Source organism: Burkholderia reimsis (assembly GCF_003294055.1).
Classification (GTDB): Bacteria; Pseudomonadota; Gammaproteobacteria; order Burkholderiales; family Burkholderiaceae; genus Burkholderia; species Burkholderia cepacia.
Map to the genome: position 1 here is coordinate 1 of NZ_QMFZ01000029.1, position 113,184 is coordinate 113,184.

Sequence of the window (113,184 nt, forward strand, 5' to 3'; positions counted from 1 at the left end):
GAAGGGGGCGGCGCGTGGCGGCCGGCGGGGCAGGGTGATTCACGAACGTCTCCTTGTCGATCCGGATGAGCGCGTTGGCGCCGCTCCGGCTCCCGTGCTGCTGGGTTTCGGCCCATTCTACGCTGTAACGCCTGCTGCGCCTGCCGTCGCGGGCTGCGATAATCGCGTTCGAACGCAACCGGGCCGCGTCGCGGCCGCGCACGAGAGGACATCCGCATGGGCAACCGCTTGAGCAAGATCGCCACGCGTACCGGCGACGACGGCACCACCGGCCTCGGCGATGGCCGGCGTATCGGCAAGGACGATACGCGGATCGCCGCGATCGGCGACGTCGACGAGCTGAACTCGAACCTCGGCGTGCTGCTCGCCGAAACGCTGCCGGACGATATCCGCACGGCGCTCGTGACGATCCAGCATGACCTGTTCGATCTCGGCGGCGAATTGTGCATTCCCGGCCATACGGTGCTCGACGACACGCATCTCGCGCGTCTCGATCGCTGGCTCGCCGACTACAACGCGACGCTGCCGCCGCTGAAGGAATTCATCCTGCCGGCCGGCTCGCGCGCGGCGTCGCTCGCGCACGTGTGCCGAACCGTATGCCGTCGCGCGGAGCGTTCGATCGTCGCGCTCGGGCGTACCGAAACGCTCAATGATGCGCCGCGGCGCTACGTGAACCGGCTGTCGGACCTGCTGTTCGTACTGGCGCGCGTGCTGAACCGTACCGACGGCGGATCGGACGTGCTGTGGGAACGCGGCCGTGTCCGCTGACCGCTGACGATTCGCCCCCTTACCCTTGGCGCGCTGCGACAATTTGCCCGAGGGGCATCGAATTTTTAAAAATGTATTGTGTGTGCATGTTTAACGGAGAACGAACATGACCCACATCACCGCTGACCAGATGGCTCGTGTGAAGGCCACTGCCCCTGTCCTCGCCGTGCACGGCGCGACGATCACGAAGCACTTCTACCAGCGCATGTTCGCGCGCCATCCGGAACTGAAGAACCTGTTCAACCAGACGCACCAGACGACGGGCAGCCAGCCGGAAACGCTTGCGAAGGCCGTCTACGCGTATGCGGCGAACATCGACAATCTCGGTGCGCTGGGCGGGGCGGTGTCGCACATCGCGCACAAGCACGCGAGCCTGAACATCCGCCCCGAGCATTACCCGATCGTCGGCGAGAACCTGCTCGCATCGATCGTCGAGGTGCTGGGCGATGCGGTCGATGCCGATACGCTCGAGGCGTGGCGCGTGGCTTACGGCCAGCTCGCGCAGATCCTGATCGGCGCCGAGGCCGACCTGTACGCGGGTGCCGCCTGGAGCGGGTTCCGTCCGTTCAAGGTCGAGCGCAAGGTGCGCGAAAGCGACGAGATCACGTCGTTCTACCTGACGCCCGCCGACGGCGGCGCGGCGCCGACGTTCGAGCCCGGCCAGTACATCACGGTGAAGCGTTTCGTCGGCGATCTCGGCGTCGACCAGCCGCGCCAGTACAGCCTGTCCGACGCGCCGCACGGCAAGTGGCTGCGCATCTCGGTGAAGCGCGAAGCCGGCAAGCCGGAAGTCATTCCGGCCGGCAAGGTGTCGACGCTGATGCACGACGGCGTGGAAGAGGGCGCGATCGTCGAGGTCACCGCGCCGATGGGCGAATTCTCGCTGAAGCGTGGCGTCGAGACGCCGGTGGTGCTGATTTCCGGCGGCGTCGGCCTGACGCCGATGGTGTCGATGGCGTCGACGCTGGTCGACGAAGGCAGCAAGCGTGACGTGCGGTTCGTCCATGCATGCCGCTCCGGCGCGGTGCACGCGTTCCGCGACTGGCTGAACGACACGGTGCGCGAGCATGCGAACGTCAAGCGCACGGTGCTGTACGAGCTGGTCGGCCCGAACGATCGCGTCGGCGTCAACCACGATCTGGAAGGGCGCCTCACGCCGGAGCGCGTGCGGCACTACGCGCTGGTGCCGGACGCCGACTACTACGTCTGCGGCCCGATCGCGTTCATGAAGGCGCAACGCGATGCGCTGGTCGCGCTCGGCGTCGCGCCGGAACGCATCAACACCGAGATCTTCGGTTCGGGCGCGCTCGAGTGATGCTTGCGCGCAAGACCTGCGGTGCATGAAAAAGCCCGGTGCGGGCCGGGCTTTGATTTTGTAGCGGGATGAGCGTCATGCTCGCAGCATCAGCGTCGCGTGATAGCGCCATATTTTGGCATCGGCGCTGATGAGCGGCATGCCTTCATGGAGTGCCTGAGCGACCATCACGCGGTCGAACGGATCGGCGTGATCCGGAAAATCCGGCAGTGCGGCGACGCCTTCGACGTGATCGCTGCTGATTGGCAACTCCGCAAAACCTGCGAGTCGGAATGCCGAACGTGCATCGCGCGGATGGACTGGCAGATTGCCTTTGCGGTATTTGATCGCAATCTCCCAGATGGACGCGGCGCTGACGTACAGCGTGTTTTCGGGATGTTCGATCAACGCGGCCGCAGTCGCGGAAAGTTGAGGTGCGCCTTCGGCTGCCCATAGCGCGATGTGCGTGTCGAGCAGCAGCTTCACGGGGCGAGTCGCTGTTCCGAACTGGCATCGAAGTCGGCGGCGATCGATTCATCGCCGGCATTGAATGCCTCGACGGTTGTCGGGATGTTCAACCCGGCAAGCAACTGACGGGCTGCGCCGATCCGCTTCGGTGCGGCATAAGGAACAATCCGGGCGACCGGATGACCGTTGCGGGCGATGACGACTTCCGATTCGCGCCCCAATTCAAGCGCTTCGACGAGGCTTGAGAGCCGCGACTTGGCATCGTGCATGTTGACGGTCGGCATGGGCGCCCCCTTGGTTAGCTAGATAACGTTAGCTAGTCTAGCAGGGCGACGCGACGACCGCCAGCTAACCGCATGGCCAACCCGCCACGGGGCGGTGCCATGCGACCGGCCGGTTTGCGTCCGTCAGTTCCCGCTGCCGCGCGTGACGCGGCGTGCCTTCACCGATTCCGCGAGGCCTTCGAGCACCTTCACGCTGTCGTCCCATGCGATGCACGCGTCGGTGATGCTCTGGCCGTAGGTCAGTTCGCAGCCTTCCTTCAGGTCCTGGCGCCCCTCGACGAGATGCGACTCGATCATCACGCCGACGATGCGGGCGTCGCCGGCCGCGATCTGGCGGCCGATGTCGGCACAGACGGGGATCTGGTTCTCGTGCTTCTTCGAGCTGTTCGCGTGGCTCGCGTCGATCATCAGGCGTGCGGCGAGGCCGGCCTTGCCGATGTCCGCGCACGCGGCGTTCACGCTGTCCGCGTCGTAGTTCGGCGTCTTGCCGCCGCGCAGGATCACGTGGCAATCCTCGTTGCCGGCCGTCGACACGATCGCCGAATGGCCGCCCTTCGTCACCGACAGGAAATGGTGCGGCTGCGATGCGGCCTTGATCGCGTCGACCGCGATCTTCACGTTGCCGTCGGTGCCGTTCTTGAAGCCGACCGGGCACGACAGCCCCGACGCGAGCTCGCGGTGTACTTGCGATTCGGTCGTGCGCGCGCCGATCGCGCCCCACGAGATCAGGTCGGCGATGTACTGCGGGCTGATCATGTCGAGGTATTCGGTCGCGGCCGGCAGGCCCATCTCGTTGATCTGGAGCAGCAGCTCGCGCGCGGTGCGCAGCCCTTCGTTGATCTTGAAGCTGTTGTCGAGGTGCGGATCGTTGATGAGCCCCTTCCAGCCGACCGTCGTGCGCGGCTTCTCGAAGTACACGCGCATCACGATTTCCAGCTCGCCCTTGAAGCGCTCGCGCTCCTTCACGAGCCGCCCCGCGTACTCGATCGCCGCCTTCGTGTCATGGATCGAGCACGGCCCGATCACCACGATCAGCCGGTCGTCCATCCCGTGCAGGATGCGGTGCATCGACTGGCGCGAGTGGTAGATCAGCTCGGACGCGGCTTCGGAGCACGCGAATTCGCGGATCAGGTGGGCGGGCGGCGTCAGTTCCTTGAGTTCGCGAATGCGGACGTCGTCGGTGTTGTGCGGGGGCATGCTGTTTCTCCTTGGTTCCGGGCGCCGTTCGATCAGTGGGCGTGCGGCAGATTCATCAATTCAAGCAATTCAGTGATTTCGGTCGGGGCCGCGGAACCGCTGCGGCGGCGACCGGGTAGCGAAGGGCGAAAAAAAACCGCCGGGTTCGCCGGCGGTTTTTTCGGGAATTTCGGTTGCGCTTTACGCGCCATCAACCCTCTCGATCCGCCAGCGGTCTGAGATGCCAAAAAAAGTAAAAGTAAAACTTGGCGGACATGACGGAGATTCGGTTCGTCAAAAAAGTTGATTCGGAATTTATACCCCGTCGCCGGGCGGCTGGCAACCGGGGAGCGTCGAAAATGCGGACATTCCGCGCGTTTTCTTCAAAATGCGCGGAATGTCTGCGCCATGATGCGGTTATGCCGTACCGCCGACCGTCATCTTGTCGATCCGCAGGGTCGGCTGGCCGACGCCGACCGGCACGCTCTGGCCTTCCTTGCCGCACACGCCGACACCCGTGTCGAGCGACATGTCGTTGCCGATCATGCTCACGTACTTCAGCGATTCGGGGCCGCTGCCGATCAGCGTCGCGCCCTTCACCGGGTAGGTGATCTTGCCGTTCTCGATCATGTACGCCTCGGACGCCGAGAACACGAACTTGCCGTTCGTGATGTCGACCTGGCCGCCGCCGAAGTTCACCGCGTACAGGCCGTTCTTCACCGACGCGATGATTTCCTGCGGATCCTTGTCGCCGTTCAGCATGTACGTGTTCGTCATGCGCGGCATCGGCAGCGCCGCGTACGATTCGCGCCGCGCGTTGCCCGTGACCGGCATCTTCATCAGGCGCGCGTTCAGCGTGTCCTGGATGTAGCCCTTCAGGATGCCGTCCTCGATCAGCGTCGTGCACTGCGTCGGGTTGCCTTCATCGTCGATGTTCAGCGAGCCGCGGCGGTTCGGCAGCGTGCCGTCGTCGACCACCGTCACGCCCTTCGCGGCGACCTGCTCGCCGATCCGGCCCGCGAACGCGGACGAACCCTTGCGGTTGAAGTCGCCCTCGAGGCCGTGGCCGATCGCTTCGTGCAGCAGCACGCCCGGCCAGCCCGGCCCGAGCACGACCGTCATCGCGCCGGCCGGCGCGGGGCGTGCGTCGAGGTTCACGAGCGCCGCATGCACGGCGTCGTCGACGTAGCGCGACAGGACTTCGTCGGTGAAGTAGCCGTAGTCGAAGCGGCCGCCGCCGCCGCCGGAGCCGATCTCGCGGCGGCCGTTCTGCTCGGCGATCACCGTGACCGACACGCGCACGAGCGGGCGGATGTCGGCCGCGAGCGCGCCGTCGCTGCGTGCGACCAGCACGACGTCGTATTCGCCGGCGAGGCCGGCCATCACCTGCGTGACGCGCGGGTCGCGCCCGCGCGCCATCTGCTCGATGCGCTCGAGCAGCTTGACCTTGGCCGTCGCGTCGAGCGACGCGAGCGGATCGGACGGCAGGTACAGGTCGCGGCCCGAGATGCCCTTCAGCGACGTGGCCGCCTTGATCTTCTGGCGGCCGCCGCCGGCCGCCGCGATCGCCTTGGTGGCCGCGGCCGCCTGCGCGATCGCTTCCGGGGACAGGTCGTCCGAGTACGCGAACGCGGTGCGGTCGCCCGCGACCGCGCGCACGCCGACGCCCTGGTCGATGCTGAAGCTGCCCGATTTGACGATGCCTTCCTCGAGGCTCCACGCTTCGCTGCGGGTCGCCTGGAAGTACAGGTCCGCATAGTCGACGCGATGCGTGAAGATGTCGGCGATCGTGCGCGTGAGCAGGCTTTCGTCGAGGCCGTACGGCGTGAGCAGGATGTCCTTCGCCAGCGCGAGGTTGCGGATGCCGGGTTCGATGATGTTCATGCGGATATCGGGGTTTCTCAAAAAGTTGTCGGGTGCTTCTGGGCAGATGGGTTGGCCGCGCGGTGTTTCAAGCGGTGCGGCGGATTCAGGTCAGCACGCGGTGCCGCCACGCGGGCAGGCTCTGGCGCACGTCGGCGATGCGCTGCGGATCGAGCGCGCCGAGCACGACGCTTGCGCCCACGTCGCGAACCGCGACGATTTCGCCCCACGGGTCGATCAGCATGCTGTGGCCCCAGGTGCGCCGGCCGTTCTCGTGCTTGCCGCCCTGCGCGGCCGCGAGCACGTAGCACTGGTTCTCGACGGCACGCGCGCGCAGCAGCGTTTCCCAGTGCGCGCGGCCGGTCGTATAGGTAAATGCCGACGGTACGACGATCAGCGCGCAGTCGCCCATCCTGCGATACAGCTCCGGAAAGCGGAGATCGTAACAGACGGACAGGCCGACCCGCCCGAACGGCGCGTCGAACGTGACGACCGTATCGCCCGCGCGGATCGTGCGCGCCTCGTCGAACGACTCGTCGCCTTTCTCGAAGTTGAACAGGTGGATCTTGTCGTAGCGCGCGGCTTCGTTGCCGGATGGGTCGAACACGAGCGTCGTGTTGAGCACGCGATCGGGCTCCGGGGCCTTCAGCGGCAGCGTGCCGCCGATCACCCAGATGCCGTGGCGACGCGCGGCGTCCGCGAGGAAATGCTGGATCGGGCCGTCCCGGTAAGGTTCGGCGAGCGCGAGCTTGTCGGTGTCGCGGTGACCCATGAAGCAGAAGTACTCGGGCAGCAGCACGAGCTGCGCGCCTTCGCCGGCGGCTTCCGCGATCAGGCGGCGCGCCTCGGCGAGATTGCGCGCGACGTCCGGCGTGCTCACCATCTGCAGCGCGGCGACCTGGAAGGGCGTGGCGGAACGGGTGTGGTCGGTCATCGCTGGATCGGTTGCGTCATGAATGGGGTGCGGCCCGGCACCATGCGCGGCCCGACGCGTGGCTCAATGGCTCGCCGCATCGGCCGGACCGTGATTCATCTTACCCTGATCGCCCCGCACCCGCTCGATGTGCGGGTGCGCCCACGAGCCGGTGATCGTGTAGTCGAGCGCGAACGCGCGCGACAGCGTCTCCGACAGCGCGTAGTTCGCGGCCAGCACGCCGACGCCGAGCAGCGGGTTGATGATGGCCGCCCCGATCGCGGCCGCGCCCGCGCTGATTTTCGGCGCGACGTGCGCGTGCAGGTCCTGCGTCTCGGTGCCGAGATCCACCGCGCCGCGCACGGTGACGTTCGCGGGCCCGGTCATCATCGAGAAGTCGTCGGTGCGGGCGATCCCGTTCGAGATCCGGCCGGTGCCCGTGATCTTGTCGAACGGCAGCCCCTTGCCGATCACGTCGCGGAAATTCAGCGTCAGGAAACGCGCGAGGCTCTGCAGGCTCAGCACGCCGAGGAGCTTCGCCGCGCCCGGATCGACCTTCAGGATCTGGCCGTGTTCGAGGTCGAGCGCGATCTGGCCGCCGAGCGACGGCAAGTCGACCGCGGTCGGGCCGCCGCGCCAACCGACCTTGCCGGTGACCGTGCCGTGACCGTTCGCGAGCGTGCGCGGCAGGCCGACGCGGTCGAGCAGCGCGCCCGCGTTGTCGATGTCGAGCTTGAAGTCGAACACGGTGCGGCGCGGTGCGTCGTTTTCATCGGCACCGCGGGCAAGTGCGCGGCGCGAGGTGCGCCAGTTGCCGGTCGCCGTCAGCTTCGCGGCCGGGTTCGACAGCTCCAGCTTGTCGAGCTGCCAGACCGGCGTGCCGGCTTCGTCGATGTTGCGCGCGTTGACGACGAGACGGCCGATGTCGTGGTTGCGCGCGACGACCTGGTCGACGATCAGGTCGATCGACGGCATCGGGCGGTCGGTCGGCGTCGGCAGGTTCATCGCGCGGCCGACGAGATCGTGCTGCGCGCTGTCGGGCACCACGAGCTTCGCGAGCCGCGCGTTCAGCACGCCCGCGCCGTTGTGGCCGCCGCCCGGCGCCCATGACAGGTAGCCCGACACCTGGTTCGACGCGATGTTCGCCTGCCAGAGCTCGTCGACGTGCGACGCGCCGACGATCACGTTTTCCCAGTTGCGCTTGAGCAGCTTCAGCGTGCCGAAATGGAGCGCGAAACGCTTCGGCGCGAAGCTCGCGAAATCGACGCGCGGGGCGGCTTGCGGCTCCTGCGCGTGCGGCGTGTCGGGCTTCAGCGTATGGGCCAGCGCGAGCCACGCATCGGCGTCCAGTTCGTTGACGTCGACGGCCGCGCTCACGCCGTCCTGCGGCATGTCGGGCATCCGGTGGATGCCCATCGCGCCGCGCACCGCGCGCAGCGGCTGGCCGCGCGTCGCGTCGAGCAGGTAGGTTGCGGACACGGGGCCGAGCGTCAGGTCGGCGTGCTCGAGGCGCTTGCCGTCCGCCTGCGGCGCCGGCTGCAGCGTGAAGCTGAACGGCATCGGCGTGCCGGCCGGTTTTGCGAACGGCGCGGGGAAATTCAGTGCCACGCCGGTCAGGTCGGAATGCGCGCTGATGTCGGGCAGGCGGCCCGGCGCGCCGCGCACGGCGACCTTGTACGGCGCGTCGCCGACCACGTGCTCGAGCAGCGCGGCTGCCGGGCCGTGCAGGTTCAGGCCGCGCGCGGCGTCGAGCGCGAGCCGGCCGTCGACGTCCACCGTATACGGGCCGTGCGACTGAAAGTTGCCGCTCGCGCGCACCGGCCCGCCGAGGAAGCGCCCCGACAGGTCGTGCAGCGATGCGCCGGCCTCGGTGAACCGGACACTGCCGCGCAGCGCGGATAGCGGCGGCACGCCGCTCGTCGTCAGCGTGTTGCCGCCGAATGCGAGCGCGCCTTCGACGTGCGTGTGCGGATGCGGGACGTGCTGCGGAATCGTGATCTTGAGCGCGAGCGACGCGGGCCCCTGCGCATCGATCCGCTGGCCGATATGCCCGCTCATCGTGCCGAGCGAGCTGTTGTCCGCGTAGTCGATCAGGTCGGCGAGCGGGCCCTGCGCATGACCGTCGATGATGAGCGGCGAGTGGCTCGGGTTGCCGAGATCGTCGATGCGGCCCGCGACCTTCGTCAGCGCGACGCGCTTGTAGTGCGCACGATCGATGTCGAAGCGCAGCTTGTTCTGCGCGAGCTCGAACACGCCGTCGATCCCGTCGAGTGCCGGCCAGACGCTCGGCGTGCCGTTCGCGAGCTTGCGCGGCGGGTACGGTGTCGGTTCGAAGCGGCCGCCGGTGAACGGCGCGACGATGTGGAACACGCCGGCGTCCGGCTCGTGTTCGAACGGGAATTTCTCGAGCGGGCCGCGGGCGACGATCGACGCACCCTTGCTTACCTGGCCGGCCTGCAGCGCGTGGCCGAGGTAGTCGCGCAGGTGTTCGGACATCCCGGTCGGCAGGTAGCGCGGAATGCGCGCCACCGACGCGCGGGCGAAATCGGCACGCAGGTCGAGCGAGCCGCGGCCGTGGCCGGGGTTCGTGTACGAGCCGGATACCGCGATTTCGGCATCGGGGTTCGAGACGAGCAGGTCGGGCAGGGTCACGTCGACGCGCGCATGCTTTTCGCCGGCAGCGGGCGTGATCACCCACCTTGCGTTGCCGCGCAACCGGTCGAACGTCAGGCGCGGCTCGTCGAATTCGCCGGGTACCGTGACCGCCGCGTTGACCGTATCGAAATGCGCGCTGCCGCCCGTCTCGTTCGCATCGACGCGGCCCCACAGGTTCTCGACGCCCGGCCAGCCGGCCCGCGGGTGGCCACGCGGCGACAGCCCGGGCGGCGGTTCCTGCGCGGCGAAGCTGATGCCCTGCAGATCGCCGAGGAAGCGATAGCGGACGATCGGCGCGGCGCCCATGCGCCGCTCCTCGTCGGCGAGGTCGGCCCGCGCAGGCTTCGCGCGTTCGACCTCGATGTGATAGTTCGACATCATCCCGCGCGGGTCGATCTTGATCAGCTCGTTGCGCAGGCGTGCCGGCAGCGGCAGCCCGCGAATGAACTCGCTGAGAATGCCGAGATCGACGCGGTCGCCGACGACGCTCAACAGCTGTCCCTGGCTGGCGGTCGGCACACGATAGCGGGCCGTCAGCGTCGACAGCGCGAGCGAGCGGGCGAGCGGTGTGCCGTCCGGCAGCGGCGGCTGGCCGAGTTCCGCGTTGAAGCGCGTCAGGTGCAGCGTGTAGTCGTGGCCGGCATCGAGCTGCATGTCCCAGCCGAAGCCGACCGTCGGCACGTCGAGCCGCGGCTGCGTCGGGCGCACGCGCAGCGCGACGTCCGCGCCCTGCAGGTCGCCGCCCGCCGAATGCAGGTGGCCGTCGCTGAAGGTGGCCCAGATCGCGTTGTCGATCCGGCCCGCGTGGATCGTGAGCGGCATGTCGAGGTAACGCCCGAGCGTCTGCAGGTCGACCGGGCCCGTCGACAGGTACGCGTCGCCCGACCAGTTCGACGGCTTGCCGACCGGGGCGAGCGGCTTGTGCCTGAAGCGCGCGCGGAAATCGAGCGGGCCGAGCAGCAGCGTGCCGTTCGCGGGCGCCTGCAGCGCGGCCTTGTGCACGCGGCCGTCGTTGAGCACCGCGAGCCGGATGCCCGACAGCACCAGCTCCGGCGCGTCGTGCTGCGCGTCGCGCCAGCGCAGCGTGCCGCCGCGCAGCACGATCGCTTCCTGCTTCAGCAGCCACGTGCCGAACGTGTCGTTGCCGCCGTGGGTGGTTGCCACGCCGACGCCCGCGACGCTCAGCGAGCCGTCGGCCGCCCGCGCGACGACGAGGTCGGGCTGGTCGACGATCAGGCTCGACAGCGCGGGCGACAGCCGCAGCAGCGACATCCACGACAGCGCGGCCGTTGCATGCGGCACCGCCAGCGCGACCTTGCCGTCGTGGCCGCGGATCGTCAGGTTCGTGAGTTCGACGCCCGGCTGCATGCCGGACCAGTTCGGGGAAAGCTTGCCGATCGAAAGCTGCGCGTGGAGCTTGTCGGACACCGCGCGCTCGATGCGCGGGCGGAATTCGTCGATGCGGGGCAGCAGTACGTAGCGCAGCCCGAGGAACGCGCCGGACGCGACGAAGTAGGTGCCGAGCCCGACTGCCAGCGTCACCCGGAACACGCGGCGCAGGACCGGATGATCGTGCTTCGGAGGTCCCGCTTCGGGCGCAGCTACGGCGGATTCCTGACGGTCGGACATGCGGCGGACGGGCGGCGATATGGTAGTTTTGCAGACTGACGTTGAAATGTATCACACGGGTTCGTGCCGGCGGCCGTTGCGGCAGCGCGGCACGGGCTTTCCGGCGCGCGGTTTCGCGGCGGGCGCACGCGCGTCCCGCGATGCCGCGCCGAATCCATGGGGCCGGCCGGTAGCGGGGCGCGCACGCGCCGGCCCGCTACCGGCTGGCCTTTCCGCCAGGCCCGCTTCTCGATGACCGACGCTTCCGCCCTGATCAGCACGTCCTATTCCCGATACCTTGCTCGCGCGGCTGCCGCGCGGCCCGCGCTGGCCGAACAGGTCGCCGCGTGGGCCGCCGCGCCGCTCGGCCGCGCGCAGCTCGACGCGCGCCTCACCGAGCTGCTGGCGACGCCGGCCGGCACGGCCGCGCCGACCGAGGAGCAACTGAAGCGCGCGCTGCGGCAGTTGCGTGCCGAGGCGTTCGGCGCGGTCGCGGAACGCGACCTGCGCGGGCTGGCGGACGTCGCCGAGGTCACGGGCGCAATGACCGATCTCGCCGAAGTGGCCGTGCAGCGCTCGCTCGCACTGCTGTCGGTTGAACTCGAGGCGCTGTACGGCGAGCCGCGCGGCGCCGACGGCCAGCGCGTCGTGCTCGGCGTGGTCGGGATGGGCAAGCTCGGCGGCCGCGAGCTGAACGTGTCGTCGGACATCGACCTGATCTTCGTCTACGAGGACGACGGCGAGACGACCGGCGGCGCGCGTTCGCCGCTGTCCACGCAGGAATACTTCACGCGGCTCGGCCGGCGCCTGATCGGCGTGCTGTCCGAGGTCACGGCCGACGGCTATGTGTTTCGCGTCGACATGCGGTTGCGTCCGAACGGCGATTCGGGGCCGCTCGTCTGCAGCCTCGGCATGCTCGAGGAATATTTCTACGTGCAGGGGCGCGAGTGGGAGCGCTATGCATGGATCAAGGGGCGGCTCGTGTCGGAAGGCGACAGCGACGCGGCGCGACGGCTGGAGTCGCAGCTCGAGTCGATCGTCAAGCCGTTCGTGTATCGCCGCTATCTCGATTTCGGCGTGATCGGCGCGATCCGCTCGCTGCACCAGCAGATCCGGCAGGAAGCCGCGCGCCGTGCGTCGATGCGGCCCGACAAGTCCGACGACATCAAGCTCGGGCGCGGCGGGATCCGCGAGATCGAGTTCAGCGCGCAGGTATTCCAGCTGATCCGGGGCGGCCAGGATGCGGAATTCCGCGTGCGGCCGACGCTCGCGGTGCTGCGCCATGCGCAGGCGCGCGGGCTGATCGGCGAGGACGTGCGCGCGCGCCTCGCCGATGCTTACAACTTCCTGCGCACGCTCGAGCACCGGCTGCAGTACCGCAACGACGCGCAGACGCACGCGATGCCGGTCGAGCCGGATGAACGCGCGGCGCTGGCCGCGTCGCTCGGCTTTGCCGACTATGCGGCGCTGATGACGGTGCTGGATGAGCACCGGAACTTCGTCGAGGCGCAGTTCGACCAGCTCTTCGCGGACAAGGTGAAGGGCGGCGGCCCTTGCGCGGCGGGTGACGACACGGCCGCCGCATGGATCTGGAGCGGCGCGCTGGGCGACGACGGCGAGGACGATGCGCTGGTCGCGCGCCTCGACGGCCTCGGTTTCGCCGATCCGGCCGCCGTGCTCGCGCGGCTGCGTGCGATCTGGCAATCGACGCGCTATGCGGGCCTGCCGGAAAAGAGCCGGCAGCGCTTCGACCGCGTCGCGCAGCGGGCGCTCGACGCCGCGCCGAACATCGACGCCGCACGCCGCGACGACACGATCGTGCGCCTGTTCGACCTGCTCGAGACGGTCAGCCGGCGCGGCGTCTATCTCGCGCTGCTGACCGAGTATCCGGCCGCGCTCGACCGCGTGCTGTCGGTGCTCGGCGCGACGCGCTGGGGCGGCGGATACCTGATCCGCCACCCGCAACTGCTCGACGAACTGCTCGACGACGAGGCGATCGCGAGCCCGTTCGACTGGCCTGCGTTCAAGGACGCGCTGCGCGCGCGTCTCGCGGCGGCCGACGGCCCCGAGCAGCAGATGGACCTGCTGCGGCACGCGCAGCACGCGGAGGTGTTCCGGATCCTGCTGATCGACCTGGCCGGGCAGCTGTCGGTCGAGCACGTGAGCGACCGGCTGTCCGAGCTGGCCGACGCGGTGCTCGACGTGACGATCGAAGTCGTCTGGTCCCAGCTCGCGAAGCGCCATCGCGACGTGCCGAAGTTCGCGGTGATCGCGTACGGCAAGCTGGGCGGCAAGGAGCTCGGCTACGCATCCGATCTCGACCTGATCTTCCTGTACGACGACGCGGACGAGCGCTCGGCGGACGTCTACACGACCTTCACGCGGCGGCTCATCACGTGGCTCACCACGGCAACCGGGGCCGGCGCGCTGTTCGACATCGACCTGCGGCTGCGGCCGAACGGCGAGGCCGGGCTGCTCGTCACCGATCTCGATGCGTTCCGCCGCTACCAGCTGCGCGAGGGCGACGCCGCGAACACCGCGTGGGTGTGGGAGCACCAGGCGCTGACGCGTGCCCGCTACAGCGCGGGCGACGCGCAGATCGGCGCGGACTTCGAGGCGATCCGCCAGCAGGTGTTGACGACGCCGCGCGACGGCGGCGTGCTCGCGAAGGAGATCGTCGACATGCGCGGCAAGGTGTTTGCTGGCCATCCGAACCAGACCGAGCTGTTCGACCTGAAGCACGATCGCGGTGGGATGGTCGACATCGAATTCATCGTCCAGTACTGGGTGCTGCTGCACGCGTCGAGCGACGCCGAGCTGATCCGCAACACGGGCAACATCGCGCTGCTGCGCGAGGTCGCGCGCTTCGGGCTGATGGGCGAGGACGAGGCCGAGCGCGTCGGCGCGGCGTACCGGAAGTACCGGAAGCTGCAGCACAAGCTGCGGCTCGACGGGATGGAGAAGGCGCGGGTCGATCCGGCCGTGGTGGCCGACGAGCGGGCAGCCGTGACGGCGCTTTGGGCGCGCGTGTTCGGGACGGCTGAAACGGGCGTTTGAGTCGGGTGTTCGAATCGGGCGTTCGAACTCGCGGAGCAGGGCGGGCGCGATCGGGCGAGCGGCCGTGCGGCAAAAAAAGACCGGCGCATGCGCCGGTCTTTTTGCATTCGGCCGACGGATGCCCGCGTCAGGCCGCCAGCATTTCCTTCGCGTGCTTGCGCGTCGTGGCCGTGATCTCGAGCCCGCCGAGCATCCGCGCGACTTCCTCGATCCGGTTGGCGCGGTCGAGCGCGACGACCGTCGACACCGTGCCGCCGCGCTCGTCGGCGCCCTTCGCGACCTGGAAGTGGTGGTCGCCGCGCGCGGCGACCTGCGGCAGGTGCGTCACGCACAGCACCTGGCGATCGCGCCCGAGCTGGTGCAGCAGGCGGCCGACCACTTCGGCGACGCCGCCGCCGATCCCCGTATCGACTTCGTCGAAGATCAGCGTCGGCGTCGGGCTCGCCGCGCTTGCGATCACTGCGAGCGCAAGGCTGATCCGCGCGAGTTCGCCGCCCGACGCGACCTTCGCGAGCGGCCGCAGCGGCACGCCGGGGTGGCCGGCGACCCGGAATTCGACCTGCTCGAGCCCGTGCGGGCCGCCGTCGGCGAGCGGGACGAGCGCGACTTCGAAGCTTCCGCCCGCCATCGACAGTTCCTGCATGCCGGCCGTGACGGCCGTGCCGAGCGCCTTGGCGGCCTGCGCGCGCGCCTTCGACAGATGCCTGGCATCGGCGAGATAGGCTTCCCGCGCCTTGGCCTGCGTCGCCTCGAGCGCACCGAGATCGGCGGCCGCGTCGAGCGCGGCGAGCTGCGCGCGGCGTGCCGCGTGTTCTTCGTGCAGCGTGTCGGGCGGCAACCGGAACTTGCGGGCGGTCGAATGCAGCGCATCGAGGCGCGTTTCGACCTGCGCGAGCCGCTCGGGATCGAGATCGACGCGCTGCGCATAGTGCGACAGCGAGTAGACGGCTTCCTGCAGCTGGATCTCGGCCGGTTCGAGCGACGCGAGCGCGTCGCCGAGCGAGGTGTCGTAGTCGGCCAGGCTGCGCAGCTTCGACACGATCGCGCCGAGCTGCGCGAGCATCGCGTCGTCGGCCTCGGACAACGCGTTGAGTGCGCCGCGCACGCCGTCGATCAGGTTCGCCGAATGCGACAGGCGCTTGTGCTCGTTGCTGACTTCGTCCCATTCGCCGGGCTGCGGCGCGAGCTTGTCGAGCTCGGCGAGCTGCCACGCGAGCTTTTCGCGTTCGAGCTGCAGCTCGCGCTCGTGCGCCTTCGCGGCCTCGATCGCCTGCGTCGCGTCGCGCCACACGCGCCACGCGCGCGCGACGTTCGCCGCATCGGCGACGAGCCCCGCGTGCGTGTCGAACAGCTCGCGCTGCGCGTCGGGCCGCATCAGCAGCTGGTGCGCATGCTGGCCGTGGATGTCGACGAGCATTTCGCCGAGTTCGCGCAGCTGCGCGAGCGTCGCGCTGGTGCCGTTGATGAACGCGCGCGACCGTCCGTTCGCATCGATCACGCGGCGCAGCATCACGGTGTCCTCGGTGTCGAACGCGTGTTCGTCGAGCCAGCGCGCGACGCGGTCGTGCGGCGTGAATTCGGCGGTGATGTCGGCGCGGCCGCAGCCGGTTCGTACGACGCTCGCGTCGGCGCGTTCGCCGAGCGCGAGGGCGAGGGCGTCGATCAGGATCGATTTCCCGGCGCCGGTTTCACCGGAAAAGACGGAAAAGCCGCTGTCGAATTCGAGATCGAGCGCGGCGACGATGACGAAGTCGCGGATCGAGAGGTGGCGGAGCATGGTGTCGGGCGGAGCGGCGTCAGGACGCCTTGTCGTCTTCGTTCGAGGCGTGTTCGTTCCAGTGCAGCTTCTTGCGCAGCGTCGCGTAGTAGCTGTAGCCGATCGGATGCAGGAACGGCACCGTGTGCTTCGAGCGGCGCACCTCGATCGTGTCGTTCAGTTCGAGCGACGTGAACGACTGCATGTCGAAGTTCACGTTGACGTCGCGCCCGCCGACGATCTGGATCGCGATCTTCGAATCGTCGGGCAGTACGATCGGCCGGTTCGACAGCGCGTGCGGCGCGATCGGCACGAGCACGATGCCCTGCAACTGCGGATGGAGGATCGGGCCGGCCGACGACAGCGCGTAAGCGGTCGAGCCGGTCGGCGTGGCGACGATCAGGCCGTCCGAACGCTGGTTGTACATGTACCGGCCGTCGACCGACGCGCGCAGCTCGACCATCCCGGAGAAGCCGCTGCGGTTCACGACGACGTCGTTGAACGCGAGCGCGTGGTAGATCGGTTCGCCGTCGCGCATGATCCGGGCCTCGAGCAGCGAGCGCTCCTCGCGCTCGAACTTGCCCGACAGGATCACCGGGACGAGGGCCTGCATGTCGGCGGCCGCGATATCGGTGATGAAGCCGAGCCGCCCGTGGTTGATCCCGATCAGCGGTGTCTTGTACGGCGCGAGCTGACGGCCGATGCCGAGCATCGTCCCGTCGCCGCCCAGTACGACCGCCACGTCGGCGCGCGCCCCGATTTCGGCCGGGGTCAGCGCCGGGTAGCCGGTGATGCCGATCTCGCGCGCGGTCTCGGCTTCGAAGACGACCTCGAAGCCCCGCTTGGCGATGCAGGCGGCCAGCGTGGCGAGCGGCTCGGCGATGTTCGGCGTGTTGCTCCGGCCGACGAGCGCGACAGTGTTGAACTGATTACCGGTTTTCATGCCGGCATTACACCATAGCTCGTTGACGAAAAGAACCGGCTGTTCGCTGACGGGGTCGGATCGGGTCGGCCCGCGCATCGGTGGCCGACGCCACTCGCCGCGGTCGCGCGGTTGCGCTAAAATTTTCCACCATGCTAGATCCTCGCGCACGAACCCTCCTGAAAACCCTGATCGAACGGTATATCGCCGACGGTCAGCCAGTCGGATCGCGCACGTTGTCCCGTTACTCCGGGCTCGAGCTGAGCCCGGCGACGATCCGCAACGTGATGTCCGACCTGGAGGAGCTCGGCCTCGTGTCGAGCCCGCACACGTCGGCCGGCCGCGTGCCGACGCCGCGCGGCTACCGGCTGTTCGTCGACACGATGCTGACGGTCGAGGTGCCGATCGACGCCGAGGCCGTCGCGCGGCAGGTGCAGAACACGCTGCAGGCCGGCGAGCCGCAGCAGCGCGTCGTGGCGGCCGCGGCGAGCGTGCTGTCGAACCTGTCGCAGTTCGCGGGCGTCGTGCTGACGCCGCGCCGCAGCCACGTGTTCAAGCAGATCGAGTTCATGCGCCTGTCGGACAAGCGCATCCTGCTGATCATCGTGACGCCCGAGGGTGACGTGCAGAACCGGATGCTCGCGACGCCGCGCGACTACTCGCCGTCGCAATTGACCGAGGCGTCCAACTACATCAACGCGCATTTCGCCGGGCTGTCGTTCGACGAGGTGCGCCGTCGCCTGCGCGACGAGATCGACCAGTTGCGCGGCGACATGACCACGCTGATGCATGCGGCCGTGACGGCCAGCACCGAGGTGCCCGACACCGAGGACACCGTGCTGATTTCCGGCGAGCGCAACCTGCTCGAGGTGGCGGATCTGTCGTCCGACATGGCCCGGCTGCGCAAGCTGTTCGACGTATTCGACCAAAAGACGGGCCTCCTGCAACTGCTCGACGTGTCGAGCCACGCCCAGGGCGTGCAGATCTTCATCGGCGGCGAATCGACACTCGTGCCGATCGAGGAAATGAGCGTCGTTACCGCCCCTTACGAGGTGAACGGGCAGATCGTCGGCACGCTCGGCGTGATCGGCCCGACCCGCATGGCGTACAACCGCGTGATCCCGATCGTCGACATCACCGCGCGGCTGCTGTCGCTCACGCTGAGCCAGCAGTAGCCTGCGAGCGCCAGCCCGATCCCGCCCCGTCATCGTGCCGCGGCGCCGCGTGCGCCGACAGTCGGCCGAACGGCCAGCCGACCGGCGCGAGGCGGCCCGCTATAATTGAGAGCCGTCCGGTCCCGTGCCCCGAGCACGTTCTTGCCCATGCGTTTCGATCTTGAGCCGCCTTCGAGTATCGCGGCCGCCCATCGTATCGGTGTGCTGCTGATCAATCTCGGCACGCCCGATGCGCCCACGCCGCGTGCCGTGCGGCGCTATCTGGCCGAATTCCTGTCGGATCCGCGGGTCGTCGAGATTCCGCAGGCCATCTGGCAGGTGCTGCTGCGCACGCTGATCCTGCCGCTGCGCGGCCGCGCGTCCGCGAAGAAATACGCGGCCGTCTGGATGCCCGAGGGCTCGCCGCTGCGCGTGCATACCGTGCGCCAGACCGACGGCGTGCGGCACCTGCTCGCGTCGAACGGTTATCAAGTGCAGGTCGACTACGCGATGCGCTACGGCAGTCCGAACATTTCGCACGCGCTCGCGCAGTTCAAGCGCGCCGGCGTCGAGCGCGTGCTGCTGATGCCGATGTATCCGCAATACTCGGCGTCGACCACGGCCACCGCATTCGACGCCGCATTCGACGCGCTCTCGCGCATGCGCAACCAGCCGGAGGTGCGCACGATACGGCACTACGCCGACCATCCGGCCTATATCCACGCGCTGGCCGAGCAGGTGCGCCAGTATTGGGCGCAGCACGGCCGGCCGGATTTCGCGGCCGGCGACAAGCTCGTGCTGAGCTTTCACGGCGTGCCGAAGCGCACGCTCGACCTCGGCGATCCCTATCACGACCAGTGCCAGCAGACGGGCGCGTTGCTGATGGCCGCGCTCGGGCTGTCGACGACCGAGTGCCGCGTCACGTTCCAGTCGCGTTTCGGCAAGGCCGAATGGCTGCAGCCTTATACCGCGCCGACGTTGCGCGAGTTCGGCGAGGCCGGCGTACAGCGGGCCGACGTGTTCTGTCCCGGTTTCACGGCCGATTGCCTGGAGACGATCGAGGAGATCGGCATGGAAGTGCGCGACGAGTTCCTCGCCGGCGGCGGCAAGGCGTTCCACCGGATTCCGTGCCTGAACGGCGCGCCCGCATGGATCGGCGCGCTCGGCGAGATCGTCGCCGAGAATCTGCAGGGCTGGCCGGTCAAGGCCGCGCAGCCCGAAACGGCGGGTGAGGTGCGATGAACTACAAGATTTCGACCGAACCGGGCGCGAAGCTGCGCATCGACAAATGGCTGTGGGCGGCCCGGTTCTTCAAGACGCGCTCGCTTGCGACCGATGCGGTCGACAAGGGGCACGTGAAGATCGGCGGGGCTGCGGTCAAGCCGGCGAAGGAAGTGCGCGTGGGCGACGAGGTCGAAATTGCGATCGACGGCATCGTCTGGCACATTGCCGTCCTCGGCGTGTGCGACGTGCGCGGGCCGGCGAGCGTCGCGCAGACGCTTTACGAGGAAACGGAAGCGGGGCGGGCCGCGCGGCTCGCCGAACTGGAGCGGCGCCGCACGTATCGCGAGCCGGCGGCCGAATTGCACGGCCGGCCGACGAAGCGCGACCGGCGCATCATCGACAGATTTTCTGGTGGGAGCTGAACATCTGGTCGAACGTCGCCCGCGCGCTCCCGTATTCGGTCGTGCGGTCGGTCACGGCTCCCGACAGGCAGATGGTGGTGGTGCCGGCAATGAGTACCAGCGCGACCACCGATATCGCAAAGGTCAGTTTCACGGTACTCCCCTCGAGAAGGGGTGAAAACGGCGCCAGGTGGTGGTTGTAAGGCGTCGGTCAGCTAAGGGTAAACACGCTTTTCCGACGCTTGAGTGGAGTGTAGTGCAGCGGGACTGTGCCAAGCTAGTACTTGCCAGGTAAGCGTTGTTACAGCCCGTTTCGCCTGCCGTGGCGGACTATGCGGGCGATGCACCGGTGCGACGCGCGGTTGTTTCGCGGCATTGGAGAATGCCGGCGAATAACCCTCTTGAAATCGCAGTTTTCACCCTTATTTGCACCAGCAATGTGCGGTGCCGCCGGGTATACGGTCCGGCGGTTGCCGATTTGGCTTCAACCTCTAATCGACTTTCAGCGACATGGAAAACACGCAAGAGAACCCGTCTACCCAATCGGCCGAAGATACCGGCAGCGAGAAGCAGGCGGCGCAAGGCGCTGCTCCCGCCGCCGAAGCAGCCGACGCGGCGCTCGCGGAGGCTCAAGCCAAGGTCGCCGAGCTGCAGGAGAGCTACCTGCGGGCGAAGGCCGAGACCGAGAACGTCCGCCGCCGCGCGCAGGACGACGTCTCGAAGGCGCACAAGTTCGCGATCGAGAGCTTCGCGGAGCACCTGCTGCCCGTGCTGGACAGCCTGGAAGCGGCCGTCAACGATACGTCCGGCGATATCGCGAAGGTGCGCGAAGGCGTCGAGCTGACGCTGCGCCAGCTGACGAGCGCACTCGAGAAGGGCCGCGTCGTCGCGATCAACCCGGTCGGCGAGAAGTTCGATCCGCACCAGCACCAGGCAATTTCGATGGTGCCGGCCGAGCAGGAGCCGAACACCGTCGTCACGGTGCTGCAGAAGGGCTACACGATCGCCGACCGCGTGCTGCGTCCGGCGCTCGTCACCGTCGCGCAGCCGAAGTAAGGGCGTCGCGATGGTGCCCGCCGGCGTCGATCCGGCCGCATTTGACGCGTTCGACATGCAGGCGCTGGACGCCGGTACGTTCGACGCGGCGATCGACGGCGCGGGGGACGCGCTTGCGGTGGTGTTCTTCTGGGGCGTCGACTGCTTCAACTGCGAGATCGCGAAGAAGGCGATGCTCGCCCAGCCCGACGCCATCCGCGCGCTGGGCTTGAAGTGGTTCCATTGCAACGTGTACGAACACCACCAGCTTGGGCGCCGCTTCGGGCTGCACGGTGTGCCGACGTGGTTCTTCTTCCACCGCGGCAAGCGGCTCGGCCGTGCGACGGGCTGGCATGGCCTCGCGCAGTTCCAGGCGGCCGTGTCGGCGGCACGCGCGAAAATCGCGGCGGCGGGCAGCGATCCCCTAGCCGGCGGCGATTGAAAAAATTTAATATCCGCATCGCTCGGCGGGTCTTGAAAACGGACCGGCCGGACGCATTTCGGGAACAGAGTTGAATTCTGGCGCGCGAAACCGCCCCAAAACGCGGGGTTTTGCGCAGCAAACAAGCATTTCTGGAGATTAGGAAAAATGGGAAAGATCATCGGTATTGACCTCGGCACCACGAACTCGTGCGTCGCCATCATGGAAGGCAACCAGGTCAAGGTCATCGAGAACTCGGAAGGCACGCGCACCACGCCGTCGATCATCGCCTACATGGACGACAACGAAGTGCTCGTCGGCGCGCCGGCCAAGCGTCAATCGGTGACCAACCCGAAGAACACGCTGTTCGCAGTGAAGCGCCTGATCGGCCGCCGCTTCGAAGAGAAGGAAGTCCAGAAGGACATCGGCCTGATGCCTTACAGCATCATCAAGGCCGACAACGGCGATGCATGGGTCGAAGCGCACGGCGAAAAGCTCGCGCCGCCGCAGGTTTCGGCGGAAGTGCTGCGCAAGATGAAGAAGACGGCTGAAGACTACCTCGGCGAGCCGGTCACGGAAGCCGTGATCACGGTGCCGGCGTACTTCAACGACAGCCAGCGCCAGGCAACCAAGGATGCCGGCCGCATCGCGGGCCTCGAAGTCAAGCGGATCATCAACGAGCCGACCGCAGCCGCGCTCGCGTTCGGCCTCGACAAGGCCGAGAAGGGCGACCGCAAGATCGCCGTGTATGACCTCGGCGGCGGTACGTTCGACGTGTCGATCATCGAGATCGCGGACGTCGACGGCGAAATGCAGTTCGAAGTGCTGTCGACCAACGGCGACACGTTCCTCGGCGGCGAAGACTTCGACCAGCGCATCATCGATTACATCATCGGCGAGTTCAAGAAGGAGCAGGGCGTCGACCTGTCGAAGGACGTGCTCGCGCTGCAGCGCCTGAAGGAAGCCGCTGAAAAGGCGAAGATCGAGCTGTCGTCGAGCCAGCAGACCGAAATCAACCTGCCGTACATCACGGCGGACGCGTCGGGCCCGAAGCACTTGAACCTGAAGATCACCCGCGCGAAGCTGGAAGCGCTGGTGGAAGACCTCGTCGAGCGCACGATCGAACCGTGCCGCATCGCGATCAAGGACGCAGGCGTCAAGGTGTCGGACATCGACGACGTGATCCTGGTCGGCGGCCAGACGCGCATGCCGAAGGTCATGGAGAAGGTGAAGGAATTCTTCGGCAAGGATCCGCGCCGTGACGTGAACCCGGACGAAGCCGTCGCGGTTGGCGCGGCGATCCAGGGCCAGGTCCTGTCGGGCGACCGCAAGGACGTGCTGCTGCTCGACGTGACCCCGCTGTCGCTCGGTATCGAGACGCTCGGCGGCGTGATGACGAAGATGATCAGCAAGAACACGACGATCCCGACGAAGCACGCGCAAGTGTATTCGACGGCGGACGACAACCAGGGCGCCGTGACGATCAAGGTGTTCCAGGGCGAACGCGAAATGGCAGCAGGCAACAAGCTGCTCGGCGAGTTCAACCTCGAAGGCATCCCGCCCGCACCGCGTGGCGTGCCGCAGATCGAAGTGACCTTCGACATCGACGCGAACGGCATCCTGCACGTCGGCGCGAAGGACAAGGCGACCGGCAAGGAAAACAAGATCACGATCAAGGCGAATTCGGGTCTGTCCGAGGCTGAAATCGACCAGATGATCAAGGACGCGGAAGCGAACGCAGCGGAAGATCACAAGCTGCGCGAGCTGGCCGATTCGCGCAACCAGGGCGACGCGCTGGTCCACAGCACGAAGAAGGCGCTGACCGAGTACGGCGACAAGCTGGACGCGGGCGAGAAGGAAGCGATCGAAGTGTCGCTGAAGTCGCTCGAGGAAGTGCTGAAGGACACGTCGGCCGACAAGGCTGCGATCGACGCGAAGGTCGAGGAACTCGGCAAGGTTTCGCAGAAGCTCGGCGAAAAGATGTACGCCGACATGCAGGCCCAGCAAGCGGGTGCGGCCGGCGCAGCGGGTGCAGCGGAAGGTGCGGCCCACGCGGGCGGCGCGCAACAGGCTGCCGACGATGTCGTCGACGCCGAGTTCAAGGAAGTGAAGAAGGACTAAGCCGGGTTGCCCCGGTGCCGCACGCCGCGCGCAACACGCGCGCGGCGCGGCTGGCGGGCTGGCTGACAAGCGGTCTGTCTTTCCTTCCGGATGGCCGGATCGACTCCACGCCTGGCGGGCTTTGCGGCCCTCCGGGCACATTTGTTTTTTGGCGGGTGCTGCACGAGCCGTCCGCGGACGGGCGCAGCGCCAGACGAGTCGAGAGACTTTACTGCGGGCGAAAGGAGCCGCCGCGTGCGCGATGCGTGGCGGCACAGTGAATCGATATGGCGAAACGGGATTACTACGAGGTTCTGGGCGTCGCGAAGAATGCGAGCGACGACGAAATCAAGAAGGCATATCGCAAGCTTGCGATGAAGTATCACCCTGACCGCAATCCGGACAACAAGGATGCGGAAGAGCATTTCAAGGAGGTGAAGGAAGCCTACGAAATGCTCTCGGACAGCCAGAAGCGGGCCGCGTACGACCAGTACGGCCATGCAGGCGTCGATCCGAACATGGGCGGTGCGGGCGCACAGGGCTTCGGCGGCTTCGCGGATGCGTTCGGCGACATCTTCGGCGACATCTTCGGCCAAGCCGCGGGCGGCGCCGCGCGCGGCGGCCGTGGCGGCCCGCAGGTGTATCGCGGTGCCGACCTGCGCTACAGCATGGAAATCACGCTCGAGCAGGCCGCACACGGCTACGACACGCAGATCCGCGTGCCGAGCTGGGTGTCGTGCGAGGTCTGCCACGGGTCGGGTGCGAAGCCCGGCACGAAGCCGGAAACCTGCCCGACCTGCCATGGCCAGGGCACGGTGCGCATGTCGCAGGGCTTCTTCAGCATCCAGCAGACCTGCCCGAAGTGCCACGGCACGGGCACCTACATCCCCGAGCCGTGCGTGCATTGCCACGGGTCGGGCAAGGTGAAGGAAACCAAGACGCTCGAAGTGAAGATCCCGGCCGGGATCGACGACGGGATGCGCATCCGCTCGGCCGGCAACGGCGAGCCGGGCATCAACGGCGGGCCGCCGGGCGACCTGTACGTCGAGATCCACATCAAGCCGCACTCGGTGTTCGAGCGCGACGGCGACGATCTCCACTGCCAGATGCCGATCCCGTTCACGACCGCCGCGCTCGGCGGCGAGATCGAGGTGCCGACGCTGGCCGGCCGTGCATCGTTCCCGGTGCCGGAAGGCACGCAGTCGGGCAAGACGTTCCGGCTGCGCGGCAAGGGCATCAAGGGGCTGCGTTCGAGCATCGCGGGCGATCTGTACGTGCACGTGCAGGTCGAGACGCCCGTGAAGCTGACCGACAACCAGCGCGACCTGCTCAAGCAGTTCGAGAAGTCGCTGGCCGAGGGCGGCGCGCGTCACAGCCCGCAGAGCAAGAGCTGGTTCGACCGTGTGAAGAGCTTCTTCGAGTAACTCGAGTAACAGCATGACTGAAGGCAACGAGAGCGCGTCGTTCGCGCTCTTGGACGATTGCGACTCGACCGCGTCCGCGCGGTCGAGTCGTTTGTATTCGGGATTCGTGCGCGAACGCGTGTGCACGGATCCGGCGCGGCTCGACGCAGTCGATGCGGCGGTGGCGCAGGACCTGCGCGACGGGCTGCATGCGGTCGTCGTCGGCGATTACGAATTCGGACGCAACCTGCTACGGGCGCAGCCGGGCCATGCCCCGGCGCGCTTTTTGCTGTATGCGCGCTGCGAACGCCTGTCGCGTGACGAAGTCGATGCGTGGCTCGCGCAGCAGGACGGCGGCAGCGACGCGCCGTCGATCGCGGGTGTCGCGCACGTCGCGAAGAGCGTGTCGCGCGATGCGTTCGATGCGGCGATCGCCGCGGTGCACGACGCGCTGCGCGCGGGCGATTCGTATCAGGTCAACTACACGTACCGGCTGAACTTCGACGTGTTCGGCACGCCGCTCGCGCTGTACCGGCGGCTGCGTGCGCGCCAGCCGGTGCGCTACGGCGCGCTGGTCGCGTTGCCCGACGGTGCGTGGGTCGTGTCGTGTTCGCCCGAGCTGTTCGTCGAGAAGCACGGCGACGTGCTGCGCGCGCGGCCGATGAAGGGCACCGCGCCGCGTTCGGCCGACCCTCGCGACGATGCGGCGGCAGCCGCGTTCCTCGCGAACGATCCGAAGAACCGCGCGGAAAACGTGATGATCGTCGACCTGCTGCGCAACGACATATCGCGGATCGCACGCACCGGGACGGTTCGCGTGCCGGCGCTGTTCTCCGTCGAGCCGTATGCGTCGGTGTGGCAGATGACGTCAACGGTCGAGGCCGGCTGGCGAGCAGGGACGACGTTCGCGCAGATGCTGCGTGCGCTGTTTCCGTGCGGATCGATCACGGGTGCGCCGAAGTACAAGACGATGCAGTTGATCGATGCGATCGAGTCGACACCGCGCGGCCTCTATACGGGCGCGATCGGCTGGCTCGACGCCGCGAAGCAAGGTGCCGATTCCGACGTACCGGGTGAGCGCCCGGCCGGTTGTGGCGATTTTTGCCTGTCGGTCGCGATCCGTACGCTGACGCTCGATGCTACCGGCGAAGGTACGGCGGGCGAAGGCGCTGACCGCGAAGGTGCGACCGGTGCCGAAGCACGCAGTCCGGCGACGCCAATCGCCGGCCGGCGCCGTGGCACGATGGGCGTCGGCGCGGGCATCGTGCTCGACAGTATCGCGGCCGACGAATATGCGGAGTGCGAATTGAAAGCACGATTCCTGACGGATGCCGATCCCGGCTTCCAGCTGTTCGAAACGACCGCTGCCACGCGTGCGGACGGCATCCGGCACCTCGATCGTCATCTCGCACGGCTGCAGCGTAGCGCGGATGCGTTCGGCTTCCGCTTCGATGCCGAGGCGTTGCGCGACGCGATCGATACGCACTGCGCAGCGCTCGACGGCGACGACGCCTACCGGATGAAGCTTTCGCTCGCGAAGGATGGCGCCATCGAGATCATCGCGGCGCCGCTCAAGCCGCTGCCGGCGGGGCCGGTCGGCGTGATGCTTGCGTCTGCGCACGGTTTCGCGCCGACCCGCGCGAGCGATGCGCTGCTGCTGCACAAGACCACGCGCCGCGCCGAATACGATCGCGCGTGGCAGGCGGCTGAGGCGCTGGGCGGTTTCGACATGCTGTTCGTCAACGAACGCGGCGAGGTGACGGAAGGCGGGCGCTCGAACCTGTTCGTGAAGCTTGACGGCCAGTGGGTAACGCCGCCGCTCGAATCCGGCCTGTTGCCGGGGGTGATGCGTGGCGTGTTGCTCGACGATCGTGTGTTCGGCGCGACGGAGCGGGTCGTGACCCGCGACGATCTTGCGCGTGCGGAGGCGCTGCTGCTGACCAACGCGCTGCGCGGCGCGCTCGACGCGGTACTGAAGTAACCGGCAGCCGGCAACCGGCAGCGTGTGAAAGAAAAAGCGCGGCGCCCCGCAAAGGGCGCCGCGCTTTTTTACATCGGGGCGCCGGCGCACGCGTCGCAGGCCCCGCCACGGACGTCAGAACGAATGTTCCGCCCCAGGGAACGAACCCTCCTTCACCGCGTGCACATACGCTTCGACGGCCGCCTGGATGTTCGGCTGGCCCTGCATGAAATCCTTCACGAAGCGCGGCCGCTTGCCGGGGAACACGCCGAGCATGTCGTGCAGCACGAGCACCTGGCCCGAGCAGTCGACGCCCGCGCCGATGCCGATCGTCGGAACCTTGAGCATGTGCGTGACTTCGGAGGCGACGAGCGTCGGCACGGCTTCGAGCACGACGAGCTGCGCGCCCGCATCCTCGATCGCGCGCGCGTCGCGCAGCAACTGGGCAGCACCGGCTTCGGTCTTGCCTTGCACCTTGAAGCCGCCGAACGCGTGCACCGATTGCGGCGTGAGGCCCACGTGCGCGCATACGGGCACCGCGCGCTCGACGAGGAAGCGGATCGTCTCGGCGAGCCATTCGCCGCCTTCGAGCTTGACCATCTGCGCACCGGCACGCATCAGCTTGACGGCACTCGCGAACGCCTCGGCCGGCGTGCCGTACGTGCCGAACGGCAGATCGGCGACGACCAGCGCGCGCGGCTGCGCGCGGGCGACACAGGCGGTGTGATACGCGATGTCGTCGAGCGACACGGGCAGCGTGGTCGTGTGGCCCTGCAGCACGTTGCCGAGCGAATCGCCGATCAGCAGCACGTCGACGCCCGAACGGTCGAGCAGGGCGGCAAAGCTCGCGTCGTAGCAGGTGAGCATCGCGATCTTCTCGCCGGCGACGCGCATTGCCTGCAGCTTGGGCACCGTGACGGCAGGCCGGCTCGATTCCTGGAGATAGGTCATGGGAAATCCGGTTCGGATGGTAAGGAACGACAGGCGAGGACGCGTCAGCGCGTCGTCTCGCCCTTGACGAAGAATTCCTTGCGGCCGCGCATCGTCTCGATGCGCTCGACCAGCAGGGCGAGATCTTCGGGGGAATCCTGCGGGTTCAGGTGTTCCGCGGCGACCGTCAGCACCGGCGTGCGGTCGTAGTGGTAGAAGAATTCGTTGTACGCGTCGACGAGCGAGCGCAGGTACGCGTCGCTGATCTGCAGCTCCATCGGCAGCCCGCGCTTCTGGATGCGCGAGAACAGCACTTCGGGGCTCGCCTGCAGGTAGACGACGAGGTCGGGCGACGGCGCCTGCGGCACGTCCACGTGCGTCGCGACCGAACGGTAGAGCTGCCACTCGTCTTCCGGCAGGTTCAGCCGCGCGAAGATGTCGTTTTTCTGCGGCATGAAATCGGCGATGACCGGGCGGCCCGTTTCGAGCGCACCGACCAGCTCGCGTGCCTGCTGCGCACGCTGCAGCGCGAACGACAGCTGCACGGGCAGCGCGTAGCGCGCGGTATCGCGATAGAAGCGTTCGAGGAACGGGTTGTCCTGCGGGCGCTCGAGCAGCGTCTGCATCGACCAGCGTTCGGCGAGCAGGCGCGCGAGCGTCGTCTTGCCGACGCCGATCGGGCCTTCGATCACGAGATAGCGGTGCGGGGCGCGCAGGTCGGGCGCAGTGACGGTGAGGGGTGTCGGGGTCATCGGCAGCGGTTCTTGTCGGCGTCTTCGCTGGCGGCGAGCGCCTTCTGCATCAGGCACTGGCAGGTCTGCACCTTCTCGACACGCTGATCCGCGACGGCGGCGAGGAAGGTTTCGGCACGGCCGCGCGCGGGAATGTCGAGTGCGGGCTCGATCTCCACGAGCGGCACGAGCGCGAACGCGCGATCGGTGAGGCGCGGGTGCGGGACGATCAGGTCGGGCTCGTCGATCGAGTCGGCGCCGAACAGCAGGATGTCGAGGTCGAGCGTGCGCGGCGCGTTGCGATACGGGCGCTCGCGGCCGAAGTGATGTTCGATCTTCTGGCAGAGCGCGAGCAGCTCGCGCGCCGACAGCGTCGTGTCGAGCTTGACGACGCAGTTGTAGTAGTCGTCGCCGCCCGCTTCGAAGGGCGCCGTGCGATACAGGCTCGATTTGCCGAGGATCGAGATGGTGCGCTGCTGCGCGAGGCACACCACCGCGTCCTTCAGGGTCTGGCGCGCATCGCCGAGATTCGCCCCCAGTCCGATATATGCAACCGTCATGGCATCACTTCCTACGTCGTTCGCCGTCGTGCGCGTCAGTCGTCGGAACCGCCCGAGGTGTCCGGTGCCTGCTCGGCGGCACCTTCACCCGGCTTGCGGTTTCGCGCACCGCCGCGGCGGCGCCGCTTGCGGGGCGATTTTTCCTTCGAGCCGCCCTGCGTGAGCAATGCCTCGCGAGCGGCCGCGTCGCCTTCGATGAAATCCGTCCACCACTGTCCGACTTCCGCATCGAGCTCGCCGGATTCGCAGCGTAACAGGAGGAAATCATACCCCGCTCTAAACCTTTGGTGTTCCAGCAGCCTCATCGCGCTGCGGCCCGAGCGTTTCTCGAGGCGCAGCTGCAGGCCCCAGATCTCGCGCATGTCGGCCGAGTAGCGCTTGTGGATCGCGAGTTTCTCGGTCTGCATGTCGAGCACGTCGTCCATCGCGCGATGGAGCGCCGGCACCGGGATTTCGCCTTCGGCCGTGTATTGCTCGAAGCGCTGGCGCATGTCGTGCCACAGCAGCGTCGCGAACAGGAAGCCCGGGGAAACCGGCTTGCCGGCGCGCACGCGTGCATCGGTGTTGTTCAGCGCGAGCGTGATGAACTTCTCGCCCTGCGGCTGTTCGAGCACGACGTCGAGCAGCGGCAGCAGCCCGTGGTGCAGGCCTTCCTTGCGCAGCCGCTGCAGGCACGCGAGCGCGTGGCCCGACAGCAGCAGCTTCAGCATTTCGTCGAACAGGCGCGCGGCCGGTACGTTGTTGATCAGGTCGGCGAGCGCGTTGATCGGCTCGCGCGTGTGCGGCTCGATCTCGAAACCGAGCTTCGCCGCGAAGCGCACGACGCGCAGCATCCGCACCGGATCCTCGCGGAAGCGCGTGGCCGGATCGCCGATCATCCGCAACAGGCGGGCGCGCACGTCGGCCATCCCGTCGTGGTAGTCGAGCACCGTCTGCGTCGACGGGTCGTAGTACATCGCGTTGATCGTGAAGTCGCGGCGTGCGGCGTCTTCGTGCTGCTCGCCCCACACGTTGTCGCGCAGCACGCGGCCGCTCGCGTCGACCGCATGGGTGCGGCGATCGAGTTCGTCGCGCTTCAGGCGCCTCGGCGGCTCGGCAGCGGCCGCCTCGGGCGGCGCATCGACCAGCGCGCGGAACGTCGACACCTCGATCAGCTCCTGGCCGAACTGCACGTGGACGATCTGGAAGCGGCGGCCGATCAGGCGCGCGCGGCGGAACAGGCGCTGCACCTCGGTGGGCGTTGCATCGGTCGCGACGTCGAAGTCCTTCGGCGCGATGCCGAGCAGCAGGTCGCGTACCGCACCGCCGACGATGAAGGCGCGGAAGCCCGCCTGCTGCAGCGTGTCGGTCACGCGCACGGCATTCTTCGAGATCAGTGCCGGGTTGATGCCGTGCACGCTGGCCGGCACGACGGTCGGCTCATGGTTGCTGCGCGGCTTTTTCGTGCCGCCGCGGGCGCCTTTCGGGGCACGCGGGGTAGCAGGGGCCGCTTCGTCGGCCGGGGCCGCTGCGGGAGAGGTTTGCTCGGTTTCGTCCTGGCCGAGCAGTTTGCGAATGAATTTTTTGATCACGACGTTCAGAAGAGATCGAGGATGCGCCAGCCGCGGTTGCTTGCATGCGCGCGCAGCGTGTCGTCAGGGTTGGTCGCGATCGGGTCGGTGACTTTCTCGAGCAACGGGATGTCGTTGTGCGAGTCGCTGTAGAAGTAGGTGTGCGTGAAGTCGCTCCATTGTTTGCCGAGCGACGCGAGCCACGCTTCGGTCCGCACGATCTTGCCTTCGCGATAGCTCGGCGTGCCGGTCGGCCGGCCCGTGTACGGCGAATCGGGATGCCCGTCGGTCGTCTCGACCTCGCAGGCGATCAGCGTGTCGACGCCGAACGCGGTGGCGATCGGGCGCGTGATGAATTCGTTGGTCGCCGTCACGACGCAGCACAGGTCGCCCGCATCGAGGTGCTTGCGCACGAGTTCGAGCGCGGCGGGCGTCATTGCGGGCCGGATCACCTCGTGCATGTATTGCTCGTGCCATTGCGCGAGCTGCGCACGCGAATACTTCGCGAGCGGCGTGAGCATCGCCGTGAGGTACGCGTGGATGTCGAGCTTGCCGGCCTTGTAGTCGGCGAAGAACTGGTCGTTCTGACGCGAGAAGCTTTCCGCGTCGACGATGCCGAGCTTCACCATGAAGCGGCCCCATTCGTGGTCGCTATCGGTCGGGATCAGCGTGTGATCGAGGTCAAAGAGTGCCAGATTAGTCATGGAAGCGCATTTTACTCGAAGCGGTTCGGGCCCGTGCCCGGTGGGGTGATGTCGTCGCCGGGACGCGCCAGCATGCGGCGCAGCAACGGCAGCGTGACGGCGCGTTTCTGCTCGAGCGAGAAGCGGTCGAGCGCGTCGAGCAGCGCCATCAGGCTCGGCATGTCGCGGCGGAAATGGGTCAGCAGGTACGCGGCGATGTCGTCGGTGAGCGCGATCCCGCGCTCCTTCGCCGCGAGCTTGAGCACGGCGATCTTGCCGGCATCGGACGGCGGCGACAGGTGGAACACGAGCCCCCAGCCGAGGCGCGTGCGGAGATCCTCGCGCACGTCGAGCGCGAGCGGCGCCGCGGGGCCCGCCGCGACGAACGCGCTCGACGGGTGCGCGCGCACTTCGTTGAACAGGTTGAACAGTGCGACCTGCTGGGTGTCGCTCATCCGGTCGCAGTCGTCGATCGCGTAGATGCCGATGCGCGGGTCGAACGTGAACGCGCCGAGCGGGCTTTGCGGGGTGAGATAACGCGCATAACCGTACGAGGCGTCGCTCACGAGCGCCTGCAGCAGATGGGTGCGGCCGCATCCGGGCTCGCCCCAGATATAGAACGACCGGTCCGGCACGGGGCCCGCCGCGAGCGCGAGGTCGAGCTTCTGCAGGCGCGAGATGAGCTCGTCGTTCTCCTCGTTCATGATGAAGTTGTCGAACGTGGCGGGCGGCGGCGTGCCGAGATCGAGCGTCAGTTGACGGGACACAACAGTCACAATGCGGGTCGGTTGAAAATACGCGTGCCGTACGCCGGGCACGCGCCGGGAACTGCGTCTTCGCGGGCTTCACGCGCGCCCGCACGCACGGCGCCACGCCGGTTTCGGCGCGGTTCGCTCGGCGATGAAAACGGGGACGTGTTGACCAAGATGCAATCCCTGACGATTCGGTGCTGGGAATTCCGGCCAACGGGCCGGCTTCGGGTAAAATCGCATTTTACCGACCTTCTCGCATTCCCCCATGAATCCTCCGAAATCCGCTCCCGACGCCCAAGGTCTGTCCTATCGCGACGCAGGCGTCGACATCGACGCGGGCGACGCGCTCATCGACAAGATCAAGCCTTTTGCGAAGAAAACCCTGCGCGACGGCGTGCTCGGCGGCATCGGCGGGTTCGGCGCGCTGTTCGAAGTACCGAAGAAGTACAAGGAGCCCGTGCTCGTGTCGGGCACCGACGGCGTGGGCACCAAGCTCAAGCTGGCCTTTCATCTGAACAAACACGACACCGTCGGCCAGGATCTCGTCGCGATGAGCGTGAACGACATCCTCGTGCAGGGCGCCGAGCCGCTGTTCTTCCTCGACTACTTCGCGTGCGGCAAGCTCGACGTCGATACCGCGGCAACGGTCGTCAAGGGCATCGCGCAGGGTTGCGAACTGTCCGGCTGCGCGCTGATCGGCGGTGAAACGGCCGAAATGCCGGGCATGTACCCGGATGGCGAATACGACCTGGCCGGCTTCGCGGTCGGCGCGGTCGAGAAGAGCAAGATCATCGACGGCAGCACGATCGCCGAGGGCGACGTGGTGCTGGGCCTCGCTTCGAGCGGCATCCACTCGAACGGCTTCTCGCTCGTGCGCAAGATCATCGAGCGCGCGAACCCCGACCTGTCCGCCGATTTCCACGGCCGCTCGCTCGCCGACGCGCTGATGGCACCCACGCGCATCTACGTGAAGCCGCTGCTCGCGCTGATGCAGAAGCTGTCGGTGAAGGGCATGGCGCACATCACCGGCGGCGGCCTCGTCGAGAACATTCCGCGCGTGCTGCGCGAAGGCCTCACCGCCGAGCTCGACCAGAACGCGTGGCCGCTGCCGCCGCTGTTCAAGTGGCTGCAGGAGCACGGCGGCGTCGCCGACGCGGAAATGCACCGCGTGTTCAACTGCGGGATCGGCATGGCCGTGATCGTTTCGGCGGCCGATGCCGACGCAGCGATCGCCGACCTGACCGCCGCCGGCGAACAGGTGTGGAAGATCGGCACCGTGCGTGCGACCCGCGAAGGCGAGGCGCAGACCGTCGTGGTCTGACGCACGGCCAGCAAGATGCAGCAAGGAAAGCCGCCCGGAGTCGATCCGGGCGGCTTTTTTTTCGGGCGCCGCATGGCGTACGGGCGCGCGCCGATGAAGGAGGAGCGACGATGACCGAAGACGAACACGCGATCCGTGAGCTCGTGGACAACTGGTTCGTATCGAGCCGCCGCGGCGACCTGGCGACCGTGCTCGACCTGATCGCCGACGACGCGATCTTCATGGTGGCCGGCAGGCCGCCGTTCGACAAGGCGGCGTTTGCGGCCGCATCGCGTGACGCGAACGCCGGGGGCGGGCCCGCGCCGACGATCGACGGCCGTTACCGGATCGACGAACTGCGCGTGTTGGGCGATTGGGCGTACATGCGCAATTTCATCGAGATCGAGGCGACTCCGCCGGGCGGCGAGACGATCCGCCGTTCCGGCCATACGCTGACGATCTTCCGCAAGGCCGACGGCCGCTGGCAGCTCGTCCGCGATGCCAATCTCGTGACGCTCGCGCATTGAGCGCGGCGGCGGGCGTGAATGTGCCGGCCGGCGCTCAGGCGGACGGCCGTGCCGCGCCCGCCGGCCGGGCACCGGCCAGCAACGGCGGGACGAGCAGATAAAGCAGCGCGGCCGCGGCCCAGACGAGCCCCGGCCACGTCGCGCGTGTCGCCGCATAGGTTGCGGTGACGACCAGCGGCCCCGCGACACCGATCAGGCTCGCCACGCTCGCGAGCGCGCCTTGCAGTTCACCCTGGCGCGCATCGTCGACCTGCCGCGCGAGCATCGCCTGCAGCGCCGGCAGCGTCATGCCGCCCGCCGCGAACAGCGGCAGCAGCGCGAACGGCACCCACGCGGCGGTCGCGAACGCAATCGCCACGAGCCCGAGCGCATCGCCCGCGAGGCCCAGTGCGAGCGCGCGGCGCTCGCCGAGCCGCGCGATCAGCGGCCCGATCGCGAAAGCCTGCGCGAGCGCGTGACACGCACCGTAGCCCGCCAGCGACAGCCCCGCGATCGGTGTCGACCACCCGAAATGTTCCTGGCCGTACAGGATCCACAGCGTGGCGGGCGCCTGCGACACCAGCGCCACGATCACGTAAATGCCGATCAGCGGCACGAGCGCCGGTGAGCCGGTCAGCCGGCGCAGGCTGGCGAACGGGTTGAGCGCGCCGGCCGTTTGGCCTTCGCGGGCCGAACGCGGCCGCGATTCCGGCAGTGCGCGCCAGACGAGCACGAGATTGAGCGCGTTGAGCACGGCGGCCGCGACGAACGGCGCGCGCACATGCAGCGCGCCGAGCAGGCCGCCGATCAACGGGCCCGCGATGAAGCCGATGCCCATCATCGCGCCGAGCTGGCCGAAGCGTCGCGCGCGGTCGGGTTCGGCCGTGACGTCGGTGACGTATGCAGTCGCGACCGCGACGTTCGCGCCGGTGATGCCCGCGATCAGCCGCCCGACGTAGAGCCAGGCGAGCGTCGGCGCGAGCGCCATCAGCAGGTAGTCGAGCGCGGCGCCCGCGAGCGACACGAGCAGGACGGGCCGGCGGCCGACGCGGTCGCTCAGCGCGCCGAGCAGCGGGGCGCACAGGAACTGCGCGAACGCGTACAGCGCGAGCAAGATCCCGTAGTGGGTGTCGGTGCTGCCCGCATCGGCGAGCGAGCGCAGGAGCCCGGGGAGGATCGGCATCACGATCCCGACGCCGATCGCGTCGAGCAGGACCGTGGCCAGAATGGCAATCAGGGACGGATTCAAGAGCGTGACTCTATCGGTGATAGAGTGGCGATTATTCCACAACTTTCCCTATCGGTGATAGAGATGAAGGACACGGGAGCGCGGCTGACGCGCGACACGGTACTGCGCGCGGCGCTCGAGCTGCTCGATGAAGTCGGCATCGATGGGCTGTCGACGCGGCGGCTCGCCGAGCGGCTCGGCGTGCAGTCGCCGACGCTTTACTGGCATTTCCGGAACAAGGCCGAACTGCTCGACGCGATGGCCGAGGCGATCATGCTCGAGCGGCACGATGCGTCGCTGCCGCGGCCGGGCGAGGCGTGGGATGCGTGGCTTCTCGACAACGCACGCGGTTTCCGCCGCGCGCTGCTGGCCTATCGCGACGGCGCGCGCCTGCATGCCGGTACGCGGCCGCGGGCGCTGCATTTCAGCTCGATCGAACGCAAGGTCGCGCTGCTCGGCGAAGCGGGTTTCGCGCCGGACGAGGCGGTCGACGTGATGTATGCGCTGGGCCGCTTCGTGGTCGGATGGGTGCTGGAGGAACAGGCGGAACCCGAAGGCGAGGCCGATGCGCCGCTGCCGGACGCGGCCGAGTTTCCGTTGCTCGCCAAGGGCTGGGCCGCGCTGCGCGCGCGCGGCGGAGACGAAGCGTTCGAGCGCGGCGTCGCGCTGATCATCGACGGCGCCCGCGCGCGCCTGGCAGCACGCGGGCGCGGCTGACGGTCAGGCCGGCGTGCCGCCGTCGAGCACGCGTTCGAGCGCGTCGAGCGCGCGGGCCGTGGCGTCCGGCGCGATGCAGTCGACGACGATCCGCTCCGGCATCGCGCGCAGCCAGGTGATCTGGCGCTTGCAGAGCTGGCGCGTCGCGAAGATGCCCTTGTCGCGCATCGTCCGGTAATCGGTGTCGCCGTCGAGGAATTCCCATGCCTGCCGGTAGCCGACGCAGCGCATTGACGGCAGGTCGGGATGGAGATCCTCGCGACGGCGCAGCCGCTCGACTTCGTCGATGAAGCCCGCGTCGAGCATCGCATCGAAGCGCTGCGCGATCCGTGCGTGCAGTACCGCGCGATCGGACGGTTCGAGCGCGACCGGCACGAAGCGGTAAGCGGCGGCCGCATCGTCGCTGCGTCGCGGGGCGGCGAGCAGCACCGACATCGGCTGCCCGCTCAGCATGAACACTTCGAGCGCCCGCTGGATCCGTTGCGAATCGTTCGGCGCGAGCCGCGCGGCCGTGTCGGGATCGACCTGCGCGAGTCGCGCGTGCAGGGCGGGCCAGCCATCGCGCGCGGCTTCGGCATCGAGGGTCGCACGCACGTCCGGATCGGCGCCGGGCAGGTCGTTGAGCCCCTGCGTCAGTGCCTTGTAGTACAGCATCGTGCCGCCCGCGAGCAGCGGCGTGCGGCCGCGCGCGATGATTTCGCCGATCAGGCGCAGCGTGTCGGCGCGGAAACTCGCGGCCGAATACGCGTCGGCCGGATCGATGATGTCGATCAGGTGGTGCGGCACGCTCGCGCGCTCTTCGCGCGAAGGCTTCGCGGTGCCGATATCCATGTCGCGGTAGACGAGCGCCGAATCGACGCTGACGATCTCGATCGGGCGGCGCGCGGCGAGCGCCAGCGCCGCGGCCGTCTTGCCCGATGCGGTGGGGCCGAGCAGGCAGGCGATCGTCGTCGGAGAGGACTGCGGTGGAGCGCTCATTGTCCGCGCATGAACAGGCGGTCGAGATCGTTCAGCGTGAGCTGATACCACGTCGGCCGGCCGTGATTGCACTGGTCCGCGCGTTCGGTCGCCTCCATCTGCCGCAGCAGCGCGTTCATCTCGTCGAGCGTCAGGCGCCGGTTCGCGCGCACCGCGTGGTGGCAGGCGAGCGTGCCGAGCAGTTCGTGCTGGCGCTCGGTGAGCACGCGCGAGCCGCCGAACGCGTGCAGGTCGGCGAGCACCGCGCGCGCGAGCGACTGCAGGTCGGCATCTTTCAGCAGCGCCGGGACCGCGCGGATCGCGAGCGTCGTCGGCGACAGCACCGCCAGGTCGAAGCCGAGCGATTCGAGCGTGTCGCGCTCTTCCTCGACCGTGCCGATCTCGACCGGCGTGGCCGTCATCGAGATCGGCAGCAGCAGCGCCTGCACGGCGACCGAGCGGTCGGCGAGCGCGTTCTTGAACTGCTCGTACAGGATCCGTTCGTGTGCCGCGTGCATGTCGACGATCACGAGCCCGTGCGCGTTCTGCGCGAGCACGTAAATGCCGTGGATCTGGCCGAGCGCGAAGCCGAGCGGCTGCTCGTCGTGCGCGGTGGCGGCGATCGGCGATACGGTGAAGCCGGGCAGCGGGGCGAGCGGCGTGTCGGCCGAATCGCGCGCGATGATGGTCGTGCCGTCCGGTGTGCCGGCGCCGCTATCCTTGCGGCCGAACATCGCGTCGTAGAGCGCGAGCGGCTGCGCGACGGGCAGCGTGCCCTGCGTCATCCGTGCCTGGCGCATCCAGGTGTTGCCTGCCGACGAGGACGACGGCGACGAGAAGCCGCTGCCGCCCGTGCCACCGATGCCGCCGGTCGCGTGGCCTTGGCTCTGCCCGAGCGGCGTGTCCAGGAACGACGACGGCCCGCGCGGCGTCGGTTCGATATGCGCGGCATGGCCGCCCGCCGTGGTTTCCGGCGACGCGCCCGCATGGCGCGCGAGCGCGCGCTGGACCGCATGGAACACGTACTGGTGGATCGAGCGCGAATCGCGGAAGCGTACCTCGATCTTCGACGGATGCACGTTCACGTCGACGGCCTCCGGCGGCAGGTCGAGAAACAGCACGTACGATGGGTAGCGGTCGCCGTGCAGCACGTCCTCGTAGGCCGCGCGCACCGCGTGTGTCAGCAGCTTGTCGCGCACGAAGCGGCCGTTGACGAAGAAGTATTGCTGGTCGGCACGCCCGCGGCTCGCGGTCGGCAGGCCTGCGCAGCCGTAGACCGCAAGCGGGCCGGCCTGTTCGTCGAGCGGCAGGTGCGCGGTCGCGAAGCCGTCGCCGAGGATCTTCGCGACGCGCTGCGCGGGCTCGGTCGCGTTCCAGTGCTCGACGGCCTTGCCGTTGTGCAGCACCGAGATCGCGACGTCCGGCCGCGCGAGCGCCGCGCGGCGGATCATTTCCAGGCAGTGGCCGAACTCGGTCTGCTCGCTCTTCAGGAACTTGCGCCGTGCGGGCGTGTTGAAGTACAGCTCGCGCACCTCGATCGTCGTGCCGGTCGCACCGGCGGCGGGCGACAGCACGCCCGTCTGCGCGTCGATCTTCATCGCATGCGCGGCATCGGCCGTCCGGCTCGTGATCGACATCTCGGCGACCGACGCGATCGACGCGAGCGCTTCGCCGCGGAAACCCAGCGTGGCGACCGCCTCGAGCTCCTCGAGCGAGCGGATCTTGCTGGTCGCATGGCGCATCAGCGCGAGCGCCAGCTCGTCGGGCGGAATCCCGCAGCCGTCGTCGGTGATCGAGATGCGCTTGACGCCGCCTTCTTCCAGCACGATGCGCAGCGTCGTGGCGCCGGCGTCCATCGCGTTCTCGAGCAGTTCCTTGACGACCGACGCCGGACGTTCGACGACCTCGCCGGCGGCGATCTGGCTGATCAGCTGGTCGGGCAGGGGCTGGATCGCGCGCAGCGGGCGCGGAGCAGGGGCGGGCGTGTCGCCCGCGGCCGTTTCGGTGATTTCGGACATGGCCGAATTATAGCGAGGCGGCGGATGCGTGCCGGGGCGGCGGAGCGTTACGTTTTTTCACGGAGCCTTAAGGTAGTTTCGGTATCATGGCTCCGTTTCGCGCGCCGCCTTGGCCGGCGGGCGCTTCCGCCAAGCCTGGCCTGTTTCGGCCGTTCCGGCCCTATCGCCTTCGAGGAATCGCATTTGGATACGCTGCTTCATTTCGTCAACCTTGTCCTGCATATCGACGCCTTCCTCGGCGATTTCATCCGGCAGTACGGCGCGTGGGTCTATCTCGTGCTGTTCCTGATCGTGTTCTGCGAGACGGGGCTCGTCGTGTTCCCGTTCCTGCCGGGCGATTCGCTGCTGTTCATCGGCGGCGCGTTCGCGGCGACGGGCGAAATGAACGTCGGCGCGCTGATCGTGCTGCTGCTCGTCGCGGCGATCGCCGGCAACACCGTGAACTACCTGATCGGCCGCTGGGTCGGCCCGAAGGTGTTCAATACGCATATCCCGGTGCTCGAGCGCTTCCTTGACCGCGCCGCGCTGCAGAAGACCCACTCGTTCTACGACAAGCACGGCGGCAAGACGATCGTGCTCGCGCGCTTCATCCCGGTCGTGCGTACGTTCGCGCCGTTCGTCGCGGGCGCTTCGTCGATGAGCGTCGCGCGCTTCCAGCTGTTCAACGTGATCGGCGCGCTGGTGTGGGTGCTGCTGCTCGTGCTGCTCGGGTATTTCTTCGGCAACATCCCGTTCATCCGCCAGTACCTGAACGTGATCGTGCTGGTCGGGATCGGTGCGGCGATCGTGCCGGTCGCGCTCGGCGCGGTGTGGAAGCTGGTGCGGGGGAAGCAGTCGGATAATGTGCCGAAGGCGGGTGGGCGTTGAGCGGGGGCTTTGCTTCAGTCGATAAAAAAGCGTGGCGGGTGCCACGCTTTTTTTTCGTCCGGTGCCGCCGTCATGCGCTGCGATGCAAGAGCGGTGTTTCGGGCGTCGGGTATTGCGCGTCGCGGAACGTCTCGAGGATCACGCGGTTGGTGTCGCAGTACACCTGCCAGTAGTTTTCCGGTTGCGTGGACGGGCGCACGAACAGCAGCGGGCCTTCCGGCGTGAACTGAAGCACGCCGACGTCCGGCGCCGGGGTGGTCAGCACGTTCGGGATCTGCTGGATCGACGCTTTCAGGCGGTTGATCGCGTCGACCGCATCGACGCCGTTCGCGATCTTCGCGGTCAGGTCGACGCGACGATACGACGTTGCGCTGTAGTTGGCGATGTTGTCCGAGAAGATCTTGTTGTTGCCGACGATCGTCACGATGTTGTCCGGCGTGACGATCGTCGTGCCGAACAGGCCGAGCTCCTTGACCGTGCCCGTGACGCCGCCCGCGTTGATCACGTCGCCGATCTTGAACGGACGCAGCACCTGCATGAACACGCCGGCGGCGAAATGCGCGAGCAGGCCGCCCCAGGCGGTACCGATCGCGAGGCCGAGGCCGGCAAGCAGCGCGGCGAACGAGGTGGTCTGCACGCCGAAGATCTGCAGGATCGCGAGGATCAGCAGGATCGTCAGCAGCACGCCGACGACGGAGGTCAGGTAGTCGGTGAGTGTCGGGTCGACCTTGCCGCTGCGGCGCACGACCTTGCCGAGCAGGCGGGTGCCGATGCGGATCGCCCAGCGGCCGACGAACCACAAGACGATCGCGGCGAGGAGGTTGAGGCCGAAGTCGAGGCCGCGGGTCATCAGGAATTGCTGGGCGGTGGCGAGATCGATCATGCGTTCTCCGAAGTCAGGGGTAGAAAGGGCGGCGCATGCACCGGGTGGGTGGCGCTTTTATAACCTGAGCCGGGAGGGGCGGCAACCTGTCTGACACTGCTTGACGTAATGGAAAACGGGCAGGACGCGGGTGCGTGCTGCCCGTTTTGGAGGCGTATTGGGATCGCGGCCGTGTGCGGCGCGCGATCCGGATTTTGCCGTGATTACGACGCGGCGCGGCCGTAGGTGTCTTCGAAGCGGACGATGTCGTCCTCGCCGAGGTACGCGCCGGACTGGACTTCGATCAGTTCGAGCGGGATTTTGCCGGGGTTCGTCAGCCGGTGGGTCGCGCCGAGCGGGATGTAGGTCGACTGGTTCTCGGTCAGCATGATTTCCTTGTCGCCGTTCGTGACCATTGCCGTGCCCTTGACGACGATCCAGTGCTCGGCGCGGTGGTGGTGCATCTGCAGGCTCAGCTGTGCGCCGGGTTTTACGACGATGCGCTTGACCTGGAAACGGTCGCCTTGATCGAGACCTTCATAATCGCCCCACGGACGTACGACGCGGCGATGCGTGATCGATTCGTGACGTCCCGATGCATTGAGCCATTCGACGATTTTCTTGACGTCCTGAGTCTTGTCGCGATGTGCGACGAGCACGGCGTCAGCCGTCTCGACGATGACCAGATTATCGACACCGATGGTGGCAACCATACGGTGATCGGCACGGACGTAAGAGTTGGTGGTCTCGTGGGAGAATACGTCGCCGATCTTGGCATTGCGTTCAGTGTCGAGTGCAGCGATATCCGCAAGGGCAGTCCAGGAGCCGATATCGTTCCAGCCAAGGTTTGCGGCCTCGACGACAGCGGCGAGTTCGGTTTTTTCCATCACGGCATAGTCGATCGAAATGTTCGGGCAGGCGTCGAATACATCAGGATCCAGGCGGATGAAATCGGCGTCCCGACGCGACGTCTCGACCGCGAGTTCAGCGTGGCGGGCAACTTCCGGCGCATGGCGCTTGAGTTCGTCGAGATAGCTCGACGCCTTCAGCATGAACATGCCGCTGTTCCAGTAGTAGCTGCCGTCATCAAGGAAGCGCTCGGCGGTCGGCGCGTCAGGCTTTTCGACGAATGCGTCGACGCGATAGACGGATTTGCCATCTGCCGCGGCGTGGCCGCGGCGGATGTAGCCGTAGCCCGTGTGAGCCTCGGTCGGTGTAATGCCGAACGTCACGAGATGACGATCTGCCGCGATCGGCGCTGCTGCGAGCACGGCGTCGATGAAGGCCTTTTCGTTCTGGACGACATGATCGGACGGCAGCACGAGCAGCACGGCGTCCGGGGATTCACGCAGCGCCAGTAGCGCCGCAATGGCAATGGCGGGGGCCGTGTTGCGCCCGACGGGCTCAAGTACGACGGACGACGGCGTAATGCCGACCTGGCGTAGTTGTTCGGCGACGAGGAAGCGTTGATCGTTGTTGGTGACAACGATCGGGTTGGCGACATCCGGAATATGGCTGGCGCGCAGCGCCGTTTGCTGAACCAGCGTATCTTCGCCCGCAAGCTTCAGATATTGCTTGGGATAACCGCCGCGAGACATCGGCCAAAGGCGCGTACCGCTTCCACCGCACAGAATCACCGGGTAAATCATTGCGTTGCTCCAAGATATAAACGTCGACACCGTTCGTTGAATGCAGGCGAATCGGCAGTTCTAATGTTTCGGATCCAGCTTTAACGATTTTTCAGAATTGAATATTCATGTCCGTGCATCAAGCCATGCGCAGTCTCCAGGCGAGATGATCCAGTGCATTGCGCGTCCAGCGGACAACCTTGATGAGAAATCGAACCTGCCGCGAGCGGACTGCGGCGAGCGGGCGATTCGCGGTCAGGGCGAGCCGCTGCACCACGGCTTCCGCCGACGTGAAGCGTTTGAGTCGCCAGTCCCAATACACCGGATAGCGCAGCAATACAGCAGCGACCAGCATGTCGAGCGTCAATGTCCGTTCGCGCCAGCGTTGCGGGACGGCATCCGATGTCAGTCCCCAGCCGGCATAGAACGGCAATCCGTACGTGTGCACTTCCTTGCCGCGCAGCAGGGCATCGAAACCGGACAACGACGAGAGCGTGTGTACTTCGTCGGCGACTTCGATCAGCGAGATCAAGTCCGACGCGGGATCGACAACGTCGGCTACCGCGGTCGTACCAAGATGTCCGATGCGATTGCCCGACAGCACGTCCGGATGGGGTTTGTAGACGATGAATGCGTCGGGGCGGCGCGCACGTACTTCATCCAGCAGGGCTTCCGTCGTCGAGATTCCTTGCGTGCCGAGCCGAATCGATGCGTCGTCGGCTACCTGGCCGGAGACGAGTATGACCCGCGCGCCGGCAGGGGCGACCCAATCCGGTCGGTGTCGTCCGAGATTGTATTTTGTCAGCCCGTAAGTCGTGATTGCTTCGCGCAATGCGGCTGCGCGTTGCAGTTCGGCGTCGGTGAATTCGGCGGTATTCAGAATGGCCGTCAATTCACTGGGACGGCCGGAATCGAAGTACATACCAAGACGGTCAATGACCTGGCTGCACGGAGCCACCATGTCGGAGCCCAAACCGGTCGAATGCAGGAAACCGTCTTCGATTCTGACGTGTCGGATATCGTCATGCAGTCCCGCGGACGGTCGCCCGCCCCAGATCGCGGCGATTTCGCCGACCTCGACGTCGGATGCACGTCTTGCCCAGCGGAGCCGGCCGCCGCCTGCGGTTAGATAGGGCGTTGCGAAAGGTCGTTTCCACCATTGAAAGGCAACGCCGGTGACTGCAGTCAGATCCGAAAAACGCCGGGCCACCGAGTGCTGGAGCTCGATGAAGCTCAGGACTGCATCCAGTGTTCCGCGACCGTATGTCACGGGATCGAGGTAACTGGCAGCTTTTAGAAAGACTGTCTCGAACAGCCTGTCGACGGAATCGCATCGCCGTCGTGGAGGCAATGCCAGGTGGTCGTGAGTCAGGCCCCATCCGGCATAGTAGGGGGCGCCGAATACGTGTAGCGGAACGCCTGCGAGCAGCGCGCCCATGCCTTCCGATGCCGCGACGACATAAGCGGCATCCGACGTCCCCAGGACCTCGTGCAGCGAGTGCTCGACTTCGAGTCGCCTTGTTCCGGGCGGCAGTTTCGTCAGCGTCGACATCCAGCGCCCGCTCCCGCGGTCCGCGGAAGGGAGCAGCCAGAACTCTGCGTCCGGGTGAGCCACCTGTGCCGCCTGCACCATGGCTTCGAAGCCGAGGCGTCGCTGACGTCGGCCCGAGCATGGATCTGCGTGGGACACCGTCCGTTCGTCGATGAGCAGGATGCGCGGCCGGCCGGCCGCGCTATGCCAGGCGTCGGGCAATGGCTGAATGCGTGCCCGGACATGCAGTGCATCGGATGTCAGCACGCGCTCCATTAGTGCTCGCGTCCGGGGTTGGGCCGTGGATCCGACGTTGGCGTGCAACAGCGACTCGAGCATGGCGATGAGGCTCGGCTCGCCGGCTGCAGTCGGTTCGAACGCAAACCAGGACAGCGGGGGCACCCGGCGATCGCACTCGGACAGCACTGGGCCGGCGCATATTGAGCCTTGGCCGGAACCGATCACGACACCGGTATCCGCGAGTGCCGTGCGATAAGTCGCGCAACGCCGGCGCAATACATGGTTTGCTGCTGCCGAGCGGCGCTCATGGAGCTTGCCACCGGGCGCGAGGTGTGACGCGGAGCTCTCGGCGGGCGTGGTTCGGCGGCGCATGGTGGGTGTCATCGGGATAGCGAATCGATGAATTGATCCACGCGCTCGAAGTGGCCCGCCCAGGTGGGTTCGCGAAAGCCGGCTATCCGGGCGATCTGTTCGTTTCGCTCCACGCCGTCAGGGCGGGTGTAGGCAAGGATGCGTGCTATCCACCTCGGACCGTCCAGCGGGTCCAGATAGTCGGGGATATCCGCCGCGATTTCACGAAAAACGGCCAGATTGCTGGCGAGCACGGGCACTTTCAGGCTTAACGCTTCCACGAGCGGCATGCCATAGCCTTCGACGAACGACGGAAACAGCAGCGCGCGGGCATGCTGAAGCCATGCGTGCAACTGCGCGTCGCTGCAGTCCGGAAGCTCGATCACAGTGTCCTTCAGCGGGGCGCTGCGCTCGAGCATGTCGACGACGTTCTCGCATTCCCAGCCTCGCCGGCCGATGAGCACGAGCTTGGGCGCTGCATGACCCAATTGCTCGACGAGACGTCGCCAGACATGCAGCATGAACCAATGGTTCTTGCGCGGCTCGATGGTGCCGAGCATGACGAAGTACGGTGTCTGAATCGGCGGCTGCGTCGGTTCGATCGAACGATATCCGGCCGCAAGCGGTGCGACAACGCACGGCGGCATAGAGAGACTGGCGCGGCGTGCCTCGTCCTTGATCGCGGCGTGCGTATCTTCCGAGTTCGCAATCAGTCCGTCGGCGTAGCGCAACGCAGTATGAATGCGGCGGCGATGATTCTCTTCGACGCCCGGGCGGCAATACTCGGCATGCGTGAGCGGAATGAGATCGTGAATCATGAATACCGCGCGGACGCTACGTTGGTGCATTGTCCGGTAATAGCGGACATGCTCCATGCCGTTATGGCTCGTATGAAGCAGCACGGCCCGACCTGGGCGGACTCGCCGCGGATCGAGATAGGCCCTGGCAATTGCACTGCGAATGCAGAATCGGTGCTGATTCGGTCCGGTCAGGAGATTAAAGGCTCGCGACGATTCGCTTTCATTCAGTATTCTTGGGAATCCGGCACGGCTGATGACCGCGTGGGCGCGAGCTCGATAGTGTTCGAGGTAAGCGAGGCCAACCCGGTCAACGCCGGTGGGCAGCAAGCCTGCCGAACGGCGAGTAAGCAGGCGCGTAATATCCAGGCAAATATTTAACACGGATGCAATGTTCGTGTGGCACGCGTGCCGTGCGGAAACGCTAAGGTGTAGGAAATTGCGCTAACTATACGCAAATTTATTCCGCATCGTGCGACAATTGCCGCCGCCCGTACCTCTGCGGTGACGGCATTGTGTAAATCGCAAGTATACGCAAATTTATTCTGCGCCGTGCGACAATTGTCGCCGCCTCTATCCTTGGATGACCGGATTGTATAAATGGCAAGTGTGAAACGCGGAGTGCAGTTGGCAACGGCAGTCGTTGGCTTGGTCGGCTTGGTGGCTTGCTCGGCCATTCCGACATCCGGGCCGAGTCGCTCGCAGGTCGATTCGGCAGCGGCGAAAGGCAATCCGCAAGGTATTCAAATCATCGATGTAAGCGACTCGGTTGCACGCCAGCTGTACGCCAAGCGCGCCCACGCGGACTTCGCGACCCTGCTCGGCGACGACCGGTCGTTCCGCCAGCAGCTTGGTGTGGGCGATTCCGTCGAAGTCTCGATTTGGGAGGCTCCGCCCGCAACGCTGTTCGGCGGTGGCATCTCCGACAGCGGTACGAGCAGTGCGCCGGCCGGCTCGCGGGTGACAACGCTGCCGCTTCAGGTGATCGACGGTGACGGAAACATCAATGTTCCTTTCGTCGGCGCGGTGAAAGCATCGGGGCAGACGCCGACGCAACTGCAGCGCTATATCGCCGGGCGATTGAAGAACATCGCGCATGATCCGCAGGTACTGGTGCGGCTGGCGCGCAACGAGACGTCCTACATCACCGTGGTAGGTGACGTGGGGAGCAGCAAGCGAATGGAATTGAGCGCGCGCGGCGAGCGCTTGCTCGACGCGCTCGCCGCGGCCGGCGGTGTGCGCCAGTCGGTGGACAAGATCACGATCCAGATCACGCGAGGTAACGAGGTTGCCTCGCTGCCGCTGCAATCCATCATTCGCGATCCGCGACAGAACGTTCCGTTGCGGGCGGGCGATGTCATCACGGCGCTGTACCAGCCTTACAGTTTTATTGCGCTGGGCGCGACGGGCAAGAACGAAGAGGTCAATTTCGAGGCGCAGGGCATCACGCTGGCGCAGGCTATCGCGCGCTCCGGTGGTCTGCAGGATTCGCGTTCGGATGCAAAGGGTGTATTCATCTTCCGTCTCGAGGATCCGAAGGCGCTGAACTGGCCGGACCAGCCGGTCAGGACGACCGCCGACGGCAAGGTGCCGGTTGTGTACCGGGTCGACCTGCGCGACCCGAACGCATTTTTTGCCGTTCAGAGTTTCATGATGGACAACAAGGACGTGTTGTACGTCTCGAACGCGCCGATCACCGAAATCCAGAAGGTCCTGAATCTGGTATTCACGGTTGTTTATCCAGTGGTGACAGGGGTCCAGTCGTTCAAGTAACACCGTGCGCGATGTGGGCCAGGACTTGAATTGGTTGGATCCGGAAAGTTGTTTTTGAGATACTTCCGGGTTCGGCTGATTTGATGCTCCTGGCGATTCTCGGCGAATTCAGGTGGCGCCACCGTTTGTCCAGGCTGCGTATGCCTGTAATTGGTAAATTATTTACGTTGAATTAGGGAAGAATATGAAGACGGCTCTTATTACCGGTATCACTGGGCAGGATGGCGCATATCTGGCTGAGTTTCTGCTGGAAAAAGGCTATCGTGTCTACGGTTCATATCGTCGGAACAGTTCGGTTAACTTCTGGCGTATTGAAGAGCTGGGAATTCTCAATCATCCGAATCTGAGTCTGGTCGAATACGATCTGACCGATCTGGGTTCGAGCATTCGATTGCTGCAGACCACCGAGGCGACTGAGGTGTACAACCTTGCGGCGCTGAGCTTCGTCGGTGTTTCGTTCGACCAGCCGGTGACGACCGCCAATATCACCGGCTTGGGCGCGGTGAACCTGCTCGAGGCAATCCGGATCGTCAACCCGAAGATTCGCTTCTACCAAGCAAGCACGTCGGAAATGTTCGGCAAAGTGCAATCGATTCCGCAAACCGAAGCCACGCCGTTCTATCCGCGCAGCCCCTACGGCGTCGCCAAGCTGTATGCGCACTGGATGACGATCAACTATCGCGAAAGCTATGATATTTTCGCGTCGAGCGGTATTCTGTTCAATCACGAGTCGCCGCTTCGCGGGCAGGAGTTCGTGACGCGCAAGATTACCGACACGCTCGCGAAGATTCGTCTGGACAAGGCGAGCGTCCTTGAGCTCGGCAACATGAACGCGCTGCGTGACTGGGGCTACGCTAAGGAGTACGTCGACGGTATGTGGCGCATGCTTCAAGTCGAGCAGCCTGACACCTACGTGCTTGCCACGAATCGCACGACGGCCGTGCGCGATTTCGTCTCGCTCGCGGCCCGTGCATGCGACTTCGATCTCGAGTGGCATGGCAAGGACGAGAACGAAGTGGCTGTCGATCGCAAATCCGGCAAGACCATCGTTCGCGTGAATCCCAAGTTCTACCGTGCGGCTGAAGTCGACCTGCTGATCGGCGATCCCGCCAAGGCGAAGCAGGATCTCGACTGGCAACCGAAAACGACGCTGGAAGAGCTCTGCCAGATGATGGTCGAGGCTGACCTGCGTCGTAACAAGATCGGTTTCTCGTTCTAAGAAACCCAATTCGCTCGACGATCCGCTCGCCGTTGCCAATACGGTCTCGGACGGATCGTGAGCTCGCTGCACTCTGGTCTCGGCCCGCGGCTTCGCGAGGCGGGCATCAGGGGCGGGAGGCGGTTTGCGCGTGGGGTCGCGCGGCCGATTGCGGCAGCTCTCTGAAAATGGTTTTCAGAATTCGGCTGGTGTGGCTTTTGTGGATATTATAGATATGTCTCTTACGGAAATTAAGAAGACCGTTGCTGTTGTAGATTACTGGCCCACCATCGAAAATGCTGAAACAGAATGCATTTTGCGGATCAAGTCAGCGCTTCAGGAACTGGGTTACGAAACTGTATCGATCAATCGACACGGTTTTCTCGTTGACGATGCATTGACGCATGTCGATGAGCTCAAGATCGAATTCGTACTCGCACTGCATTTCGATTCGGCGAAAGCATGGAGCGCATTTACCTATTATGCACTGTGGAACCCGCTCGATTTTTATTTCCAGTGGAGCTACCGGGAAAAATCGGAAAACGCGTTGTCCAACGACGCTTTCCTGTCGTGCGGTTCGCGTGTGGCCGACGATCATGCCCGGAGACTGCTGAAGGGCTCGGGCCGCGCGGCAACGGCCCCCTTCCCGACCTTGTTCCATGCCGTCCACGAGCCGGTGGTGCCTCCCGCGCTCGGGCACGGCAAGCTGTTCTACTGCGGTATCAACTGGGAAGCGCTGAGCGGTCGAGGCGGTCGCCATCACGAGCTGATGAAGCTGCTGGATCAGCGCGGCATGCTGGATATTTACGGCCCCGAGGTGTTCCAGAACGTACGAGTCTGGGACGGCTATGCGTCGTATCAGGGATCGATCCCGTTCGACGGCAAAACGCTGATCAAGCGTGTCGCGCAATCGGGCATCGGTCTTGTCCTGTCGTCGGATGCGCACATCAAGTCGGGGTTGATGTCGAGCCGACTGTTCGAGTGCCTGTCCGCAGGCGTGCCGATTATCTGCGATCAAAACCGATTCGCGAGCGACAATTTCGGCGATCTGCTTTTCTATATCGACACGACGGAGCCGGCGGCGACCGTGGCGCGCAAGGTCGAGGAGCATGTCGAGTGGATTCGCGACAACCCGCAGCTCGCGATTGAACGGGCGACCCGAGCGCAGGAGATCTACAAGGAGCGCTTCAGTCTCGTCGAGAACTTCAAGCGCATCCTCGCGACGGGGCCCCACCTTGAGGTCATCGAGACTGACGGAATCGGCCGCACATTGTCGACCCTCTTCATTGCCGATGAGTGCAATCCGGCATTCACGTCGAAAATCCGTTCCTACGCGATGCACATGGCCGGCAAGCGGAATGCAAAGTGCTATGCACTGATTCCGGAGGCGAGCTCGGCCGCGCGCGAGGAGGATATCCGCCAGGCATGCGCGGGCGTGGAAATCATCCGCTTCAAGCGGGATACGAAGGACTACATCGGTACGGCCGACGAAGTCGTCGAAAAGATCGTTGCCGTCCTGGGGGCGTTGCCCGAGGGCGAAATTTTCCAAATCGTCCCTGCTTGGGAGCGTCCGGTCTGGCCGACGATCGAATCGATGTGGAAGAAGCTCGACGCGGCGCCGGAAATGAGCTATGTGGCCGGTGGCTTCACCGTGCTCGAGAACACCGGCAAGCCGCATGAGGGGCGTGCGACGTTCACGAGGCAGACGCTGCTGACCTCGATGATGGACGCGAATGCCCCGTTCTCGTGCTCGTCGACGCTCTATCGACGCATGGATTCGATGAGTGAAGTTTTCGAGACGTTCGCCTATGCTCCGTATTTCTGGCAGCGCTTGATGTCGATCGCCTATCAGCGATTTGGGGAAGGGTTTGACGACGTGCGCGTCGCGTCGGTGGACGATCACGAGTACTACGTCTTCCACCATCGTATTTCCAATCATGATCAGCTGATGCGCGAATCCGAGATCTTGCGGGATGTGCTGGGTTTCGACTATATGGACAAGCATCTTCGTGCTGCCGCAATCGTGCAGAGCCAGCTTGTCGAGCCGATGGCGTTCGTGAAGCAGGTCGATGCGGCCGCCGCGCGCGCGTTGCTGGTCAAGCTTTACGATTCGGTGAAGATACCCAAATTCATTTCTGCTCCCATCCAGTGGTTGTGGAAGAAAAAGGCTATTTAGGAGTATCCATGGACAAGTATTTCGTAACAGGCGGATATGGACTCGTAGGCTCGGCGGTTTGCCGGCAACTCGAGATGGCAGGGGCGTCGTTTGTCGCGCCGCGTCGCGCAGAACTGAATCTGCTCGATCGCGAAGCGGTCGAGGGCTTCATCGCCGCCGAGCGTCCGACTCACCTGATTCATCTGGCCTCGCAGGTTTTCGGGCTGCAAGGTAACCTGCGCAACCAGCTTTCTTCCCTGTCGCTGAATACGCGGATCAACGAAAACCTGCTGACGGGGCTGGCGGGCAGTTCCGTCGAGAAGGTGTTCTTTGCCGGCACCGTGGCGTCGTACCCGTTCCCATATATCAGCCTTCCGTTGAGCGAAGACGACCTGTTCAAGGGGTTGCCGCATTTCGGCGAATACGGCTACGCGAATTCGAAGATCCATGCGTTCCACTATCTGGAACTGCTGAAGAAGTACAACGACATCGAGTATGTGTACGGTGTTTTCACCAACATGTACGGGCCGAACGACCGGTTCGACGTGGAGAACGGCCATGTGGTGCCGTCGTTGATTCGCAAGGCCGAGCAGGCGATGGCAAACGGTACACCGCTGGAAGTCTGGGGGCGACCGGATACGACGCGCGATTTCATGTATGTCGACGACGCCGCACGCGCGGCGATTCACCTGCTCGATCGTGCTGCCGGCGTGGTCAATATTGCATCGGGGATTGAAAGCTCGATGGGTGATCTTGCCGATGCGGTGTGCACGGCGGCAGGCATTTCCGCTCCGATCAAGTGGCTGTCCGACAAGCCGGTCGGGATTCCGCGTCGTTCGGTTGACGTCACGCGGCTTGCCGATACGGGCTTTACCGCGCACACGAGCCTGAAGGACGGTGTCGGCAAGACCTATGGTTGGTTCAAGGAAAACCTCGCATCGGCGCGACTGACATAAACGCGCCTGGGTCGGATGAGGTCGCGATGGACGGTCGCTCGTCCATTGCCAGACGAACGCGCGCCCCGGAGCGCGCGTTCATCTTATCCGGCTTGCTAAACCATTGAATGCTTGCTTGATCGACGGAACATGGACGTACTGGGCAACGAGGGGTTGGCGAGCGCATGGCGGAAGTTGCGTCTTGGCATTTGTGAATCGGTTCACTGGTTTCTGCTGCGACGGCTGGATCTCTGGTGGGTCCCAGGCGGCGCCGTGGCGATGCGGCGTGCAATCGCCAAATCAAACGCTCGTCCTCAAGTCCAGGTGCAACGGTCCGCGCAGCGCAATCTTTTCATTGACGTCTCGATCATAGCGATCAACGACGCCGGGACAGGCATTCAGCGCGTCGTCCGGTCTATCGCGCAGTGCTTGCTGGCAAATCCGCCGGCAGGTATGACCGTTCATCTCGTGCGGGCCACGCGCAAGCAACCCTTTCGCTACGCCACGCAATACCAGGCACGCCTGACGGGGCAGAACAGCCTTGGCGACGAGCGCCTGCTCGATGTGCAACGTGGCGATGTGTTTCTGGGTCTCGACCTGGCAAGCCGCCCGCTGGTCAGGAGGCAACGGGAGTTGCGTCGTTGGCGCGAACTCGGGGTGAGCTGCGCTTTCGTCGTGTACGATCTGCTGCCTGCTGTGCATCCCGAATGGTTTACGCCTGCCGCATCGAAATCCTATTCCCGATGGCTGGAACTCCTGGTGATGCACGCCGATGCATTGTTCTGCATTTCGAAATCCGTTGCCGGAGAAGTCGAGACCCTGCTGCAGGACAAATTTGGTCTCGAGCACAACGAAATGCACGTCGACTGGTTTCATCTCGGCGCCGATTTCAACGCGAGAGAACCGGCCGCGCTCGCCGCGCCGCAATCCGTCGGCGCGCTCACTGCGTCGCGCGCGTCGCGGCTCGTGTTGATGGTCGGCACGGTCGAGCCACGCAAGGGGCACGCCGAGATGCTGGCCGCGTTCGAATCTGCATGGCGCAATGGTATAAACGTCACGCTGGCGATCGTCGGCAAGGCAGGGTGGCGGGTCGATGCGCTGATTGATCGGCTCAAGAATCTGCGGGACACCACCGATAATCTCGTCTGGCTTGCGGATGCGAGCGACAGCGACCTGACGGCGCTGTATGAGCGCGCGGACGGATTGATCATGGCGTCGGAGGCCGAGGGCTTCGGCCTGCCGATCATTGAGGCCGCAAGGCGCGATATCCCGCTGTTCCTGCGAGACATACCCGTGTTCAGGGAGGTCGCGAACGAGCATGCCACCTACTTCCGCGGGGATTCTCCGGCCGAGGTTGCGGCGGGTCTCGAGCACTGGCTACGGGATCTCGAGCGCGATCGCGCCGTCAGAAGCGGGAGCATGGTGACGCTGACATGGGAGCAGAGCGCGCATCGGCTGGGTGAGCTGGTGGAGACGCTCGTGTAGTCCGGGCGCATAAGGATCGAGATCGGGCCGGTGTCGTCGTGGGCACGAATAGGAATGGTAGGGCAGGGAAACAACGATGACCTGTCTAATGGAAATCGGGGAGTGATCGAATGGATAGTTCTTATCTGGTAAATAATTTCCGGGCAGTCGACAACGGTGGCGAGTCACGAAAGAGATCTGCGCTGGAATATGCTTACCAAGTGAGCGGGCTCAATTGCACGTTCGATCAGTTTCTGAGCAAGAATTCCGAGTTGGTCAAGAACTACGTGTTTGGAGGCGAGGCCGACGATTACTATTTCACGTCGATGCTGGCCACGTTCGAGCAGCATGAAGCCGATCTCGATGCATTTTTCGCGGCCGTACTCAACAAGATCGTTCTGCAACTCGAGTTCCAGACCCGACACTTCATTTCCGGCTATGGCCCCGAACTGTTCATCTGCGACGCGCCCAAGAGCCACTTTCGCGTTGCAGTAGCCAACGCGAGCACGACGGCCGGCCTGCTGTTCGGCGATCCGGCCGAGCAGGTGCTTCCCGAGTGGGCCGGTAATCTCCCGCATATCGAATACAACTTCCATAACATCCATTGCCGCTATCTCCACGAACTGGGCCAGTTCGTCGAATCCATTCGTAGAAAGGTCGGCGCGGTGGCGCTGTCGTTGCCGGCCGACGTCGATCAGTTGAAGATTGCCGAACGGTATGCGGCACTGGCCGGCTGGGTCGACGAGAACACGACCTATGTGTTCTGCGGCAAGAAGACTGTTCTGCAAAGCGTCAAACGGAAGCTGGAAGAGAAATATCCGCACGCTGTTGTGCAGAGTCGCGAATACACGTTGAATTCGTCGGCGGCGCGTGAGGAAAAAGCGATCGTTCTGGTGGACGGGTTGAGCGGCCTTCCCGACATCGAGATCGATTGTTTTGACATTCTCGACTGCAGCTTCACGACGGCGGCTGCCAGCAGCAACGCCGATTTCCGCAATCTCAGTTTTGCCGAGACCGAGTTCTTCAAGCCCGTCGAACCCCGGAAGGTCATCAGCTTCCCGCCGATTTCAACGGAAAATACGTTGAAAATGACATCGGAAATCCAGTTCTTCAACGATGTCGTGACGATCAAGAATGGCTCGATCGCGGCCCAGCGCGGTACGGTCGATTCAACCTATCTGCATTTCGCCGAGAGCGGCGAGATCGCAATGGATGCCGGCAATGAAATCGCCCGCACGGAGATGACCGAGCTTTACAGAAGCGGTGTCAACGTGGACGGCATCGTCACCGCGAAGTTGCGGCAGGCGCGTATTCTGAACGTCGCGGGTCCGGCCATGCCGCTGGCCTTTACGCCTGACGTGCATACATTCTTTTCCCATTTCATTCTCCAGTGCTTTCCCCGGATCCTGATTCTGAGGGAACTCGGCATTCCACACGCCAAGATCATTGTTCCGCACAACTTGCGTGCGAAGCAACTCGCGATGTTGCGACTTGCGGGCATTGCCGACGATCAGATCGTGAAAATGCCGCCCGGCGTGATCGTCAAGGCCGACGAGTTGATTGTGCCGCGTGCCTGGCCGCTGGCAATGTCCTCGTTCACGATTCGCATCTACGAAGAGCTGTTGGGGCGCGTCGTGAAGACGAAGCGGCGCCCCATCAAGAACCTTCTGATCAGCCGTGAAAGCCGTCGGACCTGGCGAAACATGGTCAATTACGATTCCGTGCGGAAAATCCTGGTTGATCGATACCGTTTCGAAGAGGTCAAGCCGGAAAAGCTGACGATCGAGGAAGAAATCGAATTGTTCAATCAATCGAAAGTGCTGATCGGTGCGGAAGGGGCGGGGATGTACGCGTCATGCTTTTCCCAGGAAAATTCGCACGTCGTTAGTATCTGTGACGAAGACTACATGATGCCGATTCTCGGCACCATCGGACGCCTGCGCGGATTCAATCTTTATCACGTCTTCGGCGAAAGCTTCCGGTCCGGGCGTGATGTCGATCGACGTCTGCCATATGGCCATTGTGATTTTGCAGTCAACCCTCTCGATGTGGCAGGGTTGGTGGAACAGTTGATCTGAATTCTGCATTGAACTGTTTTGGGTAACTGCCAGGTAAATACCGTGAATATTAGCAATTCTGAAAAACATGCCGACGCCCTCTCACGACCGAATCGAGTGATCTTCGTCGGAGAGGTGCAGGCACTTGGCATGTATCGCCACTTTCAGCAGGTTTTGGAGAAGACCAGGTTGGAAGCGTCGGACGTTCATTTCGTCGATACGAACGATGACGGCTGCCTGGGTTCGGTGAAGGCGTTGGTTGGTTCCGGTGCGCGGGTCGTGCTGCAGATCAATCCGAATCGCATGGCTATCTGCGCTGATATCGCGAATTTCCTCAAAGATCAGGCCGGTACCACGTTCGTCAAGGTGCCGATGCTGCTGTGCGCCGGCCTGTGGCCGTATGACTCGTTCGACAGCGCGTTGCAGCAATCCGGCTCGTCGATTGCTGGCACGCGCGGCGATTCGAAGCTCAAGGCACTGGTGCAGTCCGACGATGTGACGGAGGAAGAGGTTTTCGAGTACATCGGCGGTGTAGGTTTGAACGAGTCAGAGGTCGAGGCGGCATTCGAAGCGGACAAGGAACAATGGGGCGTATTGCAGAGCGAGTGCGGATGGAATTTCCGCGATTACCTGGTAAGCAATTTCTCCAACAAGAAATTGTTCAATTCGCATACGCTCCCGTCTAATGTATCGCTGGGCTTGCTGATTCAAAAGATCGAGACTTTTCTCGAACTGAATGCCGCCGAGCGCACGGAATCGGAGCGGCTGATGTCGCTTTCCGAAATTCTGCAGCCGGAAACGCCGATTCATCCGAGAATCGCGAAGGTCTTGAATCTCGCCTGGCTTCCGGCCGGCAAGAAGTTCGATATCTACGGACGCAAGATCGACTATCAGCGCTGGGTCACGGAGTATGCGAAGTTTTACGCGCCGATGCTGGAGTTTCCCCGGAGCCGATTCACCGAGCGCCCGCATGGTGCGCCGAAAACGACGAGTGATGGCGGCGCGCGGCATGGCGCTGCCAGGGCATTCGTTACACAGGACGCGTCGCATCAGGAGCAGCATTCGGCAGGCACGCTGCTCGGGAGAATGGATAAGCTCTTCGTGCTGTGCGTGATCGTGCCGTTTGTCGTATCGGCCCTGTACTTTGGCTTGATGGCATCGGACATCTACGTTTCGCAGTCGTCTTTCATCATCCGTACCCCCAGCAAGAGCAACCAGTCCAGCGGTTTCATGGGCCAGTTGCTGCAGACTACGGGTATTTCCCGCGCGTCCGATGATACCTACGCCGTCAACAACTACCTGACGTCACGCGATGCACTTGCTTCGCTGAATGCGGGGGAGCGTTACGAGGCTGCCTACAGTGGCGGAAAGGCCGACATCTTCAGCCGCTTCGGCCTGTTCCCGCAACGGCGCACGTTCGAAGACCTGTTCAAGTATTTTGGGGATCACGCCAACGTCCAGTTCGATTCGGATACCGGCATTTCCACGCTGGAGGTCCACGCGTTCTCTGCGTCGGAGGCCAAGGATCTGAACGAACATCTGCTCGAGCTCGGCGAGCAGCGGATCAACCAGATGAACGATCGGGCGCAGCAGGATCTCGTCACCTACGCGCAGCGAGAGGTGGTGCTGGCGGAATCGAATCTCAAGCAGGCGGCGACCGCGCTCTCCCAGTATCGCGAGAAGCAGGCCGTGTTCGATCCGAATCTGCAATCGTCGTTGATCCTGCAGAGCGTGACCAAGCTCCAGGGCGAACTGGTCGCGAGCAAGATTCAGTTGGCCCAGTTGAAGGCGGTGTCGCCGAGCAACCCGCAAATCGGCGCACTGGAGGTGAAGATCAAGTCGCTGCAGGACCAGGTGGATGCCGCGTCGAAGAACGTGACCAACGGGCAGTCGTCGCTGGCATTCAAGAGCCCGGCCTATGAACGACTGGAACTCGACAAGCAGTTTGCCGACAAGCAACTGGCGGCCGCAGTCACGTCGCTCGAGACGGCGCGTAGCGACGCGCAGCGTCAGCACCTGTATCTCGAGCGCATTTCGCAGCCGAACGCGCCTGACAAGCCACTGTTGCCGCGCCGCATCAGAACCGTGCTGGCAATTCTCGCGATCGGATTCGTAGTCTGGTGCACGCTGAAGCTACTCATTGCCAGTATCAAAGAGCATCGCGACTGAGGTGGCTTAAATTGAATATCCATTTTCGAGAGCTGACTGGCTCGTTGAAAATTCAGGGGCGTGTACTGTACGCGCTCCTGATGCGGGAGATCATTACCCGCTACGGACGACACAACATCGGTTTTGCTTGGTTGTTTGCCGAGCCGATGCTGTTCTCGATCGGTGTGGTGATTCTCTGGAACGTCGCGCACAACGAGGGAACCAGTCACCACATCAGTGCGGTCGCCTACTCCTTGACCGGTTACTCGACGATCCTGGTGTGGAGAAACACGATTGGCCGATGCGTGATGGCTGTCGAGCCGAATGCGGCGCTGTTGTATCACCGCAATGTACGGGTTATCGACTTCTTCCTGGCTCGAATTCTTCTCGAGTTGCTCGGTACGACGTTGTCGATGATGATCCTGTTCGTCTTTTTCATGGCGATCGGACTTATCCCGTTTCCACACGATGTCATGAGCATGCTCATCGGGTGGGTATTGCTGTGCTGGTACGCGGGCGCCATGGGTTTGCTGGTGGGTGCGCTGGTGGAATTCAGCGAGGTAGTCGAGCGGCTGTGGCATCCGATTGCCTATTTTCAGCTGCCGGTATCCGGTGCGCTCGTGATGGCTGCGTGGCTGCCCGTGTCGGCCAGAAACATAGTGCTGAAGTTTCCGGTGGCCAACTGCGTCGAGCTGTTTCGTTACGGATACTACGGGAACGAGGTCCGGACCTATTTCGATACCTCGTATGTCGTCCTGTGCAACCTGGTTTTGACCTGCCTTGGTTTGTTTGTCGTTTCTGCGGCGTCTCGCCGAGTGGAGCCTGAATGATTGAGCTCGATGACGTCAGGAAATATTATTCGACCCGGAACGGACAGCGGCTGGTTCTCGATGGCGTGAATTTGACCATCAATCCCGGTGAACGGATCGGCATCCTGGGCAGAAACGGTGCGGGCAAGTCGACCATCATCCGCCTGATCAGCGGTTCCGAGTTGCCGTCGTCCGGCCGGATTTCCCGGAGCATGAGCGTTTCCTGGCCACTCGCATTTTCCGGCGGGTTCCAAGGTAGCCTGACGGGGCTGGATAATTTGCGATTTGTGTGCCGGGTATATCAGGCATCCTTTGAAAACGCACTGCCGTTTGTCGAGGAATTTTCCGAGCTCGGAGAGTATTTGCGTGAGCCGGTAAAAAAATATTCAAGTGGCATGCGTGCGCGCCTCGCATTTGCGATTTCGATGGCGGTCGAATTCGATTGCTTCCTCATCGATGAAGTGATCGCTGTGGGCGATCGAAGATTCCACGAGAAATGCAAATACGAGTTGTTCGAAAGGCGCAAGGATCGCGCGATGATTCTGGTCTCGCACGATGCAATCACCGTGAAAGAGTATTGTGATCGCGCATGCGTGCTCGAGGGCGGCAGGCTGCATCATTTTGACGAAGTTGACGATGCATATGATTTTTACAATCATATCTGACGGCATTCCGGCAGGGCGTCGTTCTTGATTGAGTGGCTCGGGTGAGGCGAGCGGGCGATTGCGGCGTGTGCTAAGCGCCCGGTTGGTGGTGGAGTGCGAGGAGGAAAGGCATGTGCGAGCCAGGTTTCATGCCTGAGTCTTCTTGGGGCAACGAAGACCAGTACAAGGAAAACATGAAAATCAGCAGGCGCGAATCAAATAATCAGGCGGATCGCCTCACGTTATATACCTTGCTTTCGAATTCCTTCGTCGGTGAAGCCGTCGGGAAAGAGGCATGGGTCGCGCACACCCACGGCAATACGGAACTCTGTAAGTTTCTCGAGGGGCTGGATCGCAGAAATCTTTACCGCATAATTTTCGACCGCCCTCCTGAGCGCGTATGGGGAATCGGCTCGGCGACGGAGTTGAACCGGAAGGCTGACCTGGGGTTGCTTCATGACCTTGTTTTCTCCGAGGAGAACAAAGTCATCGGCGAGATCGTTTTTGCAAAGACGATCGAAAACAAGGGTATGGATATTTTCATCCATATTCCCAAGACGGCGGGAACCACGGTAAACAATCTCCTTGATGCTAATTCGACTCTGCTGCGCAATGCCTGCTTCGATATATCGACGCTCGTGGCGCTGTATCGAGATCACACGCAGTCTCGCCGAATCGTTTTCTCGGGTCACAGGACGCTGGAGTTTTACGATCGAACCATCAATTTGAGCGATGTTGGTGTGATCTTTACGTCTATTCGTGACCCGATCGACGTAGCGATCTCGTATTTCAATTTCGCTTTTACGATGGTGCGCAACAATGACGAGGCGTGGGGGGCGCAATGGCGGCCGTTCGTCGATGAGTGGCAGAGTTCTGGTGCCGGTCCCAGTGACTGGTTCGTGAATTATTGCGGATCGGAATTTTTTCGTCGCAACGTCTCAAATATATATTTCGATTATCTTGGTGAGCCGAGTAATTCTCCGGATGATGCGCGGGCGATCATCGATAACATGCTCAGGTTTGGTGTGTTTGCGGTCAAGTCGGATAGGGTGAACGATTTCATTGCTGATTCGGAAGGTGGCGAACGGCTGGAAAAGAATAAATCCGACGCGGTGGTTACGCGCGATACGTTGGGCTTCGACATCCTTCTTCATTTGCGTCGACTCATGCCGACCAATGTGGAGTTCTATGCGCTGCTGGATCATTTCTCGACGTGGAGAAAATCCGGGTACGTTGATTTCAGGGCGGTTTGACGGCCTTGCGCCGGGCGCCGGGTTGCCGGCCGTATCGCGCTTCCCGGTACACGTCCTGAAACGGCAGCGATTGGCCGGTGTTCGTCCGTTTCAGACCGGGCGGCTCATTGCGGCCACCAGGTCCAGTCAGGGCGCGACGAATAGTTGATTCGTAAGATATCGCCTGGTGCGACCGGAAAGGGCGCTTCAGGTGCCGAATTGAAAAGCGGATGCCCGTTCAGGTCGATTGACGAGATATTCCCGCCCCGAATCAATACGAGTGCGCGTGACCCAAGGGGGTTTTTGAATTCCTTGCCGGACGCCGGAAACTGCGGCGAAACAGTGGCCCGGTTTCCGCTGAATCCCGGGGAGTCGGTAATCTGGTTGTTGCTCGCCCCGGCATTCGAAACGCCGTTGGTCGGCGACTGATTGCCATTCAGGTCCACGGCGGTGACCGTCACGTTTCTGGATGCAGGCGAGATCGCGATGCCTTGAGCCTGGTTTCCGGTACCTCTGCCATAAGCATCGCCGCCGACGCGTCCGCCGGATACGCGAACGCCGGTGGCATGCGGGCCGATATCGATACCGTTACCTTCGCCGACCTTGAGGAAACTGTTGCCGAATATGTTGGGTGAAGGGATGTTGATGTTCTGGCCGCCGGTCAGATTGATTCCGTGTCGACGCCATCCGCTCACTTGCGCCGGGGACAAGGTGGCATTGATGACGGCCTGCGGATAAGCGCCGCCGCGCTGGGTGCCGTCGACGACAATGCCGTCGAGGCCTGAGCCCGACTGACCCTTGATCGTCGAATATATCGACAACTGGCCGATATATTGCGATCCGTTGCCTGACGGTCCGCCGACCCACACACCGGCGCGACCGGCCCCGTCGATGTAACCTCCCGGCGTCAATGTGGGCTCCAGTATCAGCTTGTTGTCGGCGCGCTGTTCGATATGCACGTTGTCGACCGTTGATTGCCCGATATAGTAGGTGCCGTCGAGTGTGATGTGTTCCCCGCCAAAGATCGAAATGCCGTATTGCCAGCCTTTCAATAGAGGGCCATTGATGTAAGGGCTTGAGATTTCCACTTCGGTCGGCAATTCGACAGCGCCGGTTGACGCTTTGTACCCTGATGCGGCGCTCAGGGGAAGCAGCGAAATGGCGGTGTGTGAATTGTGCGTCGGGCCGGCCTCCGGATCGTAGTTTCCCGGCGCGACGATTTCGTCTAGTTTTATACCCTGCCCGCCATACAGGAATATTCCATATGCGCCATTTGTAAATGACGCGCGAATTGTGGACTGAATGGGAGACAGCAAGACGACGTGCGGTTTCGTTTTGACGATGGCATTTGTGTGGAAGAAGCCGATGTCGATGATGTCGTTGCCGACCAGGGGAGTGACCGGGTTCGGGCCGACAACTATATCGACGATGTCCGAATCGGTTGCAATGACGGTCGCGGATTTGCCGGCGCCGCGCAGCCTGATGTGCGAGCGAGTTTCCCGCAGGGTCGACTTGACCAGGTACACCCCGGATGGCAGATCGCAGGTGCCGCCGCGCCGTTTGCTCGATTGGTAGTCAATGCAGGCCTGGATGGCTTTCGACACGTCGATACTGGCAGTACCGGCTTTGACATCGGCGATCTGCGCCGGCGACATGAAGTCGAACACGTTGTCGCTATCCGACAATTTGTCGGTGATCGAGCAAGGGACGCTTCCGGAGGCCGGCAACTGAAATAACCGGGAGGAATCGAGATGGACGGTATTCAAGCCATTTTCGGCACGGGAAGTGAGATCGTCGGCATATGACGGGACTAAACAACTGGTGCCTGCAAGACCGAGTCCCAGAAGGCACGAGATTGCGGTTTTTCGGTGGTATTTTATGATTTCAATTGCATGTTTTTTTCTCCATTCCGAATAACGCAGCCTTGCTGCGAGCAGGGGGAGGCGAAGAGCGCGGACGAGTATCGTTTCCGTAATAATCGATGTCAGTAGTGCCGCTTTGATGGAGTTTTTGCTTGACGCGATAGCAGTACACCGATATCGTTTGTTCCCTGTTTTCATGGCGTTCTTTCAATTCCTGCACGGTCGCAGTGGGGTGCCTGCGGCTGCTTGCTTTCAAGGGTCTGTTGGCGGTGGCCTCAATGCGTATGACCGTCGCTTGCCGGCGGCGTTCTCCCGGATCGAAACTCGAAAGCGATTTGCAGGGTGTTGCCGTTGGCATGCCATATCGACGGGGGCAATTCCCGCGGGCTGTCGGTGGGCTTGTCACATTCGGAGTGGTATATTTATCGGCCGTCGTCGGGAGGCGGCGGCACGGTCTGGCACCGCAGTGTGTGCACGGCCAGGATCAACAAGAGCAGGCCAATTTTTCGAATAAGTCCGCGTTCCCCATACCATGCCTCGCTCATTTCTAGTGCTGCAAGGCACGGCGTCGTCTTTTTTTGCCCGGCTTTCCATCGCCCTTCGTGCACGTGGTCACGTCGTTCGCCGAATCAATTTCTGCGGGGGCGACTGGTTCTACGACGGAGGCGGCCCGAACGTCAACTACCGGGGAGCGCCCTCGAATCTGTCCGAGTGGTACGCCGATCTCGTGCGTCGTGAGCGAATCACCGATGTCATCATGTTTGGCGATTGCAGGGAGGTCAACCGGCACATGCATCCGATATCCGAGTCACTCGGGCTGCGCGTGCATGTGTTCGAGGAGGGTTATGTCCGCCCTCACTGGATCACGCTGGAACGCCACGGTGTCAACGGACGCTCGCTGATGCCGACGGATCCGTCCGAATATCTGCGTCAGCGGGATGTCGTCCCGTCCGCTCAACCCGGCCAGCCGACTGGCTATAACCTTTACGAGCGCGTCTTTCACGACATCACGTATCGTGTTGCCAACGCGCTGCTTGCGTGGCGCTTTCCGCGCTACCGCAGCCACCGGCCGCGCAACGGGGTCGTCGAATACGCAGGACTTGCGCTTCGCGCGCTGTTGCAGGGGCGCCATCACCGTCAGGCCGAGGCAGTCACACGCGAATTGCTCGACACCGCCTGCCCCTATTACCTGTTTCCGCTTCAGCTCAATTCCGATGCGCAAATCGTTGTGCATTCGCCGTTCGACGGGGTACGCGATGCGATCGACTACGTCGTCCGTTCGTTTGCACGGCATGCGCCGCAAGACGCGACGCTGCTGATCAAGAACCACCCGCTCGACACCGGCATGATCGAATATCATCGCTTCGCGATGTCGATAGCGCGCGAGGCGGGTATCGGCACCCGGCTGCGTTTCATCAACTCGGGCCACTTGCCGACGCTGCTCGAGCATGCGCACGGCGTGGTCGTGGTGAACAGTACGGTTGGCTTGTCGGCACTGCACCACGAGCGTCCGCTGGTAGCGCTCGGGACTGCCATTTATAATATGCCCGGCTTGACTTGGCAGGGAAAGCTCGACGATTTCTGGCAGGGCGGTACGCTGCCGGACATGCATCTCTATCACGCCTTCCTGGACTACGTGATGCATCACACGCAAATCAACGGCGATTTCTACACACGAACCGGCATCGAGATGGCGGTTGCGGGGGCGGTCGAGCGCCTGGATCGCGCGGATGCCTGATCAACTGCCTCGAAGCATCGTCATCACCGGCGCGAGTGCTGGCCTCGGTCGTGCGCTCGCGCTCGCCTATGCGCGACCGGATGCAACACTCGGTCTTGTCGGTCGCGACCTCGTCGAAGTCGAGAGAACGGCCGCGGCCTGCCGCGCGCGAGGCGCCATGGTCGACACGGGTACAGTCGACGTGCGTGACGCCGAGGCGATCGCCGCATGGCTGGCCGATTTCGATCGCCTCCACCCGATCGATCTGCTGATCGCGAATGCTGGCGTGGCGAGCACGATCACCGACGCCAGCGACTGGGAAGACCTCGAGCGCACGGCCCGCGTCATCGACACGAATCTCTACGGCGCATTGCATACGGTCCTGCCGGTCGTCGACCGGATGCGCGAGCGTAGGCGTGGGAGAATAGCGATAGTCAGCTCGATCGCCGCATTGCGCGGCATGGCGATCTCGCCTGCCTATTGCGCGAGCAAAGCCGCGATCAAGGCCTACGGCGATTCGGTGCGCCCGTTGCTGGCTCGCGATGGCGTCGGTGTCACGGTCGTTCTGCCCGGTTTCGTGAAAACGGCGATGAGCGATGTGTTTCCAGGCGACAAGCCATTTCTCTGGAGTGCCGAGCGTTCGGCCGCCCATATCCGCCAATGTCTCGATGCCGGTCGTAGCGAGATCGCATTTCCGAAGTTGCTCGCGTTCGGCATGCGGCTCCTGACGCTTTTGCCCGTTGCGGTCGCCGACACCATTCTCGATCGTCTGTCATACCTGCCGTCGAAGGAACGGGTCAATTGAACTCGCGTCTTGTCGTGACGCTGGCGGTCACCATTGCGCTGTCTTTCGCGGTCGATGCGATCGCGGTTCCGCGCGCGCCGCTGCGACGGCCGCTGCTGTCGTCAGTGCTTCACATTCTGTCAGTATTCTTCGTTTTCGATCTGGTATTTGCCGCCACCTCTCGGCCGCTGTTTGCGGCCGGTGCATCGCTTGCGCTCGTCGGTCTCGTCGCTGCGGTCAGCAACGCGAAGTACGAGTCGCTGCGTGAGCCGTTCGTCTTTACCGATCTGAGCCTGTTCAGCCAGTTGTTTTCGCATCCCCGTCTTTACTTGCCATTCCTGAGTGTCGGCAAGGTAGTCGCCATCGGCGCCGGCATCGTGCTTGTGATCGCAGGCTTTATTGCTGAGCGGCCGGTGTGCGCCGGCTTCAATGTGCTGGCCTGGCTTGCGGTGGGCCTGTCGATCGTGCTTGCCGTGATTTTGGCCGCACGCGTGCCGCTTACGCTTGATCCCGTTGCGGATCAGAGTCGATGCGGCTTTTTTGCCGTGTTCGTCGCCTATCTGCTCAACGGGCTGAGTCCCGCCACGTTCGGGCGGTTCCGTGACGTTATGGCGACCGGGCCGTTCGCGACCGGCAAGTCGGTGCGGCGTCCGGACGTGATCGCGATCCAGAGCGAATCGTTTTTCGACGCGCGCAGGCTCGGCGACACGATCGCGCCGGGGCTCTTCAGGCGCTTCGACGAAGCGCGTCGCGAGGCGGTTCGGCATGGCGAAATGGCCGTGCCTGCTTGGGGGGCAAACACCATGCGGACGGAATTCGCGGTGCTGACCGGCTTGGAATCCTTTTCGCTCGGGTATGCACGTTTTTACCCATATGTTTTTGTAAGAAGCAAAATCGCCTCGCTTGCCTCTTGGTTTGCCCGTTGCGGCTACGACACAGTCGCGATTCATCCCTATTACGCCTCTTTTTTTGGGCGCGACCGGGTATTTCCGTTGTTCGGCTTTGCGCGCTTTTTCGATATCCGTCACTTTTCGTCGGCGGCTCGGGCAGGCGCCTACGTGGCGGACGCGGCAGTGTCCGATGCGATTGTCGCGGAACTCGAGTCGGGGGAGGGCGAGCGTCCGCGCTTCGTCTTCGCGATGACAATGGAAAACCACGGCCCATTGCACCTCGAGCAGGTTTTGCCTGGTGAATCGTCTTCGAGGCATACTCTTGGCGAAGACGCCTCTTGGCGCGACTTGACGGCATATTTACGGCACATTGAAAATGCAGACGCAATGATCGGGCGCTTGCTCGATTATTTGCGTACCAGCGATCGTGAAACGGTTGTTTGTTTCTACGGCGACCACGTTCCCGCACTGCCTCACGTATTCGAAAAGTTGGGCGTTAATCCGCAAAACAGCGACTACTTCATTTGGCGGAATTACGGCGCAGATACCCCCGAATGCCGAAATCTGGCGGCCGAGGAACTCGGATCGGCACTGCTGCATGTGGTACAAGATGACGGAAACCGCACGAAACAGCCGTGCGCATCCGAGAAAGCGACATAAAAGATGAACAGTAAGATTGCAATAATTGGGGTGGCTTGTCGGTTTCCCGGGGGCGCTAACGATCTTGGCGACTTCTGGCAACTGCTGCGCGACGAACGCGACGCAGTGACCGAAATCCCTGCCGATCGCTTCGGCACCGATTTCTACCAGCACCCGTCCAAGCGCGAACCGGGCAAGAGCTACACGTTCTCGGCCGGCGTCGTCGACAACGTCGCCGGCTTCGACGCCGCGTTCTTCGGCATTTCCCCGCGCGAAGCGGCCCAGATGGACCCCCAGCAGCGCCTGCTGCTCGAACTCGCATGGGAAGCGTTCGAGGACGCGGGCGTGCGCCCGGCCGACATGCGCGGCAGCAACTGCGGCGTCTTCGTCGGCGCCGCCAGCATGGATTACGGCAACCGCAACATGGACGATCTGAACGTGATCGATCCGTATTCGGCGACCGGCAACACCCTGAGTATCGCGTCGAACCGCGTGTCCTACCTGTTCGACCTGCGCGGCCCGAGCATGTCCGTCGATACGGCCTGCTCGTCGTCGCTCGTCGCGCTCCACCAGGCCGTCAAGGCACTGCAGTCCGGCGAAGCCGACATGGCGCTCGCGGGCGGCGTCAACCTGCTGCTGCACCCGTTCGGTTTCGTCAGCTTCTCCAAGGCGTCGATGTTGTCGCCGCGCGGCCGTTGCCGCGCGTTCGATGCAACCGGCGACGGTTATGTCCGATCGGAAGGCGGCGCGTTCGTGCTGCTCAAGCCGCTCGACCGCGCGCTCGCCGACGGCGACACGATCCATGCGGTGATCGCCGGCTCCGGCGTGAACTCGGTCGGCCATTCGCCGGGCGGTATCAGCGTGCCGGGCGCGGCCGCGCAAGCATCGCTGCTGCGCAGCGTCTACGCGCGCGCGGGCATCGATCCGCAGTCCCTGGCGTATCTCGAGGCACACGGCACCGGCACGGCGGTCGGCGATCCGATCGAGGCGCGTGCGCTGATCGACGTCGTGTCGGGCGAGCGCCCGGCCGATCGTCCGCTGCTCATCGGTTCGGTGAAGACCAACATCGGCCACCTCGAAACGGCGTCCGGCATGGCCGGGCTGCTGAAGGCCGTGCTGTGCCTGAAGCATCGCGCGGTACCGCGCTCGCTGCATTTCGTCACGCCCAATCCGGGCATCGATTTCGACGGCGGGCGTCTGCGTGTCGTCGATCGCTTCATGCCGCTCGACGCGGGCAACGCGCCGCTGACGGTCGGCGTCAACTCGTTCGGCTTCGGCGGGACGAACGCACACGTCGTGCTGACCGAGGCGCCGGCTGCAAACGAGGCGTCGGCGGCCGCGCCCGAGCCGACTCACGCGCAGTTGTCTCCGCTCGTCCTGACCGCGCGCAGCGCGAATGCGCTCGGCGCGCTCGCGGGCCGCTATCTGTCGATGCTCGACAACGGCGGTGACTGGCAGGCGCTTGCCGCCGCGGCCGCACGTCGTCGTCAATGGCTCGAGCATCGCGCGATCGTCGCGCCGGCCGACGCGGCCGAAGGCCGTGCGGCACTCGCGGCGCTGGCCCAGCCGGCACCGGAAGGGTTGCCCGCCTGCGTGGCGACCGGCCAGGCCCCGGCCGACACGCCACGCACCGCGCTCGTCTTCTCGGGCAACGGCTGCCAGTGGGTCGGGATGGGCAACGAGCTTTATGCGGAGAACGCCGTCTTCCGCGCGGCGCTCGACGAAGTCGACGCGCTGTGGTGCGCCGACGGCAGCCCGTCGCTGGTCGACGTGATGCGCGGTGGCCCGAGCGCGGAATGGCTGGCCGGCGCGGGCGCCGAATGGCTCGCCGCGACGGAGAACGCGCAGCCGCTGCTGTTCGCGATCCAGGTCGGCATGATCCGCGTGATCGACGCGCACGGGATGCGTTACGACGCAGCGATCGGCCATAGCGTCGGCGAGATTGCGGCGGCGTGGGTGACGGGCGCGCTGTCGCTCGCCGATGCGGTGCGCGTGATCAAGATCCGCAGCCGCGCGCAGGCGATGACGCGCGGCAGCGGCCGGATGGCGGCCATCGGTATCGGCGATGCAGCGGCGCGCGAACTGATCGCGCGCCACGGGCTTGCGCGCCGTGTCGAGATCGCCGGCATCAACAGCCCCGATGCGGTGACGCTCGCGGGCGAGCTGCAGGGTCTGCAGGCACTGGAAGCGGCGCTGCGCGGCAGCGGCAAGTTCTTCCAGATGCTGGATCTCGACTACGCGTTCCACAGCAGCCACATGGATCGCATCGAGCCGGTCGTGCTGGCCGAACTGGCGAGCCTGCGGCCGCAGTTGGGCAACGGCACGTTCGTGTCGACCGTGACCGGCGGCGCGCTTGCCGGTACCGAGCTCGATGCGCGCTACTGGTGGCGCAATATCCGTGAGCCGGTGCGCTTCGGTGACGGCATCGCGCATCTGATCGAGCAGGGCGTGCGCCTGTTCGTCGAGGTTTCGCCGCATTCGATCCTGCGTACGTACGTGAAGCAGGCGCTCACGGCCGCCGGCGCAACCGGCACGGCGCTGCCGACGCTCAAGCGCGGTCACGGCAGCGCGGCGACGCTGCGGCAGGCGATTCTCGCGACGATCGCGCACGGCGCGAGCGTCGATCCCGACCGCTTTGCGCCGGGCCAATCGCGTGCCACGTTGCCGTCCTATCCGTGGCAGCGCGACCACTTCTGGCTGACGCCGACCGTCGAAGGCTACGGCCTCGTCAATCGCCGTCGCGAGCATCCGCTGCTCGGCTATCGCCTGCATGAGCACGCATTCGCGTGGGAAAACCAGCTCGATCCGGCGAAGCTGCCGATGCTGGCCGATCACGTCGTCGACGGCGGCGTGGCGTTCCCGGGCGCGGGTTACGTGGAAATGGCCCTCGCCGCGGCACGGACCTTCTTCGATACGCCGGATGCGGCACTCGAAAACGTCGAGATCCGCACGCCGGTCGTATTCCAGCCGCAGCAGGCGAAACTGTTCCGGCTCGTGATCGAGCCGCGCACCGCGACCTTCACGATCGAGACGCGCGACCGGATGTCCGACAGCGCGTGGACGCTGAACGTGACGGGGCGGATGCTGGAAAGCGGCAACGCGCTCGGCGATACGAGCATCGTGCCGTCCGCCGTGCTCGATCGTCTGCTCGCGCTGCCCGCGGCCGACGGCGACACGCTGTACGCAAACACCGCGGCCATCGGCCTCGGCTACGGGCCGGCGTTCCGCTGGGTTCGCACCGTGCGGGTTGCCGCGAGTGACGGCGAGGCGCTGGCGGACGTCGCCGCGCCGGCCGCATGCGGCGATGCGCGGGCCTTGTCCGCGTATCTGCTGCATCCGGCGCTGATGGACAGCGGGTTTCATCCGCTGTTCGCCTTGCTGGCGGCGCACGCCCGCGAAGGCGAGCATCCGGCTTACGTGCCGGTGCAGATCGGCCGGGTCGACTATCTGCGCGGCGACACGGTCGAGCGGGTGCGCGTGCAGATCGACCGGCACAGCCCGCATTCGATCGTCGCGCATTTCGAATTCCTCGACGCGCGGGGCGCGATCGTCGCGCGGCTCGGCGGTTGCCGGTTCCGGCGCGTCGATCTCGTCGGCCGTCGGCAGAACCTGCCTGCACGCTTCGTCTATCGCCTTGAAGACATGCCGCTGCCGGGCGACGTCGATGCAGCCGGTTTGCCGGCTCCAGACGCGCTGCTCGCGCAGGCCGTCGCGCGGCTGGAGGCAACCGGTAACGACGTCCGCCGGACGCAGCATCTGACCGAAATCCTGCCGCTGCTCGACGTGCTGGCGAGCCTCTACGCGCTGCGCGCGTTCGATGCGCTCGGTGCCTTCGCCGGCACGTGGCAGCCGGCGGCCGGGCGTGCGGCGCTGGCCGCGCGTCTTGCCGACATGCTGGTCGAGGATGGTCTCGCTCATCGCGACGGCGCGCTGCTCGTGCGCGACGACGCAGCGTGCGCGGCGCTGCCGCCGCTCGACGAGCTGTGGCGCGGGCTGCTGGCCGAATCGCCGGGGCACGTGGCCGAACTGACGCTGCTCGCGCATTGCGGCGCGGCGTTGCCCGACGTGCTGGGCGGCGCGAAGGATGGCGCCCGCTTGCTGTCGCCGACCGGGCACAGCCTGGTCGAGCAGCTCCTTGCCGCGTCGCCGACGTGGCAGCACGTGCACGCGTTGCTGACCGCAAGCGTCGAGCAGGCGGTCGATGCATGGCAGCCGGCACGCCGGCTGCGCGTGCTCGAACTCGGCGCGACGGACGGCGACGTGCTGCAGACGCTCGGCATGCATCTCGCTGCGGCGCGCTGCGACCACACGATCGCGGCGACGGCCGGCCAGCTGGCCGGTTTCGACACGGATGCGGAAGCGGTGGTGCGCACGGTGGCGCTGCAGTCGGGCGAGCGGCTGTCGCTGTCGGCCGATGACGCCGGGCCTTACGACCTGATCGTCGCGAACCGCGCACTGAGCGACCGTCATGATGTGGTCGATGCACTGAATGCGATGCGGTCGTGGCTGGCGCCGGGCGGACTGCTGCTGCTGGCCGAGTCGCGCCACGGCCGCTTCTCCGACATCGTGTTCGCCTCGCAGGCAACGTCGACGGAAGCCGCTGCCGCCGCGCCGCTGGCGCCGGCGGATCTCGAGGCAGCCCTCGCACGCGCGGGTTATGTCGACGTCGTGCGGCACGTCGAGCAATCGCTCGATCTGGACGGTACGCCGACGTTCGTCATCGCGCGCAACCCCGCGAGCGCCGCTGCTGCGCAACGCACCGGCGACGCGAGCGATCTCGACACGCTCGCACGCAACGAACAATGGCTCGTGATGCACGCGCCGGGTGCCGCCGGCGGTTTCGGCGGGCAACTGGCCGATGCGCTGGCGCGCGCGGGTTATCCGGCCGACATCGTGGACATCGCGCATGCGGCCGACGCGATCGCGTCGTTGCCGGCCGGGCAGCCGGCGCACGTGGTGTTCTGCGCACCGGAAACGCCGCTGGCCGAATCGGCGACGGGCGACGGCCTGATGGCTGCGCAGCGTCACGGCGCGATCGCGCTGGCGGCGCTCGTCCGCGCGCTCGGCGCGCAGCCGAACGCGGCCACGCGCTTGACCGTCGTCACGCGCGGCGGCGCGCCGTTCGCCGGGGCCGCGAATGCGCATCCGGAACAGGCAACGCTGTGGGGCCTCGGTCGCGTGCTGGCGAACGAGCATCCCGAACTCGCGTGCCGCCTGATCGACGTCGATCGCGCGGTGGACGGGATTCCCGACGCACTGATTCGCGAGCTGACCGGCTCGGCGGTCGAGGAAGAAGTCGTCCTGGGCGCACACGGGCGTCTGGTGCCGCGCATGCTGACGGCCGCGCAGGCCGCAGCCCGCAGCGATGGCGCGATCGCGCGTGCGGCCGTGCTCGCGTTCGATGCACCGGGCTCGTTGCGCAATCTCGAATGGTTCGCGTTGCCGGAAAGCGCGCTGGGCGCGGACGAGGTGGAGATCGAGCCGGTTGCGACCGGCCTCAATTTCCGCGACGTGATGTATGCGATGGGGCTGTTGTCCGATGAGGCGGTCGAGACCGGTTTCGCGGGCGCGACGATCGGCATGGAACTGTCCGGCCGCGTCGTCCGCGTGGGCAGTGCCGTGACGGCATTCGCGCCGGGCGATGCGATTCTCGGCTTCGCGCCGGCCTCGTTCGCGACGCGCGTCAGGACGCGCGCGCAAGCGATCGCGCTGAAACCCGAGCGTCTGACGTTCGAGGAAGCCGCGACCGTGCCGACCACGTTCTTCACCGCGTATTACGCGCTCGTCGAACTCGCGCGGCTGCGTCGCGGCGAACGCGTGCTCGTGCACGGCGGCGCGGGCGGCGTCGGGATCGCTGCGATCCAGCTTGCGCGCCACTTCGGTGCGGAAGTGTTCGCGACGGCCGGCAGCGACGAGAAGCGCGAGTTCGTGCGCCTGCTCGGTGCCGACCATGTGCTCGATTCGCGCAGCCTCGCGTTCGCTGACGACATTCGCGTGCTGACGGGCGGGCAGGGCATCGACATCGTGCTGAATTCGCTCGCCGGCGAAGCGATGGTGCGCAGCATCGACACGCTGCGTCCGTTCGGTCGTTTCCTCGAGCTCGGCAAGCGCGATTTTTACGAAAACAGCCACATCGGGCTGCGGCCGTTCCGCAACAACATCAGCTATTTCGGCATCGATGCCGACCAGTTGATGGGTGCGTTGCCGGAGCTGACCGAACGCCTGTTCGGCGAAGTGATGGCGCTGTTCGCCGCAGGCGTGCTGCATCCGCTGCCGTATCGCGCGTTCCCCGCCGAACGGGCGGAGGATGCGTTCCGCTACATGCAGCAGGCGCGCCAGATCGGCAAGGTACTCGTGACCTATCCGTCCGGCACGCCGGCGCCGACGCGCGGTGTCACGCGCGCGGGCTCGCTCGCGCTCGATCCGCATGGCACGTACCTGGTGGTCGGCGGCACGGGCGGGCTCGGGTTTGCGAGCGCGCGCTGGATGGTCGAGCGCGGCGCTCGCCGGCTGACGCTGGCGAGCCGTTCCGGCGAGCTTGCCGGTGCGGCCCGCGAGGAGGTCGAGCGCTGGCGCGCGACGCTCGGCGTCACGGTCGATGTCGTCTCGTGCGATGTGACCGATGCCGCGGCGGTCGATGCGATGATTGCCGCGATCGTGCGGCGCGGCAGCCCGCTCAAGGGCGTGCTGCATTCCGCGATGTCGATCGACGACGGCCTCGTGCGCAATCTCGACGATGCGCGGATGGCCACGGTGCTCGCACCGAAGGTGGCCGGCGCGTGGAACCTGCACCGCGCGACACGCGCGCTGCCGCTCGACCTGTTCGTCGTCTATTCGTCGGCGACGACCTATCTCGGCAATCCGGGGCAGTCGAACTACGTCGCGGCCAACACCTTCCTCGAGGCGCTCGTCGAACATCGCCGCGCGGCCGGGTTGCCCGGCACGTTCATGGCGTGGGGCCCGCTCGAGGACGTCGGCTTCCTCGCGCGCCACGCGGATACACGCGAGGCGTTGCAGTCGCGGATCGGCGGTGCATCGATCACGTCCGACGAGGCGATGGCCGCGCTCGAGCGCGCGCTGGTCGCGGGCGCGGCCGGCGAAGCCGTGGTCCGGCTCGACTGGCATGCCGTGGCGCGCGGGATGCCCGCCGCGAAGGCACGCCGGTATTCGCTGCTGCAATCGCATGCGAAGGGCGGCGATGCGCGCGACGGCGGCACGCAGTTGCGGGAAGAAGTGCTGGCCTTGCCGCGCGACGAAGCTATCGCGCTGGTTGCCCGGATGCTGCAGGCGCAGATCGCGCGGATCCTGCACATGACGCCGGATCGCATCGCGCTCGACAAGTCGGTGCTCGACATGGGCATGGATTCGCTGATGGGGATGGAGCTCGGCCTGGCGGTCGAGGAAGCGTTCGAGGTCAAGCTGTCGGTGATGGCGATTGCCGAGGGCGCGTCGGTGACGACGCTGGCCGGACGCATCGTCGATTCGATCGGCGCGTCGGCCGATGCGTCCGACGCCGGGGCGGCGACCGATGCCGCTCAGGAGGCCGTTGCGGCGCTTGCCGCGAAACACGCGATCGAAGGCGAAGCGCGCGCGATGCTCGATACGCGGGCGGCGCCCGTGGCGGGCCAGGTGTCGCCGACGCTGGAGGTCGCGCGATGAGCGCGCCGTCCGGCTGGGCGACGCGCCAGGGCACGCTGGCAGGTCCGCTGGCGATCGATGGTCACGGGCTGCACACGGGGCGCCGGGTGGGGGTGCGGATCCTGCCCGCGCGGCCGGAAGACGGCGTGACGGGAATCGTGTTCCGTCGCGTCGCGCAGGGGCGCACGCTCGCGACGCTGCCGGTCGATCCCGCGCTGCGCCGCGCCCAGCCGCTCTGCACGATGCTGCGCAATGCCGACGGCGTCGGCGTTCGCACGATCGAGCATCTGCTCGCGTCGCTGCTCGCATGCGAGATCGATCACGCGATCGTCGAGATCGACGCCGAGGAAGTGCCGATTCTCGACGGCAGCGCCACGCCGTGGGTGGATGCCATCCGCGCGTGCGGCCGGGTCGCGCTCGATGCGCCGAAACGCTTTATCCGCGTGCTGCGGCCCGTCGTCGTCGGGGATGGCGAGGGTGACCAGCGGCGCGAAATGCGGATCGAGCCGGCGCCGCGTTACGAACTGAGCGTGCGCAACGACCTGCGCGGCTTCGGCGACATGCATTGGGACGGTGCGCTGACGCCGGCCGCATTCGAAACCGAAATCGCGCCGTCGCGCTCGTACGGGCGCGTGAAATGGGCCGTGCCGGCGATCGTCGCCGGCTATCTGCGCGGCGTGCCGATCCTGCGCGGCGCACGGCCGTCGTGCACCGCGTCCATCGTCGGCAGCCGCGTGCTGGGCGGGATGCGCTTGCCGGATGAATTCGTCCGGCACCGCGTGCTCGACCTGGTCGGCGATCTCGCGCTGGCCGGCGCGCCGCTGCTGGCGCGCGTGAGCGCGTTGCGGCCGAGCCACGAGATGAATTTCCGGCTGGTCGTCGCGCTGCTGGCCGCACCCGACGCGTGGCAGTGGGCCGAGTTTTCCGACGCGTGACACCACGTCTTTTCATGACGCGCGGCGTAACATAGCGTCTTTTCGAGATTAAGCGAAGGAAGCAATGGCACTGGGAGAGCATCTTCGCCAGCAACTGGCGGCGAAAGCGCTGAAACGGCAGCTGGAGCGCGCGACGGATGCTGCCGCGGCACCGGGCGTGCCCGGCACGCAGGCAGCGCAGACCGCATCGGCGCGCAGCCGCTTCGAATCGATGCCGCAGTATCAGCAGGTCAGGATCATGCGCGAGATGGGCGAGAAGCTGCGTGTCGACTCGCCGTTTTTCCGCGTGCACGACGGCGTCGCCGGTGCGACGACGCAGATCGGCGGACGCGAATACCTGAACTTCGCAAACTACAACTACCTTGGCCTGGCTGGCGATCCGGACGTGTCCGCGCGCGCGAAAGCCGCGATCGACCGGTACGGCACGTCGGCATCGGCGAGCCGGATGGTCGCGGGCGAACGCCCGGTGCAGCGCGATCTCGAACGCGCGTTGGCCACGTTCTACGAAACCGACGACTGCGTCGCGTTCGTGAGCGGCCACGCGACGAACGTGACCGTGATCGGCGCCCTGTTCGGCCCGGGCGACCTGATCGTCCACGATGCGCTCGCGCACAACAGCATCGTGCAGGGCGCGCAGCTGAGCGGCGCGAAGCGGCTGAGCTTCGCGCACAACGACTGGCAGGCGCTCGACGAACTGCTCGCGCGCGTGCGCCGCGAATACCGGCACGTGCTGATCGCGATCGAAGGGCTGTACAGCATGGACGGCGATTTCCCCGACCTGCAGCGCTTCGTCGACGTGAAAACGCGCCACGGTGCATTCCTGCTGGTCGACGAGGCGCATTCGCTCGGCGTGCTCGGCGCGACCGGCAAGGGCATCCGCGAGCATTGCGGCGTCGCGCCCGACCAGGTCGACATGTGGATGGGCACGATGAGCAAGACGCTGGCCGGCTGCGGCGGCTTCATCGCCGGCTGCCAGCCGCTCGTCGACATGCTGCGCCATCTGGCGCCGGGCTTCCTGTACAGCGTCGGGCTGGCGCCGACGCTCGCCGAAGCGTCGCTGGCCGCGCTCGAGCGCCTGCAGGCCGAGCCGGAGCGCGTCGTGCGACTGCAGGCGCGCGGGCGGCAGTTCCTGAACGAAGCGCGCGCCGCCGGGCTGAATACCGGCACGAGTGCCGGGTTCGCGGTCGTGCCGGTGATCACGGGGAGCTCGCTGAAGGCCGCGCAATGGGCCAATGCGATGTTCGACGAAGGGATCAACGTGCAGCCGATCTTCTATCCGGCCGTCGAGGAAAAGGCTGCGCGCCTGCGTTTCTTCATCTGCTCGACGCACGAGCCGGAACAGATCAGCCGGACGGTCGCCGTGTTGTCGCGACTCGCGGGGCGCAGCGGATGACGCTGGCCGGTGCGTTCGCGCAAGCGGCTCCGCGTGCCGGCGAGCGCGTGCGGTTTCGTGCGGCCGAGGCGAACGACGCGGCGTCGTGCGGGCCGCTCGTGTTTGCGTCCGGCGTGGCGGAATTCGGTTTTTTTCTCGGCGAAAGCGATGCGCGCTGCATCGCTTTCCTGCAGCAGGCATTCCGGTCGCGCCATGGGCGCTTCTCGTGGCGCCGGCATCGCGTCGCGGTCGCTGACGACGGCAGCGTGCTCGCCGTGATGGCGATTCACGACGGGCAACGGACGATGTTCGACGACGTGCATGTCGTGTGGGCGCTGGCGCGCTTCTTCGGCGTGCGCCGCACGATTGGGCAGCTGTTGCGCGGGCTGGTTCTCGAAACGGAAATTCCGGCGCCGAAGCGTACGCAGATTCTCGTCGCGCATTGCGCAACCGACGAGCGACAGCGCGGCACGGGGATCTTCAGTGCGTTGTTCCGTGACGCGCTGGACACGGGGGCATTGCCGGCCGACGGCAGCCGCGATGTCGTCCTCGACGTGCTGACCCGCAACGCGAGGGCCCGCGCGCTGTACGAACGGCTCGGGTTCGCCGCACTGCCGCGGCCGCGCGCCCGTTCGCGCCGGCTGCCCGCCGGACTTGATTCGGTTCGGATGCGGTTTGATCGTCGCGGCCAACCATGACAGTCGGTCGGCGAGGCGTAAAGCAGGCAGTTCAACCGTCGCCCGCCAAAATGGCGCGCCGAAAAAGGTGGGGGTAGTAGGCGAGCTGACGAGCCGGCGGTCGTGCCGGTATCAGCCGTTCAATGGCAATTTCTGAATGATTGCGTGCACGCATTCCAGCGGGCTTGCTTTACCCGTGCGCACATGCACGTCGGGCGATACCGGTTTTTCATAGGTCGATTCGATGCCGGTGAACTGCCGAATGGCGCCTTGCCTTGCCAACGCATACAGCCCCTTTGGGTCGCGCGCTTCCGCGACATCCAGCTCAACGTCGACAAAGACTTCGAAAAACTCCCCGGGGGCAAAGCGCGCGCGTGCCCTGGCGCGCGCTTCCTGGAACGGCGAGATCAGGGCGACGATGACGACAAGCCCTGCATTCACCATCAGGCGCGCGACCTCGGCCGTCCGACGAATATTCTCGTGGCGGTCCGCGTCACTGAACCCCAGATCCTGATTCAATCCTTCGCGGAGCTGGTCGCCATCCAGCAGAAAGGAACGAAGGCCTCGAGCATCGAGCTGTTCCTTCAGGAGATTCGATAGCGTCGATTTTCCGGCACCGGAAACCCCGGTGAGCCATACCACGAAGGCATGATCCTGCTTCATGCTGGAAAGCACGGATTGATTACCCGTCAGCATGACAGGGAGAGTGGTCTGGAGATCTTGAGTCATCTCGGATTCGATGTGCCGGGAACTGCGTCGCTACTTTATTGTGGGTTCGGATTCGTCCGTAGGCGAATTGTAACGTGCCTTCTGAATTTTTGTAACTTGAATATTTTAATCAGGAATAAAGCTTTGTCCATGTATGGTGCGACGGCTTGCACGCAGTATCTGTTCGGTAATGATTTCCGGTTCTTCGTAACGGATCGAAATAAACGCGCGTGGCCGAGAAGGCGTAAAGGCGCGTAGAATTTTCGCCCCTTTCGCCTTCCAGTCGCGCTTGCAGCTAGTCCCGGTGGGGGCCCGTGCCACCGGGGGAGCCGGGAGAGCAAACGACTGGTGCCGTATTCGTTAGAAGAATGACGACGATTTCCAGAAGAGGTGCCGCAGAATTCCTGCAAACATCCCCGACCGTCAGCTGATTATGTCACTCGATTCCTGGCTGGCATGAAATTGCAAGAGTATTAATTTTTTATTCAGCAGAATCTGCAGAAGCGTCCTCGCGGTTTGCTTCCGTGGCTCTACTCCGTCGCTGAGTTATTGAATCGGCGCATTATTGGCGGAGTCCTGCTCGATTATTTTTATCGGGCACGGGTGCGCATCCCTTCCGGCTACCGTCGCGGTAGCGAGTGCCGGCTACTGAAAACGGGACGGCCGCGATTACCATGTCGCGCTGACGTGCTCGATACCGGAATGCGCTCCATTTCTTCAGGACTGCAGTGCGTCACTTCCGCCGCGGCGCGAACGGCCGCTGCTGCACATCAGCACCCTGCGCGACGATCGCCATGCTCTCCGGCACTTCCTCCCACGCGCCGCGCAGGTCGACGAGCGGCTCGGACACGACCATGAACGCGTCGTCGCCGGCTTCGGCGATGCGCGGGTTGTGCGGATACAGCTCATGGAGGTGCTTGAACGACGTGCTGTGGAACAGCGAACGCGACTGTCGTTCGCTCGAATAACGCACCGCGATGATCCGCTCGCCGTCGGTCGCGCAGATCGTCATGTTGAGCGGTTCGGCCACGCGGTGGCGCGCGGCCGTTTCCTCGACCATGCCGACCATCCGCTCGAGCGCGGGCAGCGGCATCTGCTCGAGGCCGTAGGTCAGCGCGAGGCGGAACATCAGTTCGGAGTCGGTCGAGCCTTCGAGCGTCGGGAACAGCGCGGGATCGACCTTCATCGTCAGGTCGCGGCGCAGCTTGTGGAAGTCGCGGATCAGCCCGTTGTGCGCGAACAGCCAGCGGCCGTGGCGGAACGGGTGGCAGTTGGTTTCCTGCACCGGCGTGTCGGTGGCCGCGCGGATATGCGCGATGAACATCCGCGAGCGGATCGCGCGTGCGGCTTCGCGCAGGTTGCGGTCGTTCCACGCGGGATGCACGGAGCGGTAGCGGAACGGCAGTTCGTCGGGGTGCCCGTACCAGCCGATGCCGAAGCCGTCGCCGTTGGTGGTCGTCGCCCCCAGCTCCGAATGCAGGCTCTGGTCGATCAGCGAATGCTTCGCGCGGAACAGCACGGTCTCCAGATGGATCGGATTACCCGTATAGGCGAGCCAGCGGCACATGGAGCGCTCCTTCACGATGGATCGTTCGCGCATGGTAGCCGACTTCGCGGCGCATCCTCGCCCGCGTGCGCCGGGCCAGCCATTCGGGCAGGTACGCTGGCCAATCGTCATACGTCATGTGCCCGGATGCGCGGTGCGCAACCGGGCAGACATGCAGCCATGAAACCATGCAGCCGGGCGCCGCCACGCGACGGTAGCGCCGCGGCCGTCAGGTTCAGTCGCCGAGCGCGTCCATCACGCGTGCCGAATAGACGAGCGCCGCACCCGCGTTCAGCGCAATCGCGACGCCGAGCGCTTCCGCTACTTCCTCCTTCGTCGCGCCATGCTTGGCCGCTTCGGCCGTGTGCACGGCGATACAACCGTCGCAGCGTGTCGTGACCGCCACCGCGAGCGCGATCAGCTCGCGCGTCTTTGCGTCGAGATGGCCGGTCTTCGCGCCGGCGCCGGATAGCGCCTTGTAGCCGGCCAGCGTGTCCGGCGACAGCTTGGCGATGTCGCCGATACGCGTCGAGAGTTCCTTCCGGTATTCGTTCCAGTTCAGCATGATGCGTCCTTTTCGAGAAGTGGTTAGGAGGGCGGCGGGCGCCGCGATCTCGGGCGATGCAGGGTTATTCTGATCGTTCGCGCTGAGGGTTTCGATACGCTAGAGTGTCAATTTTTAGCGCAATCGTCTCATGGATGCCCTGAGTCAACTGCTGTCGCTGGGCCGCAGCCATGTCGAGCTCGACGTGCGCTGCCTGCTCGGCGGGCCGTTCGCGATGCCGCACGACCCGCTGCCGCCGGGCGAGGCGGCGTTTCACCTGGTGCTGGCCGGGACGTGCCGGCTGCATACCGCGGAAGGGCGCACGCTGCAGCTCGCCGACGGCGATTTCGTGCTGCTGCCCGCGGGCGGTTCGCACGAGCTGCTCGACGCTGGCGCGGGCCGGTCGCGGCCGGTTGCGGCGCTGCGCGAACACGGCGCCGGCGGCGGCGCGGTGCTGCCGGTCAAGTCGAATCTCGATCCGGCCGAACCGGGCGGCGCGAGCGTGGACCTGCTGTGCGGACGGTTCGTCTATGCACGCGGCGCGGGCGAACTGCTGATGCGCACGCTGCCGCACGTGCTGCATGTCGGGCTGCGCGAGGCATCGGGGTTCGCACCGCTGCAACTGCTGACGAGCGTGCTGCGTACCGAGGCGTCGAATGGGCAGCCGGGCGCCGGCGCGATCGTGAATGCGCTCGGCCAGGCACTGCTCGCGTATGCGTTGCGCGCGTACGGCCGTGGCGCGCGCGTGCCGTCCGGCTGGCTCGCGCTCGCTGCCGATGCGCGGCTCGGCCCGTCGGTACAGGCCGTCCTGCAGGCACCGGAGAAGCCGTGGACGGTCGAGTCGCTCGGCGACACATCCGCGATGTCGCGTGCGACGTACGCCCGGCATTTCCGCGAGCGTGCCGGAATGAGCGTCGGCGCGTTCGTCGCACAGATCCGGATGATGCATGCGTGCGCGCTGCTGCAGGACACGCAGCGCGGGCAGGCGGAGATCGGGCAGGCGGTCGGTTACCAGTCGGAAGCCGCATTCGGCAAGGCGTTTCGCGCGGTGCTCGGCACGACGCCGGGGCGCTGGCGACGTGCGCAGCGCGAATCGTAAGACTGCAAGCAAGCCGTCTTGCCGCGTGCCAAAGCTGCTACCATGCGCGAAATGCAGTTCAACGAAAACGATTTCGAACAAGAAGAAAGAGAGGGCAAAGCAATGAACCAGACCACCATCCAGCAACCGTCGTTCGCGTTCGTGGCCGCATCGTGGGCCGCGCTGCTCGCCGGTTTCGCAGCATTCCTGATCGGTCTCTGGAACGCCGGCATGCAGCTCAACGAGAAGGGTTACTACTTCACCGTGCTGGTGTTCGGCCTCTACGCGGCGATCTCGCTGCAGAAGAGCGTGCGCGACCGCGCGGAAGGCATTCCCGTCACCGGCATCTACTACGGCCTCAGCTGGATCGCGCTGCTGCTGTCGATCGCGCTGCTGATCGTCGGCCTGTTCAATGCGACGCTGCAACTGAGCGAGAAAGGCTTCTACGCGATGTCGTTCGTGCTCGCGCTGTTCGGCTCGGTGGCCGTGCAGAAGAACACGCGCGACCTGCAGAACGCGAAGCCGCGCTATGCCGACGCCGAATCGGCGCCGTCCGTCCAGGAGTGACCACACGCGAAGCGGGCGCCTTCCGGGCCGCCCGTTTTGCGACGACGGTCGCGAGCGACCCGCACCCGCCTATGCGTGCGGGCTCGCCGCCCATTCGTTTCATCCATGCCTTCGCGCATGACGATGGAGACATTCAGGATGCCGGACATCACGAAAACCTCGCCGCGCACGCGCGCGGCGGCTCACGCCGTGGCGGCGAAGGCCGCGCTCGTGCTGGAAACGAACAACCTGCGTGGCGGTGCCGGCCTCGCGCAGGCCGTCGATAGCCTGAAGCGCCTCGTTTCGGCGCTGTCGAAGCAGACCGTGCCGCCCACGGCACTCGCGCAATGGATCATCACGCACGACGGGCTGCCGGCCGATGCGTGCGCGGAGATCGTCGCGCTGGCCGGCCGACCGATCGACTTCGTCGAGATCGGCGCGAGCACCGGCTACTACGATGCGAAGAACGACGGGTTCGATCGCGTCGACGCGGATCGCTGCGACATCGTCGTGTTCGGCGATGCCGATTGCCGGCCGGCCGACGACTGGCTCGAGCACCTGCTCGCGCCGTTTGCGCGCGAAGCCGGCGATGCACCCGTCGCGGTGGCGGGGCGCACGAGCTATGCGCCGAACGTGCTCGGCATCGCGCTGACGTCGATCGATTTCATGTATTTCCCGAGCCCGCTGCGCGCCGGCGCGACGCGCAACTTCTACGCGAACAACGTCGCGTTCCGGCGCGACGTGTTCGCGCAATTTCGCTACGAGCCGCTCGACGGCGTCTATCGCGCGCACTGCCAGGTGATGGGGCTGCGGATGCAGGCGGCCGGTGTGGCCGTCGAATTCGCGCCGGCCGCGCATACCGAACATCGGCTGCCGGACACGCATCGCGAATCGCTGAAGCTGCGCTGGATGCGCGGCGAGGACAGCGTCGGGCTGACGCCGTATCTCGTGAACGCGTACCTGCCGCGAGGATGGCAGTGGCTCGGACGCAGCGGCCCGCTCGGCCCGTTCTGCGTGATGGCGATGCGGCTCGGCTACAGCCTGCGCGCGCTCGATCGCCAGCAGTTGCCGCGGCTCGGCGCCATGCGTTATCTCGCGGCCGTCGGCGTCACGATCGCGGCGTCCGCCGTCGATACGCTCGGTGCGCTCGCGCGGGGTTTCGGTCTCGCCGGGCGCGCTTCGGCCCGGCGCGATCTCGACGCGTTGTCCTATCACCGTCATTGAACCGGCGCCGCGCATCGCGCGCGGCCACGACACGCCGCACCCTGACTTCATTCCGACCACGACCATGCCTTCTCTCGCCACCCGTGTTGCCTGCATCGCCCTGTTTGCCGCCGGCGCCGGCGCCCATGCCGCGCCGGTCGATCACGCGGGGCGCGGGATCTACCACTTCGCGTCGCAAAGCGGCTGCCCGTTCGCGAACGCGGCCGCCGCCGACTGCAATCGCGTCGCGCTCGATGCGCCCGACGTTCACGCGAGCATCGATACCGATGCGCACGCGATCGTCTTCTCGAGCGATGCGACGCGCCGCACGAAGGACGTGCTCGGCGACGTGCTGCTTCAGGGCACGGGCGTCGACCGCGACGGCCGGCGCGTGTCGTTGAGCGTGCACGTGCTGCTGCGTCGCGACGGCGCGAAATGGGACCGTGACGTGTACGTTCATGCGCCCGTGCACGGCACGTTCACCGATGTGCGGATCGATCCGTATCGCGTGCGCGTGAAGGAGGGCGATGGCGAACGCGACGTGCTCACGCCGGACGAAACGCTGGCACTGTTCGCGCATCCGTCGCTGGCATCGCGGCTCGCGCGGCATCTTGTGAAGGTGAGCGCGACCGATCCGAAGCAGCCGTCCGCGGACGACATCACGATCGCACTCGGCGTCGGCGGCCTGACGAAGTCGGTCGCGCGCGCGAGCTTCACATCGAGCGCGCCGCACGATGCGGACGTCGATCAGGCACTGGCATCGGGCACGTGGTCGATCCGTTTCGACGCACTGAGCAATCACATTCCGGTGTGGGTCGCGCAGCGCGAGCTGTTCCTGTTCGGTCTCGACGGCAGTGCGCTGCTGAAAGACGTGCGCGAGCGCGGTTTCCGCAAGAGCGACCGGATCGAGTTCGGCGCGCGCGACGGCAACGGTTATCTGCGCGTGAACGGCCGCGAGGAGGCATTCGCGGGGGCGACCGCGTCCGCGCATGCGTTCATGCAGGAAAGCTTCATCGGCCTGATCCTCGGATGGCGTCGCGATCCGGCCGCCGCCGCGGCATCCGCGACGAAATCCGCGTCCGCACGGGGTGTGCCGGCATGACCGCGGCAGGCGAGCTGCCCGCGTCGCCGCCGGCGGCGCACGATGGACGCTTCGACTGTCTCGATGCGCCCGCGCCGCGCGGTGCGGCACGGGTGCGTGCGTATCTCGTCGATCGCATCAAGCGGGCGGCGATCCGGCAGCTTCATCGCAGCACGCATGGCGAGCGCTGGGTGCTGCGCATGTACCTGATCGGCGAGGAAGCGACCGAGTGTGCGTTGCACGAGGACTGGACCGGCCAGCCGCCGGACTGGCTCGCGCCGCGGATCGAGCAGCATCTCGCGGACGAGCGTCGCCACGCGGCCGCGTTCGCCGAAGCGCTGCGCGCACGCGGCGTCGCGCCGTCGACCGCGCCGCACGAGCCGGACTGGCTGAGCCGGCGCAAGATCATGCGGTGGCGCCGGCTCGCGCAGCGCCATGCACCGCATTTCGCGCAAGGCGTGCTCGTGCCGGCCTATGCGACGGGGCTGTGCGCGGAGCAGATGGCGATGCGCGTGCTCGCGCGCCACTGCGCGACGATCGGCGCTGCCCATCCGCTGTATCCGCTGCTTTCGCGCGTGCTCGCGGACGAGACGCGGCACGTCCGGCTCTGCGCGGACACGCTGCGCCGTCTCGTCGCGCCGTCCGAGCTTGCGCGGCTCGCCGCGTTGCTGGACGAGATCCGCGCGATCGAAGCCGGTTTCGGCGTGACGGGCGCGCTGGCGATGTACGCGGCCGGCTGGCTCCAGTCGCTTCGTCCGCGCGCATGATGCCGAGGATCGTCTATCTCGCGACGGCCGACGCGCGCGGCCACCTGATGCGCGCACAACTGCTCGTGCATGCGTTGCGCGGGGCCGGCGCGCAGGTCGACGTGCTGACGACGTCCGATGCGGGGCAGGCGTTTCTGGCCGCGTTCGACATCGACGCAGCCGTGCTGTCCCGTCACTACGCGGTGCAGTTCGACGAACGGCAGAACATGCTGCGCGATGCGACCGATCGTAATGTCGCGCATTACGTGTTCCGGCCGACGCGCATGCTGCGCGACATCGCGCGGCTGCGTGCGATCGGCCGCGATGCCGATCTCGTGATCAACGACTCGTTTCATCCGGCGCTGCTGTTCATGGGCGCGATGCCGGGCTGGCGGCGTCGCGTCGTTCACGTGTACGGCGGCAGCCTGCGCCGCGCGTTGACCGCGAATTTCGATGCGCGGCTGCCGCGTGTGCTGGCGCGTGCTTTCGCACGGATCGTCGACTGGCAGATCGATTCGGCGCGGTGCTGCATCGAACACGATTTTGCATACGATGCGGCCGACGAAGTCCGGCGGGCCCACGCGCATTGCCGGCTGCCGACTCCGGTGCCGATCGTCGCCGAACGGCCGGCCTCGGAGCCGGCCGCCGCAGCCGTCTATCTGAATCCGCACTTCCGCGATATCGCGCTCGCCGATGCGTTGTCGGCTGGCATGCGCGACGCGGGGCTCGCCGCACACCGTGTGGGCGAGGGCTATGCGGGGCACGACGGCTGGACCGGCGTCGACGCCGACTGGGTGACGCGGGCCGCCCATGCACCGCTGATCGTGTCGGCACCCGGCATGGCTGCGCTGTCGATCGCGCGTGTGTATCGCCGTCCGATCCTGCTCGTGCAGTCCGACCAGCCCGAGCAGGCGAGCAACGCCGCGCGCGCCGCACAGCTGCAACTCGTGCACCGCGTCGTCACATGGCGCGGCGATGCGGCCGCGTTCCGATGGGAAGTCGGGCAGGCCGCGGCCGAGCTGATGCGCGATCCCGGTACGCAGGCAGGAACGATCGCCGGCCGCGAGCATGCGCGTGCGCGCGTGGACGCATGGACGTCGCGCCTCCTGGCGCTGCGTCCGTGTGCGCAGGTGGCCGATTCCGATACGCGCTGCGAGGCGCCGGCGCCACGATGAATTCGCTGTCGTTTCGTGACGATCGCCGGCCCGATATCCGGCAGATGCTGGCCGCGACGTTCGGCATGGCAGCCGGCCTCGCGATCTTCTTTCTGCTGGAGCGCGGCGTCACGCCGCGTCACGTGTTCGCCACGGCGATCGATGCGCGGATTCCGTTCATCGCGTGGTCGTGGTTCGTCTATGTCGGCTTCTTTCCGTTCGTGATTGCGCTCGCCGGGTATGCCCGGCCGCCCGCGTTCGCCGCGTTCAGGGAAGCGGTGCTGATCGCGTTCGTGCTCGGTGTCGTGTGTTTTCTGCTGTTTCCGGAAGCCGTGCCGAGACCCGACGTCGCGGAGATCGGCAACGCGTTCGTACGCCACCGCCTCGCGCGCATGTGGCAGCTCGATCTCGCGGCCAACGGCTTTCCGAGCCTGCACGTCGCGGTGACGTGTCTGGCCTGCCGGATGCTGGCGGACCGGCGGCGGCTCGTGACCGTGACGGTCGGCCTGCTGATCTGCACGTCGACGCTGACGCTCAAGCAGCATACGGTCGTCGATGTACTGGGCGGCGTGGCGCTCGCGATGGTCAGTGCGCTGTGGGTCGAGCGGCGTTCGCTGCGCAGGAGGCTCGCTTGATGGATACCCGTGTTCACCCGGCCGGGCCGAATGCCGAGCTTGCGCGGTTCGTGCCCGATCCCGCGTTGTTTCGCGTGAGCGCCGCGCGTGTCGGTGCGGCGCTGGCGGGCGACTGGCTGATGATTGCCGCTGCGTTCGCCGTTGCGATCGCGCTTGCGCATCCGCTCGTGTACGCGTTGGCCGCGATCGTGATCGCGCGCAGCCAGCTGGCGCTCGCGGTCATGATGCACGAAGGCGCGCACGGGTTGCTGGCGCGGAACCGGCGTGTCAACGACGCGCTGGGCCAGCTGTTCGCGGCCGGCCCGCTGTGGCTGTCGCTGCGCACATATCGCGCAGGCCATCTGAAGCACCATCGCGCGCCGATGCAGCCGGACGATCCCGTCGCGCTGCTGTTCGGCGTGCACGACTATCCGGTGACGCGCAGGCGCCTGATCGGCCGCCTGCTCGCGTACGCGTGCGGGATCGGCTACGTGACGAGTGTCGTGAAGCTCGCACGCGGCGAGTTCGCCCATGCGTTGGCAAAGGTCGAGAAGTCGCGCGCGTATGCCGCGTGGGAGGTCGTGTCGATGCTCGCAGGCAACGGTGTGCTGTTCGGTGCGCTCGCGTGGGCCGGACATCCGCTGCTGTACGTCACGTTGTGGATCGTGCCGTCCGTCACGCTGCTCCCGCTCGCCGGGCAGGTGCGCGCGATCTTCGAGCACGCGGGGCTGCCGGCAGGTGCCGACCAGAGCCGCAACGCGCGCACGATCGCCCGGCGTTCGTGGCAGACGTTCCTGTTCGGCCCGCACGCGATTCATTTTCACATCGAGCATCACCTGTTCATGCGGATGCCGTTCCATCACCTGCCGGCCGTGCATCGGCAGCTCGTGCAGCGGCAGTTGCTGCCTGAGCGCAATCTGTACGCGGGATATGGTGAGGTGCTGCGCGACGTCAGCGTGCGTTGACGCGCGAGAGGGGGCGACAAGCCTGCGAGGTTCAATTACGTGGCGCTGGCGATCGGCGCGATCCTGGCGGTGTGGGGTGCGGAAACGATCGACGAACGGCTCGCGTTTATCGGATCGTCCGTTGCCGTGCAGGGGACGGTCGTCCGGTTGACCCACGGCGCGCATCACCCGTCGATCGAGTTCGTGACGAAAAGCGGCGAACGCGTATCGTTTCCGGGGAGCTTCGTGACGGTGGAGTTCGGCGACACGGTGCCGGTGCGCTACGACCCGGCCAGGCCGCGAGCCAGCGCAACAGTCGACACGTTCACGAACATGTGGCTCGAGTCGATCATCTCGATCGCTTTCACGATGGCGTTTCTTTACGCCGGCTTGAAGGGAAAGTCGCTTCTGCCGAAGCCGGGGGGAGGCGCCGAGTAGTGCGGCAGGCATCGCGGAGATGCCTGCCATCGACACGGATGCGACAGACGCAAAAAAGCCTCCGCTTGGGAGGCTTTATTTGCACTATCAAAGATAGTTGGTAGGGTGGGAGGGACTCGAACCCTCGACTCTCTGATTAAAAGTCAGATACTCTAACCAACTGAGTTACCACCCCACGTTCTTGAAACCTGTCGGTTCGTTGCTTGAACAACTTGGGCAACGACCCAAAGAGCAAAAGATTATAGCGACGGAGTGTCAGGCTGTCAACATTCCGCCGCGATAATTATTTGATCGTTTCAAGCTTGCCCTGCGCCGTCTGTGCAGCATTCGACCCGGCGTACTGCGAAACGACCTGCTCGAACGTCTTCTTCGCGGCCGCCTTCTGGCCTTGCTCGAGCTGGTTCGTGCCGATTGCCACGAGGGCGTCGGCCGCGCGCGGGTGCTGCGGGAACTTGCTGACGATCCCTTGCCACGTTGCAGTCGAACCGCGGTAGTCGCGCAGTGCGTATTGCGCATTGCCGTACCAGTACTGCGCGGTCGGCTGGTAGGGGCTCTGCGGATACTTCGCGATGAACGCGCGGAACGAAGCCGCGGCCGCCTTGAAGTTGCCGTTGCGGAACTGCTGTTGCGCCGCATTGAGCGCATCCGTTTCACCCGGCTGCACGGTGCCTTCGACACCATCGATCGTCGCCTGCTGCGGCTCGAACTTCTTGAGCCGCGTGTCGAGATCCTGGTAGTACTCCTTCTGCTGCCGTTCGAGCGTCGTCAGCCGGTTCGTCAGATCCTCGTTCTCGCCGCGCAGCGTCGCGACCTGCTGGTTCAGCTGGTCGAGACGGCCGGATTGATCGAGGATCGTACGCTGGGCGGCCGACAACTGGCTGGCCAGGTTGTCGGTCTTGGTGCGCAGATCGAGCACGGCGCGGCGCGCTTCGTTGTCGTCGAACACGCCGGCGTGCGCCGGCGCGACCGACCACGCCGCGCCCGCGACGCAGAATGCTGCGGCAACGCGCAGCAGGGATACACGGTGCGTCATACGGCGATTCTTCCGTTACTTACTGTTGGTAGACGAGGTCGGCGCGACGGTTCTGCGCCCACGATGCTTCGTCGTGACCCGTTGCCTGCGGCTTTTCCTTGCCGAGGCTCACGGCTTCCATCTGCGAATCGTTCACGCCGAGCAGTGCCATCGCACGGCGGACGGCTTCCGCACGCTTCTGGCCCAGCGCGAGGTTGTACTCGCTCGTGCCGCGTTCGTCGGTGTTGCCCTGGATCAGCACGTGGCGCTGCGGGTGGCTCTTCAGGTACTGGGCGTGCTGCTGCATCAGCGACTGGTAGTCGTCCTTCACCGAATAGCTGTCGAAGTCGAAGTAGATGCTGCGCTTCGCGAGCGGGCTGTTCGGGTCGTTCAGCGGATCGACGTTCACTTGCGCGACGTTGTCGGCGCTCGGCTGCGTGCTGACCGCACCCGCGTTGTTGGCCTTGTCGTCGAGCTTCACGCCCGACTTGCACGCTGCGAGCGCGCTGATCATCATCACGGCCAGGGCCAGACGAGCTTTATTCGACATCATGGTTACTCTCCTTGTGGTCATTGCATGAAGGGCCCCCACGACGGCTCACGTACGGAGCCGCCCTGGACGGACAGGATTTGCGGCGGCGCGCTGCCGTCGGAGGGCACTGCTGCCAGAACATTGCGACCACCCGACTGGGTAGCGTACAGAAGGTACTGGCCGTTTGCCGCGAAGCTCGGCGATTCGTCGCGATTCGTATTCGTGATGGCGTTCGCCGCGCCCGATTGCAGATCCTGAACGTACAGCTTGAAGCCCCCGCCCGTGCGGGAGATGTAAGCGAGCAGCTTGCCGTCCGGGCTGATACGCGGACTCGTGTTGTAGCTGCCGGTGAAGGTCACGCGCTGCGCGGCGCCGGCGCTCTCGCCCTGTGCGGGCATCCGGTAGATCTGCGGCGCACCGCCGCGATCGCTCGTGAAGTAGATCCAGCGGCCGTCCGGCGAATAGAACGGCTCGGTGTCGATCGAGCTGCTCTGCGTGAGGCGGCGCAGGCCGCCGCCCGTCGAATTGACCGAATAGATTTGCGTATTGCCCGTCAGCGACAGCGCGACGGCCAGCGTGTTGCTGTCCGGCGACCATGCCGGTGCGCTGTTGTTGCCCTTCTGGTCGGAGACGATGTAGCGGCGGCCGGTCGGCAGGTCGTGAATGTAGACGATCGGCTTCTTGCGCTCGAACGACACGTACGCGACCTTCGTGCCGCTCGGCGACCACGACGGCGAGATGATCGGCTCGGTGCTCGACAGCGCGATGCGCGCGTTCTGGCCGTCCGAATCCGAGATCTGCAACTGGTAGCGGTTACCGGTCTTGATCACGTACGACAGGCGCGTGGCGAACACGCCGCGCACGCCGAGCAGCTTCTGGTAGATGTAGTCGGCGATCTTGTGGCCGGCCGTGCGCAGCGTGGTGTCGGTGGCCGTCAGCGACAGGCCGCCGAGGCTTTGCTGCTTCACGGTGTCGTACAGGATGAAGTTGACCTTGTACTGGCCGTTCGCCTCGCGGTTCACGCTGCCGGCGACGAACGCATTGGCGCCCTTGGCCTTCCATGCGCCGAGATCGACCGATGCGGTCTCCGGCACGGGCGTGCTGCCTGCGTCGATGTTGGTGAATTTGCCGCTGCGGGCGAGGTCGGCGCGGACGATCGACGTGACCTGCTGCGGCAGGTTCGCCTCGTTCGCGAAATTCGCGGTGGCGATGGGGAACTGGGTCGACCCGACACCGGTGATCAGCACGTTGACCTGGGCGTTAGCGGCGCTGCCCGCCGTAATCAGACACGAGGCCACGAGTGCCCTGAAACCTAGCTTTGTCATCAAACTCATGCTTCTTGCTTCCCGTATGGCTTGGATCGCTGCGCAACGGCAGAGACAGTAAAAATACCCGATTCGTTCCCGTCCGACAGCGACGCCCGGAGTGTAAGCGCATTTCGTTTCACTCCGCCGCCTTGAAGGTAATCGTAATGTCAGACGGGGTACGACCGTTAGAATCGGGCGGCAACGGGACCGATGCGTGGATCGCATTGACCACGGCTTGATCCCACCCCGAATTCCCGCTGGAGCGGGAGACCGATGCGCTCAATACGTCACCGGACGGCGTGCACCGAATCTTGACGACGGTGGTCAGGCCTGCCCGCTCGCCGCCCCAAACGATGTTCGGCTTGACGCGGCGGCGCACCTTGTCGGCATAGCCGGGCGTCGCGGCATTGCCGCCGGAACCCGTCCCGGTGCCGCTTTTCGCGAGGCCTTCGCCGCCGCCTTCACCGGCGCCGGACAGGCCCTGCATCTGCGCGAGACGCGCGCTGCGCTCGCGGTCGAGCTTCGCGTTCGCCGCCGCATTGGCCTTCGCGCGTGCCGTGGCTTCGGCCTTCGCCTTGGCCTGGGCTTCAGCCTTTGCCTTCGCGGCCGCGTCGGCCTTCGCCTTCGCCGCCTGCTGCGCTTCGAGCTGCGCCTGCTTCTGCTGCTGGAGTTTCTGCTGTTCGAGCTTCTGCTGCTCAAGCTTCTGCTGCTCGGCGAGCTGCTGTTGCCTGAGCTTGTCGGCCTGTTTCTGCCGGTCGCGTTCCGCGGCCTTTTGCGCGGCGAGTGCGGCTGCCTGCTGCGCGGCAAGCTGCGCGCGCCGGGCTTCCTCTTCCTGTTGCGCCTTCAACTGCTGTGCGCGGCGCTGCTGCTCGAGCAGCGCTTCACGCGCGGCCGCTTCCTGCTGCCGCTTCTTCTGCTGCAGCGCGATGTCGGCCTGCTCGTCGCGCACGGGGGGAGCGGGGGGCGCGACCTTCGCGGGCGGCGCGGGCGTGACGACGGGCCGCGGCGCGGGCACGTCGGGCACCTCGGTCCACAGCTCGGCTTCGGCGCCGGCCGGCGTGCTGTTCTGCCACTGCACGCCGTGATAGAGGAACAGCGCGAGCAGCACGTGCATCAGCGCGGCGAGCGCGAATGCGCGCCAGGTACCGCGCTCGCGGGGAGGCTGAGGCGGGTAGGCGGAGCTGCGCGTGGATTGCTGCCGGTTCATTGCGATTTGACGAGGAGGCCGACGCGCTTGACGCCGCGCGCCTTCAGATCGGACATCACGGTCATGACCGCATCGTACTGCACGGTCTTGTCGGCCGCGATCACGACCGGCTGGTCGGGATGATCGGCCTGCCGGGCCACGATGAAGCTGTCGAGCTCGGCCTTCGTCATCGTGTCTTCCTGGGTCGCGCCCGAGTCGCCCTTGTACTTGACGCTCATCGTGCGATCGGCCTTGATGTTGACGACGACGGGCGGCGTCTGCTCCTGCGGCGCGGCGTTGCCGACGGTCGGCAGGTTGATGATCGACGGGGCGACGAGCGGTGCGGTGACCATGAAGATCACGAGCAGCACCAGCATCACGTCGATGTACGGCACGACGTTGATGTCGGCCATTGCACGGCGCGAGCGGCCGCCGCGCATGCTGGATCGGATGGGGCTTCCTGCCATGGCGCGCTCCTTACTGGGCCTGACGCTGCAGGATGTTCGAGAACTCTTCGATGAAGGTCTCGAAGCGGATCGCGAGGCGGTCGATGTCGTGCGCGTAGCGGTTGTACGCGACCACGGCCGGAATCGCGGCGAACAGGCCGATCGCGGTGGCGACGAGCGCCTCGGCGATGCCTGGCGCGACGTTCGCGAGCGTGGCCTGCTGCACGTTCGCGAGGCCGCGGAACGAGTTCATGATCCCCCAGACCGTGCCGAACAGGCCGATGTACGGGCTGACCGAGCCGACCGACGCGAGGAACGCGAGGTTCGCTTCGAGCACGTCCATTTCACGCTGGAACGACGCGCGCATCGCGCGGCGTGCGCCGTCGAGCACGAGGCCCGGATCGCTGATGCGCTTTTCCTTCGCCTTCAGGAACTCGCGCATGCCCGATTCGAAGATCCGCTCGAGCGCGCCGATCGTGTGGCGGTTATTGGCTGCGCTCTGGTACAGCGCCTGCAGGTCGCCGCCCGACCAGAAATCCTTCTCGAAGCGTTCGGTCTGCGCGCGTGCGCGGCGGATCGCGAACCACTTGCGGAAGATGAAGGTCCACGACATCAGCGACAGCAGCAGCAGCAGCCCCATCACGGCCTGGGCCAGCACGCTCGCGTTGAGGACGAGGGAAATGATCGACAGGTCTTGAGAAGTGTTCATAGAGGTTTGAGTAACGTCCCTTCGGGGCGCCCGGTATGCGTGCGGCGCGGCGCGCCGGCCATGCCTGGCGCCGAACCTTGCTTAGTATCGAATCAGAAAGGCAAGTTCATAGGCTGTGTCTAAACGGCGCTCATGCGAGCTTCGTTGACAGTGCAGTCTGCCCGTCGTCGATGACGGGCCCGCGTTCCAGCGCGTCGAGCACGGCCGGCGGGATCGCCGCGGGCCGGATGCCGGTACGGTCGACGCAACCGAGGCGGATGTGCCCGGCCACGAGCAGCGTGTCTCCACACCAGGCTTCCTGCGTGAACTCCACCGATGCGCGGCCGATGCGTCCGGGCCGGCTCGTGATCGCCAGGGTGTCGTCGAGTCGCGCCGGTGCGCGGTAGTCGAGCGACGTGCTGCGGACGACGAAGATCGCACCGGTCTCGTCGGCGAGCCGACGCTGGTCGATGCCGCAGGCGCGCAGCCACTCGGTGCGGGCGCGTTCGAAGAACTTCAGGTAGTTGGCATAGAAGACGATGCCGCCTGCGTCGGTATCCTCGTAGTACACGCGCACCGGCCAGGTGAAGCCGGAGGGCGCTTCCGGGGAGCGGGTAGGCTGGGTCATGGCGCGCATTCTACCGGAAGGCAGGAGCCTGATTCGTAACCGATTCGTAACGGAATGTAGTATGCGGTAGCACACTGTTGGCCGGCCCGAAGGGGCCGGCCAGCGGGGCTTCAGCCGCGGTGGACGGTCGGGCCGCCGGGTGCTTGCGCGATCGGCATCAGCTCGATCGTGTTGACATTGACATGCGCCGGGCGCGTCGCGATCCAGTAGATCGTGTCGGCGATGTCCTCGGGCATGAGCGGCTGGACGTTGTTGTAGACGTTCGCCGCTTTTTCGTTGTCGCCGCGATAACGGACGTTCGAGAATTCGGTGCCGCCGCACAGGCCGGGCTCGATGTCGGTGACGCGCAACGGCGTGCCGAGCAGGTCGGCGCGCAGGTTCAGGCTGAATTGTCTGACGAAAGCCTTGGTCGCCCCGTAGACGTTTCCGCCTGCATAAGGGTACGAACCCGCGACCGAGCCGAGGTTGAAGATATGGCCGCGGCCGCGCTCGATCATGCCGGGCAGCAGCGCGTGCGTGACCGTGACGAGGCCCGTGCAGTTCGTGTCGATCATCGTGTGCCATTCGTCGAGGCTGGCCTTCTGGGCCGGCTCGACGCCGAGCGCGAGGCCGGCGTTGTTGACGAGCACGTCGAGCGCCGCGAATTCGGCGGGAAGGGCGGCCGGCACGGCCTCGACGGCCGCGCGATCGCGTACGTCGAGCTCGAGCGGCAGAAGGGAATCGCCGAGTTCGGCGGCGAGCGCATCGAGACGATCCTTGCGACGCGCGGTCGCGACGACGCGGTGGCCTCCGTTGACAAAGGCACGGGCGATGGCGGCGCCGAAGCCGGCGGACGCGCCTGTGACGAACACGATCATTGCTGCTCCTGGTCGAAGACAAAATAGCGGGTGATATCCCGCAAGCCTACTGAGAATGCCGCACCGCGGCAAGGCGGCAAAGCGTTCCGGCACGGGCGCGTAGAGTCTGGCCCCAATTGCTTCGGGCGCACCGCCGTGCGGTTGCCTATTCATGACGCATCCAATACACTAACGCGCTCATCACCCCTGCGTGACTGGCGATAGAACCCTTCGGGTTCAAGGTGGAGCATCCCACCGTGAAGCGCGGGGCGCCGTTTTTGCCGTTCGCCTGGGCAGCCGTTGTGCGCCGTCGCGTGCATCGCCGGTGGCTGTCCTGCCTCGCGTCATACGGATTCTTCCGCCACGTCGAGCTGGTCCCGCCAGCAGCGCACCGTACTCGGCCACTTCGGTCAACCTGTACACACTTAACGGAAACCGTATGTTTGACAGAGCCCAAAGCACCATCGCGAACGTCGATCCCGAAATCTTTGCTGCGATCGAGCAGGAAAACCGCCGCCAGGAAGATCACATCGAGCTGATCGCGTCGGAAAACTACACGAGCCCGGCGGTGATGGCCGCGCAGGGTTCGCAGCTCACGAACAAGTACGCGGAAGGCTATCCGGGCAAGCGCTACTACGGCGGCTGCGAATACGTGGACGTGGTCGAGCAGCTGGCGATCGATCGCGTGAAGCAGCTGTTCGGCGCGGAAGCGGCGAACGTGCAGCCGAACTCGGGTTCGCAGGCGAACCAGGGCGTGTTCTTCGCGATGCTCAAGCCGGGCGACACGATCATGGGCATGAGCCTCGCGCACGGCGGCCACCTGACGCATGGTTCGCCGGTGAACATGTCGGGCAAGTGGTTCAACGTGGTGAGCTACGGCCTGAACGAGAACGAAGACATCGATTACGAAGCGGCCGAGAAGCTGGCGCAGGAACACAAGCCGAAGCTGATCGTCGCGGGCGCGTCGGCGTTCTCGCTGAAGATCGATTTCGAGCGTCTGGCGAAGATCGCGAAGTCGGTCGGTGCGTACCTGATGGTCGACATGGCGCACTACGCCGGCCTGATCGCGGCAGGCGTGTACCCGAACCCGGTGCCGCACGCGGACTTCGTGACGACGACGACGCACAAGAGCCTGCGCGGCCCGCGCGGCGGCGTGATCCTGATGAAGGCGGAGTACGAGAAGCCGATCAATTCGGCGATCTTCCCGGGGATCCAGGGCGGCCCGCTGATGCACGTGATCGCGGGCAAGGCGGTGGCGTTCAAGGAAGCCCTGTCGCCGGAATTCAAGGCGTACCAGGAGAAGGTGGTCGAGAACGCACGTGTGCTGGCCGAAACGCTGGTGAAGCGCGGGCTGCGGATCGTGTCGGGCCGCACGGAAAGCCACGTGATGCTGGTCGACCTGCGCGCGAAGAACATCACCGGCAAGGCAGCGGAAGCCGCGCTCGGCGCCGCGCACATCACGGTGAACAAGAACGCGATCCCGAACGATCCGGAAAAGCCGTTCGTGACGAGCGGCGTGCGCCTGGGCTCGCCGGCGATGACGACGCGCGGGTTCGGTCCGGCGGAAGCGGAACAGGTGGGCAACCTGATCGCTGACGTGCTGGACAACCCGGAAGATGCAGCGACGATCGAGCGCGTGCGCGCGCAGGTCGCCGAGCTGACCAAGCGTTTCCCGGTCTATCGCTGATCGCCGATGCGCTGCCCGTTCTGCCGGCATGACGACACGCAGGTCGTGGACTCGCGCGTGTCCGAAGATGGCGCCGCGATCCGGCGGCGCCGTCGCTGCTCGGCTTGCGACAAGCGCTTCACGACGTACGAGCGGGTCGAGCTGTCCCTGCCGTTCGTCGTGAAGAAGGACGGCAGCCGCACGGAATTCGACCGTCGCAAGATCGTCGCCAGCATGCAACTCGCGCTGCGCAAGCGGCCGGTTGCTGCCGACGCGATCGACGCGGCGGTCGCCCGCATCGAGTATCAACTGCTCGCGACAGGCGAGCGCGAAGTGCGTAGCGAGAAGCTCGGCGAACTCGTGATGAACGAGTTGCGCGGCCTCGATACGATCGCTTATGTCCGCTTCGCATCGGTGTATCGCCGGTTCGAGGACGTTTCCGAATTTGCCGACGTGATCGAAGAGTTCCGTCGCGCCTCTCCCGCCAAGACTCCGCGTAAGCGCTGACGCGCTGCGTCCGTTCATCGTCTTCTCCGTTGGATCAGTTCGCGCCGATTGTGTCGGTCGCGATCGCATGCCGCCAGTCGGCCGTTCGGCAAATGGCGCGCGTCCGCACGCGTCGCTACAGTCGTCGCATCACCTTGGCGAAGGACGGCTGCGATGGGACTGCACGCTTTACCCCTGAAAAATGTGTTGCGCCGCTCGGGCGGGTTCACGCTCGTCGAGCTGATGGTCGCGCTCTCGCTGGCGGCCGGGCTCGCGCTCCATGCGGCGCCCGCGTTCGATCAGTGGCGCATGCGTGAACGTGTGGATGCACGCTCGCGCGCGTTGCTCGGCGCGCTTTCGTTTGCACGTACCGAGGCGATGCGCCTCGGCGTGCGCGTCACGCTGTGCAGGGCCGGGAGCGGCGGCACCTGTTTGCGTGCGGGTGAGCGGTGCGATCCGGCCGAATGGTCGTGCGACTGGATCGTCAGCGGGCAGGTCGATGGGCAGTCACGCGTGCTGAGGCGCTATCCGCGCGATGTCGAAGTGGCCGTCGCGGGTGCGGCGCACGATCTCGCGTTTGCTCCGCCCGTCGGTCAGGCAATCGGTGGTATCCGGCGCTTCGAATTGAGTCCACGACGCGACATATCGGGGGCTGACGCCACACGTGCGTCGCGTTGCGTGCGGATCGCGGCAGGTGGCCGGGCGCGGGTTGTCGCCGGCCGCTGCGACGCGGCGTGAGTGTCATGATGCGCAACGCAATGCGCGGCACGTCGCTGCTCGAAGCGATGCTGGCCGTCGCGCTCCTCGCGGCCGTCATGCTGGCCGTGGCGGGCAGCCAGCTTGCGATGGCGCGTGCGCAGCGCGCGACGATCTGGCGTGAACGCGCGCTGTGGCTGGCTGATGCGCGTATCGAGCGCTTGCACGTGGCCGCGCAGGCTGACGATGGCCTCGCGGCGCGGGCCGCGGCGTCGCTGCCCGGCGGCGCGATGATGCGTGGCGATGGGCCGGGTGGCGTCAGCTACGCGGTTGTCGGCTGGCGCGGCGGTCATGCGGCTACCGGGCCGCGATGCGATGCGACGGGCAGGCCGGCGCAGCCGCCGCCTTGCGTCCGGATTCCGTATCGGGAGACTGACGCCGATGAACGCTGATCGCCGCATGCGTGCGCATACGCTGCTTGAAGTATTGATTGCGATGACCGTCGGTCTGCTCGTGCTCGCGGCGGCCGGTGCGCTGCTCCACGCGCAGCGCATCGCCCAGCGGCGTGCGGACGACGGGTTCCGGATGCGCGATGCGGCCGGCACCGCACTGATGCTGATCGGCCAGCAGATCCAGATGGCAGGATTCCGGCCGCTCGATGCAGGGGGCGTGTCGTCGTTGCCGCCGGTGTTCGGCTGTTCGATGGCGCGTGTGAGGGGAAGTGGCGCGCAAGTGCGGTGCGAGCCCGTGCGCGCTGCATCGGATGCGCTGCTGGTCCGGTATGTCGGCGACGCCGTGTCGACGTGGCCCACCGTTAGCGGCCAGGTGCCGGATTGCCTCGGGCAGGGTATTGGCGGGGCCGGCGAACGTGCGCCGGTGGAGAACCGCTTCGATGTGCACGTTAGTCCGTCGACGGGTGAGCCCGAACTGTATTGCGAAGGAAACGGCCGTCCGGGCACGCCGCAGCCGGTCGTGTCGGGAATCGATCAGTTGCGGGTGCGCTATCTTCGTCGCGGCGGCACGCAGTTCGTCGATGCCGATGCCATGCGCGTCGACGACTGGCACGAGATCGTGGCCGTGCATGTCTGCGTGCGGGCGCGCGGTGACCCGTCGGGCGAGCCGGCGCGGCACGTCGACTGCGATGGTCGCACCGTCGTTGCACAAGACGGCCGCGCGCGCATGACGCTCGATCGCATCGTCGCGTTGAGGAATGTCGCGGGCGCATTCGACGATACGCCGCGCGATGCAACGGATGAACGCGAGGTGCTGCGATGAGCGGAGCGGGGCGGTACACGCCGCAGCGGTCGGGATGCGGCGCGGCAGGCAACACGCACGAACGTGTCGCGACAAGTGGCGAAGCCCTGCGGCGGGCTGCGGGCGCGGAGGCCCTGGCGTCGAGACGGCGAGCGCCGCACCTGCGCTTGCGGTCAACCAGCCGCGATCGGCGTCGCGAAGCGGGCCTTGCATTGCCCGCGGTGATCGCGGTCGGCGCGGCGGTTGCGGCGCTGACTGGCACGTGGTTCGAGGCTGCGCTGACGGAATCGCGCCGCACGCGCGCGTTGTCCGATCGGCTGGTCGCATTTCACGCGGCCGATGCCGCGCTTGCTGCGTGCACAGCGCGATTGCGCCGGGGCTCGGCGCCCTACGTAAGCGAAGGCGAGTCGCATGCGGAGCCCGACGCGTGGCGGCGCGCGCCGGCGCTGGCGGCGGCCGAAGCGTTCGCTCCGTTCGCAGGATGGCCGGCGGTCGGGCAACCGCCACGATGCCTGATCGAAGCGTGGCGCGGGGCAGGGCCGGCCGATGCCCGTGCGTACGTGGTCACCGCGCGCGGTGTCGGTGCGCATGCATCGAGCGCCGTCTGGCTGCAGCATCAGGTCGCGATCCGCGACGGACACATCGTCGCCTTGCGCTGGCGTCACGTCGCGACGGTGCTTCGATGAGCGGTGGCCCATCCATGCAACGCTCGGCGGGATTCACGCTGATCGAGCTGATGATCGTGCTCGCGATCGTCGCGGTGCTGGCCGGATGGGGTATCCCGTCGTATCGCGAGCAGGTGGCGCGCGCTCATCGCGCATCGGCAGTCGCCGCGCTGTACCGGGCGGCCCAATATCTCGAAGCACTGGAGGACGTACCGCCTTCGGCATTGCCCACGGCACTCGCGCAAGCGCCGCCGGACGGCCGCGCGGTCTATCGGTTGGCGCTCCGGCGGCCGGACGGCGACGATTCGGCCGTGAGCTACGAGCTGGAAGCCATCCCGCTCGACACCGGCCCGATGCACGGCGATGCATGCGGCGCGTTCACGTTGCGCTCGGACGGGGCGAAAGGCAATGTCCGAAGTGATGCCGTCGACGGACAGGTCGCCGCGTGCTGGGGTGTGCGTTGAGTTCGAACGAAAGGCGCGCCACGGCGGATGGCCGTGCGCGCAGGATGCCGACGATCAGTCGTCGTGCGCGTCGAGCCCGCGCTCGTCGCGGGACGCCTTCCAGATCCGGTAGACCTCCCATGCAGCGAAACCGAGGGTGCCCCACTTCAGCGCGGGACCCGCGCTCGCGCGCAGCAGCGAGCGAACGGGTTTGGCGAGCACGAGCGATGCGAGCGAACTCAGCATCGGATACTGGTTGACGAGCTGGCCGAGGCTCGCGTTCAGGTTCCTGGCGGACTGGCCGAACTTGTTGCTGGACAGGCCGGGGATGAACACCTTGAGCCAGCTGAAGCGCGTGACGGCCTGGCGCATTTCGCCGGCGGCTTCCGCGAGTTCGAGCCGCTCGACTTCGGATCGCAGGATCAACAGTTCCTTGCGGAGCGCGCGATGCTGCGACGCGCTCCAGTTCGATCGCGACGAATGGGAGCGGGGGGAATTGCCCGTGACGTTCTGGCTCATGGCGCGTCGGCGAAGTAGGTGGGAGGGGTGAGCGCGACTGCGTTCACGGCTTGCCGCGGAACAGTTCGCGGTCTTTCTCGAGTTCGGCGAGCGTCGCCTCGAATACGGTCGGCGCGTCGCGCAGGCCCGAACGGGCTTTCAGTGCGCACGCGATCCCGCCTGCGGCATAGAGCGCGGTGATCGCCGCGAGCGACTGCCAGCGGTAGGTATCCCAGAACGCGATCGCGACGAGTACGGTCAGGCTGATGAGTGCCATCGTCGCGAGCATCATCGCGGCGAGCCCGAGGAACAGCACGCCCATCAGGCGCTCCTTCTCCTCGGCAAGCTCGATGCCCACCAGTTCGAGGCGCGTTTGCAAAAGCCCGATCGCGGAGCCGACGAGGCGGCGCAGCGGTCCTTGGCCGGACGGCTGCGAGGTGGTGTCTGTCGTCATGGGTGAGGTGCGTGCGCGTGCAGTGTGCAGCTAGGACAAAGCCGGCCGGCGGAAACCGCCGGCTGGCTTCGACGCCTGCAGGCCGCGTGAAGCGGCCCGCGGGACGGAACGCGCAGGGCGCGTTACTTGCGGTTGATCAGCAGGCCGATCAGCACGCCGACGCCGGCGGCGACGCCGATCGACGTCCACGGATGCTCGTGCACGTAATCGTCGGTCGCGCGGGCGGCCTTCTTGCCTTTCTCGACCACGACGACCTGGACGTCGGCTGCCTTTTCCTTGGCCTGCTTCAGGCGCGACATGGCTTTCTCGCGCAGCTCGGCCGCACGGTCGCCCGTGCTGCTCGCAGCTTGCTTGAGCAGGTCTTCGGCGTCCGAGAGAACGGTTTTGATATCCGACATCAGTTTCTCCTTGTTGATTTCCGACATTGCAACTCCCTTCATGCTGTCATGCTGCAGGTTCACATCGTAGCGAAACGCCTGCCTGCTGGCGAGCCGGGAAGAAACACGACGGCAGCGCAAGACCGCATGGTAAACGATTTGTAATCATCAACAGAGCGGCAAACGGGGTGAAAAGTTTCCCGCAGGGCTGCCAGCGCTGCACCGGTACCGGGCAAAAATGACAAAAAAGTATGAATATCAAACGGAATAATCGTTCGCATGCCCCATTGCTTCCCGTAAGCTGACAGACTTTCCCGCGCCGACCCGGGCGCGGTTTCAACCAGCATCGTTCGAGGAGGGAACATCATGAGTCTGCGTCTTGGCGACATCGCACCGGATTTCGAGCAGGAATCGAGCCTGGGCCCGATCAAGTTTCACGAGTGGCTGGGTGACGGCTGGGGTGTCCTGTTCTCCCATCCGGCCGACTACACGCCGGTATGCACGACCGAACTCGGGCTGACCTCGAAACTGAAGGGCGAATTCGAGAAGCGCAACGTGAAGGTGATCGCGCTGTCGGTCGACGGTGTCGAATCGCACAAGGGCTGGATCAACGACATCAACGAAACGCAGTCGACGGTCGTCGGCTTCCCGATCATCGCCGATGCGGACCGCAAGGTTTCGCAGCTGTACGACATGATCCACCCGAACGCGAACGAAACGCTGACGGTGCGTTCGCTGTTCGTGATCGACCCGAACAAGAAGGTGCGGCTCATCATCACGTATCCGGCCAGCACGGGGCGCAACTTCGACGAAGTGCTGCGCGTGATCGACTCGCTGCAACTGACCGACAACTACAAGGTCGCGACGCCCGGCAACTGGAAGGATGGCGACGACGTCGTGATCGTGCCGTCGCTGCAGGATCCGGAAGAGCTGAAGAAGCGCTTCCCGAAGGGCTTCAAAGCAGTGCGTCCGTATCTGCGCCTCACGCCGCAGCCGAACAAGTAAGCATCGGCGGCACGTGAACGCGATACCGGGCCGCCGGCCCGGAGCGCGGATCCGATGAAAAACGGCCCGCCCGGCAGTGATGCCGGGCGGGCCGTGTCTTTTATGCGTGCGCGGTGCGGCGTGGCTGCCGGGCGCGCCGCATCCGGCTGGTCAGAAGAACGCCTGGATGCCCGTCTGCGCGCGGCCGAGGATCAGCGCGTGGATGTCGTGCGTGCCTTCGTAGGTGTTGACCACTTCGAGGTTCACGAGGTGGCGCGCGACGCCGAATTCGTCGGAGATGCCGTTGCCGCCGAGCATGTCGCGCGCGAGCCGGGCGATGTCGAGCGCCTTGCCGCACGAGTTGCGCTTCATGATCGACGTGATTTCGACTGCCGCCGTGCCTTCGTCCTTCATCCGGCCGAGGCGCAGCACGCCTTGCAGGCCGAGCGTGATTTCGGTCTGCATGTCCGCGAGCTTCTTCTGGATCAGCTGGTTCGCGGCGAGCGGCCGGCCGAACTGCTGGCGGTCGAGCACGTACTGGCGCGCGGTGTGCCAGCACGATTCGGCGGCGCCCAGCGCGCCCCAGGCGATCCCGTAGCGGGCCGAGTTCAGGCACGTGAACGGGCCGCGCAGGCCGCTCACGTTCGGCATCAGGTTCTCTTCCGGTACGAACACCTCGTCGAGGACGATCTCGCCGGTGATCGATGCGCGCAGCCCGACCTTGCCGTGGATCGCGGGCGCCGACAGGCCCTTCCAGCCCTTTTCGAGGATGAAACCACGGATCGCGTCCTTGCCGTTCTCCTCGAGCTTCGCCCACACGACGAACACGTCGGCGATCGGCGAGTTCGTGATCCACATCTTCGCGCCGGACAGCGAGTAGCCGCCGGGCACCTTCTTCGCGCGGGTGACCATGCTGCCCGGGTCGGAGCCGTGGTTCGGCTCGGTCAGCCCGAAACAGCCGATCCATTCACCGGTCGCGAGCTTCGGCAGGTATTTCTGCTTCTGCGCGTCGGAGCCGAATTCGTAAATCGGCACCATCACGAGCGACGACTGGACGGACATCATCGACCGGTAGCCCGAATCGACGCGTTCGACTTCGCGCGCGATCAGTCCGTAGCTCACGTAATTGAGGCCGGGGCCGCCGTATTCCTCGGGAATCGTCGGGCCGAGCAGGCCGACTTCGCCCATCTCGCGGAAGATTTCGGCGTCGGTGCGCTCGTGGCGGAACGCCTCGGTGACGCGCGGGGCAAGCTTGTCCTGCGCATACGCCTGCGCCGCGTCGCGCACCATCCGCTCTTCTTCGGTCAGTTGCTGGTCGAGCAGCAGCGGATCGTCCCAATGAAAAGTTGCAGCACTCATCGTCTCATCTCCTGTCGGGCAGAGCCGGCGCTTCAGCGCTTGCTCCGGCCCCATGCCAAAAGTTCGCTTGACTCGTGTTCCGCTGTGCGGAACAATGTTTTGCAAATCGAGCCCAGTGTAGCACCAGATGACACTTTCAACCATCGACGAAACCACGATCGACGAGCGCAAGTTCGTCGTCGCGCTCGCGCGCGGGCTCGACCTGCTGCGCGCATTCCGGCCCGGCGAGACGATGCTAGGCAACCGCGACTTCGCGGAGCGCACGGGGCTGCCGAAAGCGACCGTGAACCGGCTCGCCTATACGCTGACCGTGCTCGGCTACCTGCGCTACGACGAGACGCTCGGAAAGTATGCGCTCGACGCCGGCGTGCTGTCGCTCGGCTACGCGCTGCTGTCCGGCTCGGGGACGCTCGACCTCGCGCGGCCGCACATGCAGGCGCTCGCGCGCGACATCGGCGCGGCCGTGTCGCTCGGCTGCCGCGACGGGCTCGACATGATCTATCTGGAGACGATCCGCAGCGAGACCGCGCTGACGCTCGGGCTCGCGCCCGGTTCGCGGCTGTCGATGCTGACGAGCTCGATGGGGCGCGCGTACCTGGCCGTACAGCCGGAGGACGTGCGCCGCGCGCTCTATGCGGAGCTGCACCGCGCGGCCGGCGGCGCGGCCGACGCCGATGCGCTCGTCGCCGCCGCGCAGCACGCGGTGGCCGAGTTCTCGGCGGGCGGTTGCTGTTATTCGTTCCGGGCGTGGCACATGGACGTCAACGCGGCGGCCGTGCCGTTTCGCGAGCCGCGCGAGGGGCGCTGGCTGATCCTGAGCTGCAGCGGCCCCGCATCGTCGATGGACGAGGAGGTGTTTCGCACGCAGGTCGGGCCGAAGCTGAAGGCGCTCGCGCAGCGGCTCGGGCAGACGGCCTGAGAAACGCGGCGCGCGTTGCCCTCGCACCGCCACCGCGTCGTCGCCGGTGAAGGTGTTGGTGATGGTGACGGCGGGTGACGGACGGCTGCCGCCGTCTCTTGTGCCGCGCTCGAACCTCGCTCATCATCGTTCGCCAGCTTCCCGACGACGAGGTCTGCGATGTCTCACCCCGAATCCATGGAAGGCGGATGCGCGTGCGGCGCGATCCGCTACCGTATCGCCCAGGTCCCGACCGACGCCGGCTTCTGCCACTGCCGGCTCTGCCAGCGCACGACCGGTGCGGCGGTCGTCGCATCGGCGTCGGTGCCGATCGACGCGTTCGAATACCTGCAGGGCGAACCGACCGTCTACGCGTCGAGCGCGTGGGGCGAGCGGCGCTTCTGCGGCCGTTGCGGCGCGCAGCTCGAATACCGGCTGAGCGACGCGCCGAAAACGGTCGAGATCAATTACGCCACGCTCGATGAGCCGTCGCGGCTACGTCCGGCGTGGCACGTCTGGTATGGGGATCGTTTCCCGGGCATCGAGATCGACGACGATCTGCCCAAGTACGACGATGGTGGAAGCGCGTAAGCGGTAACCGTCTGCACCGACGGGCAGGCGTCGCGCCAGGCCATCCGATCGCTTCATCCTTCTTCAAGCGGCGCCAGACCCTCGCCGCGCATCCGGCGCGCCGCTCCCCGCGTGCGCCGGCTACCTCCTGTCCGTTCAGGCCGTCACGACCTTCGCGAACACCGGCCCCTGCATGAACCGCACGTCGTGCTGGCGCAGCAGTTCGCACTGCGTTTCGTCGACGACGCCGTCGAAGATCAGCGGAATCCGCACGCGCTGCGCATATGCGACGAGCGCCTTGACCATCCCGTCGCGCAACGCGATACCTGCATCCATCTTGATGTAGTCGGGGCGCGCCATGTCGGATTCGACCGCGAGGATGCGGCCCGGGTCGGGCAGCTTGTCCGCCACCTTGAAGCCGTGATGCTGGTAGCTGCGTGTCAGGTAGCCGAGGAAGGTCTTGTGCGCGACCGCGACCGCCGGCAGCTCGATCACGATCCGCTCGGGCGGCAGCCCGAAGCGCTGCAGCACCGACGAGAAATGCTTGCCGTGGTCGTATTTCACGCTCTTCAGCAGGCGTTCGTGCACGCGCAGGAACAACAGCCCGTGGCGCTGGGCGCCGAAGAAATTGATCGCGTGCAGCGCGCGCGACAGGCGGTCGATCGCCACGAGCGTCTGGTCGTCGACGGCCGAGTCGACCGGATCGTGCGGCGCGCCCGTGACGACCGTCACGGCCTGGAAGCCGAGCTCGTCGCCATAGCGCTCGATGGCGTCGGCGAACGACGTCGATTGCGGCGCGCCCGGCATCGTCACGTCGTAGATCGGTTCATAGGCGCTGCCGAGCGTGCGCTCGGGCAGGTTCGCGCTTGCGGTGCCGCCATCGGCGAGCGCGAGGTGATCCCGCAGATACGGCAGTTGCCCGGCACGGGCGACCAGCTCGGGAATGGTGGGCGGAATCATCGGCGTGAAAAGGAAAAACGGCGGCCGAACGGGCCGCCTCGTAGCTTGATATTAGCAGTGCCGGCCAAGCTCGGCTCGGCGTTTCACTTATATGGTTATCCCGTCTTCGAGCCTCCGCCTAGGGTTTACGTTGATTTCACTATTCGTAATTGGTTTTACTATTCGTAAATCCAGAATTTGTCGCCGATCAAGAAATGCGGCAGGCGGGCGCCGCGAAACGGCGCCGTTCGCGAATCAACAGGAAGCAAGGAGCGAGACGTGGCGGTTGACAGGAATGGCACGCGGGACGGCGGCGCGGCGCGCCGGCAGGCGACGGGCGGGATGACGGGCGAGCCGGCGCGCGCCCGGCAGGGTTGAGGGGCGGACGGCGACCATGAGCATCGATTACCAGACGCTGAAGTTCGAATACCGTCCGCGTGCGCAGGACGCAACCGTTCACCCGGTGATCGTCGTCGGCGCGGGCCCGGTGGGCCTCGCGGCGGCGATCGACCTCGCGCAGCAGGGCGTGCCCGTCGTGCTGCTCGACGACGACGACACGCTGTCCACCGGCTCGCGCGCGATCTGCTTCGCGAAGCGCACGCTCGAGATCTTCGACCGGCTCGGCTGCGGCGAGCGCTTCGTCGACAAGGGCGTCAGCTGGCACGTCGGCAAGGTGTTCCTGCAGGACGAGCAGCTGTACGCATTCGACCTGCTGCCCGAGGAAGGGCATGCGCGCCCCGCGTTCATCAACCTGCAGCAGTACTACGTCGAAGGTTATCTGGCCGATCGTGCGTTCGAGCTGCCGAACATCGATATCCGCTGGAAGCACAAGGTGACGGGCATCGAGCAGGCGGCCGAACACGCGGTGCTGACGATCGAGACGCCGGAAGGCCTCGCGACGCTGCGCGCGCAGTACGTGATCGCGGCGGACGGCTCGCGCAGCCCGATGCGCACGATGATGGGCCTCGAAAGCCACGGCCGCACGTTCAAGGACCGCTTCCTGATCGCCGACGTGAAGATGAAGGCGGAGTTTCCGACCGAGCGCTGGTTCTGGTTCGACCCGTCGTTCCACCCCAATCAGTCGGTGCTGCTGCATCGCCAGCCCGACAACGTGTGGCGCATCGACTTCCAGCTCGGCTGGGATGCCGATCCGGTCGCCGAGAAGCAGCCGGAGCGCGTGATCCCGCGCGTGCGCGCGCTGCTCGGGCCGGACGTCGAGTTCGAGCTCGAATGGGTGAGCGTCTATACGTTCCGCTGCCAGCGGATGGATACGTTCCGTCACGGCCGCGTGCTGTTCGCGGGCGACTCCGCGCACGGCGTGTCGCCGTTCGGCGCGCGCGGCGCGAACAGCGGCGTGCAGGACGCCGACAACCTCGCCTGGAAGCTGAAGCTCGTGCTCGACGGCCGTTCGGCCGACCGCCTGCTCGATACGTATGCGAGCGAGCGCGAGTTCGCGGCCGACGAGAACATCCGCAACTCGACGCGCTCGACGGACTTCATCACGCCGAAAAGCCCGGTGTCGCGCGTATTCCGCGACGCGACGCTGAAGCTCGCGCGCGACTGCGAGTTCGCGCGCAAGCTCGTGAACAGCGGCCGCCTGTCGGTGCCGGCGGTGCTGGCCGATTCGCCGCTGAACACGCCGGACCGCAATGGCGACGCATTCGCGGGTGCGATGCGCCCGGGCGCGGCGGCAGCCGATGCGCCGGTGCGTGCGCAGGGCGCGCCGGGCTGGCTGCTGCGGCATCTGGGCAGCGGCTTCACCGGCGTGCTGTTCGGGCTGCCGGGCGATGCGGGCGCGCTCGCGCAGGCGCTCGACGGCCTCGCGCTGCCGGTGCGGCCCGTGCTCGTGGTGCCGGCCGGGCACGCGCAGCCGGTCGCGGGTGTCGACGTCGTGGAGGACGTCGACGGTTTCGCCGCGCAACGCTACGACGCGAAGCCCGGCACGTTCTACCTGCTGCGCCCCGACCAGCATGTCTGCGCCCGCATGCGCACGCTCGAGCGCCAGGCGCTTGCCGACGCACTGGCGCGCGCGACCTGCGCACGCTGAATACGATAAAGACACCGGAGACTCCGTCATGCCCTTACTCGACACCCGCCCGCGCCTGGCTGACCCGGACGCGTTCTACGAAGCGCTGATCGACATGCATCGCGACCTGTCCGACGCCGACAGCCAGCTCGTCAACGCGAAGCTGATCCTGCTGCTCGCGAACCAGATCGGCGACGCCGACGTGCTGCGCGAAGCGATGGCGCTCGCGCGCCAGGGCGTGACGCCGCCCGTGCATCCGGCCGCCGAGGTCGCGCAATGAGCGCGGCGCCGGCCGACGCGCGCGTGCTCGAAGTCGAGCACGTGATCGACGAGACCCATCGCCCGGGCTTTCACTGGATGCTGCTCGTGCTGGGCGGGCTGTGCCTCGTGATCGACGGGTTCGATGCGCAGGCGATGGGCTACGTCGCCCCGAGCGTGATTGCCGAATGGGGCGTGCCGAAGCAGGCGCTCGGGCCGGTGTTCAGCGCGAGCCTGTTCGGGATGCTGCTCGGCGCGCTCGGGCTGTCGGTGCTGGCCGACCGGATCGGGCGGCGCCCGGTGCTGATCGGCTCGACGCTGTTCTTCGCGGTGACGATGCTCGCGACGCCGTTCGCGGGTTCGATCCCGGTGCTGATGGCGCTGCGCTTCGTCACGGGCCTCGGCCTCGGCTGCATCATGCCGAACGCGATGGCGCTGGTCGGCGAGTTCAGCCCGGCCGCGCACCGTGTGAAGCGGATGATGATCGTATCGTGCGGCTTCACGCTCGGCGCGGCGCTCGGCGGCTTCATCAGCGCCGCGCTGATTCCGGCGCTCGGCTGGCGCTCGGTGTTCTTCGTCGGCGGCGCGGTGCCGCTCGTGCTCACGATTGCGATGGTCGCGCGGCTGCCCGAATCGCTGCAGTTCCTGGTGCTGAAAGGGCGCGTCGCGCAGGCGCGCGACTGGCTCGCGGGTTTCGCGCCGCAGGCCGGCATCGATGCGAACACGCGGCTCGTCGTGCGCGAGCGGGCCGCAACCGGCGCGCCGGTCGCCGAGCTGTTCAGCCATGGCCGCCTGCCGGTCACGCTGCTGCTGTGGGCGATCAGCTTCATGAACCTGATCGACCTGTATTTCCTGTCGAACTGGCTGCCGACGGTGATGCGCGATGCCGGTTATTCGCCGGGTACGGCCGTGATCGTCGGCACGGTGCTGCAGACGGGCGGCGTGATCGGCACGCTGTCGCTCGGCTGGTTCATCGAACGCTACGGCTTCGTGCGCGTGCTGTTCGCCTGCTTTGCGTGCGCCGCGGTGTCGGTCGGGCTGATCGGCTCGGTCGCGCATGCGCTGCCGTGGCTGCTGGTGGTCGTGTTCGCGGGCGGGTTCTGCGTGGTCGGCGGGCAGCCGGCCGTGAACGCGCTCGCGGGCCAGTATTACCCGACGTCGCTGCGCTCGACGGGCATCGGCTGGAGCCTCGGCATCGGCCGGATCGGCTCGGTGCTCGGGCCGCTCGTCGGCGGGCAACTGATTGCGCTCAACTGGTCGAACGGCGCGCTGTTCCACGCGGCCGCGGTGCCCGTGCTGTGCTCGGCGCTGTTCGTCCTCGGGCTTGCGGGCGTAACGCGGCGCAACGGCGTGCAGGCGCCGACCGCCGCCACGAATTGAGGGAGAAAGGAAACGATGACGCTTGACCTGTCGAAACCGGCAAATGCCGGCTACCTGAGCGGTTTCGCGAACGAATTCGCGACCGAGGCACTGCCCGGCGCGCTGCCGCACGGCCGCAACTCGCCGCAGCGCGCGCCGTACGGGCTGTACGCGGAGCAACTGTCGGGCACCGCGTTTACCGCGCCGCGTGGCCACAACCGCCGCTCGTGGCTGTACCGCATCCGCCCGGCGGCCGTGCATCGGCCGTTCGAGCCGTACGCGGGCCCGCAGCGGCTCGTGTCGGAATTCGGCGATTCGGCCGACGTGCCGCCGACGCCGCCGAACCAGCTGCGCTGGGACCCGCTGCCGATGCCGGTCGAGCCGACCGATTTCGTCGAAGGGCTGGTGACGATGGCCGGCAACGGGTCGGCCGCCGCGATGAACGGTTGCGCGATCCACCTGTACGCGGCGAACCGCTCGATGCAGGACCGCTTTTTCTACAGCGCCGACGGCGAACTGCTGATCGTGCCGCAGCAGGGGCGCCTGTTCATCGCGACGGAATTCGGCCGGCTTGACGTCGAGCCGTTCGAGATCGCGGTGATCCCGCGCGGCGTGCGTTTCTCCGTCGCGCTGCCGGACGGCGATGCGCGCGGCTACATCTGCGAAAACTTCGGCGCGCTGCTGCGTTTGCCGGACCTCGGCCCGATCGGCTCGAACGGTCTCGCGAACCCGCGCGACTTCCTGACGCCGCAGGCCGCTTACGAAGACCGCGAAGGCGCGTTCGAGCTGATCGCGAAGCTGAACGGCCGGTTGTGGCGCGCGGACATCGGCCATTCGCCGCTCGACGTCGTTGCATGGCACGGCAACTACGCGCCGTACAAATACGACCTGCGCCTGTTCAACACGATCGGCTCGATCAGCTACGACCATCCCGATCCGTCGATCTTCCTGGTGCTGCAGTCGCAGAGCGACACGCCGGGCGTCGACACGATCGACTTCGTGATCTTCCCGCCGCGCTGGCTCGCGGCCGAGGATACGTTCCGCCCGCCCTGGTTCCACCGCAACGTCGCGAGCGAGTTCATGGGGCTCGTGCACGGCGCGTACGACGCGAAGGCCGAAGGCTTCGTGCCGGGCGGCGCGAGCCTGCACAACTGCATGTCGGGCCACGGGCCCGACGCGGACACGTTCGAGAAGGCGTCCGCGAGCGATACGAGCAAGCCGCACAAGGTCGACGCGACGATGGCGTTCATGTTCGAAACCCGCACGCTGATCCGGCCGACGCGCTACGCGCTCGACACCGCGCAGCTGCAGGCCGACTACTTCGAATGCTGGCAAGGCATCAGGAAACACTTCAACCCGGAGCAACGATGAGCGATACCCAAGACTGGCGCGCGACGCTCGACCCGGCCCGCAGGAGCTGGGTCGAGACGGCGAACGATCCCGCCTGCGATTTCCCGATCCAGAACCTGCCGTTCGGGATCTTCAGCGATGCGAAGCAACCGGCGCGCCGCGCGGGCGTCGCGCTCGGCGACCAGGTCGTCGATCTTGCGGCGCTCGTGCGTGCGGGCCTCGTGACGCTGCCGACCGATGCCGATGCGTTCGCCGCGCCGACGCTCAACGCGTTCATCGCGCTCGGCCGCGACGCGTGGCGCAGCGTGCGTGTGCAACTGTCGGCGCTGTTCTCGAACGACAACGCGACACTGCGCGACGACGCAGCGCTGCGCGCGCAGGTGCTCGTCGCGCAGCGCGACGCGACGCTGCATCTGCCGGTCGACATCCCCGGCTACACCGATTTCTATTCGTCGAAGGAGCATGCGACCAACGTCGGCTCGATGTTCCGCGATCCGAAGAACGCGCTGCTGCCGAACTGGTCGGAGATGCCGATCGGCTACAACGGCCGCGCATCGTCGGTGGTCGTCAGTGGCACGCCGGTGCGGCGGCCGAACGGGCAGCTGAAGCTGCCCGACCAGGAGCGCCCGGTGTTCGGCGCGTGCCGCAAGCTCGACATCGAACTGGAGACGGGTTTCATCGTCGGCAAGGGCAACGCGCTCGGCGAGCCGATCGCGTGCGAGGACGCGGAAGCGCACATCTTCGGGATGGTGCTGCTGAACGACTGGAGCGCGCGCGACATCCAGCAGTGGGAATACGTGCCGCTCGGCCCGTTCAACTCGAAGGGCTTCGCGACGACGATCTCGCCGTGGATCGTCACGCTCGACGCGCTCGAACCGTTCCGCGTCGCGCAGCCCGAGCAGTCGCCGCAGCCGCTCGCGTATCTGCGCCATGCGGGCAAGCACGCGTTCGATATCGCGCTCGAAGTGACGCTGCGCGCGGAAGGGGCGGCGCAGGCGACGTCGATCTGCCGCACGAATTTCAAGCACATGTACTGGACGATGGCGCAGCAGCTCGCGCATCACACGGTGGCCGGCTGCAACACGCGCGTGGGCGACCTGATGGGTTCGGGTACGATCAGCGGGCCGACGAAGGATTCGTTCGGCAGCCTGCTCGAACTGACGTGGAACGGCAAGGAGCCGGTCGCGCTGAACGGCGGCGGCAGCCGCACCTTCATCGAGGACGGCGACGAGCTGACGCTCGCCGGCTGGTGCCAGGGCGACGGCTATCGCGTCGGCTTCGGCACGTGTGCGGGCAAGATTTTGCCGGCGCGCAGCGCGTGACGGATCGCAGCGCGAAACGTTACGCGTAGGTCACGTGTAGATCACGCGTCGTCCGGAAGGACAGGGCGGCCCGCATTGCGCGGGCCGTTTTCGTTTGGCAGGCCGGGGGCGGCGCGTGTGCGTCCGTGTGGGGCGCCGAGTATGAGCGTTAATGTTTGAGTCTGCGTCTGCGTCTGCGTTTGCGACATCGACATCGACAGCGACAGCGACAGCGACAGCGACAGCGACAGCGACATCGACATCGACAGCGCCGATATCAGACCGCGCGCTGCAACGCGGCGCGGCGCTCCCACAGCGAGGCCGCGACGAACGCGGCGACACAGACGACCAGCACGCCGACCAGCGCGTTGCTGCCCAGTTGCTCCATCAACGCGCCGGCGACCAGCGGGCCGCCGAAGCTCGCGGCGCTCCACGACGCCGACACGAGCGAACTCGCGGTGACGAGCGCCGCGCCGCGGAAGCGTTCGCCGCACGCGACGAGCGACAGCGTGTAGATGCTGCCGGCCGCCGCGCCGAGCACGAACAGCAGCGGCCAGCACAGCCACGGGTTCGCGATGACGAGCGGCAGCAGCGGCAGGCCGGCCAGCACGATCCAGCCCGCACCGAGGTGCACGCGTTCGCGGCCGAGCTTGTCCGCGAGCCAGCCGATCGGGAACTGCATCGCGGTATCGCCGAACAGCATGATCGACGCGAGCAGCACGGCCGTGGCGCTCGCGACGCCGTGATCCATCGCGTAGAGCGGCAGCAGCGACAGCGCGAGCGTATCGAACAGGGCGAAGAACCCGGTGCCGATGATCAGCGCGGGCATGCGCGGCAGCACGTCGAGCCAGCGGCCGTGCGCTTCGTGATGCGCGTCGTCGCCGGCGAGCGGCGCGCGCCGGATCGTCGCGAGCGTCGGCAGCGCGAGCAGGAACAGCGCGCCGCACAGCGCGAAGCGGATGCTCGTCGCACCGGCGATCTGGCTCACGAGCACGGGGCCCGCCATCTGGAACAGCGTGAAATTGGTTGCGTAGATCGCGACGACGCGGCCGCGCGTCGAATCGTCGGCGAGCTGGTTGACCCACGCCTCGCCGATCGTGAACAGCAGCATCAGCGCGGCGCCGCACAGCACGCGCAGCGCGCCCCACAGGATCAGGTTCGACGTGAACTGCATCAGCGCCGTGGCTGCCGCGAGCAGCACGACCGATACGACGATCGCGCGGCGCGAGCCGATGTGGCGTGCGAGCGCGGTGACGAACGGGACGATCGCGAGGCCGCCGAGGGCCTGCGCGGCGGTCAGCATGCCGACGACGTTGGTGCCGTGCCCGGCCTCGGTCAGTGCGAGTGCGGTGAGCGGCAGCGTGGCGCCGGTGCCGAGGCCGACGACCGCGACACTCAGGATCAGCGCGAGGAAATCGCGATTAAGAATGGCTTTCATCGGCCGGGATGCTACACCGCGGACCTTGAAAGGTCCATGAAGGCCATCAGGTTCGGATGGTGTTGCTGGCGTTGCGCGCGCAACGAATGCGCGCGGGCGTTACACGTATTCGGTCGGCACGGTCACCGGGCGGCGTTCGAGCGACGCCGACCACAGCGTGAGCGCCAGCGCGGCGACGGCCATCGCGACGCCGACCCACGGCAGGCTCACGAGCGACACGCCGGAGCCGATCGCCATCCCGCCGAGCCACGCGCCCGTCGCGTTGCCGAGGTTGAACGCGCCCTGGTTCAGCGTCGATGCGAGGTTCGGCGCATCGCTTGCGCGGTCGACGATCAGGATCTGCAGCGGCGGCACGATCGCGAACGCGAGGATGCCCCACACGAAGATCGTCGCGAGCGCGGCGAACGGCAGGTGCATCGTGCCCGCGAACAGCGCGAGGACCACGCCGATCAGCGCGAGCGTCGCGATCAGCGACGGCATCCGGCGCCAGTCGGCGAGCTTGCCGCCGAGCGTGCCGCCCACCGTCAGCCCGAGGCCGAACAGCAGCAGCACGTAGGTGACCTGGCGCGGGGAGAAGCCCGTCACGTCCTCGAGGATCGGCGTGATGTAGGTGAACACGCTGAACAGGCTTGCCGACGCGAGCACGCTGATGCCGAGCACCATCAGCACCTGCGGATGCTTCAGCACGCTGAATTCGCGCGTGATGCTGGTGTCGGGCATCGCGAGATTCCTTGGCAGGCAGACGGCGAGCGCGGCGGCTGCGGCGATGCCGATGCCGGTGACGGCCCAGAACGTCGCGCGCCAGCCGAATGCCTGGCCGAGCGCGGTGCCGAGCGGCACGCCGAGCACGTTCGCGAGCGTGAGGCCGGTGAACATCAGGGCGATCGCCTGTGCGCGGCGGTTCGGTGCGACGAGGTTGCTCGCGACCACCGAGCCGATCCCGAAGAACGCGCCGTGGCAGAACGCGGTGACGACGCGCGCAGCCATCAGCACCGCGTAGCCCGGTGCGATCGCGCAGAACAGGTTGCCCGCGATGAACAATCCGATCAGGCCCATCAGCGCGCGCTTGCGCGGCATCTTCGCGGTGACGATCGCGAGGATCGGCGCACCGATCGTCACGCCGAGCGCGTAACCCGACACGAGCATCCCGGCGGCCGGGATCGACACGCCGAGATCGCGCGCGACGTTGGGCAGCAGCCCCATGATCACGAATTCGGTGGTACCGATTCCAAATGCGGCGACGGCGAGGGCGAAAAGAGGTAAGGGCATCGCGGTGGGCTCGGGAAAAGCCGCCGCTCGGGCTGGCGCAGGATGCGCGGGACGGGCG

At 65.8% G+C, this 113,184-nt stretch carries 100 protein-coding genes, 1 tRNA gene, 1 pseudogene and 1 riboswitch; of the genes and pseudogenes, 56 read left to right on the forward strand and 46 right to left on the reverse strand.

Features of this window, described 5'->3' with window-relative positions:
* Nucleotides 1-202 (reverse strand): annotated as a pseudogene (locus tag DPV79_RS43110) (2-hydroxy-acid oxidase); the annotation flags it as partial.
* A 14-nt stretch (nt 203-216) separates the two neighbouring features.
* On the opposite strand from DPV79_RS43110, the gene DPV79_RS28360 reads away from it, so the two are divergent.
* Both DPV79_RS28360 and hmpA read left to right on the forward strand, forming a co-directional pair.
* Nucleotides 217-768, forward strand: a complete 552-nt coding sequence (locus DPV79_RS28360; RefSeq protein ID WP_048022312.1) for a cob(I)yrinic acid a,c-diamide adenosyltransferase — start codon at nt 217-219, stop codon at nt 766-768.
* Nucleotides 769-874: 106 nt separating this feature from the next.
* Nucleotides 875-2,083: an NO-inducible flavohemoprotein gene (hmpA, locus tag DPV79_RS28365; protein ID WP_113047052.1), complete on the forward strand. Its 1,209-nt coding sequence runs from the start codon at nt 875-877 to the stop codon at nt 2,081-2,083.
* 75 nt (nt 2,084-2,158) lie between these two features.
* On the opposite strand, the gene DPV79_RS28370 is transcribed toward hmpA, so the two are convergent.
* The 6 genes from DPV79_RS28370 to DPV79_RS28395 form a co-directional block, all read right to left on the reverse strand.
* Nucleotides 2,159-2,548, reverse strand: coding sequence for a type II toxin-antitoxin system VapC family toxin (locus tag DPV79_RS28370; RefSeq protein WP_059487139.1), 390 nt, complete (start codon nt 2,546-2,548; stop codon nt 2,159-2,161).
* Nucleotides 2,545-2,814, reverse strand: coding sequence for a type II toxin-antitoxin system Phd/YefM family antitoxin (locus tag DPV79_RS28375; RefSeq protein WP_048022317.1), 270 nt, complete (start codon nt 2,812-2,814; stop codon nt 2,545-2,547). Before DPV79_RS28375 ends, DPV79_RS28370 begins: the two co-directional genes overlap by 4 nt.
* A 123-nt stretch (nt 2,815-2,937) precedes the next feature.
* Nucleotides 2,938-4,011, reverse strand: a complete 1,074-nt coding sequence (gene aroG / locus DPV79_RS28380) for a 3-deoxy-7-phosphoheptulonate synthase AroG (RefSeq protein ID WP_113047053.1) — start codon at nt 4,009-4,011, stop codon at nt 2,938-2,940.
* A gap of 396 nt (nt 4,012-4,407) precedes the next feature.
* Nucleotides 4,408-5,874, reverse strand: a complete 1,467-nt coding sequence (gene tldD / locus DPV79_RS28385) for a metalloprotease TldD (protein ID WP_021163847.1) — start codon at nt 5,872-5,874, stop codon at nt 4,408-4,410.
* Between the two features lie 85 nt (nt 5,875-5,959).
* Nucleotides 5,960-6,787 carry a carbon-nitrogen hydrolase family protein gene (locus tag DPV79_RS28390; protein WP_048022322.1) on the reverse strand — a complete coding sequence of 276 codons (828 nt, stop codon included), beginning with the start codon at nt 6,785-6,787 and terminating at the stop codon, nt 5,960-5,962.
* A 63-nt stretch (nt 6,788-6,850) separates the two neighbouring features.
* The gene (locus tag DPV79_RS28395; protein ID WP_113047054.1) at nt 6,851-11,050 is read right to left on the reverse strand and encodes a YhdP family protein; all 4,200 of its coding nucleotides are present in this window, start codon (nt 11,048-11,050) and stop codon (nt 6,851-6,853) included.
* Between the two features lie 231 nt (nt 11,051-11,281).
* On the opposite strand from DPV79_RS28395, the gene glnE reads away from it, so the two are divergent.
* Nucleotides 11,282-14,086 carry a bifunctional [glutamate--ammonia ligase]-adenylyl-L-tyrosine phosphorylase/[glutamate--ammonia-ligase] adenylyltransferase gene (gene glnE, locus DPV79_RS28400; protein ID WP_113047055.1) on the forward strand — a complete coding sequence of 935 codons (2,805 nt, stop codon included), beginning with the start codon at nt 11,282-11,284 and terminating at the stop codon, nt 14,084-14,086.
* Nucleotides 14,087-14,213: 127 nt separating this feature from the next.
* Here glnE and recN read toward each other — a convergent pair whose 3' ends face one another.
* The gene (gene recN / locus DPV79_RS28405; RefSeq protein ID WP_059685185.1) at nt 14,214-15,863 is read right to left on the reverse strand and encodes a DNA repair protein RecN; all 1,650 of its coding nucleotides are present in this window, start codon (nt 15,861-15,863) and stop codon (nt 14,214-14,216) included.
* Between the two features lie 19 nt (nt 15,864-15,882).
* The gene (locus DPV79_RS28410) at nt 15,883-16,785 is read right to left on the reverse strand and encodes an NAD kinase (protein ID WP_027788318.1); all 903 of its coding nucleotides are present in this window, start codon (nt 16,783-16,785) and stop codon (nt 15,883-15,885) included.
* 131 nt (nt 16,786-16,916) lie between these two features.
* Here DPV79_RS28410 and hrcA point away from each other — a divergent pair, with 131 nt between their 5' ends.
* From hrcA to DPV79_RS28425, 3 genes are all read left to right on the forward strand, one after another.
* A complete protein-coding gene (gene hrcA / locus DPV79_RS28415; protein WP_021162218.1) occupies nt 16,917-17,939 on the forward strand; it encodes a heat-inducible transcriptional repressor HrcA in 1,023 nt (340 codons plus the stop codon).
* Between the two features lie 147 nt (nt 17,940-18,086).
* Entirely contained in the window at nt 18,087-19,160 is a 1,074-nt protein-coding gene (hemH, locus tag DPV79_RS28420; protein WP_059685184.1) for a ferrochelatase, read from the forward strand.
* On the forward strand, nt 19,157-19,564 hold the full coding sequence (locus tag DPV79_RS28425) for an RNA-binding S4 domain-containing protein (protein WP_021162216.1): 408 nt from the start codon (nt 19,157-19,159) through the stop codon (nt 19,562-19,564). The genes hemH and DPV79_RS28425 overlap by 4 nt, the downstream gene beginning before the upstream one ends.
* Here DPV79_RS28425 and DPV79_RS42820 read toward each other — a convergent pair.
* Nucleotides 19,536-19,697 (reverse strand): hypothetical protein, encoded by a 162-nt coding sequence (locus tag DPV79_RS42820; protein WP_006476841.1) that lies wholly within the window; start codon nt 19,695-19,697, stop codon nt 19,536-19,538. The genes DPV79_RS28425 and DPV79_RS42820 overlap by 29 nt on opposite strands.
* Before the next feature lie 356 nt (nt 19,698-20,053).
* Between DPV79_RS42820 and grpE the strand changes: the two genes are divergently transcribed.
* The 5 genes from grpE (at nt 20,054) to DPV79_RS28455 (ending at nt 26,483) form a co-directional block, all read left to right on the forward strand.
* A complete protein-coding gene (grpE, locus tag DPV79_RS28435) occupies nt 20,054-20,599 on the forward strand; it encodes a nucleotide exchange factor GrpE (protein ID WP_021162215.1) in 546 nt (181 codons plus the stop codon).
* Between the two features lie 10 nt (nt 20,600-20,609).
* A complete protein-coding gene (locus DPV79_RS28440; RefSeq protein ID WP_059528987.1) occupies nt 20,610-21,020 on the forward strand; it encodes a thioredoxin family protein in 411 nt (136 codons plus the stop codon).
* A 147-nt stretch (nt 21,021-21,167) separates the two neighbouring features.
* Nucleotides 21,168-23,120, forward strand: coding sequence for a molecular chaperone DnaK (dnaK, locus tag DPV79_RS28445; protein ID WP_113047056.1), 1,953 nt, complete (start codon nt 21,168-21,170; stop codon nt 23,118-23,120).
* 266 nt (nt 23,121-23,386) lie between these two features.
* The gene (dnaJ, locus tag DPV79_RS28450) at nt 23,387-24,523 is read left to right on the forward strand and encodes a molecular chaperone DnaJ (protein WP_021162212.1); all 1,137 of its coding nucleotides are present in this window, start codon (nt 23,387-23,389) and stop codon (nt 24,521-24,523) included.
* A 13-nt stretch (nt 24,524-24,536) separates the two neighbouring features.
* Nucleotides 24,537-26,483: a chorismate-binding protein gene (locus DPV79_RS28455; protein ID WP_113047057.1), complete on the forward strand. Its 1,947-nt coding sequence runs from the start codon at nt 24,537-24,539 to the stop codon at nt 26,481-26,483.
* 114 nt (nt 26,484-26,597) lie between these two features.
* Here DPV79_RS28455 and panB read toward each other — a convergent pair whose 3' ends face one another.
* From panB to hda, 6 genes are read right to left on the reverse strand one after another with little or no spacing between them, the layout of a single operon-like run.
* Nucleotides 26,598-27,413: a 3-methyl-2-oxobutanoate hydroxymethyltransferase gene (gene panB / locus DPV79_RS28460; RefSeq protein ID WP_113047058.1), complete on the reverse strand. Its 816-nt coding sequence runs from the start codon at nt 27,411-27,413 to the stop codon at nt 26,598-26,600.
* Nucleotides 27,414-27,457: 44 nt separating this feature from the next.
* Nucleotides 27,458-28,144, reverse strand: a complete 687-nt coding sequence (locus tag DPV79_RS28465) for a deoxynucleoside kinase (protein WP_042976856.1) — start codon at nt 28,142-28,144, stop codon at nt 27,458-27,460.
* On the reverse strand, nt 28,141-28,683 hold the full coding sequence (gene folK, locus DPV79_RS28470; RefSeq protein WP_021162208.1) for a 2-amino-4-hydroxy-6-hydroxymethyldihydropteridine diphosphokinase: 543 nt from the start codon (nt 28,681-28,683) through the stop codon (nt 28,141-28,143). Before folK ends, DPV79_RS28465 begins: the two co-directional genes overlap by 4 nt.
* 35 nt (nt 28,684-28,718) lie before the next feature.
* On the reverse strand, nt 28,719-30,254 hold the full coding sequence (gene pcnB / locus DPV79_RS28475; protein ID WP_021162207.1) for a polynucleotide adenylyltransferase PcnB: 1,536 nt from the start codon (nt 30,252-30,254) through the stop codon (nt 28,719-28,721).
* Nucleotides 30,255-30,259: 5 nt separating this feature from the next.
* On the reverse strand, nt 30,260-30,937 hold the full coding sequence (locus DPV79_RS28480) for a histidinol-phosphatase (protein ID WP_021162206.1): 678 nt from the start codon (nt 30,935-30,937) through the stop codon (nt 30,260-30,262).
* Between the two features lie 11 nt (nt 30,938-30,948).
* On the reverse strand, nt 30,949-31,683 hold the full coding sequence (gene hda, locus DPV79_RS28485; RefSeq protein ID WP_006484992.1) for a DnaA regulatory inactivator Hda: 735 nt from the start codon (nt 31,681-31,683) through the stop codon (nt 30,949-30,951).
* A gap of 250 nt (nt 31,684-31,933) precedes the next feature.
* On the opposite strand from hda, the gene purM reads away from it, so the two are divergent.
* Nucleotides 31,934-32,989 (forward strand): phosphoribosylformylglycinamidine cyclo-ligase, encoded by a 1,056-nt coding sequence (gene purM, locus DPV79_RS28490; protein ID WP_006484927.1) that lies wholly within the window; start codon nt 31,934-31,936, stop codon nt 32,987-32,989.
* Nucleotides 32,990-33,099: 110 nt separating this feature from the next.
* Nucleotides 33,100-33,495: a YybH family protein gene (locus tag DPV79_RS28495; protein WP_059709683.1), complete on the forward strand. Its 396-nt coding sequence runs from the start codon at nt 33,100-33,102 to the stop codon at nt 33,493-33,495.
* A 34-nt stretch (nt 33,496-33,529) separates the two neighbouring features.
* On the opposite strand, the gene tet is transcribed toward DPV79_RS28495, so the two are convergent.
* Nucleotides 33,530-34,723, reverse strand: coding sequence for a Tet(A)/Tet(B)/Tet(C) family tetracycline efflux MFS transporter (gene tet / locus DPV79_RS28500; RefSeq protein WP_113047059.1), 1,194 nt, complete (start codon nt 34,721-34,723; stop codon nt 33,530-33,532).
* Nucleotides 34,724-34,786: 63 nt separating this feature from the next.
* Here tet and tetR point away from each other — a divergent pair, with 63 nt between their 5' ends.
* Entirely contained in the window at nt 34,787-35,419 is a 633-nt protein-coding gene (gene tetR, locus DPV79_RS28505; protein ID WP_113047060.1) for a tetracycline resistance transcriptional repressor TetR, read from the forward strand.
* 3 nt (nt 35,420-35,422) lie between these two features.
* On the opposite strand, the gene miaA is transcribed toward tetR, so the two are convergent.
* Together miaA and mutL are read right to left on the reverse strand one after the other, a co-directional pair.
* Nucleotides 35,423-36,397 carry a tRNA (adenosine(37)-N6)-dimethylallyltransferase MiaA gene (miaA, locus tag DPV79_RS28510; protein ID WP_113047061.1) on the reverse strand — a complete coding sequence of 325 codons (975 nt, stop codon included), beginning with the start codon at nt 36,395-36,397 and terminating at the stop codon, nt 35,423-35,425.
* A complete protein-coding gene (mutL, locus tag DPV79_RS28515) occupies nt 36,394-38,394 on the reverse strand; it encodes a DNA mismatch repair endonuclease MutL (protein WP_060320027.1) in 2,001 nt (666 codons plus the stop codon). The genes miaA and mutL overlap by 4 nt, the downstream gene beginning before the upstream one ends.
* A 183-nt stretch (nt 38,395-38,577) precedes the next feature.
* Between mutL and DPV79_RS28520 the strand changes: the two genes are divergently transcribed.
* A complete protein-coding gene (locus DPV79_RS28520; RefSeq protein ID WP_060207031.1) occupies nt 38,578-39,261 on the forward strand; it encodes a DedA family protein in 684 nt (227 codons plus the stop codon).
* A gap of 70 nt (nt 39,262-39,331) precedes the next feature.
* Here DPV79_RS28520 and DPV79_RS28525 read toward each other — a convergent pair whose 3' ends face one another.
* From DPV79_RS28525 to DPV79_RS28540, 4 genes are all read right to left on the reverse strand, one after another.
* Nucleotides 39,332-40,144, reverse strand: a complete 813-nt coding sequence (locus DPV79_RS28525) for a mechanosensitive ion channel family protein (protein WP_048022350.1) — start codon at nt 40,142-40,144, stop codon at nt 39,332-39,334.
* A gap of 203 nt (nt 40,145-40,347) precedes the next feature.
* Entirely contained in the window at nt 40,348-41,772 is a 1,425-nt protein-coding gene (locus DPV79_RS28530) for a mannose-1-phosphate guanylyltransferase/mannose-6-phosphate isomerase (RefSeq protein WP_113047062.1), read from the reverse strand.
* A 118-nt stretch (nt 41,773-41,890) separates the two neighbouring features.
* Nucleotides 41,891-43,906: a capsular polysaccharide export protein, LipB/KpsS family gene (locus DPV79_RS28535; protein ID WP_244321827.1), complete on the reverse strand. Its 2,016-nt coding sequence runs from the start codon at nt 43,904-43,906 to the stop codon at nt 41,891-41,893.
* Nucleotides 43,903-45,054 (reverse strand): glycosyltransferase family 4 protein, encoded by a 1,152-nt coding sequence (locus DPV79_RS28540; RefSeq protein ID WP_113047063.1) that lies wholly within the window; start codon nt 45,052-45,054, stop codon nt 43,903-43,905. The genes DPV79_RS28535 and DPV79_RS28540 overlap by 4 nt, the downstream gene beginning before the upstream one ends.
* 216 nt (nt 45,055-45,270) lie before the next feature.
* Between DPV79_RS28540 and DPV79_RS28545 the strand changes: the two genes are divergently transcribed.
* The 10 genes from DPV79_RS28545 to DPV79_RS28590 all read left to right on the forward strand — a co-directional run bounded on the left by DPV79_RS28545 (nt 45,271) and on the right by DPV79_RS28590 (nt 59,106).
* Nucleotides 45,271-46,443 (forward strand): polysaccharide biosynthesis/export family protein, encoded by a 1,173-nt coding sequence (locus DPV79_RS28545; RefSeq protein ID WP_113047064.1) that lies wholly within the window; start codon nt 45,271-45,273, stop codon nt 46,441-46,443.
* 184 nt (nt 46,444-46,627) lie between these two features.
* The gene (gene gmd / locus DPV79_RS28550; protein WP_113047065.1) at nt 46,628-47,662 is read left to right on the forward strand and encodes a GDP-mannose 4,6-dehydratase; all 1,035 of its coding nucleotides are present in this window, start codon (nt 46,628-46,630) and stop codon (nt 47,660-47,662) included.
* 214 nt (nt 47,663-47,876) lie between these two features.
* Nucleotides 47,877-49,817 carry a glycosyltransferase family protein gene (locus DPV79_RS28555; RefSeq protein WP_133295737.1) on the forward strand — a complete coding sequence of 647 codons (1,941 nt, stop codon included), beginning with the start codon at nt 47,877-47,879 and terminating at the stop codon, nt 49,815-49,817.
* Nucleotides 49,796-50,752: an NAD-dependent epimerase/dehydratase family protein gene (locus tag DPV79_RS28560; protein ID WP_133295738.1), complete on the forward strand. Its 957-nt coding sequence runs from the start codon at nt 49,796-49,798 to the stop codon at nt 50,750-50,752. The genes DPV79_RS28555 and DPV79_RS28560 overlap by 22 nt, the downstream gene beginning before the upstream one ends.
* Nucleotides 50,753-50,881: 129 nt before the next feature.
* Entirely contained in the window at nt 50,882-52,216 is a 1,335-nt protein-coding gene (locus DPV79_RS28565; protein ID WP_244321828.1) for a glycosyltransferase family 4 protein, read from the forward strand.
* Nucleotides 52,217-52,326: 110 nt separating this feature from the next.
* Nucleotides 52,327-54,273, forward strand: a complete 1,947-nt coding sequence (locus tag DPV79_RS28570; protein ID WP_113047068.1) for a glycosyltransferase family 61 protein — start codon at nt 52,327-52,329, stop codon at nt 54,271-54,273.
* 42 nt (nt 54,274-54,315) lie between these two features.
* Nucleotides 54,316-56,421 (forward strand): KpsE/RkpR family capsule polysaccharide export protein, encoded by a 2,106-nt coding sequence (locus tag DPV79_RS28575; protein WP_133295739.1) that lies wholly within the window; start codon nt 54,316-54,318, stop codon nt 56,419-56,421.
* 11 nt (nt 56,422-56,432) lie between these two features.
* Entirely contained in the window at nt 56,433-57,230 is a 798-nt protein-coding gene (locus DPV79_RS28580; protein WP_224052731.1) for an ABC transporter permease, read from the forward strand.
* Nucleotides 57,227-57,874: an ABC transporter ATP-binding protein gene (locus DPV79_RS28585; RefSeq protein WP_060066229.1), complete on the forward strand. Its 648-nt coding sequence runs from the start codon at nt 57,227-57,229 to the stop codon at nt 57,872-57,874. Before DPV79_RS28580 ends, DPV79_RS28585 begins: the two co-directional genes overlap by 4 nt.
* 128 nt (nt 57,875-58,002) lie before the next feature.
* Complete coding sequence (locus DPV79_RS28590; RefSeq protein ID WP_060147668.1) at nt 58,003-59,106, forward strand: sulfotransferase family 2 domain-containing protein; 1,104 nt, start codon at nt 58,003-58,005, stop codon at nt 59,104-59,106.
* Between the two features lie 104 nt (nt 59,107-59,210).
* Here DPV79_RS28590 and DPV79_RS28595 read toward each other — a convergent pair whose 3' ends face one another.
* Both DPV79_RS28595 and DPV79_RS42825 read right to left on the reverse strand, forming a co-directional pair.
* The gene (locus DPV79_RS28595; protein WP_165843586.1) at nt 59,211-60,851 is read right to left on the reverse strand and encodes a pectate lyase family protein; all 1,641 of its coding nucleotides are present in this window, start codon (nt 60,849-60,851) and stop codon (nt 59,211-59,213) included.
* 118 nt (nt 60,852-60,969) lie between these two features.
* On the reverse strand, nt 60,970-61,305 hold the full coding sequence (locus DPV79_RS42825) for a hypothetical protein (RefSeq protein ID WP_165843587.1): 336 nt from the start codon (nt 61,303-61,305) through the stop codon (nt 60,970-60,972).
* 174 nt (nt 61,306-61,479) lie between these two features.
* On the opposite strand from DPV79_RS42825, the gene DPV79_RS28600 reads away from it, so the two are divergent.
* From DPV79_RS28600 to DPV79_RS28630, 7 genes are all read left to right on the forward strand, one after another.
* Entirely contained in the window at nt 61,480-62,685 is a 1,206-nt protein-coding gene (locus tag DPV79_RS28600) for a capsule biosynthesis protein (RefSeq protein WP_060073445.1), read from the forward strand.
* Nucleotides 62,678-63,469, forward strand: a complete 792-nt coding sequence (locus DPV79_RS28605) for an SDR family NAD(P)-dependent oxidoreductase (protein WP_113047071.1) — start codon at nt 62,678-62,680, stop codon at nt 63,467-63,469. Before DPV79_RS28600 ends, DPV79_RS28605 begins: the two co-directional genes overlap by 8 nt.
* Nucleotides 63,466-64,998 carry an LTA synthase family protein gene (locus DPV79_RS28610; protein WP_113047072.1) on the forward strand — a complete coding sequence of 511 codons (1,533 nt, stop codon included), beginning with the start codon at nt 63,466-63,468 and terminating at the stop codon, nt 64,996-64,998. The genes DPV79_RS28605 and DPV79_RS28610 overlap by 4 nt, the downstream gene beginning before the upstream one ends.
* A gap of 3 nt (nt 64,999-65,001) precedes the next feature.
* Complete coding sequence (locus DPV79_RS28615) at nt 65,002-72,636, forward strand: type I polyketide synthase (RefSeq protein ID WP_113047073.1); 7,635 nt, start codon at nt 65,002-65,004, stop codon at nt 72,634-72,636.
* Nucleotides 72,633-73,550, forward strand: a complete 918-nt coding sequence (locus tag DPV79_RS28620) for a UDP-3-O-acyl N-acetylglycosamine deacetylase (protein WP_113047074.1) — start codon at nt 72,633-72,635, stop codon at nt 73,548-73,550. The genes DPV79_RS28615 and DPV79_RS28620 overlap by 4 nt, the downstream gene beginning before the upstream one ends.
* 64 nt (nt 73,551-73,614) lie before the next feature.
* A complete protein-coding gene (locus tag DPV79_RS28625) occupies nt 73,615-74,943 on the forward strand; it encodes an aminotransferase class I/II-fold pyridoxal phosphate-dependent enzyme (RefSeq protein WP_113047075.1) in 1,329 nt (442 codons plus the stop codon).
* Nucleotides 74,940-75,620 (forward strand): GNAT family N-acetyltransferase, encoded by a 681-nt coding sequence (locus tag DPV79_RS28630; RefSeq protein WP_113047076.1) that lies wholly within the window; start codon nt 74,940-74,942, stop codon nt 75,618-75,620. Before DPV79_RS28625 ends, DPV79_RS28630 begins: the two co-directional genes overlap by 4 nt.
* A gap of 111 nt (nt 75,621-75,731) precedes the next feature.
* Here DPV79_RS28630 and cysC read toward each other — a convergent pair whose 3' ends face one another.
* The 3 genes from cysC to DPV79_RS28645 all read right to left on the reverse strand — a co-directional run bounded on the left by cysC (nt 75,732) and on the right by DPV79_RS28645 (nt 78,418).
* Nucleotides 75,732-76,295 carry an adenylyl-sulfate kinase gene (gene cysC, locus DPV79_RS28635; protein ID WP_113047094.1) on the reverse strand — a complete coding sequence of 188 codons (564 nt, stop codon included), beginning with the start codon at nt 76,293-76,295 and terminating at the stop codon, nt 75,732-75,734.
* Nucleotides 76,296-77,040: 745 nt separating this feature from the next.
* Entirely contained in the window at nt 77,041-77,874 is an 834-nt protein-coding gene (locus tag DPV79_RS28640; protein ID WP_113047077.1) for a class II glutamine amidotransferase, read from the reverse strand.
* A 214-nt stretch (nt 77,875-78,088) separates the two neighbouring features.
* Nucleotides 78,089-78,418, reverse strand: a complete 330-nt coding sequence (locus DPV79_RS28645) for a carboxymuconolactone decarboxylase family protein (RefSeq protein WP_006484989.1) — start codon at nt 78,416-78,418, stop codon at nt 78,089-78,091.
* A 130-nt stretch (nt 78,419-78,548) separates the two neighbouring features.
* On the opposite strand from DPV79_RS28645, the gene DPV79_RS28650 reads away from it, so the two are divergent.
* The 9 genes from DPV79_RS28650 to DPV79_RS28690 all read left to right on the forward strand — a co-directional run bounded on the left by DPV79_RS28650 (nt 78,549) and on the right by DPV79_RS28690 (nt 86,201).
* Complete coding sequence (locus DPV79_RS28650; protein WP_113047078.1) at nt 78,549-79,496, forward strand: cupin domain-containing protein; 948 nt, start codon at nt 78,549-78,551, stop codon at nt 79,494-79,496.
* Between the two features lie 102 nt (nt 79,497-79,598).
* Nucleotides 79,599-80,042, forward strand: a complete 444-nt coding sequence (gene yiaA / locus DPV79_RS28655) for an inner membrane protein YiaA (protein WP_048022391.1) — start codon at nt 79,599-79,601, stop codon at nt 80,040-80,042.
* A gap of 138 nt (nt 80,043-80,180) precedes the next feature.
* Nucleotides 80,181-81,245: a glycosyltransferase family 2 protein gene (locus DPV79_RS28660; RefSeq protein WP_059857748.1), complete on the forward strand. Its 1,065-nt coding sequence runs from the start codon at nt 80,181-80,183 to the stop codon at nt 81,243-81,245.
* A gap of 64 nt (nt 81,246-81,309) precedes the next feature.
* Nucleotides 81,310-82,326 (forward strand): hypothetical protein, encoded by a 1,017-nt coding sequence (locus DPV79_RS28665; RefSeq protein ID WP_113047079.1) that lies wholly within the window; start codon nt 81,310-81,312, stop codon nt 82,324-82,326.
* Nucleotides 82,323-83,072: a hypothetical protein gene (locus tag DPV79_RS28670; protein WP_060229446.1), complete on the forward strand. Its 750-nt coding sequence runs from the start codon at nt 82,323-82,325 to the stop codon at nt 83,070-83,072. Before DPV79_RS28665 ends, DPV79_RS28670 begins: the two co-directional genes overlap by 4 nt.
* The gene (locus DPV79_RS28675; protein ID WP_113047080.1) at nt 83,069-84,226 is read left to right on the forward strand and encodes a glycosyltransferase family protein; all 1,158 of its coding nucleotides are present in this window, start codon (nt 83,069-83,071) and stop codon (nt 84,224-84,226) included. Before DPV79_RS28670 ends, DPV79_RS28675 begins: the two co-directional genes overlap by 4 nt.
* Nucleotides 84,223-84,840: a phosphatase PAP2 family protein gene (locus tag DPV79_RS28680; RefSeq protein WP_113047081.1), complete on the forward strand. Its 618-nt coding sequence runs from the start codon at nt 84,223-84,225 to the stop codon at nt 84,838-84,840. Before DPV79_RS28675 ends, DPV79_RS28680 begins: the two co-directional genes overlap by 4 nt.
* The gene (locus tag DPV79_RS28685; protein WP_165843588.1) at nt 84,840-85,784 is read left to right on the forward strand and encodes a fatty acid desaturase family protein; all 945 of its coding nucleotides are present in this window, start codon (nt 84,840-84,842) and stop codon (nt 85,782-85,784) included. Before DPV79_RS28680 ends, DPV79_RS28685 begins: the two co-directional genes overlap by 1 nt.
* Nucleotides 85,785-85,823: 39 nt before the next feature.
* A complete protein-coding gene (locus tag DPV79_RS28690) occupies nt 85,824-86,201 on the forward strand; it encodes a DUF3592 domain-containing protein (protein WP_113047083.1) in 378 nt (125 codons plus the stop codon).
* Nucleotides 86,202-86,299: 98 nt separating this feature from the next.
* On the opposite strand, the gene DPV79_RS28695 is transcribed toward DPV79_RS28690, so the two are convergent.
* The 9 genes from DPV79_RS28695 to DPV79_RS28735 form a co-directional block, all read right to left on the reverse strand.
* Nucleotides 86,300-86,376, reverse strand: a tRNA-Lys gene (locus DPV79_RS28695).
* A 108-nt stretch (nt 86,377-86,484) separates the two neighbouring features.
* On the reverse strand, nt 86,485-87,234 hold the full coding sequence (gene ybgF, locus DPV79_RS28700) for a tol-pal system protein YbgF (RefSeq protein WP_021157175.1): 750 nt from the start codon (nt 87,232-87,234) through the stop codon (nt 86,485-86,487).
* Nucleotides 87,235-87,253: 19 nt separating this feature from the next.
* Nucleotides 87,254-87,766: a peptidoglycan-associated lipoprotein Pal gene (pal, locus tag DPV79_RS28705; protein ID WP_021157174.1), complete on the reverse strand. Its 513-nt coding sequence runs from the start codon at nt 87,764-87,766 to the stop codon at nt 87,254-87,256.
* Nucleotides 87,767-87,783: 17 nt separating this feature from the next.
* Entirely contained in the window at nt 87,784-89,079 is a 1,296-nt protein-coding gene (gene tolB / locus DPV79_RS28710) for a Tol-Pal system beta propeller repeat protein TolB (protein WP_027788267.1), read from the reverse strand.
* 109 nt (nt 89,080-89,188) lie between these two features.
* The gene (gene tolA, locus DPV79_RS28715) at nt 89,189-90,259 is read right to left on the reverse strand and encodes a cell envelope integrity protein TolA (RefSeq protein WP_021157172.1); all 1,071 of its coding nucleotides are present in this window, start codon (nt 90,257-90,259) and stop codon (nt 89,189-89,191) included.
* The gene (tolR, locus tag DPV79_RS28720; RefSeq protein ID WP_011351075.1) at nt 90,256-90,705 is read right to left on the reverse strand and encodes a protein TolR; all 450 of its coding nucleotides are present in this window, start codon (nt 90,703-90,705) and stop codon (nt 90,256-90,258) included. The genes tolA and tolR overlap by 4 nt, the downstream gene beginning before the upstream one ends.
* A 10-nt stretch (nt 90,706-90,715) precedes the next feature.
* Nucleotides 90,716-91,393 carry a protein TolQ gene (tolQ, locus tag DPV79_RS28725; protein ID WP_021157170.1) on the reverse strand — a complete coding sequence of 226 codons (678 nt, stop codon included), beginning with the start codon at nt 91,391-91,393 and terminating at the stop codon, nt 90,716-90,718.
* A 130-nt stretch (nt 91,394-91,523) separates the two neighbouring features.
* The gene (ybgC, locus tag DPV79_RS28730) at nt 91,524-92,009 is read right to left on the reverse strand and encodes a tol-pal system-associated acyl-CoA thioesterase (RefSeq protein ID WP_113047084.1); all 486 of its coding nucleotides are present in this window, start codon (nt 92,007-92,009) and stop codon (nt 91,524-91,526) included.
* A gap of 101 nt (nt 92,010-92,110) precedes the next feature.
* On the reverse strand, nt 92,111-92,857 hold the full coding sequence (locus DPV79_RS28735) for an SDR family NAD(P)-dependent oxidoreductase (RefSeq protein WP_021157168.1): 747 nt from the start codon (nt 92,855-92,857) through the stop codon (nt 92,111-92,113).
* Between the two features lie 180 nt (nt 92,858-93,037).
* Nucleotides 93,038-93,138, forward strand: a riboswitch (ZMP/ZTP riboswitch).
* Between the two features lie 137 nt (nt 93,139-93,275).
* Between DPV79_RS28735 and glyA the strand changes: the two genes are divergently transcribed.
* The 7 genes from glyA (at nt 93,276) to DPV79_RS28775 (ending at nt 98,067) form a co-directional block, all read left to right on the forward strand.
* On the forward strand, nt 93,276-94,523 hold the full coding sequence (gene glyA / locus DPV79_RS28745; protein ID WP_021157166.1) for a serine hydroxymethyltransferase: 1,248 nt from the start codon (nt 93,276-93,278) through the stop codon (nt 94,521-94,523).
* 6 nt (nt 94,524-94,529) lie between these two features.
* Entirely contained in the window at nt 94,530-95,009 is a 480-nt protein-coding gene (nrdR, locus tag DPV79_RS28750; protein WP_006476792.1) for a transcriptional regulator NrdR, read from the forward strand.
* Nucleotides 95,010-95,162: 153 nt separating this feature from the next.
* Nucleotides 95,163-95,726: a GspH/FimT family pseudopilin gene (locus DPV79_RS28755; RefSeq protein WP_060229429.1), complete on the forward strand. Its 564-nt coding sequence runs from the start codon at nt 95,163-95,165 to the stop codon at nt 95,724-95,726.
* 5 nt (nt 95,727-95,731) lie between these two features.
* On the forward strand, nt 95,732-96,136 hold the full coding sequence (locus DPV79_RS28760; protein WP_111942311.1) for a hypothetical protein: 405 nt from the start codon (nt 95,732-95,734) through the stop codon (nt 96,134-96,136).
* Nucleotides 96,126-96,959, forward strand: coding sequence for a PilW family protein (locus tag DPV79_RS28765; RefSeq protein WP_113047085.1), 834 nt, complete (start codon nt 96,126-96,128; stop codon nt 96,957-96,959). Before DPV79_RS28760 ends, DPV79_RS28765 begins: the two co-directional genes overlap by 11 nt.
* Before the next feature lie 203 nt (nt 96,960-97,162).
* Nucleotides 97,163-97,624 carry a pilus assembly protein gene (locus DPV79_RS28770; protein ID WP_048026692.1) on the forward strand — a complete coding sequence of 154 codons (462 nt, stop codon included), beginning with the start codon at nt 97,163-97,165 and terminating at the stop codon, nt 97,622-97,624.
* A 14-nt stretch (nt 97,625-97,638) separates the two neighbouring features.
* Nucleotides 97,639-98,067 carry a type IV pilin protein gene (locus DPV79_RS28775; protein WP_113047086.1) on the forward strand — a complete coding sequence of 143 codons (429 nt, stop codon included), beginning with the start codon at nt 97,639-97,641 and terminating at the stop codon, nt 98,065-98,067.
* A gap of 54 nt (nt 98,068-98,121) precedes the next feature.
* Here DPV79_RS28775 and DPV79_RS28780 read toward each other — a convergent pair whose 3' ends face one another.
* The 4 genes from DPV79_RS28780 to DPV79_RS42275 all read right to left on the reverse strand — a co-directional run bounded on the left by DPV79_RS28780 (nt 98,122) and on the right by DPV79_RS42275 (nt 99,656).
* Nucleotides 98,122-98,565, reverse strand: coding sequence for a DUF3318 domain-containing protein (locus DPV79_RS28780; protein ID WP_021157160.1), 444 nt, complete (start codon nt 98,563-98,565; stop codon nt 98,122-98,124).
* A gap of 43 nt (nt 98,566-98,608) precedes the next feature.
* Nucleotides 98,609-98,998, reverse strand: coding sequence for a phage holin family protein (locus tag DPV79_RS28785; RefSeq protein WP_021157159.1), 390 nt, complete (start codon nt 98,996-98,998; stop codon nt 98,609-98,611).
* 122 nt (nt 98,999-99,120) lie between these two features.
* Nucleotides 99,121-99,423 (reverse strand): ElaB/YgaM/YqjD family protein, encoded by a 303-nt coding sequence (locus DPV79_RS28790; RefSeq protein WP_006494044.1) that lies wholly within the window; start codon nt 99,421-99,423, stop codon nt 99,121-99,123.
* A 32-nt stretch (nt 99,424-99,455) separates the two neighbouring features.
* A complete protein-coding gene (locus tag DPV79_RS42275) occupies nt 99,456-99,656 on the reverse strand; it encodes a hypothetical protein (protein WP_133295740.1) in 201 nt (66 codons plus the stop codon).
* An 85-nt stretch (nt 99,657-99,741) separates the two neighbouring features.
* Between DPV79_RS42275 and DPV79_RS28795 the strand changes: the two genes are divergently transcribed.
* Nucleotides 99,742-100,380 carry a peroxiredoxin gene (locus tag DPV79_RS28795; RefSeq protein ID WP_021157158.1) on the forward strand — a complete coding sequence of 213 codons (639 nt, stop codon included), beginning with the start codon at nt 99,742-99,744 and terminating at the stop codon, nt 100,378-100,380.
* 150 nt (nt 100,381-100,530) lie between these two features.
* Here DPV79_RS28795 and DPV79_RS28800 read toward each other — a convergent pair whose 3' ends face one another.
* Nucleotides 100,531-101,718 carry an acyl-CoA dehydrogenase gene (locus DPV79_RS28800; RefSeq protein WP_021157157.1) on the reverse strand — a complete coding sequence of 396 codons (1,188 nt, stop codon included), beginning with the start codon at nt 101,716-101,718 and terminating at the stop codon, nt 100,531-100,533.
* Nucleotides 101,719-101,845: 127 nt separating this feature from the next.
* Here DPV79_RS28800 and DPV79_RS28805 point away from each other — a divergent pair, with 127 nt between their 5' ends.
* Both DPV79_RS28805 and DPV79_RS28810 read left to right on the forward strand, forming a co-directional pair.
* On the forward strand, nt 101,846-102,637 hold the full coding sequence (locus DPV79_RS28805) for an IclR family transcriptional regulator (protein ID WP_027788256.1): 792 nt from the start codon (nt 101,846-101,848) through the stop codon (nt 102,635-102,637).
* Between the two features lie 159 nt (nt 102,638-102,796).
* Nucleotides 102,797-103,207 carry a GFA family protein gene (locus DPV79_RS28810; RefSeq protein ID WP_059649581.1) on the forward strand — a complete coding sequence of 137 codons (411 nt, stop codon included), beginning with the start codon at nt 102,797-102,799 and terminating at the stop codon, nt 103,205-103,207.
* A 135-nt stretch (nt 103,208-103,342) separates the two neighbouring features.
* On the opposite strand, the gene DPV79_RS28815 is transcribed toward DPV79_RS28810, so the two are convergent.
* Nucleotides 103,343-104,146, reverse strand: a complete 804-nt coding sequence (locus DPV79_RS28815; RefSeq protein ID WP_021157154.1) for an EAL domain-containing protein — start codon at nt 104,144-104,146, stop codon at nt 103,343-103,345.
* Between the two features lie 373 nt (nt 104,147-104,519).
* Between DPV79_RS28815 and DPV79_RS28825 the strand changes: the two genes are divergently transcribed.
* The 5 genes from DPV79_RS28825 to fahA are packed head-to-tail and all read left to right on the forward strand — an operon-like array spanning nt 104,520 to nt 110,440.
* A complete protein-coding gene (locus DPV79_RS28825; protein ID WP_113047087.1) occupies nt 104,520-106,172 on the forward strand; it encodes an FAD-dependent oxidoreductase in 1,653 nt (550 codons plus the stop codon).
* Nucleotides 106,173-106,200: 28 nt separating this feature from the next.
* A complete protein-coding gene (locus tag DPV79_RS28830; RefSeq protein WP_113047088.1) occupies nt 106,201-106,431 on the forward strand; it encodes a DUF2783 domain-containing protein in 231 nt (76 codons plus the stop codon).
* Complete coding sequence (locus DPV79_RS28835) at nt 106,428-107,789, forward strand: MFS transporter (RefSeq protein ID WP_113047089.1); 1,362 nt, start codon at nt 106,428-106,430, stop codon at nt 107,787-107,789. Before DPV79_RS28830 ends, DPV79_RS28835 begins: the two co-directional genes overlap by 4 nt.
* Before the next feature lie 15 nt (nt 107,790-107,804).
* A complete protein-coding gene (gene hmgA / locus DPV79_RS28840) occupies nt 107,805-109,139 on the forward strand; it encodes a homogentisate 1,2-dioxygenase (RefSeq protein WP_048026668.1) in 1,335 nt (444 codons plus the stop codon).
* A complete protein-coding gene (fahA, locus tag DPV79_RS28845; protein ID WP_113047090.1) occupies nt 109,136-110,440 on the forward strand; it encodes a fumarylacetoacetase in 1,305 nt (434 codons plus the stop codon). The genes hmgA and fahA overlap by 4 nt, the downstream gene beginning before the upstream one ends.
* 41 nt (nt 110,441-110,481) lie before the next feature.
* On the opposite strand, the gene DPV79_RS42280 is transcribed toward fahA, so the two are convergent.
* From DPV79_RS42280 to DPV79_RS28855, 3 genes are all read right to left on the reverse strand, one after another.
* A complete protein-coding gene (locus tag DPV79_RS42280; RefSeq protein WP_133295741.1) occupies nt 110,482-110,682 on the reverse strand; it encodes a hypothetical protein in 201 nt (66 codons plus the stop codon).
* Between the two features lie 14 nt (nt 110,683-110,696).
* Nucleotides 110,697-111,857, reverse strand: coding sequence for an MFS transporter (locus tag DPV79_RS28850; protein WP_113047091.1), 1,161 nt, complete (start codon nt 111,855-111,857; stop codon nt 110,697-110,699).
* A 99-nt stretch (nt 111,858-111,956) separates the two neighbouring features.
* Nucleotides 111,957-113,126 carry an MFS transporter gene (locus tag DPV79_RS28855; protein WP_021157147.1) on the reverse strand — a complete coding sequence of 390 codons (1,170 nt, stop codon included), beginning with the start codon at nt 113,124-113,126 and terminating at the stop codon, nt 111,957-111,959.
* Nucleotides 113,127-113,184: the final 58 nt, after the last annotated feature.

Bases quoted from the DNA above. Each gene is read 5' to 3' on its own strand.
- fahA (WP_113047090.1), top strand. From the start codon at position 109,136: ATGAGCGATACCCAAGACTGGCGCGCGACGCTCGACCCGGCCCGCAGG.
- glyA (WP_021157166.1), top strand. From the start codon at position 93,276: ATGTTTGACAGAGCCCAAAGCACCATCGCGAACGTCGATCCCGAAATC.
- DPV79_RS28600 (WP_060073445.1), top strand. From the start codon at position 61,480: ATGCCTCGCTCATTTCTAGTGCTGCAAGGCACGGCGTCGTCTTTTTTT.
- hmpA (WP_113047052.1), top strand. From the start codon at position 875: ATGACCCACATCACCGCTGACCAGATGGCTCGTGTGAAGGCCACTGCC.
- tolQ (WP_021157170.1), bottom strand. From the start codon at position 91,393: ATGAACACTTCTCAAGACCTGTCGATCATTTCCCTCGTCCTCAACGCG.
- tetR (WP_113047060.1), top strand. From the start codon at position 34,787: ATGAAGGACACGGGAGCGCGGCTGACGCGCGACACGGTACTGCGCGCG.
- DPV79_RS28525 (WP_048022350.1), bottom strand. From the start codon at position 40,144: ATGATCGATCTCGCCACCGCCCAGCAATTCCTGATGACCCGCGGCCTC.
- DPV79_RS28455 (WP_113047057.1), top strand. From the start codon at position 24,537: ATGACTGAAGGCAACGAGAGCGCGTCGTTCGCGCTCTTGGACGATTGC.
- dnaK (WP_113047056.1), top strand. From the start codon at position 21,168: ATGGGAAAGATCATCGGTATTGACCTCGGCACCACGAACTCGTGCGTC.
- DPV79_RS28555 (WP_133295737.1), top strand. From the start codon at position 47,877: ATGTCTCTTACGGAAATTAAGAAGACCGTTGCTGTTGTAGATTACTGG.
- DPV79_RS42275 (WP_133295740.1), bottom strand. From the start codon at position 99,656: ATGCGAACGATTATTCCGTTTGATATTCATACTTTTTTGTCATTTTTG.
- DPV79_RS28850 (WP_113047091.1), bottom strand. From the start codon at position 111,857: ATGAAAGCCATTCTTAATCGCGATTTCCTCGCGCTGATCCTGAGTGTC.
- DPV79_RS28390 (WP_048022322.1), bottom strand. From the start codon at position 6,787: ATGACCGACCACACCCGTTCCGCCACGCCCTTCCAGGTCGCCGCGCTG.
- DPV79_RS28765 (WP_113047085.1), top strand. From the start codon at position 96,126: ATGAACGCTGATCGCCGCATGCGTGCGCATACGCTGCTTGAAGTATTG.
- DPV79_RS28660 (WP_059857748.1), top strand. From the start codon at position 80,181: ATGCCGGACATCACGAAAACCTCGCCGCGCACGCGCGCGGCGGCTCAC.
- tldD (WP_021163847.1), bottom strand. From the start codon at position 5,874: ATGAACATCATCGAACCCGGCATCCGCAACCTCGCGCTGGCGAAGGAC.
- purM (WP_006484927.1), top strand. From the start codon at position 31,934: ATGAATCCTCCGAAATCCGCTCCCGACGCCCAAGGTCTGTCCTATCGC.
- miaA (WP_113047061.1), bottom strand. From the start codon at position 36,397: ATGAGCGCTCCACCGCAGTCCTCTCCGACGACGATCGCCTGCCTGCTC.
- DPV79_RS28780 (WP_021157160.1), bottom strand. From the start codon at position 98,565: ATGAGCCAGAACGTCACGGGCAATTCCCCCCGCTCCCATTCGTCGCGA.
- DPV79_RS28585 (WP_060066229.1), top strand. From the start codon at position 57,227: ATGATTGAGCTCGATGACGTCAGGAAATATTATTCGACCCGGAACGGA.
- DPV79_RS28640 (WP_113047077.1), bottom strand. From the start codon at position 77,874: ATGTGCCGCTGGCTCGCCTATACGGGTAATCCGATCCATCTGGAGACC.
- DPV79_RS28615 (WP_113047073.1), top strand. From the start codon at position 65,002: ATGAACAGTAAGATTGCAATAATTGGGGTGGCTTGTCGGTTTCCCGGG.
- grpE (WP_021162215.1), top strand. From the start codon at position 20,054: ATGGAAAACACGCAAGAGAACCCGTCTACCCAATCGGCCGAAGATACC.
- DPV79_RS28775 (WP_113047086.1), top strand. From the start codon at position 97,639: ATGCAACGCTCGGCGGGATTCACGCTGATCGAGCTGATGATCGTGCTC.
- DPV79_RS28425 (WP_021162216.1), top strand. From the start codon at position 19,157: ATGAACTACAAGATTTCGACCGAACCGGGCGCGAAGCTGCGCATCGAC.
- DPV79_RS28835 (WP_113047089.1), top strand. From the start codon at position 106,428: ATGAGCGCGGCGCCGGCCGACGCGCGCGTGCTCGAAGTCGAGCACGTG.
- DPV79_RS28735 (WP_021157168.1), bottom strand. From the start codon at position 92,857: ATGATCGTGTTCGTCACAGGCGCGTCCGCCGGCTTCGGCGCCGCCATC.
- DPV79_RS28545 (WP_113047064.1), top strand. From the start codon at position 45,271: ATGGCAAGTGTGAAACGCGGAGTGCAGTTGGCAACGGCAGTCGTTGGC.
- DPV79_RS28815 (WP_021157154.1), bottom strand. From the start codon at position 104,146: ATGATTCCGCCCACCATTCCCGAGCTGGTCGCCCGTGCCGGGCAACTG.
- DPV79_RS28440 (WP_059528987.1), top strand. From the start codon at position 20,610: ATGGTGCCCGCCGGCGTCGATCCGGCCGCATTTGACGCGTTCGACATG.
- DPV79_RS28395 (WP_113047054.1), bottom strand. From the start codon at position 11,050: ATGTCCGACCGTCAGGAATCCGCCGTAGCTGCGCCCGAAGCGGGACCT.
- DPV79_RS28530 (WP_113047062.1), bottom strand. From the start codon at position 41,772: ATGATTTACCCGGTGATTCTGTGCGGTGGAAGCGGTACGCGCCTTTGG.
- cysC (WP_113047094.1), bottom strand. From the start codon at position 76,295: ATGCTGACGGGTAATCAATCCGTGCTTTCCAGCATGAAGCAGGATCAT.
- DPV79_RS28360 (WP_048022312.1), top strand. From the start codon at position 217: ATGGGCAACCGCTTGAGCAAGATCGCCACGCGTACCGGCGACGACGGC.
- DPV79_RS28825 (WP_113047087.1), top strand. From the start codon at position 104,520: ATGAGCATCGATTACCAGACGCTGAAGTTCGAATACCGTCCGCGTGCG.
- folK (WP_021162208.1), bottom strand. From the start codon at position 28,683: ATGACGGTTGCATATATCGGACTGGGGGCGAATCTCGGCGATGCGCGC.
- DPV79_RS28665 (WP_113047079.1), top strand. From the start codon at position 81,310: ATGCCTTCTCTCGCCACCCGTGTTGCCTGCATCGCCCTGTTTGCCGCC.
- tolA (WP_021157172.1), bottom strand. From the start codon at position 90,259: ATGAACCGGCAGCAATCCACGCGCAGCTCCGCCTACCCGCCTCAGCCT.
- DPV79_RS28830 (WP_113047088.1), top strand. From the start codon at position 106,201: ATGCCCTTACTCGACACCCGCCCGCGCCTGGCTGACCCGGACGCGTTC.
- DPV79_RS28675 (WP_113047080.1), top strand. From the start codon at position 83,069: ATGATGCCGAGGATCGTCTATCTCGCGACGGCCGACGCGCGCGGCCAC.
- DPV79_RS28630 (WP_113047076.1), top strand. From the start codon at position 74,940: ATGACGCTGGCCGGTGCGTTCGCGCAAGCGGCTCCGCGTGCCGGCGAG.
- DPV79_RS28590 (WP_060147668.1), top strand. From the start codon at position 58,003: ATGCCTGAGTCTTCTTGGGGCAACGAAGACCAGTACAAGGAAAACATG.
- DPV79_RS28410 (WP_027788318.1), bottom strand. From the start codon at position 16,785: ATGAAAACCGGTAATCAGTTCAACACTGTCGCGCTCGTCGGCCGGAGC.
- pal (WP_021157174.1), bottom strand. From the start codon at position 87,766: ATGATGTCGAATAAAGCTCGTCTGGCCCTGGCCGTGATGATGATCAGC.
- DPV79_RS28790 (WP_006494044.1), bottom strand. From the start codon at position 99,423: ATGTCGGAAATCAACAAGGAGAAACTGATGTCGGATATCAAAACCGTT.
- hemH (WP_059685184.1), top strand. From the start codon at position 18,087: ATGCGTTTCGATCTTGAGCCGCCTTCGAGTATCGCGGCCGCCCATCGT.
- DPV79_RS28670 (WP_060229446.1), top strand. From the start codon at position 82,323: ATGACCGCGGCAGGCGAGCTGCCCGCGTCGCCGCCGGCGGCGCACGAT.
- DPV79_RS28535 (WP_244321827.1), bottom strand. From the start codon at position 43,906: ATGACACCCACCATGCGCCGCCGAACCACGCCCGCCGAGAGCTCCGCG.
- recN (WP_059685185.1), bottom strand. From the start codon at position 15,863: ATGCTCCGCCACCTCTCGATCCGCGACTTCGTCATCGTCGCCGCGCTC.
- DPV79_RS28570 (WP_113047068.1), top strand. From the start codon at position 52,327: ATGGATAGTTCTTATCTGGTAAATAATTTCCGGGCAGTCGACAACGGT.
- DPV79_RS28565 (WP_244321828.1), top strand. From the start codon at position 50,882: ATGGACGTACTGGGCAACGAGGGGTTGGCGAGCGCATGGCGGAAGTTG.
- DPV79_RS28755 (WP_060229429.1), top strand. From the start codon at position 95,163: ATGGGACTGCACGCTTTACCCCTGAAAAATGTGTTGCGCCGCTCGGGC.
- yiaA (WP_048022391.1), top strand. From the start codon at position 79,599: ATGAACCAGACCACCATCCAGCAACCGTCGTTCGCGTTCGTGGCCGCA.
- DPV79_RS28495 (WP_059709683.1), top strand. From the start codon at position 33,100: ATGACCGAAGACGAACACGCGATCCGTGAGCTCGTGGACAACTGGTTC.
- DPV79_RS28645 (WP_006484989.1), bottom strand. From the start codon at position 78,418: ATGCTGAACTGGAACGAATACCGGAAGGAACTCTCGACGCGTATCGGC.
- nrdR (WP_006476792.1), top strand. From the start codon at position 94,530: ATGCGCTGCCCGTTCTGCCGGCATGACGACACGCAGGTCGTGGACTCG.
- DPV79_RS28480 (WP_021162206.1), bottom strand. From the start codon at position 30,937: ATGACTAATCTGGCACTCTTTGACCTCGATCACACGCTGATCCCGACC.
- tolR (WP_011351075.1), bottom strand. From the start codon at position 90,705: ATGGCAGGAAGCCCCATCCGATCCAGCATGCGCGGCGGCCGCTCGCGC.
- DPV79_RS28650 (WP_113047078.1), top strand. From the start codon at position 78,549: ATGGATGCCCTGAGTCAACTGCTGTCGCTGGGCCGCAGCCATGTCGAG.
- glnE (WP_113047055.1), top strand. From the start codon at position 11,282: ATGACCGACGCTTCCGCCCTGATCAGCACGTCCTATTCCCGATACCTT.
- DPV79_RS28620 (WP_113047074.1), top strand. From the start codon at position 72,633: ATGAGCGCGCCGTCCGGCTGGGCGACGCGCCAGGGCACGCTGGCAGGT.
- ybgC (WP_113047084.1), bottom strand. From the start codon at position 92,009: ATGCGCGCCATGACCCAGCCTACCCGCTCCCCGGAAGCGCCCTCCGGC.
- DPV79_RS28810 (WP_059649581.1), top strand. From the start codon at position 102,797: ATGTCTCACCCCGAATCCATGGAAGGCGGATGCGCGTGCGGCGCGATC.
- DPV79_RS28375 (WP_048022317.1), bottom strand. From the start codon at position 2,814: ATGCCGACCGTCAACATGCACGATGCCAAGTCGCGGCTCTCAAGCCTC.
- ybgF (WP_021157175.1), bottom strand. From the start codon at position 87,234: ATGACGCACCGTGTATCCCTGCTGCGCGTTGCCGCAGCATTCTGCGTC.
- hrcA (WP_021162218.1), top strand. From the start codon at position 16,917: ATGCTAGATCCTCGCGCACGAACCCTCCTGAAAACCCTGATCGAACGG.
- panB (WP_113047058.1), bottom strand. From the start codon at position 27,413: ATGACCTATCTCCAGGAATCGAGCCGGCCTGCCGTCACGGTGCCCAAG.
- dnaJ (WP_021162212.1), top strand. From the start codon at position 23,387: ATGGCGAAACGGGATTACTACGAGGTTCTGGGCGTCGCGAAGAATGCG.
- DPV79_RS28805 (WP_027788256.1), top strand. From the start codon at position 101,846: ATGACACTTTCAACCATCGACGAAACCACGATCGACGAGCGCAAGTTC.
- DPV79_RS28605 (WP_113047071.1), top strand. From the start codon at position 62,678: ATGCCTGATCAACTGCCTCGAAGCATCGTCATCACCGGCGCGAGTGCT.
- DPV79_RS28760 (WP_111942311.1), top strand. From the start codon at position 95,732: ATGATGCGCAACGCAATGCGCGGCACGTCGCTGCTCGAAGCGATGCTG.
- hmgA (WP_048026668.1), top strand. From the start codon at position 107,805: ATGACGCTTGACCTGTCGAAACCGGCAAATGCCGGCTACCTGAGCGGT.
- DPV79_RS42280 (WP_133295741.1), bottom strand. From the start codon at position 110,682: ATGTCGATGTCGCTGTCGCTGTCGCTGTCGCTGTCGCTGTCGCTGTCG.
- mutL (WP_060320027.1), bottom strand. From the start codon at position 38,394: ATGTCCGAAATCACCGAAACGGCCGCGGGCGACACGCCCGCCCCTGCT.
- DPV79_RS28680 (WP_113047081.1), top strand. From the start codon at position 84,223: ATGAATTCGCTGTCGTTTCGTGACGATCGCCGGCCCGATATCCGGCAG.
- DPV79_RS28800 (WP_021157157.1), bottom strand. From the start codon at position 101,718: ATGAGTGCTGCAACTTTTCATTGGGACGATCCGCTGCTGCTCGACCAG.
- DPV79_RS28685 (WP_165843588.1), top strand. From the start codon at position 84,840: ATGGATACCCGTGTTCACCCGGCCGGGCCGAATGCCGAGCTTGCGCGG.
- DPV79_RS28855 (WP_021157147.1), bottom strand. From the start codon at position 113,126: ATGCCCTTACCTCTTTTCGCCCTCGCCGTCGCCGCATTTGGAATCGGT.
- tolB (WP_027788267.1), bottom strand. From the start codon at position 89,079: ATGAGTTTGATGACAAAGCTAGGTTTCAGGGCACTCGTGGCCTCGTGT.
- DPV79_RS42825 (WP_165843587.1), bottom strand. From the start codon at position 61,305: ATGCCAACGGCAACACCCTGCAAATCGCTTTCGAGTTTCGATCCGGGA.
- DPV79_RS28785 (WP_021157159.1), bottom strand. From the start codon at position 98,998: ATGACGACAGACACCACCTCGCAGCCGTCCGGCCAAGGACCGCTGCGC.
- gmd (WP_113047065.1), top strand. From the start codon at position 46,628: ATGAAGACGGCTCTTATTACCGGTATCACTGGGCAGGATGGCGCATAT.
- aroG (WP_113047053.1), bottom strand. From the start codon at position 4,011: ATGCCCCCGCACAACACCGACGACGTCCGCATTCGCGAACTCAAGGAA.
- DPV79_RS28795 (WP_021157158.1), top strand. From the start codon at position 99,742: ATGAGTCTGCGTCTTGGCGACATCGCACCGGATTTCGAGCAGGAATCG.
- DPV79_RS28465 (WP_042976856.1), bottom strand. From the start codon at position 28,144: ATGACCCCGACACCCCTCACCGTCACTGCGCCCGACCTGCGCGCCCCG.
- DPV79_RS28625 (WP_113047075.1), top strand. From the start codon at position 73,615: ATGGCACTGGGAGAGCATCTTCGCCAGCAACTGGCGGCGAAAGCGCTG.